The following is a 114,571-nucleotide window of genomic DNA, read 5'->3' as shown; positions in this document are numbered from 1 at the left end:
GATCCTGCTACGCCTGGACACCCCCCGGGGGCTGGTCAAGACCCTGATTTCCAACGACCAGCTGGAGGTGCGCGAAGCCCCTGACGGCAGCCTGCTGGCAGCCGAGGACCACCTCGATGACGCAACGCCCGAGGCCATCGCCCAGCAAGCACTGGCCAGCATCCGCCAGGCCCTGCGTGGTGCCGAGGCGGTGACCTTGCGCAGCGCCGAAGTAGGCCAGCGGCCGATGCCCGATGACCAGGTGCCGATCATCGGCCCGCTCGCCCAGTACCCCGGGTTGTACCTGGCGGTGATGCACGCCGGGGTGACCCTGGCACCGATCGTCGGGCGCCTGGTCAGCCAGGAGCTTTCGGGTCACCGCTGCGCGGAACTCGAGCCCTGCCGCCCCAGCCGTTTCGGCCTCTGAGCCAGGCCACCAACGGCGCCGGAGCGCAGGTCAGAAGCTGGCCTTGGCACTCAGGCGCAGGCTGCGCGGCTCGCCCCACAAGCCCTGGCTGTAGAAGCCCAGTTGCTCGTAGTAACGCTTGTCGAACAGGTTATCCAGGTTGGCGCTGACCGACAGGTTGTCGTTGACCTGGTAGCGCGCCATCAGGCTGGTCAAGGCGTAGGCGCCCTGGCCCACATCGGTCAGGCCCCGCGGGCTGGGCACCCGGTTGCGCGAGGTGCGGCTGTTCCAGGTGGTGCCGCCGCCCAGGGTCAGACGCTCCAGGGGGCCCCAGAGGCGATAGGTGGTGAACAGCTTGAACTGGGTCCTGGGGAACTCGGTGTTGATCGCCCGGCCATCGCCATTGCGGGCGATGAAGTGGGTATAGCTGGCAGACAGGTTCCAGGCATCGCTGAGCTGGCCACTCAGGTCCAGGTCGAAACCATCGACCCGCGCCCCGGTACCGGCCTTGTAGGCCTGCTCGTTGGGCCGCCCTTGCACGTTCACCCCGGGGATGGCCTCGGCCAGCCCTTCCTGCTGGGTGCGGTAGACCGCCAGCGCGGCATTGAGCCGCCCCTCCAGGTAGGCCGCCTTGAGCCCCACCTCGTAGCTGTCGCCAGTCACCGGATCGAGGATGCTGCCGTTGGCGCCACGGGCGTTCTGCTGGTTGAAGATGCTGGTATAGCTGGCGTAGGCGCTGTAGGTGGAATCGATGTCGTAGATCAGCCCGGCATAGGGCGTGACTTCATTCTTGTAGCGGTACTGGCGCTGGGCGCCGTAGTAGTTCTGGTCGATCCGCCAGTCGCTGATCCGCGCCCCGAGGATCAAGTGCAACGGGTCGGCCAGGGACAGCCGGGTCACCAGGTAGCCACCGGTCTGCCGGATATGGGTGGCATCGCCCGAGGATCGGGTGCGTGACCACGCCGGCTCGGGGATCCGGCCGTTGCGCCAGTCGGTGAAGCTGCCCAGGGCCGGGGTTCTGCCGGCGGGCTGGTACTGGTCGATGTTCAGGTCATCGTCGATGCTCATCCAGCCCAGGCCCAGCTCGTGCCCGCGCCCCAGCAACTGGAACGGCCCGCTGGCCGTCACATGCCAGGTATCGCGGCTGCGTTCGCCGTCGTAGTTGAGGAAATTGACCCGCATCCCCAGGCCGCTGGTGCGGTCCGGAAAACCACCGCGAAACAGCGAGTGCATGTCATAGCCACCCTCGTAACGGCTGTAGGCCGTACGCAGTTTCCAGTCGTTGTCCAGGGTGTGCTCCAGGTCGACGAAGGCCGTGGTGGACTCACTGCCGGTCCGGCTCCAGCGGGTGTTGTTGGCGGTCGAACGGCCGAAGTCGGTGCGCGAGCCATCGCTGTAGAACAACGGAAAACCACTGCCCATGCCCCGCACCCGGTTGCGCTGGTATTCCAGGCTGGTGGTCAGCCGAGTGCTGGGGCTCAGCTCGGCGCTGATCACTCCATAGAGCGTGCGTGAGTCGTTTTCCAGATAGTTCACATAGCTGTCTTTTTCCGAGTAGGCCGCCACCAGCCGCGCCGCCACCCTCCCATCCGCCGCCAGGGGCAGCGACAGATCGAAATCACCGCGCCGCTCCCCCCAGCGTCCGGCGCCGGCCGAGCCGCTGATGGCGAAATCCGCCAGCGGCTTTTTACGCACGAAATTCACCGCTGCCGAAGGGTTGCCGGCGCCGGTCAGCAGCCCCGTGGAACCGCGCACGATTTCCACCCGGTCGTAGATGGCCGAGTCCATGTCGGTGGCACCGAAGTTCCACAGGTTGTTGATGGGCGATGCCAGGCCGTCGAACTGGAAGTTGTCGATGGCGAAACCCCGGGCGGAAAACGCCAGGCGATTGCTGTCGCTGCGGGTATATGAAATCCCCGGGGCGCTGGCCAGTATCTCGGCGGTGGTGGCCAGGCCCTGGTCCTCGATGCGCTGGCGGGTGACGACGCTGACCGATTGCGGGGTATCGCGGATCGACAGCGGCAAGCCGATGGCCGTGGACATGGCGCCGGTGGTGTAGCTGCCGGAGTCCTCGGTGGTCTCGCCCAGTTCCTGCTCGCCCTGCACGTTCAGCGTGGGTAGCACCAATGAAGCGTTCGACCTGGAGCGGCGGTCAGGTTCTTCGGCCGAAGCCGAGAGGGACACCAGCAAGCCACCGAACACGGCGGCGGGCAGGCAATGGGCACGACGCGGGAAAGCGCGGGAGTCTGGGCAATACATAGGAATGGTTGTCCGATGAACACTATTGTCGGATGCGCATTATTCACATCCATATCCCGTCCAGGTTTTGCCAGATGCCGAGGATGTTATGGGCGCTGCCGGGTTCGACACGGATAAGCGCCGCCAAGCCGTCGCGGGCCTTCAACCACAGCTGCCGGGGGCCACGCCGAAGCGCTGGCGAAACGCCGTGGCGAAATTGCTGGCATGGCGATAACCCACGAAATGCGCCGCCTGCTGCACCGACCAGCCTTGTTGCAACTGCGCATGGGCGACCTCCAGGCGCCGCTCGCGCAGGTAGCCGAAGACCGTCTGCCCATAGGCCTGGCGGAACTTGCTGCGCAGCGAACTGCTGCTCATGCAGGCCAACTGCGCCAGCTCACCGAGCGAGTGCTCCTCGCCCGGAGCCTGGTGCAGGCGCTCGCGAACCCGCTCCAGCAATTGCCGATCCCGCGGGCTCAAGCTGCCGGCTTGCTCAGCATCGGCTTCCAGCCCGGCCAGGGCATGGGCCAGCAGTTGCAAGGCCACGCCTTCGCACAACAGGGCCTGCAGGCTGCCATGCCAACGTCCGCCGAGCAGGTCGGCGATGGCCTGGCGCAGGTGCACCGGCAACGGCCCGCAGTGCATTCGTGAACCGTTCCCGCGCAAGGCGTTGTGCAGCAACTGCGCCCATTGCGCGTCAGGCAGATTCTCCGGGGCGTTGAGGGCCAGGTTCAGGCCGCGCAACCGCGTCCCGGCGAAGTGCACGGCCGACATGGGCCGGCCGTCGGCGCACAGGGTCGTGACGCAGTGACCGGCGAGCAACGCCTGGTCCCGGGTGAAACTCAGCGCCGCATGTCCTTCGAGCACCAGCGCCAGGCTCAGGCATGGCATGCGCAGCGAGTCGGCCCGGTAGCTGTGGAACGCCAGCACGTCGGAGCTCACCAGGACCAGGCCGCCAGGCAGGCGATGCTCGGTGATGCGCCCATGCATCAGGCAGGTAGCGTCATCCTCGTTCCCTGCTCCGGGCAGGCTGTAGCGCACGGCATGGCGTTCGCCAAGCTGACGCAAGTCCCGCAGGTAGTAGCGTTGGTCCAGTTGGGGGGGCGGATGCAAGGCCGGCGCTCGCAGAGAGGAAATCGGGCGACGATATTAGCATTAATTCTCATTCGCACATCTTCATGGAATCATCCGCCCTCGCCCGCTGTCCCCTGTTGATCGCGACGATTTCCCATCCCACGGCAGGAGAACTCCATGGCGAACATCAGCATTGCCCGACAACTGGCCCAGACCCTCGAACAAGCCGGGGTCAAGCGTATTTGGGGCCTGACCGGCGACAGCCTCAACGGCCTCACCGACGCCCTGCAGAGCATGCAAAGCATCCAATGGATGCATGTACGCCACGAGGAAGTGGCGGCCTTCGCCGCTGGCGCCGAAGCGGCGATCACCGGCCAGCTGGCGGTGTGCGCCGGCAGTTGTGGCCCGGGCAACCTGCACTTGATCAACGGCCTGTTCGACTGCCACCGCAGCCGGGTGCCGGTGCTGGCCATCGCCGCACAGATCCCGTCCTCGGAGATCGGCCTGGATTATTTCCAGGAAACCCACCCCCAGGAGCTGTTCAAGGAGTGCAGCCACTTCGTCGAGCTGGTGAGCCACCCGGCGCAGATGCCCGAGGTACTGCACCGGGCCATGCGCAGTGCGATCCTCGAGCGCGGCGTGGCCGTGGTGGTGATCCCCGGGGACGTGGCCTTGCAACAGGTGCCGACGTCCAGCAAGCCATGGCCACCGTTACACGCCCCACGCACCCTGCCAGCGCCCCATGACCTGGACCGCCTGGTGGAATTGCTCAGCCACAGCAAGGCCGTGACCCTGCTTTGCGGCAGCGGTTGTGCCGGCGCCCATGACCAAGTGGTGGCCCTGGCCGATGCCTTGGGCGCGCCGGTGGTTCACGCCCTGCGCGGCAAGGAGCATGTGGAATGGGACAACCCCTTCGATGTCGGCATGACCGGGCTGATCGGCTTCAGCTCCGGTTATCACGCCATGCTCAACTGCGACACCCTGGTGATACTGGGCAGCGACTTCCCCTATCGCCAGTTCTATCCGACGGACGCCTGCGTGATCCAGATCGACCACGACCCACAAGCCCTGGGCCGGAGGGTGCCGCTGGACCTGGGCGTGGTCGGCGACGTCAGCGAGACCCTCGCCGCCTTGCTGCCACGCCTGCCCTACCAGGGCGACCGGAGCTTCCTGGAAACCTCCCTGGAGCACTACGCCAAGGCCCGCCAAGGCCTGGACGACCTGGCCCGGCCCGCGGCAGCTGGACGGCCGGTGCACCCGCAGTACCTCACCCAACTGGTCAGCGAACTGGCGGACGCCGATGCGATCTTCACCGCCGATGTCGGCACGCCCACGGTATGGGCCGCGCGCTACCTGAAGATGAACGGCCAGCGGCGCCTGCTGGGCTCGTTCAACCACGGCTCCATGGCCAACGCCATGCCCCAGGCCATCGGCGCCCAGGCCGCCTGCCCCACACGCCAAGTCATTGCCCTGGCCGGCGACGGCGGCTTCAGCATGCTCATGGGGGACTTCATTTCCCTGGTCCAGCTCAAGCTGCCGGTGAAGATCATCGTCTACGACAACGCGGCCCTGGGCTTCGTCGCCATGGAGATGAAGTCCGCCGGCTACCTGGACACCGGCACCGACCTGCACAACCCGGACTTCGCCGCCATGGCCAACGCCATGGGTATCCTCGGCCTGCGAGTGGAAGATTCCGCAGGCCTGGAAGGTGCCCTGCGCACCGCCCTGGAACATGACGGCCCGGTGCTGGTGGACGTGGTCACCGCGACCCAGGAACTGGTCATCCCACCGGCGATCAAGCTGGAACAGGCCAAGGGCATGAGCCTGTACATGCTCAAGGCGGTGATGAGCGGGCGCGGCGACGAAGTGGTGGAGCTGGCCCGGACCAACTGGCCCAAGGGCGGCTGGTTCCGGCTCCCCTAGCCTGGGCCTGGACCCGGGGAGTACCGCCCGGTGTCATCGCAACCTCTGGTGGCCCCACCTTGGAGGTGGGCATCGGTGAAGATTGCGCCAATGGCATCCACCAGGATGGCGTTGGAGAAATCACCACGACCCCAGGCATCGGCGCGTTGGCGCCGAAGCCGGCCTGGGGGCTCTTCTCATCGAGCAGAATCCGCTCCAGCCATCTCCCTTGCAGCCGCCCCGCATGGATCAAGCCCGGTGCGGGATCCACGACCTGCCGGCCTCATGCATCACCGATCCCCAGCGCAGCATTTCTGCGACGCCCATTGGCGGTCTTTCCCTGATTCCATCCAACGACTTCAATAACCAGCTGGCCGCAACGACCCGCAAGGGCGCGTTGCGCTGACGGCCTGTTCGACCAACTGTCCACGAGCTTGGCTCCTGTGCATCACATGGATGATCACGCCACGCACTTCGCGCAAGGGCACTGCGGCGGACTGATTGGGCGCATGCAAAGCACGCAAGACCTTTCTTTAGATCAAATGCTTTTGCTTTGGGGAAGGCTAATTCGGAAACGGAAGATGCATCGCTTTTCCTGCGGTCTAGAGTCTAATCCGACAAGCACATTGATGTGCCTCTTGCACGGATGCACGGAGACTGGCGGCCTTCCCCTCCCTACAGACCGTCTGCCTGCAAACAAGGAGTGTTATGAACAAGCCGATCAAGAATATCGTCATCGTGGGCGGCGGCACTGCGGGCTGGATGGCCGCCTCGTACCTCGTCCGGGCGCTCCAGCAGCAGGTAGACATTACGCTCATCGAGTCTGCGGCGATCCCCCGGATCGGCGTGGGCGAGGCGACTATCCCGAGTTTGCAGAAGGTGTTCTTCGACTTCCTCGGGATACCGGAGCGGGAGTGGATGCCCCAGGTGAACGGCGCGTTCAAGGCCGCGATCAAGTTCGTGAACTGGAGAAAGTCTCCCGACCCATCGCGTGACGATCACTTCTACCATTTGTTCGGCAATGTGCCGAACTGCGACGGCGTGCCGCTTACCCACTACTGGTTGCGCAAGCGCGAACAGGGCTTCCAGCAACCGATGGAGTACGCGTGCTACCCGCAGCCCGGGGCGCTCGATGGCAAGCTGGCACCGTGCCTGCCCGACGGCACCCGCCAGATGTCCCATGCGTGGCACTTCGACGCGCACCTGGTGGCCGACTTCTTGAAGCGCTGGGCCGTCGAGCGTGGGGTCAACCGCGTGGTCGACGAGGTCGTGGAGATTCAGCTGAACGACCGCGGCTACATCTCCACCCTGTTGACCAAGGGGGGGCGGAAGCTGCAGGCGGACCTGTTCATCGACTGCTCCGGCATGCGGGGGCTCCTGATCAATCAGACCCTGAAAGAGCCCTTCATCGACATGTCCGACTACCTGCTGTGCGACAGCGCGGTCGCCAGCGCCGTGCCCAACGACGACGCGCGTGACGGGGTCGAGCCGTACACCTCGGCGATCGCCATGAACTCGGGGTGGACCTGGAAGATTCCGATGCTGGGCCGGTTCGGCAGCGGCTACGTCTTCTCGAGCAAGTTCACCTCACGCGACCAGGCTACCGCCGACTTCCTCAAACTCTGGGACCTCTCGGACAATCAGTCGCTCAACCAGATCAAGTTCCGGGTCGGACGCAACAAGCGGGCGTGGGTCAACAATTGTGTGTCTATCGGGCTGTCGTCGTGCTTTCTGGAGCCCCTGGAATCGACGGGCATCTACTTCATCTACGCCGCGCTTTACCAGCTTGTGAAGCACTTCCCCGACACCTCGTTCGACTCGCGGTTGCGCGATGCATTCAACGCCGAGATCGTCTACATGTTTGACGACTGCCGAGACTTCGTCCAGGCGCACTATTTCACCACGTCGCGCGAAGACACGCCGTTCTGGCTCGCGAACCGGCACGAACTGCGGCTCTCGGACGCCATCCAGGAGAAGGTGCAGCGCTACAAGGCAGGGCTGCCACTGACCACCACGTCGTTCGACGATTCCACGTACTACGAGACCTTCGACTACGAATTCAAGAACTTCTGGTTGAACGGCAACTACTACTGCATCTTTGCCGGCTTGGGCATGCTGCCCGACCGGTCGCTCCCGCTCTTGCAGCACCGACCCGAGTCGATCGAAAAGGCCGAGGCGATGTTCGCCAGCATCCGCCGCGAGGCCGAGCGCCTGCGGAGCAGCCTGCCGACGAACTACGACTACCTGCGGTCGCTGCGTGACGGCGACGCGCAGGTGTCTGGCAACCAGCGCGGGCCGACGCTCGCGACGCGGGAAGGCCGGTAGTGGAACGCACCTTGAACCGGGTATCCGCATTCGCCACCACCCACGCTGCCGTGGCCGCCTGTGATCCGCTACAGGCGCGCTCGCTGGTGCTGCAACTGCCGGGCCTGAACCGTAACAAGGACGTGCCCGGCATCATCGGCCTGCTGCGCGAGTTCCTCCCGACGCGCGGCGTGCCCACCGGCTGGGGCTTTGTCGAAGCCGCCGCCGCGATGCGGGACATCGGCTTCTTCCTGGGGTCACTCAAGCGGCACGGACACGAGCCTGCGAACGTGGTGCCCGGGCTTGAACCGGTGCTGCTGGACTTGGCACGCGCGACCGATATGCCGCCGCGCGAGACGCTCCTGCACGTGACGGTCTGGAACCCTGCGGCGGCCGACGCGCAGCGCAGTTACACCGGGCTGCCCGACGAAGCGCATCTGCTCGAGAGCGTGCGCATCTCGATGGCGGCCCTGGAGGCGGCCATCGCGCTGACCGTCGAGCTGTTCGATGTGCCCCTGCGCTCGCCCGCGTTCGTGCAAGGGTGCGCCGAGCTGGAAGCCTATCTGCAGAAAATGGTCGAATCGATCGTCTACGCGTACCGCTTCATCTCACCGCAGGTCTTCTACGATGAACTGCGCCCCTTCTACGATCCGATCCAGGTCGGGGGCCAGAGCTACCTCGGCCCCGGTGCCGTGGAAATGCCCCTGTTCGTGCTGGAGCACGTCCTGTGGGGCTCGCAAACCGACGACCAGGCCTATCGAGAGTTCAAGGAGACGTACCTGCCCTACGTGCTTCCCGCGTACCGGGCGGTCTACGCTCGGTTCGCCGAGGGGCCGGCGCTCATGGACCGTGCGCTCGACGAAGCGCGAACCGCCGGTGCGCCAGACGAGCCCGCCCGGGCTGGGCTGGTAGCCCTGGAGCGGGTGCTCAAGGTCCTGCTGCGCTTCCGGGCGCCTCACCTCAAGTTGGCAGAACGGGCGTACGAGGCCGGGCGAAGCGGCCCAGCAACCGGCAGCGGGGGGTACGCGCCCAGCATGCTCGTTGATCTACTCACGCTCACGTGTGCCGCGCGCTCGCGCATCCGCGCCGCGCTCGACGAATCCTGACGCGCAAAGCCAGGTCTCATCTCGCAAGGAGAGTTTGCCCCCATGACTCAGAAGAGCCCCGAGAACGGGCGCGACAACAACCATTTCGACGTGATCATCCTCGGCTCGGGCATGTCCGGCACCCAGATGGGAGCCATCCTGGCCAAGAAACAGTTTCGCGTGCTGATCATCGAGGAGTCGTCGCACCCGCGGTTCACGATCGGCGAGTCGTCGATCCCCGAGACGTCTCTCATGAACCGCATCATCGCTGACCGCTACGGCATTCCGGAGCTCGACCACATCACGTCGTTCTACTCGACGCAGCGTTACGTCTCGTCGAGCACGGGCATCAAGCGCAACTTCGGATTCGTGTTCCACAAACCCGGCCAGGAGCACGACCCGAAGGAGTTCACGCAGTGCGTCATTCCCGAACTGCCATGGGGACCGGAGAGCCATTACTACCGGCAGGACGTCGATGCCTACTTGTTGCAGGCCGCCATCAAATACGGCTGCAAGGTCCGCCAGAGGACTAGCGTGACCGACTACCACGCCGATAAAGACGGCGTCGCGGTGACCACCGCCGAGGGCGAACGGTTCACCGGCCGGTACATGATCGACTGCGGAGGCCCTCGCGCACCGCTGGCGACCAAGTTCAAGCTTCGCGAAGAACCGTGTCGCTTCAAGACGCACTCGCGCAGCCTCTACACGCACATGCTCGGGGTCAAGCCGTTCGACGACATCTTCAAGGTCAAGGGGCAGCGCTGGCGCTGGCACGAGGGGACCTTGCACCACATGTTCACGGGCGGCTGGCTCTGGGTGATTCCGTTCAACAACCACGCCCGATCGACTAATAACCTGGTGAGTGTCGGCCTGCAGCTCGACCCGCGTATCTACCCGAAAACGGACATCAGCGCGCAGCAAGAATTCGCCGAGTTCCTCGCACGGTTCCCGAGCATCGGGGCTCAGTTCCAAGACGCCGTGCCGGTGCGCGACTGGGTCAGGACCGACCGCCTGCAGTTCTCGTCGACCGCCTGCATCGGCGACCGCTACTGCCTGATGCTGCATGCGAACGGGTTCATCGACCCGCTGTTCTCCCGGGGCCTGGAGAATACCGCGGTGACCATCCACGCGCTCGCGGCGCGCCTCATCCAGGCGCTACGCGACGATGACTTCGCCCCCGAGCGCTTCGAGTACATCGAGCGCCTGCAGCAAAAGCTGCTGGACCACAACGACGACTTCGTCAGTTGCTGCTACACAGCGTTCTCGGACTTCCGTCTGTGGGATGCATTCCACAGGCTGTGGGCGGTCGGCACGATCCTCGGGCAGTTCCGGCTCGTGCAAGCCCACGCGCGGTTTCGCACCTCGCGCGACGAGGGCGACCTGGATCACCTCGACAACGACCCCCCGTACCTTGGGTACCTGTGCGCGGACATGGAGGAGTACTACCAGTTGTTCAACGACGCCAAGGCCGAGGTCGAGGCAGTGAGCGCCGGGAACCAGTCGGCTGCACAGGCCGCGGTGCGGATCCACGCCCTCATCGACGAACGAGACTTCGCCAAGCCGATGTTCGGTTTCGGGTACTGCATCACTGGGGACAAGCCGCAGCTCAACAACTCGAAGTACAGCCTGATACCGGCGATGAAGCTGATGTACTGGACGCAGACCAGAGCGCCGGCAGAGGTGAAAAAGTACTTCGACTACAACCCGATGTTCGCGCTGCTCAAGGCGTACGTCACGACCCGCATCGGCCTGGTTCTGAAGAAGTAGCCGGCCGAGGACGACATAACGCGATGAACAACACTCAACTGGATCAGCCGAGCATCAAGAAGCATCCCCCAGGGGCGCACGACGCGACCACGCGCGTGGCCGCGAGCTGGTACGTCGCGATGCGCTCCAGCGACCTCAGGGACAAGCCCAAGGAATTGACGCTCTTTGGCCGTCCGTGCGTGGCATGGCGCGCAGCGACGGGCCGGGCCGTGGTGATGGATCGCCACTGCCCGCACCTGGGCGCCAACCTGGCTGACGGACAAGTCAAGGACGGGTGCATCCAATGCCCGTTTCACCACTGGCGATACGACGAGCAAGGCCAGTGCGTTCACATCCCCGGCCACAGCCAGGCGGTGCGCCAGCTGGAGCCCGTGCCGCGCGGGGCGCGCCAGCCGACGTTGGTGACCACCGAGCGCTACGGCTACGTGTGGGTCTGGTACGGCTCCGCGCAGCCGCTGCACCCGCTGCCCGAAATCGCCGCGGCCGACGTCGACAACGGCGACTTCATGCACCTGCACTTCGCGTTCGAGACGACGACGGCGGTCTTGCGCATCGTCGAGAACTTCTACGACGCGCAGCACGCAACCCCCGTGCACGCGCTCCCGATCTCGGCCTTCGAGCTCAAGCTCTTCGACGACTGGCGCCGGTGGCCAGAGGTCGAGTCGCTGGCCCGGGCAGGCGCGTGGTTCGGTGCCGGGATCGATTTCACCGTGAACCGCTACTTCGGTCCGCTGGGCATGTTGTCGCGCGCGCTCGGCCTGAACATGTCGCAGATGAACCTGCACTTCGATGGCTACCCCGGCGGGTGCGTCATGACCGTAGCCTTGGACGCAAACGTCAAATACAAGCTGCTCCAGTGTGTGACGCCAGTGAGCGACGGCAAGAACGTCATGCACATGCTCATCTCGATCAAGAAGGTGGGCGGTGCCCTGCGTCGCGCCACTGACTTCGTGCTGTTCGGGCTGCAGACCAGGCAGGCAGCCGGGTACGACGTCAAGATCTGGAACGGGATGAAGCCCGACGGCGGCGGCGCGTACAGCAAGTACGACAAGCTCGTGCTCAGGTACCGGGCGTTCTACCGGGGCTGGGTCGACCGCGTCGAGAGCGAGCGGTAATGCGTGAGGCCGAGCCGGTATCGGCCGTGTCGCTGTACCCGGCGCTCGCGAACCTGGCCAGTGGCGTCACGGCCATCACGGGGCTCGCCGCCGCCCGCTTCGTGCCGGTGTCGCTCCTTGCGAGGTATCCATGACCATCTGGCTGCTGCAACTCATGCTGGTGATCGCGCTCTGCAATGTCTGCGGGCGCATTGCCGAACGGCTCGGCCAGTGCGCGGTCGTCGGCGAGATTGCGGCCGGCCTGCTGTTGGGACCTTCGCTGTTCGGCCTGGTCGCACCGAGTTTCTACGACCTGTTGTTCGCCCCACACACGCTGTCGGCAATGGCGCAAGTTGGCGAAGTCGGCCTGATACTGCTGATGTTCCAGATCGGTCTGCGTATGGACTTGGGCCAGACGCTGCACGGCAAGCGCTGGCGCATACCTGCGGCGATCGCAGCCGGCGGGCTCATCGCACCGGCGGCGGCCGGCATGCTCGTCGCCGTTGCCTCCAAAGACACGCTCGCCAGCGACGCACCGACGCTGCCCTATGTGCTCTTCTGCGGTGTCGCACTGGCGGTATCGGCGGTGCCGGTGATGGCGCGCATCATCGACGACCTGGCGCTGAGCGCCATGGTCGGCGCACGGCACGCAATGTCCGCCGCGATGCTGACAGATGCACTCGGATGGATGCTGCTGGCCACCATTGCCTCGCTATCGAGCGGGCCTGGCTGGGCATTTGTGCGCATGCTCGTCAGCCTGCTCGTGTACCTGCTGCTGAGCGGGCTGCTGGTGCGCTTCGTGGTTCGACCGGCGCTTGCACGGCTCGCATCGACTGCCCATGCAGCGCGCGACCGCTTGGCCGTGTTGCTCTGCTTCGTCATCGCGTCGGCACTGGCGACGTCGCTGATCGGATTCCATAGCGCATTTGGCGCACTGGCGGCGGCGCTGTTCGTGCGGCGCGTGCCCGGCGTCGCGAAGGAGTGGAGCGAGAACGTCGAAGGTTTCGTCAAGCTTGTGCTGATGCCGGTGTTCTTCGCATGTGCGGGACTGCGTGCATCGATCGGCACGATCGAAGACCAGGCATCATGGATGTGGTGCGGTGTATTCCTGCTGGGCGGATTCATCGGCAAGTTCGGCGGCAGCTATCTGGGCGCACGCACCACCGGGCTTGCGCCACACGATGCGATGCTGGTGAGCTCGTTGATGAACACACGCGGCTTGATGGAGCTAATCGTCCTGTCGATCGGCCTGCAGATGCAGATCCTTCCGCCAGAGGTCTACACGATCCTCGTGGTGTTCGCGCTGGTGACGACGGCGCTGAGCGCACCGCTGGTTCGATTCACGCTGCGCCTGCAATCGCGCGCAATGAACCAGCAGGCCGCCTGAGCCAGTCCGAGGGGGAGAGATCAGCATGAACGCTGCCACCGAAACCAAAGCTCTCGATTTGCTCGATGCCCAGGGTTGCGATGTCCACGATGCCCGCGAACTGCGCAACTTGCTGGGGCAGTTCGCGACCGGTGTCACCGTGATCACCACCCGCACCGCTGACGGCCGAAACATCGGCGTGACCGCCAACTCGTTCTCCTCATTGTCGCTGTCACCGGCACTGGTGCTCTGGAGCCTGGCTCGCAAGGCACCGAGCCTGAAGGTTTTTTGCGCGGCGAGCCATTTCGCCATCAACATACTGGGCGCGCACCAGCATCACCTGTCGGAGCAGTTCGCCCGGGCAGCACCTGACAAGTTCGCCGGTGTAGCTCATTCCTATGGCAAGGCGGGAGCCCCGGTGCTGGACGATGTGGTGGCAGTACTGGTGTGCCGCAACGTCACCCAGTACGAGGGCGGTGATCACCTGATCTTCATTGGCGAGATCGAACAGTACCGATACAGCGGCGCAGAACCGCTGGTCTTCCATGCAGGCCAGTACCGGGGCTTAGGGAGCAATGGAACAGACCCGTAAGCGTCAGCAACCCGGCTCATGTGATCGTTGAATGGGAGGGTCGCTGGGTTTCGTCTGGATGACGGCCGCCGTTCACCGCGGGCGATTTCCTGCGGTACAGCAAAGAAATAGCGCCACGCATATTGAGTTGCTCGAGGATCAGCGGCGACAACCTGGGCAGCTCCTGGAGTTTGCCGGGAGTGCTCGCCATCTGCTCACTGTCAGATCAATACAGCCATTTGCAGTTCCCCCCTCCTCCTCTCGGGTCGATCCGACATCCACTCAAGGGCTGTACAAACGCTGTTGATAAGCATTTGCAATTAAAGATAAGATTTCGCCCCCCTAGCCTGATCCCACCTTGAATGATCGCCGCCGTGTCTTATCCCAGCGATAAACTCGAGCTCTACCTTTCCCACCGTGCCGCGCTGGTCGACTACTCGGCGCCGATTGTCGGCTGTCGGGCCCAAGCCGAAGAGGTGGTCCAGGAAGCCTGGCTGCGCTTCTGCGGCCAGGCCGATAGCGTTGCCCAGCCGAGCAACCCGGTGGGCTACCTGTACCGCATCGTGCGCAACCTGTCCTTTGACCTGCTGCGGCGCTCGACCCTGGAAAACCGCCACCCCGATGGCGACGATCTGCTCAGCGAACTGCCCTCGAGCACGCCTTCGCCGGAGCACCAGGCGCTGCACAGCGACCAGTTGCGCCTCCTGCAGGACGCCCTGACCCGACTGCCGGAACGAACGCGCCGGGCCTTCTACATGCATCGCCTGCAACACCAGACCTTCCAGGAAATTGCCGCTGAGTTGAAGATCTCCACCAGCTTGGCGCACCAACTGGTGCGTGACGCACTGACCCACTGTGCGGAGCATCTGGCCGATGACTGATATCCCCTCCTCCCAACCTGTATCCGGCTCACTGAAGGACGACCTGGTGTGGCAGGCGGCCATGGACTGGCTGCTGCAATGCCGCGCCGCGCCGGATGACCTGGCACTGCAACAGGCCCATGGACGCTGGCTGGCCGCTGATGAGCGTCACGCTGCCGCCTGGCGCAAGGCCGAGAAAGTCTGGTTGCTCAGTGGTTACCTGGAGCCGCCGGAGATACCCGTGCCTCGGCCGCTGCCAGCCTCGGCCCCGCCCCAGGGCCGACATCGCTGGGCGGGCCGAGCGCTGGCAACGCTGGCACTGGCAGCCTGTGTGCTGTTGCTGGTAGGACCCACGCCGCCGACCGACCATGCCAGCCCACTCGGCGAGCATCTGAAGATCAGCCTGGGCGACGGCAGCCATGTCGAACTGGGCAGCGACAGTGCCATCCGGGTGGCCTTCGAGCCAGGTACGCGGGGCGTGACGCTGCTCAGGGGGCAGGCGTTCTTCGAAGTCAGCCACGATGCTTCACGCCCGTTCACGGTCCAGGCAGCGGACGTGAAGGTCAGGGTCATAGGTACGGCGTTCGATGTGGACCTGGGTCGCAACGCCGTCGTGGTGGCAGTGCAAAGCGGAACGGTCCAGGTTCGCGATGGCCGGGGCGAACTCGCGGTGCCTGCCCTGGGCCCCGGCGATAGCCTGCGCCTGGGCCTGGACCACAGTCCACCGCAGCGCAACCGGCTAGCGCCGGACCAGGTTGCGCTATGGCGCCAGTGGCAGTTGGTGGTCAACGACCGGCCCCTGCGCGAGGTGATCGAACAACTGCGGGACTACTATCCCGGCGCCTTGCTGTTGGCCGACCGGGCCCTGGGCGAGCGGCGCGTCACCGCCTCGCTGAACCTGCGTTCGCCGGTCAGCGCGCTGCAACTGGCCATCGCTCCGCTTCGTGGGCATCTCACGCATTGGGGGCCCTACCTCACCCTTATCCGAGAAACCCCTGGAGCGCCGGTAGAAAAATAAATTTCAAAAAATTCTGGAAGTTCTCGATCGCCGTTCGTTTATTGCCCCGTCCAGTTAATAGTAAATATTCTCATTAACAGGTGCGGATCATTCGCACCAAGCGGGGAGTTCACCAGAGCATGTCCATTCGCCACCTAGAAGGTCTTCACGGTTGCCGACGCAGCGCGCGCCTATTATTGCTGTCGGTAGGACTGGCGATGTCCTTGCCGGTCCTGGCCGGTGACCAGCGGACCCGGCATAGCATCGACATCGCCCGCCAGCCGCTAGGTACGGCACTGATGGCGCTGGCACAGCAGACCGGCCTGCAGATCAGCGTCGAGAGCCAATTGCTGCTCAACCTGACTGCTCCCGCGGTGCAGGGCGAGCTGAGCGCCGATCAGGCGCTGGCGAAACTGCTCAAGGGCAGTCATCTGGAGTGGATTTACCTCAGTGACGACGCGCTGATGGTGCAACGTGCGACCCACCGGCGCGCAGACCCGGTGCGCCTGGGCAACACCAAGGTCCCCGGCGAGTGGACGCCGCCCCAGGGGGAAACCCGTATAGACCGCGCGACGATCGAAGCGATGCCGGCCGGCAATGGCGACATCACCAGCCTGTTGCGCAGCCATCCCAACGTGCAGTTCGACGACGCCCAGCTCAGCAGCAAGACCCCTGGCGAAATCAGCCCGGCCAACATCAGCATCAACGGCGCGCAGTTCTACCAGAATGCCTTCCTGATCGATGGCATCAACATGAACAACGACATCGATCCGGCAGAAGACCGGGTGCAATTGCTGGACGCGGTGCCGGGGCGCAGCCAGGGCCTGGCCCTGGACACCGACCTGCTGGAGAACATCACGGTCCTGGACAGCAACGTCCCGGCAGCCTATGGCGGCTTCAACGGCGGCGTCATCGATGCACAAACCCGTGCGCCGTCCCAGGCGCTGCACGGCAAGTTCTCGGTGCAGACCACCCGCTCCGCCTGGACCAAATATCACATCGACGAAAGCGAAGAACAGCGCATGGAGAACTCCGGCTCCCCCGACGAGCAGCCCAAGTTCGACAAGGTCACCATTCGCGGCACGCTGCAGGGCCACCTGACCGACAATTTCGGCCTGCTCGGCAGCTTCAGCCAGAAGCGCTCGACGATCCCGCTGGGTTTCTACTCCTATAACAACGTCGAGGAAATGGGCTTTCACGAGGAGAAGCAGCAACGGCGCATCGACAACTACTTCCTCAAGTCGGTCTGGCGGGCCAGCGACCAACTCACCGTCGAGACCAGCGTGACCCATGCGCCTGAGGAGAGTCACTACTTTCGCGCCAACGTGGCCAACTCGGGTTACGGCAACAAGGCCGGCGGCACCCAACTGAACCTGCGCACCCTCTGGGATGGCGACCTGGCGCGGGTCGAACAGAACCTGGCGTGGAGCGGCCAGGAACAGAGCCGCCAGTCGGATTCGGCCGACTACTGGACCTGGCGCAAATCGAGCACCAAGGACTGGGGCATCGGCAACAAGGCCACCGCCAATACCCTTGAAGGCGGTTGGGGAGATATCGAGCAGCAACAACGTACCTGGCAATACAAGCTCAATGCCGACTGGCGCAGCGTCAACTGGCTGGGCATGACTCATCGCCCGCAAACCGGCTTCGAATTCTCCCGCCAGTACGTGCGCTATGAGCGCCTGACCGATAGCAGCACCTATGTTGCTCCCGCGGCCACCAAAACCTGCACCAACAGCGCCGGGGTTACCGACAACGTCGCCTGCAACATGGGCCAGACCCTGAACGGCTGGGCGGGGCAATACATGAAAAGCCGTACCCGTTACGCCACCGGCGAATTCGACTTCACCACGACCTCCTGGGGCAGCTGGTTGCAGGACGAGATCACCATCGGCCCACTGACCTTGCGCCCGGGCGTGCGCATGGACACCGACGACTACATGGACAAGACCACCTGGGCGCCGCGCTTCTCCCTCGAATATGACCTGTTCGGTGACCGCACTACCCTGCTCAATGCCGGCGTCAACCGTTACTACGGGCGCAGCGTCAGCAGTTGGCAACTGCAGGACGGGCGCAACCGCCTGCGCTTCAACGAAACCCGCGACAGCCTGGACAAGCCCTGGGTGGTCAAGTCCAACGCCGCCAACCAGGTGCGTTTCAATCAGCTGGACATCCCCTACGACGATGAACTGATGCTGGGCGTGGTGCAGCAATGGGCCGGGATCGAATACGCGCTCAAGTATGTCAATCGCAAGGGCCGCGACCAGGTGGTGCAGGTATCCGGCAGGACCTTGGGCGAGCCGTCCACAGACCCGGCGCTGGCGAGCAACTACACCACCTACACCAACGACGGCAAGAGCGAGACCGACACCTACACCCTGACGGTCACGCCGTTGCAGCGCTGGACACTGCTGGGCACCCAGACCGGGGGGCAGCTGGCGCTCAACTGGACCGACAGCAAGGCCTCGGCGCCGACCTACGTCGCCGCTGAAAACCTGTACTACCAGAACAACGTCATCCAGTACCAAGGCAGCTTCATCAACTATGACGACCGGCCTGCCAGCAACTTCAACCGGCCCTGGACGGCCCGCCTGACAACCATCACCGAGATCCCCCAAGCCAACCTGCAGTGGAGCAACTTCTGGCGCTATCGCGCCGGCTACAAGCGCATTGGCGACACGGGGCGCAATGTGGACTACATGGGGACCTCGGTGGATGTCTGGGAAGAACAGAAGTTCCAGGCCGCGCTGACCTGGGACACCCGCCTGGGCTGGCGTATTCCCACCGCCAGGGACCAGACGGTGTTCATCAATGTCGACGTGTTCAACGTGCTCGACAAGAAGTCGGTCAATGCCAACCAGACGATCAACAGCAACTCGGTCTCGACCTATGAGGTGGGCCGCCAGTACTGGCTCGAAGTCGGGTACGCGTTCTGAAATGCGCCGCCACCTGAAGAGTCTTGTGGCCTTGATCGGCATCCTGCTGGTGATTGAATCGGAGCCAGGGCTGGCCTGCGCACTGAGCGAAGTGGCGTGCCTGCGCGAGGCGTACAGCCGCCCCTTCGCGCAGTGGCCGGCGCCCCAGGTGGATGCCGGCGTGGCCTGGCAAGAGCTGGGACCCTTGCCCGAGCGTGCGCCGTCGCCGGAGCACAACCCCTACACGCAGCAGAAGGCCGATCTGGGCCGCCAGCTGTTCTTCGACCCGCGCCTGTCGCGCTCGGGGCAGATTGCCTGCGCCTCTTGCCATGAGCCGGACCTGGCATTCGCCGATGGGCGTCGCGTTTCCTTCGGGCATGACCGTGCAGCGGGCCGGCGCAATGCGCCGAGCCTGGTGGCCAGCGGCCTGGCCGAGCATCTGTTCTGGGATGGGCGCGCCGCCAGCCTGGAGATGCAGGCCCTGATGCCGGTCGTCGACCCGAAGGAGATGGCTTTCAGCGTCACGCAGCTGGTGGCCCGGCTGCGAGACAGCACGGACTATCCGGCGCAATTCGCCAAGGCCTTTCCCGGACAGGCGTTGGGTGCCGAGCAGGTGGCGGCGGCACTGGCGACTTACCAGCGCGATCTGCTGCGGGTTGCCCAACGTACCCCCTTCGAGCGTTTTCTGCGGGGGCAGGCGAAGGCGCTCAGTGACCAGCAGTTACAAGGCCTACACCTGTTTCGCACCAAGGCCCGCTGCATGAATTGCCACTTCGGTCCGGCACTGCAGGACAACCGCTTCCACAATGCCGGCCTGACCTTCTATGGACGTCGCCGCGAAGACCTCGGCCGCTATGAGGTCACCGGGCTGGCGCAAGATGTCGGGCGCTTTCGCACGCCATCCCTGCGACTCGTGAGCCATACCGGCCCCTGGTTTCATAATGGGCTGGCCAGCAGCCTCGATCAGGTGCTGTTGTTCTACAACGCAGGCATGCCCAGGCCCGTGCCCAAGGGTGCGCAATTGCAGGACCCTCTGTTTCCCGTGACGTCGACGCAATTCGAGGTATTGGGACTGGACCGGGTCGAACTGAAGGCGCTGAAGGCGTTCCTGGAGGCCCTGTGAAAACCACCCCAACACCGCACCGCCAACTCGTGACACCCCGGCCCATGTTCAACATTGGCAATGGATTGCTAGCCGCCAGCGACAGTACCGAAGGCCAGGTCGCCCAGCTCGGCGTCGCTCACAGGTAGCGCGGGGGGCACCAGCGGTTGCTGGATGAACAACTGCAATGCAGTCCAGCCGCTGGCGTCCGACTTGCGGACCTGGCGCCAGATCGCCGCCTCCAGCAACAACACCGCCTGGCAGGTTCGCGCCATGCCCCAGGCCAGGCGGCGGCCATCCCTTTCTTCGGCTGCGCCGGCCAATTGCCGCAATGCTTGGCAGGCCTGGCGAATCGGCCCTACGACAGGCGCCGCAGCAGCACCGGCCGACACTAGGCGCCGCTCGATATCGGCCAGAAAGACCGCGCCAAGATCAGTGCCGTGCAAGGCCCGCAGCACATCGTGGGCCAACACCGACGTGGTGCCTTCCCAGATGCAGTGAACGTGCACATTGCGCAGCACTCGGGCAATCCCCGTGTCTTCCAGGTAACCGGCCCCTCCGAAGCTCTCGACCAGCTCGCTGGCGGCCCAGATACTCTGCCTTGCACAGGCAAGCTTACTCAATGGCGCCAGCAGGCGAGCCAGGCCGGACGCATCCTGGCCCTGCTCATGCCGGCCGAGGGCCAGCGCAGTTTCAAAATTCAGCGCGAGCATCGCTTCGTACTCGGCGCCGATCCGTGCGAGCCACTGGCGATGCAACGGCTGGTCCCGCAACCACTGGCCAAATACCCGACGCTTGCCCGCATAGTCACGAGCCATCATCAATAGATGCCCAACCCCCGCCGGGCCGCCCCAGGAAGCCCACAACCGCGCAACGTTGAGCAGGTCGGCGATCTTGCCCACACCCCGGTCGAGCCCGCCCACCGGCCGGGCGATCGTGCCTTGCAGATCCACCTCGGCGGTAGCCAGGGCACGAGTGCCGAGCTTGTCCTTCAGGCGCCGCACATGAATGTGGTTCCACTGGCCATCAGGCTGGCGCAACTCCAGCAGAAATAGCGCCAGGGTCTTGCTGCCGGGCGCTTCGCCTTCGGGCCGGGCCAAAGCCAGCGCCACCTGCGAGGTCGCGGCCGAAGTGAACCATTTGGTGCCACTCAATGCCCAGGTGCCGTCGCCGAGGGGGCGCGCGATGGTTGAAGCCTGGCCGATGTCGGAACCGCCCTCCTTCTCGGTCATCCACTGGCCGCAGGTCCACCCCTGGTCACGGGCCAACAGGTGCGGCAGATAGCGTGCGGCGAGATCGGCATCGTGCAGCGACAACAAACGTACCGCGCCATCGGTCATCACCAGCGGGCACGCCGCTACGGCCCCGGCCCCTTCGTAGAGGTTGACCAGGCCGGCCTGGACCACTCGCGTGAACTGCGCGTAGGGCACCTCGTAGGGCAACGCGACCAACCCCTCTTCTTGTCCGATCGCCACCAGGCGATCCCAGGCGCCATCGACCTCGATGCGATCTACTCGATGTCCCCACGCGTCATAGGGCACATGGCGCGGTTCATTGCGCTCCGCCGCCTCGGCCAAGCGTGGAATCTCATCCACCGCTCGCTCGCCCATCCGCGTCAGGTCTGGACTCGCCATGGCGAAGATATCCGGCGGTAGCAGGCGCTCCAGGGTATAGCGCAACGTACGATCGCTATGGAAACGGTTGGAAAAGACAGGGGAAGGCTGGATGAACTCGCACATGATGCTCTCCTTCGCTGCACCAGCGCCGGACGCCAAGCGCCCGATGGTCTCAGCGGGTCAGGTCTTGCCGGGGTTCGTCTTGGAGGTCCGTGTCGCCCTTGTTTTGCCAGGTGTTGCCGGGGTGGATCCCGGCGCCTTCCGGGCACCGCTGGAACGGGTCGATGCGCCTTGCCTCGCGGCGCCGTGGCTCTGCACCGCCGCCAGGCAGAAGCCGACGATATCGTCGACCACTCGTTGAGCCGCGCGCCTGGAGAGAATGCCCAGGGCCAAGGGCCCGATCATCGCTTCGGCCAAGGCGCCGACGATGGCTGCCGCGCTGGTATGGGCGCTCTGCACCCGGAACTCGCCGGTCTCGATGCCGTCCTCGATGACCGTGGCGAAAATCGCGCGGTAGGGCTCGCGAAAGCGCAAGCGATCCTCATCGATCACCGGCGCCACCGGTTCGGCCAGCAGCGCCCATGCCAGGCGTGGCCGGCTCAACGCGCGATGGGAGAAGGTACGGATGACCGCGGCCAGGCGCTCGGCCGCCGCGCTTTCGGTAGCGGCAGCCGCTGCGCAAGCATCGATCTCACGCTGGGAGGCACGTCGGAAAACCTCGTCGAACAGGTCGGTCTTCGAGGGAAAGTACTGGTACAGCAGGCCGGTGGATACTTGGGCAAGCCCTGCCACCAACGGCATGGTGGTGCCGCCGTAACCATGTTCAGCGACCAGGTCAAGCGCCGCCAGCACGATACGTTCCCGCGTCTGGGCCAGGCGCTCCTCGACCTTCGTTGTGCGTCGATATGACATGCAAGAATTGAATCACAGTTCATTTTTTGTAGCAATCGACGTCCCACCCGCAGTACGCTGACCGTCCCCTTTATCCCGATGCAGTTGAACGCAGTTCCATTCCATGTGCCCGAAGCCCGGGCAAGGAGACGGTTTATGCGCAGACTCGGCGATGCAGCGCTCGGCTTTGGCTGGTTCCAGGCAGGCTTGATGGCACGCCTGCAAGGTATCGATGCACCTGACATGAGCCTGGCATTGGTGGATGAAGCCATCGACCAGGTCAGCCAGGATGTGCCGATCTGGGAACACAAGGTGCGCTGGAAGCGCCCCGGTCTTGCCGAAAGTGATGGCCCGATCATGGGGTTCCGTCGTTGGGCGGCGCAGTTCGACCTGCCAGGACACATTCCACAAACGTCCTGCGAGATAGCCCATGCATGACATTCATCCCGACGATTGCATCTTCATCCGGGAGACCGATTCGACCTGGCGTGCCACCGAACTCGCCCGTGGTCCATGGGATTCGCGGGCCCAGCATGGCGGCGCGCCCTGCGGGCTGCTGGCCCACCTGGTCGAGTCCGCACCGAGCGAAATCGATTGGCAACTGGCACGGCTGACAGTGGAACTGCTCCGACCGGTGCCCATCGACAGGTTGGAGACGGACGTGACACTCGAAACCGGCCGAGCCAGTGCGCGGGTCGAAATCACCCTCCGCGCCAATGGCAAGCGGGTGGCCAGGGCCCATGGGCTACTGGTACGCGCCGGTACCCTTGCGCTGCCGTCCGACCTGCCACGTGCGGCGATCAACAGGCTTCCGCCTCCCGAAGATTGCCCGCGCCCGTTGCGCATCCCCGGCTTGCCCGAAGTGCGCTCTTTCTACTACACGGCAATGGAGGGACGGGTCGCAGGGGGCGACCCTGCCCAACCTGGCCCGGCAGCGGCCTGGCTACGCCTGAAGGTGCCGCTGGTGGCCGGTGTCGCGACCTCGGCGGCGATGCGGATCGCGGCGGCCGCCGACTTCGGCAATGGCCTGAGCTGGGTGCTGCCGGCGGACCGTTTTGCGTTCGCCAATGCCGACCTGTCGCTACATCTCGCACGACTGCCAGCGGGCGAGTGGATCGGCTTGCAGGCCTCGACCTCGATCGTCTCCAGCGGTTGTGGCCAGACCATTACCCAGCTGTACGACACCCAGGGTCCCTGCGGTGTCGCGGTACAGAGCCTGCTGATCATGCCGCGCTGAAGGTTCATGGGCAGCCGTGTGGATTCGTGGCAACCTAAAAACTTCGTAAAGACTGCCGCACCCTGGCTGCCAGCCGGCCGTGAATACGCTTGAATGGAAGCTGAGCCGGGCCGCTGGCGCCCGCCTGTCCTGGAGAAGCCCATGGGTAACTTGGCCATGCACCTGCAGGAGGAGGACATCCTCCTTGCCGTCAATCCGTCGAACAAGCACCGGTTGTTCCAGCAGATCGGCCAGCATATGCAACATACCTGGCAGTTGCCGGGCGACTGGGTGGCCGCGAGCCTGGCCCGTCGCGAGGAGGCCGGCAGTACCGCCATCGGCGCGGGCGTGGCCCTGCCCCATGCGCGGCTGGAGGAACTGGACGCGATCCACGTCCTGTATCTGCGCCCCCAGGCGCCCATGGCCTTTGCCGCCCCCGACCAGCAGCCGGTGCGCGACATCCTGGTGCTGCTGGTACCGGCCCCTGCCGAGCAGTCGCACCTGGATCTCTTGGCCGAAACCGCCCGGCTGTTCGCCGACCAGCGCTTCCGCCAGGCCCTGCACGACTGCCGTGAGGCGCGCCAGGTCAAGCAGCTGTTCGACCGCTGGTAACCGTCCGGCCTCGGCCCTGTTCCTGCAGCGCTCCATGAAGATGCTGGCGCTATAGCGCTTGCCGAACAGCCCGGCGCGGCGATGAAACCACCTCCATGGCGCCGCAACAGGTGGTGGCGCAGTTTCAGGGCGGCCCCTTGCCCGGACACCAGGCCACCGAGGTGGCAAACCCGAGCCGTTTTCCAAGCGTCGCCTATTCAAGCAACTGACTGACGCCGGAACGGAATACGAAACCCAGGTGGGCGGCTTCTACCTGCTCTGGCTGCTGGTGCGCAGCCGGCGCATCCAGGGGATGCGCCGGCAGGCAATACCCAGGATCACTTGGCCTTGGCGCGCACGAACCGCAGGTTGCGCGCCAGGCTGCTGGTCAGCACCTGGCCATCCTGCTCGAAGCGGATCACCCCCAGGTCCTGGGCGCTGAATCGCTCTGCCGCCAGCGGCTGCATGGGATAGGTGTGCTTGCCGATGCGAATGTAGAGCTTGCCTTGCTTGGGGTAGACCTTGAGCTGCCCGGATGAGGTCTGCAACTTGTAGATCCCCACATACCGCTGGATATCCTGGGGCTTCCAGGGGGCGGCCAGGGTGTAGGTCGAGGCCGGATTGGTGGACACGATGCGCGCTCCCGAAGTCGCAGCCAGGTAGATCGGCGAGCCGTCGTTATCGGCCGCCATCAGGTGCTCGCTCAATCGGGACAACGCCAGCGTGTCGGGGAAGGTATTGAGGGTGAAACTGTTGTCGCTGCGTTGCAGCTGGAACTGATGCCCCGAGTCGTCGAGGTAGGTACCGGCCACCAGGACGTTCAACGGAGCCGGTGGAACGGCCCTGATGCTGGGTACTGGCGGCGGGATATCGTGGCCCGGGGACGGATTGGGCGAGCCCAGCACCGCGTCCATCAGCGCATAGCCACGCGCCGAAGCATCCGGGACCGGCGAATTGCACAGCACCACGGTGGCCAGCTCCATCTTCGGGTACCAGGCCACATGGGTGTTGTAGCCAGCCCAGCCACCGCTGTGGGACACCTCATCGAACCTGCGATAACGCGAGAGGCCGACGCCCATGGCGTAGTAGCCGGGGTCGCCGTCGGCCAGCGGTTCGGTCTGGCGCATCTTCTGCGACAGGGCCTGGCCCCCGACCTTGCCCGTGGACAAATTGCGCATCCAGCGCATCACATCCACCACGGTGCTGTGCACCTGGCCATCGCCGGTCTGCTCCCAGCGCACATCCGCGAACGTGTAGGCCTTGGTCTTGGGGTCCTGCTCGTAGCTCTCGGCCAGGTTCGGCAATTGCAGCGGGTACTGGTCGACGATGCTCGTGCGGGTCATGCCCAGGGGCTTGAAGATATGGGCCTGGGAGAAGTTCTTCAGCGACATGCCCGAAACCCGCTCGACGATGCTGGACAGCAGCATGTAGCCGCTGTTGCTGTAGCTGAACTCGACCCCGGACGGGAACATCGCGGTGTTCTGCTTGAACAGCATCTGCAGCGCCTGCTGCTGGGTGAAGCGCTGGGAGTAGCCGATGCCGGCCAGCTCGGCCAGGAACATGTAGTCCTGTAGCCCTGAGGTGTGGTGCAGCAGGTGGCGGATCTTGATGTCCTGGGCGTATACCGGCAACTCGGGGATAAAACGCCGGACCGAATCGTCCAGGCTCAGGCGCCCCTGGGCCTCGAGCTGGAGAATGGCGAAGGCGGTGAACTGCTTGGACACCGAGGCCAGGTTGAAGAGAGTATCGGTCTTGATCGGCGCACCGGTCTGCAGGTTGGCAATGCCGTAACCGGCACTCCAGATAACCTTGCCATCACGCATGACCCCCGCGGCGCAGCCGGGCTGGTCCGGCTTCAAATCGCGGAACACCTGGTCAAACGCCGGGGTCGCCGCGGCATTGGCCAGCGTCGTGCTCCCCAGGGAGAGCAACAAGGTTGCAAGCATTGAACGCATGGATGTCTTCCTCTTCTCACGTGACGGTCCTTCATGCTCCTTCGGAGCCTGGCCAGTATCCCCAGGGCATCCGTTGCAATCTGTCGCAACTCAGTGATTTTCTGTGAAGAAGAGTGCATCGATGCGCAGGCCAGGCATCGGCGCCAGGAACGGCCACTCCCGGTAGCGCCTGGGCCTCAGCGCAACAGGCGCCGCAGGCCGGCCTCGAAGGCCCCGGCAAGCGGTGGCGCGCCCTCCCCGGCCAAGGCCAGCGCCAGGGCGTGGCCGTGGGTGTAGTCCACCAGCAGATCGAACAGTAGCTCGGGCTCGGCGTCGAAGCGCTGCACTTCAACACGCAGTTGGTCGCTGAAGGCTGCCAGCGAGCCGCCGAACAGCTGCGGATCGCCGAGGACACACAACGTCAGCGCCGGGTGCAGGCGCACCCGGTCCATGTAGTGCCCGAGCATCCATCGGACCCGCTCCATCGGCGCGGCCTGCGCCGCCGGCTCGGGCAGCGGCACGCCATGCACCCGCTCCACCAGCAGGCGCAGCAATTGCTGCTGGTCGCCCACGTGGTAAGCCACCGACATCGGGGTGATGTCCAGTTGCCGGGCCAGGGCGCGGATCCCGAAGCCTTGGGGGCCCAGCTCCTCGAGCAGTACCAGAGCGCAGTCCAGCACCTGGTCCAGGGTCAGGGCCCGGCCGGCAGCCGGGCGCCCGCTGCGCTTGCGTACCTCAGTCATGACGATCGCCCCGCGATGGGGATTGCACGCGGTAGCGGCTGCTGACCAGGCCATTGGCGTATTGCCGGGTATCGAGGCAGTGCAGGCGCAGGTCCTGCTCCAGGGAACCGAACAGCGGCCGGCCACTGCCGATCAGCACCGGCACCCGGGTCAGGACCATCTCGCCGATCAGTCCCGCCCGGAGAAAAGCCCGGATCAGCGTACCGCCATCGATATAGGCCTGGCGCCAGCCCTCGGCCTGCAACTGCGCCACCAGTTGCACCGGTTCGGCGCCACTGATGCGCACCCGATCGGCCAGGTGCGCCGGCACATCGGCGGGCCCCAGGGTGCGGCTCATCACCACCACCGGCTTGGTGAACGGCCAGGGCTCGAACCCCAGCACCGTGTCGTAGGTGCTGCGCCCCATGACGATGCCATCCACCGAGTCGATGAAGGCCGCATAACCATGGTCTTCCCCGGGTTCACCAGGCGGCAGCCAGTCGATGCTGCCGTCGTCGCGGGCGATGAAGCCGTCCACCGAAGTGGCGATGAATACCTTGCCGAATGCCATGTCGCGGTGCCTCTGGAGAATAAACATACAGCGTATGATAATTCATTCCCGGGGCAGCCTGGCAAGCAGCGACTTCAATTCAAGCTGTAGGACTGCAACACGCCTTGCTTGAAGTACAACTGCAGCATGTGCGCCGGGCCAGTGGGCTTGCCCATGAGCTGGTTGGTCATGCCGGCCACCACTCCATTGCCCCCCGTGGCCAGGTTGTATTCGTTGGCCGCGGCGCCGGTCACCTCATTGGACGGCACATGGCTCCAGGCCTTGGCGAGCATCTGCTGCATGGTCGAGCGTCCGGGTGCATAGCCGCCGCTGTTCACATCGCTGCGGTAGGTCCAGTACTCGCTGCCATCGGAGGCATAGCGCTTTTCCGGGGTATCGCCGCACAGGCGTTGCACATCGTCCAGCGAAGTCTTGCCGACCACGAAGTTGCGCTTGGCGAACGATGCATCGTAGATCTGCGCCTGGGGTCCGGTGCCCTGGGCCATGCCAGGGATATTCAGGCCGCCATTGCCATTGCATGCAGAGACCAGGGCCAGGGTGGCGATGCACATCAGTCGAAGTTTCATAACATCCTCTTCACGTATCCAGGAGCCTTCATGTCCCATGAACGGCTCACCTAGGGGATTCCTTTCGCGGTCGGCCGCACGGCGCGGCCCGGCCTGGGGAATGGGCGAAAAAGATGCTATCAGCGGCCCTCGGCGCCGATTGTCCTGTGAGTCTCCAACACTGTGCTCAGCGTCTCAAACGCACCTGGGTGTCGAGTCGATCAAGTACCTCGAGCAGCGATCCCGGACCTTCGACGCTCACGGCTCCAGCCTTGGCAGGTAGCGTGGCCGGGCGCCGGTCGCGGGCATCCCGGGGTGAATAGCCGAAGGCCTGGCGAAACACCCGGCTGAAGTGCGACTCACTCTTGAAGCCATGGTCGAAGGCCAGGGCCGAGATACGCTGGTTGGCGCCAAGGGGGCTTTCCAGGATCCGCCGCACCCGGTCCAGGCGGCACTGCTGGATATAGGCGACCACGCCCGACTCCTCGGCGAACAGCCGGTACAACTGGGCCCGGGAAATACCCACCTCGCGACAGATCAACTGCGGGCTCAGCTCGGCCGAGCGCAGGTGCGCCTCGATGAACCGCCGCACCCGCTGCAACAACGTGCGATTGATCGGTCCCTCGGCCTCCGCCAGGCTCTGGGCACTGGGCGCCAACGCGGCACTGACCATGGCCAGGGTCGCCTGCTCGACGGCAGCCAGTTCTTCACCATGGAACGACGGCAGTTGCCGGCGCAAGCTACGCAGGTAGTCACCCAGCAGGCTGCCCAAGGGGCCCCGGACCAGGCTGCCATGCAGGTTGGCGGCGCGGATGCGTGGGCTCAGCAGGTCCCGGGCCAGGGTCAGGATCACCGTGTCGCCTGCAATGATCTGCGAGTCCAGCTCCCGGGCCAGGTCCAGCACATAGATGCTCGAAGGCCCGGCCTGCAATGGGGTCCGGCCAGCCATGCCGTGCAACGAATGGTTCAATCCCAGGCAAAGGTACAGGTGGTCCAGGCCATCGCGGCGAATCATCTGCTGCGGGCGGCGGACACCATAGGCTACCGGCTCGCCAGCCCCGACCCAGGAGCCGCAACCGATCAGGATCGAGCCCGCGTAGCCGGTGCTCAACTGGTAGTTGAAGCGCGGCGCCAGCGCCTGCTCGATACCGATCTGGAAGATCGCGTTGACCTCGTCGCGCCACACTTCGAAGCGTTGCGCCGGCGGATAGGCCTGGCTGGAGAAATGAAAAAGATGGGGGTTCAAGGCCGCTGTCCCTGGCTGGAGGCTCAGGCTGCCGGACCCGGGCGGGTCCAGCGCCGTCGCACACCATAAACCAGGACCGCGGCCCTTGCCGACTGGTCGCGACGTACGGCCTGTGGCGCCGGCCTAGGGCCTGGGCGCCGGCAACATCTGGCGCAGCAGGTCGAGCTTCTGTGCCTGGCTCAACTGCCGCCACTGGCGATGCTGCACCAGCGCAAAATCGCAATCGACGTACTCCGGCGGCTCGGTGCCCTCCCAGTAATCCATGTTCACGCTGGCACACTGGCCGCACCTGGGCTTGATCAGCAGGCTGAAGGGCTGGCCCTTGGAATCGGGATCGCAGGCCACGCCGAACACCCGGCGCAGCAGGTCAGCACGGCGCGTGGAACTGACGCCCTGCCCTTGCAGCAACTGCTCCAGCAACCCATCGACCTCGCTATAGGTTTCGTCGTTCGGCCCATCGAGCCATACCGTCTCACCGTTGATGCTGCGCATCAGGAATTCGCCATAACTGCCGGGCATGACCTCGGGAGCCTTGAAGCGGTGGCCGCAGTCGGCGCAAACGTAGGTATACAAATAAAACTTCATGGTTCTACCGGAGTGACTATCTGGGGAGAAAGGATTTCGTTGAAATTATCCAGCACCGCCTGGTTGACCCCGCCAGGGTCGCGCTCGGAACCGAAGCGGATCACATTGTAACCCTGGTCCTTGGCGTCCATGCCGATCTGTTGGGTCTTGGAGGTGATGGGGCCACCGTTGTAGCCCCACTCCTTGGCGATCGCCGGATCGGTGAGGTCCAGGACCTTGGCCTTGCTGGCATCGACGTTGAAACGAATCCCGTGGGTCGGCTTGACGCCGTGGTGAGCCATTTCTGCCAAGGGTGTGCTGGGGCTCTCACCTACGTAGAAGGCCGCACCGAAACGGCTGTTGGGGTTGAGGTACTTCGGATCGATGCCGCTGAGCACGCCGTCGATCTTCTTCGGACTGTCAGTGACGTGATACACCGAGGCTTCCGCAGGCGGTGGCGGCCGCTTGCCCCCGGCCATCTTCGGCCCCAGCCCCAGCAAAAGCATGCCCGCCGCGCCTTGCAACAGGTCGCGGTAACCTGGCCCGAGGCGGTCGCCCAGATCGCCCAGCAAGGCCATGCCGAGGAATCCCGCACCGGTCAGCGCGGCGAATCCGGCAAAGGCCGCAAGACCGGCGAAAGCCGCCAGGACCCCAGCTCCGATCAACGCCCCCAGCCCCAGCAGCTCCAAGCCGGTATGCATCCAGCTCTCGAGGTCGAAGACAAACTCCACCTGCACGCTCGGACCACCGATCAGGGTGTTCTGGCTGCCGCTCTTGATATGCGCGCCACAGACCATCTTGCTTTGCAGGCGCGCGGCGGGCTTGCCGTTGATGGTGACCTTGGCGCTGCCTTCGGCGATCAGGACCGGAAACGGCCAGGGCGGATGGTTGAACGGCAGGCCACTGCACGAGGATGAACTGTCCTGGCCGGCGCGCATTGCCTGGCGCTGGTTGATATAGACATTGAAGCTGCCCTCCACCAGCACCCCCGTGGTGGGCTCGGGCAGGTTGAAGATGGTGCTCAGGCCCTTGACGATCTGGAACATCGACAGGCCGCCCGCGGCGATCGCACCAGCGAGAATCACCGCGGCCACCCCACCGGTGGCCGCCGTGGCGGCGATGATCGCCGCGCCGATCACGGCCCCGGCCACGGCCCCGGCGACCATGGCCGCGACCCCGAAACCGTGGGCGATTTCATCGCCAAGGCGTGCTGCGGCCAATGCGTCCATTGCGTCTATCCCCCTCCCTTGCTGAATCGCCTTGAAGGCCCGGGATATGAGCCTCGCCAGAGCCTAGTAGTATTTGCGCCTCGGGCACGCCGGCACGGAGTGAATTCAAGCAGTTGTTGGCAAAACCGTGGGCAATATCCTCAATTGGCCAGCAATCGAGAAGCCGGCCGCGGCTGTTCGCGGGCATCGTGGGTACAGGCGACGAAGTCTTCCTGGCGCAGGATCACCAGGGCCAGCAGCGAAGCGACCCCGGTCGCCACGTAGAAGTACCAGGGCGCACTGATGTCGCCGGTGAGCTTGATCAGCCAGGTGGAAATCAGCGGTGCACTGCCGCCGAACGCCGCCACCGGGATGTTGTAGGCCACCGCGATGCCGGTGGAACGGACGCGCGTCGGCAGCAACTCGCTCATCAGCGCGTAGGTCGAGGAGGCATACAACCCGAACAGGATCGCCACCGCCATCAACGGCCAGAACAGCGTGGCCGGGGTCGCCGTGGGCGCGGCCTTGAAGAACCAGTACATGGCCAGGGTCGCCAGCACGCCGATCACCATCAGGAACGGCTTGCGACCGTAGCGGTCGGTGAAGGCGCCGCCGAAAGGCATCACCAGCGCCGCTGCAAGGCTGGCGACGAACACGTAGAGCAAGGTGGTGCCGCTGTCGAACTTCAAGGTGTTGGACATGTAGGTCGAGGCGAACGTCAGCACCAGGTAGAAGATCGAGCTGTGCAGGGTGATGATGAAGAACACCAGGGCGATGGCCCGCTTCCACTGCCAGACCTCGCGCAGCGGCGCCTTGGACGTCTGCCCCGCTTCGACCAAGGCCAGGAACTCCGGGCTGTCCTCCAGCTTCAGGCGGATGTACAGCGAGATCACGCCCAAGGGCCCGGCGATCAGGAACGGGATGCGCCAGCCCCAGTCCTGCATCACCTCGGCGCCCAGGGTCCAGGTCATGCCATTGGCCACGGCACCGCCCAGCAACAGCCCGAGCACGGCGGTGACCATCAGCCAGCAGGTGGCGAAACCCCGGCGGCCCGGGCCGGCGTACTCGGAAATGAAGCTGGTGATGGTGCCGATCTCGCCCCCGGCGGAGAAGCCCTGCACGCAGCGGATCAGGATCAGGAGGATCGGCGCGGCGATACCGATGCTGGCGTAGGTCGGCAGCAAGCCCAGCAGGCAGGTGGAAGCGGACATCAGCACCAGCACGGTGATCAGGGTCTTGCGCCGGCCGATCTTGTCGGCCAGTGGACCGAAGCACAGGCCGCCCAGGGGCCGGATGAAGAAACTCAGGGCAAAGGCAGCGAAGCTCGCCAGCAGGCTGCTGGTGGGGTCGTCGGAGACAAAGAAGGCCTTGCCGATGTACAGGGCGAGGAAACCGTAGACGCCGTAGTCGTACCACTCGATCAAGTGGCCGGAAGTGGCGCCGATGAAGGCCCGGCGCCGCTGGCGCCGGGAGTTGGAAGGTGGCACGCCCATGTCGGGGACTCCTGTCGTGGTGCTATCCATGGAAAAAAGTTGTGTCAGAGCTCGGCCAGTGCCTGTGCAGGGTCCTTGAGCCACTGGCGCAGGCGGGTCTTGAGGATCTTGCCGTAGCTGTTCTTCGGCAGCTCGGCGCAGAACAGGTACTTGCGCGGCTTCTTGAACGAGGCCATGCGCTCCACGAACCACTGGCCGAGGGCCTGCTCATCGAGGCTCGCCGATGAGCGTGCGACCACGAAGGCCACCACAGACTCGCCCCACTCGGCGTCGGCCTCGCCCACCACGCAGACCTCGAACACGCCGGGGTGCTGCATCAGCACTTCCTCGACTTCCCGCGGGTAGATGTTGCTGCCGCCGGAAATGATCACGTCCTTGCAGCGGTCGGTCAGGGTCAGGTAGCCCTGCCCATCGAGGAAACCCACATCGCCGGTACGCAGCCAACCGTCCACCAGGGCCGCCTGGGTGGCTTGCGGATTGTTCCAGTAGCCCTGCATCACCGGCGCCCCGCGCACGGCGATTTCTCCCGGTTCGCCGGGCGCCAGGGGCTGGCCCGAAGCATCCAGGACCTGCACTTCGACGCAGGCCTGGGCCCGCCCGACCGAAGCGGCGATGGCCGGCCAGGCGGCCTGGTCACGGTCGGCGATGGTCTCCCGGGACAAGGCAGTGATGGTCATCGGGCATTCGCCCTGGCCGTATATCTGCACCAGTCGTGGGCCGAAGGTATCCAGGGCCGCGGTCAGGTCCGCCAGGTACATCGGGCCGCCGCCGTAGACGATGGTCTTGATGCCCTGTCCGGCATAACCCTGCTGCCGCGCCTGCTCCACCATGCGCTTGACCATGGTAGGCGCGGCGAACAGGCTGACCTGTCCCAGCTCTTGCGCCAGCTCGAACAGCTCCTGTGCCTGGAAGCCCCGGGACGCCGGCACCACGTGCCGGGCGCCACAGCGTACGTGGATGAAGTTGTACAACCCGGCGCCATGGGACAGCGGCGCGGCATAGACCACCGCGTCGTCCGCCGAGACCGGATCGACATCCAGCGGGTAGCACAGGGACATGGCCAGCAGGTTGCCGTGGGACAGCATCACCCCCTTGGAGCGCCCGGTGGTGCCGGAGGTATAGAACAGCCAGGCCAGGTCGCTGTCCTGTCGCGGGCAGGGCTCCAGGAGCTCGGCACCTGCCGCCTCCCCAGGCATGGCCGCCGCTACCGCCAGTTCGCGACAGCCCTCTGGCAGCGCCGTACCGTCGAAGACCCGGCCGTCGTCGGTGTAGATCAACCGCGCCCCTGCATTACCGGCGATCCAGGCGGCCTCCAGGGCGTGCAGCTTGTGGTTGATCGGCACCGCCACCGCCCCGCTCCACCAGATGGCGTACAGCAGTTCGAGATAGGCGCAGCTGTTCTTCAACAGCAGCGCCACCCGTTCGCCGGGGACGATGCCATGCTGTTGGCGCAGCTCCAGGGCCCGGTCGCGGGCCCTGGCGGCAAACGCCTGGTAGTCGGCAACCTGCCGGCTACCCTCGAACAGCGCCGCGCGCTGCGGCCAGCGCTGGGCCGCATCGAGCAGCCATTGGGCGATATTCATCCTCAGGTCCTGACCGCTTGCAGCACGCTGGCATAGTTGGCCACGGCCATGCCGCCCATGTTGAACAGCAGGCCGAATTCGGCGCCGGGCACGCCCAGGCCAATGGGCTCGCCGACCAGCTGGGCAAAGCCCAGGGCATGCATCGATACCCCGGTGGCCCCCACCGGGTGTCCCTTGGCCTTGAGCCCGCCGGACAGGTTCACCGGCAGGCGTCCGCCCTGGCGCACGATGCCGTCGTCGATGGCGCGGTGCCCCTCGCCCTTGGGCGCCAGGCCCATGGCCTCGTAGATCAGCAGTTCAGCGATGGTGAAGCAGTCGTGGACCTCGGCGAAGCTCAGGTCGCCCAGGGTCACCCCGGACTCACGCAGCGCACCATGGATCGCCCGCTGCGGGCCTTCGAAGGCCAGCACGTCGCGGCTGGCCATGGGCAGCAGGTCGTTGACCTGGACCATGGCGCGGATCGCTACCTGGCGCCGCATCGAGCGGGCGCGATGGGACGAGGCCAGGACGATCGCCGCCGCGCCGTCGCTGATCAGCGAGCAGTCGGTCAGGCGCAGCGGCGGCGCGATCAGCGGGTTGCTCTGGGAGACGCTGTTGCAGTGCTCGAAATCCATCAACCGGTGCATCTGCGCCAGGGGGTTGGCCATGGCGTTGGCGTGGTTCTTCACCGCGATCGCCGCCATCGAGGCCAGCGGGCTGTGGTAGCGCTCGGTGTACTGCTGCGCCACCTGGCCGAACAACTGGGCGAAGCTCAGGCCGGCCTCCCGCGTATCGTTCTGGTAGCCGGCGCCAGCCAGGGCCCGGGTGACCTCGGCGGTGCTGTTGCTGGTCATTTTCTCCGCGCCCACCACCAGCACCAGTTCGGCGGCGCCACTGCGGATCGCGTTGATCCCGGCCTGGATCGCCGCCGAACCGGAAGCACAGGCGTTCTCGCAACGGGTGGCAGGCTTGAAGCGCAGTTGGGGATCGGCCTGGAGCATCAGCGAGGCGGGAAAACCATCGGACACCAGGCCGGAGTTGAAGTGGCCGAGAAACAGTGCGTCGATCTCGGCTGCATCGATCGCAGCGTCCGCCAGGGCTTCGCGCGTGACCTTGACGATCAGGTCTTCGAGGTTCAGGCCGTCCAGGCGACCGAAAGGGCTATGGGCGGCAGCGACGATGGATACGGAATCGTGGGTCATGGTGATTTTCTTCTGTCCTTGAAGCGGGGATTCCATAGAATGATCCAGCGCCCGAATCCCAAGCTAGTTGGGGCAACTACCTACTCCTGTACGTAGCGCCCGCCTCCTGGCAAGTGCGCCGACCATCTCGAGGCAGGATGCCCAATGACCCTACATACCCAGCGATTCCAGGACCTCGAGCGCCTGGCGTTCCAGGTTTCCCCCGCACCGCAGTTGATCACCGGGCACCGACGGATACTCGACTGCAACCAGGCCTTCGTCCGCCTGTTCGGTTATGAACGCGAGCACCTGCGCGACCACCTGACCCTGCTGCTGTACCCCTCGCACGCCGACTACCAGAGCATTGGTGAACGCAGCGAACACTGGCTGCGCAGCGGCCCCAGCGATTCCTACAGCGACGAACGCTTCATGCAGCATCGCAATGGCGAGGTGTTCTGGGCCCGGGCCCAGGGGTTCTCCCTGACCCCGCTGGACCCGTTCGAGCTGATGGTCTGGCACTTCGAGCGCCTGGACCGCCAGCCGGCGCCGTCGATCCGCCTGACCCCGCGCGAACGAGAGATATCCCTGCATATCGTCAACGGCCTGACCTGCAAGGAGGTGGCGCGCAGGCTGGGCATCTCCCATCGCACCGTGGAAGTGCACCGCGCCCGGCTGATGAAGAAACTTCAGGCCAAGAACAGTGCGGAGCTGGTGTCGAAGATCATCTTCATCGGTTGAGGAGCTAGGCCAGCATCTGGCTGGCACTGATGCGCAGCAATTGCAACGGGCCGACCGTGGCCCCCTGCACACTGCCACCCTCGTGCAGGATCTGGTTCACGGCATCCATCTCGGCGCTGCGGCCGGCGACCAGCTGGTAAGTGCTGCTGGGCAACTCGGCGGTGAAGCCCTGCTCGACGGTCCAGTAGGCCAGGGTCAGCGCGGCGGTGAAGTAATGCTGGCTGGCAACCGGTACCTGTACCTCTTCGTCGTTGTCGTCATAGACGATGAAATGCCCGACGAAGGATGCCACCCCCAGGCGCTTGAGCATGGGCCAGCTCAGGGCCGCGGGCACGAAGGCATTGAGCTTTTCGGCAATGATCGGCGAATAGCCCCGTTCTTGCAGCAGCTCGACGATCCGGTCCTCGTCGGCCTCGGGGTGGGCTCCCATGACTTGCAAGGCATCGAGCACGGCGCGGTGGGCGGTTTCATGATCGACGTCGGGAGAACAATGGGCACAGTCTGGCGGGCAGGTATCGCTCATGGCAGGTCGAAGGTCCATATCGGTGGTGGAAAACGCGCGGCAGGGTAAACCCTTGGCCGCCCGGACTCCAGCACCCTGGCTGGCGCTACTTGATCACCACCGGGTTCACCGGGGCGCCGCTGCCGCCGACGATCTTCAACGGCGCGGCGGTGTAGAGGAAAATCCACTGGCCATCGGCCGCGCAGTCCTCGGCCAGGTCCTCGAGCAGCACGATCTCGGTGAAGGCGATGCCCAGGTTGCGCATCAGTGCGCAATGCAGCGGGATCTGCACCCCCGACGCCGGATCGGTGATCACCTCGTTGGCGATGGTATCGGTCACCAGGTTGGGGATCTCCATCTGGTCGAACCACTCCACCAGCTCCCGGCTATAGGTCAGCCCCGGCTCCACCAGGTCCTTGAAGAACTCGGTCTTGCCGTACTCATAGAAAGCACCCATGGAGCCGGTGCGGATGATCAGGATGTCACGCTTCTCGATGACAACGCCCTGGGCCTTGGCCGCGGCCAGCAGGTCCCGGTGATCGAAGGTCTCGCCACGGCCCAGGTACTTCTTGCCCCGGTGGCGGGCCATGTCGATCAGTACCGCACGCCCCACGATCCCGCGTTCGGCGATCGGCAGCACGCTGGCCTTGGCCATGCCACCCACCGTGGTGCTGGCGTCGTAGCCGTTCCACAACTGGTTGTCGTACCAGGCATGGCCCAGGGCGTCGTACTGGGTCGAGCCCTGCAACTGCATGAAGATCACGTCGTCGCAATACTCGGCACCGCCGCCCATCGAGGGCTGCTTGCCGGCCTGGTAGTGACTGCGGTCCAGGGTGTTGAAGCGCATGGATGGGCTGCGCGCCGGCCACATCGGATCGCCGCCCGGATGGCCGATCTGCACCTGCAGGGTGAAGGTCTTGCCCTGGCGCACCGCGGCAACGCCACGCAGCACCTCGGCCTGCTGCAGGTAGTTGAGGGCGCCGACCTCGTCGTCTGGCCCCCATTTGCCCCAGTTCCTGGGCAGTCCCTCGAGGAGCCTGGCGATATCGGGCTGGTTGTTGTGGTCGATCCCGCACATATCGATTGCACTCCTTAGCTTGGGTTGGAACAGCCGGACGCCTTCTATACACAACGAGCGCAGTCCAGAGCAAGGTAAGTGTTGCCAGCGCAAGAGTCTCCGAGCCGTGCCTGCCCGGGGTCCTTTGCCCAACCTCAACGCCCGGAAAAACGCAGGCGCGAGAGCTGGCGCAAGTCGCCTTCCTGGTAATAGTCGTCGCTCCAGCTATCGTTGGTGGCCAGGGGCTGGACCTGCTTGAGCGCCAGTTGCCGGGCGAAGTAACGGAACCGGTAGTGCTCGTAGAACCGCAGCAGTTCCAGGCCATAGCGGTCCGCCAGGTCGGTATCGCCGCGGATGATCAGGAAGTTCTCGTCGTTGCCCTGGCTGGCGCCGACGCTGAGGTTGTGGCTGCCGCTGATGATCACCGGCGCATCGCTGGTGAAATCGGTGACCACCGCCTTGGTGTGCACCAGCAAGTTGCCCTTCTGCCCCTTGAGGCCTTCCTTGAGCCAGCCTTCCAGGCCGTTGTTGAGCAAGGCCGTAGCGGCGAACTCCGCCGTGCGGTCGGCATGGAAACCGGTGATGCGGCTGGCGGTGTTCTGCAGGCCATAGCGCAGCACGTCGTCGTGGGGCTGGCCGAGCAAGGCATCGAGGATCCGGTCGGGCAAGGCAAAGGCGGTGACGAACAGCAAGTCACGGCGGGCGCCGTTGATGATCCGCACGAACTCGTCGAGGTCGCCCTGCCCGGTTCGCGGCGAGAAACCGGCGAACAGCGCTGCCGCAGGCTGCATGGGGTTGTGCTGGGTCAACCATTTGCGGGTGGCACCGACATCCGCCGGCGCTGCCCAGATCTGCTCGAACACTTGCAGGTAGCGGCTGGCGATGTCCGTGTTGTCCAGGCAGTGCACCACGTTGGCCTGGCGGTACACGCCATTGGCGGTGAAGTTGGTGCTGCCGCACAGGACCGCGATGTCCTGGCGCTGCCCGCCGGCATCCAGGCGGCCGAGGACGATGAACTTGTCGTGGAAGATGGCGTGGGTCACTCGCCCGCGCTTACAAGCCTCGGGCAAGTGCTGCAGGCTGGCCTGGTTCTGCGCCGTGTCATCGTCCCCGGGACCTGCGTGATACAGCACCCGCACCTGCACGCCCCGGTCGAAAGCGGCATTGACCGCAGTGACAATGGCCGGCAACTGGTACTCGTAGATGGCGATATCCAGGCACCAGCTGGCATCGGCGGCCCGCTGGATGAACCCCAGCAGCTGCCCCAGCAGGCCGTTTTCCAGCCATTGCCGGGGCGCGTCCGGCCAGGCTTCGATGGGCAGGTTCTTGTTGGCGCTGAGCAAAGCGTCCAGTTCGGGAAACTTGCGCGAGAACGCCTGGCTGGCGGCCACTGCACGATTGAAGATCACCCGTTGCCCGGCAGGCAGGCCATTATCGGCGGTGATGCCAAGTTGCAGCATTTCTCCCAATTGCGGCGCAGCGGCGCTGCCATAGACCAGGTACACCCGGTAATTGAGGGTGGCGCCGGGGTGGACGGCGTAGTCGGCCCAACGGAATTTCTGCAACGGCGCCTGGTTGCTGGGCGTGGCGTTGTACTGGGGGAAGGTGTGGGTCTTGCCGGGGAAAGTCAGGCTGTTGAACAGGAACAGCCAGGGCTTGTCGCCGGTCTGTTTCTCGATGGCGAAACCCAGCAAGCCCTGGCGCCGGCTTGCATCCAGGTCCATGGCCAGGAGCACGCCATTGGTGCCAGCGTAGGCCTTGACCCGAAAATCGTCCTTGTCGTTGTGCACCAGTACCCGCATGGCATCGCTCCACTGATTGGCGCAGGCAGTGTAGCTGCCGCTACCGGCTGTGCATGGCTCGGCACGAGCCACGGGGATTGGGGCGCTACAGGTCGATGTGGTGGTAGTCGGCACCCAGGCGCTGGGCCAGCTCCCGGGCGCGACCGAGGCGGATCGGGCTGCGCTCGATGTCCAGCAACAGGGTCGGACAGTTCAGAGCGTCGACCGGCGGCAGGGTCTTCAGGCGCCCATCGGTGATCAGCAGCACCCGCTGCTGTTCCGCCGGCCAGCGCCGTTGCCGCTGCTCCAGCCACTGCCGGGCCTCGGCCAGGGCCTGGGGCAATGGCGTACCGCCGCCGGCGCCCAGGCCATCGAGCCAGTGCCGCAAGTCCTTGGAAGCCTTGAGCCCCTGGACCTGCCAGCGGGGCGCCCGACCGCTGGCGGTGAGCAAGGCCAGGCGCGCCCGCTGCCGGTAGGCATCGTCGAACAGCTGCGCCAGCAGGCCCTTGGCATCGCTCAGGGCGTGATGCCGGCGCGTCGAGGCCGAGGCGTCGACGATCACCAGCCACAACTCATGGGGCGTGCGACTGCGCAGTTGCCACAGCAGGTCCTCGACCAGGCGTGGGCGGCCCTTGAGCAAGGTGCCTGGCCAGTTGATGCGACCGCAACTCGCCGCCCGGCTGCGGCCTTGTCGTCCCTGGTCCAGGCGCCCCGGCCGGGGCTTGGCATCCGCCCCCAGGCCAGAGCGGGAACGGATGCCTAGGGCTTTTTTGGCCAGCTGGGTACCTCGCGCCGGGCGCCGGTGGGCAGTGCCTGGGCCGGCATGTCACCCCATTGGCCCGCGCCTTCGCTGGCCTCGCGCTGCGCCCCGGACTGCTGCGGTGCCGGCGACTGGGGCTGCTGCGCCGATGCGGCGGGCGCCTGCCCGCGCCGATGGCGCAAGGCGAATTCCGCCACCGCGTCGATATCCTCCTCGGCGATGGCCGAAGCGCCACGCCAGGCGGCATGGGCCCGGGCGGCCCGCAGCCAGACCAGGTCGGCACGCAAGCCGTCGACCCCGGCGGCGAAACAGCGCTCGGTGATCTGCGCCAGGGCCTGGTCATCCAGGGCGATACGCTCCAGCAGCGTCCGCGCCTGCTGGCAGCGCTGGCGCAGTTCGGCCTGGGCCTGGGCCCATTGGTTGCAGAAGCCCTGCGGATCACTGTCGAAATCCAGGCGCCGACGGATGATCTGCCCCCGTTCCAGGGGCAGGACCTGGCCGCTCAAGGCCACGTTGAGGCCGAAGCGGTCCAGCAGTTGCGGGCGCAACTCGCCCTCCTCCGGGTTCATGGTGCCGATCAGCACGAACTTGGCCGAATGCCGCTGGGAAATGCCATCGCGCTCGATGAGGTTGGTGCCACTGGCCGCCACGTCCAGCAGCAAGTCCACCAAGTGGTCGGGCAGCAGGTTGACCTCATCGACATACAACACCCCGCCGTCGGCCTTGGCCAGAACGCCCGGGGAGAACTGCGCCCGCCCCTCGCCCAGGGCTGCATCCAGGTCCAGGGTACCCACCAGCCGCTCTTCGCTGGCCCCCAGGGGCAAGGTGACGAACTGCCCGCTGGCCAGCAAATCCGCCAGCCCCCGGGCCAGGGTCGACTTGGCCATGCCCCGTGGCCCCTCGATCAACACGCCACCGATCTTCGGGTCGATGGCGGTCAGGCACAGGGCCAGCTTCAGGGCATCGGCGCCGACCACGGCCGACAAGGGGAAATGCGGGGTGTCGCTCATCTGGGGTTCTCGCTTGGGTCTGGGTGTCCCGAAGGACGATTTCGCGAGCCGGCTCGCGATCGAGTGCGCAGCATTCACCGCCTCAGGGCACCTCTTAAAAACGTAGGCGAGGCAGTCAGTGCAAGGCAAAAACAGGTGAAAAAGCGCAGTTTACAAGGGGTAAATGAGCATTTTGACCGGGCTGGCGCACCAGCCTGTTTTTAACGCGGCGATGACAACGCAGGTAGTTTTTTAAGGTGCCCTCAGGAGTCTTCTTCTATATCCAGCAGCAGATGCTCCAGGGCCTCGCGATAAGCTCCGGGCTCCTGCCACAGGCCGCGCTGCTGGGCCTCCAGCAAACGCTCGGTCATATCGCGCAAGGCGTGGGGATTATGCTGGCGAACGAACTCGCGGGTCGAGTCGTCCAGCAGGTAGGCATCGGCCAGCAAGGCGTATTGATGGTCGTCGATCAGTTCGGTGGTGGCATCGAAGGCGAACAGGTTGTCCAGGGTCGCGGCCATTTCGAAGGCCCCCTTGTAACCGTGGCGCTTGACCCCCTCGATCCATTTCGGGTTCACCGCCCGGGAACGGATCACCCGGTTGAGCTCTTCCTTGAGGCTGCGGATCTTCGGCAGGTCGGGCTGGCTGTGATCGCCGTGGTAGCTGGCGACCTTGGCCCCGCCCAGGCTTTCCACCGCCGCCAGCATGCCGCCCTGGAACTGGTAGTAGTCGTTGGAATCCAGCAGGTCGTGCTCGCGGTTGTCCTGGTTCTGCACCACCGCCTGGACCCGGCCCAGGCGAGCGGCGAACTGCTCGCGGGCGGCGGTGCCTTCATCGCTGCCGCCGTAGGCGTAGCCGCCCCAGTTGAGGTAGACCTCGGCCAGGTCCTCGCGGCTCTGCCACAGCCGACCGTCGATGGCGCCCTGGACCCCGGCGCCATAGGCCCCGGGCTTGGCCCCGAAGATCCGCCAGCCAGCCTGGCGCGCCGCTGCTTCCGGGTCCAGGCCGCCAGCCTGCAAGGCTTCGCGTTCGGCACGGACCCTGGCCGCCAGGGGGTTCATGTCGGCCGGCTCGTCCAGGGCAGCCACCGCCTGCACCGCCGCGTCGAACAGGCGGATGAGGTTGGCGAAGGCATCGCGGAAGAACCCGGAAATCCGCAGGGTCACGTCGACCCGGGGCCGGTCCAGCAGGCTCAGGGGCAGGATCTCGAAGTCGTCGACCCGCTGGCTGCCGGTGGCCCAGACGGGCCGCACGCCCATCAGCGCCATGGCCTGGGCGATATCGTCGCCACCGGTGCGCATGGTGGCCGTGCCCCAGACCGACAGGCCCAGCTGCAGCAGGTGGTCGCCGTGATCCTGCAGGTGGCGCTCGAGGATCAGGTTGGCCGACTGGAAGCCGATGCGCCAGGCAGTGGTGGTGGGCAGGTTGCGCACATCCACGGAATAGAAATTGCGCCCGGTGGGCAGCACGTCCAGGCGCCCGCGACTGGGCGCGCCGCTGGGGCCCGCCGGCACGAAGCGGCCTTGCAGGGCATCGAGCAGGCCGCGCATCTCCGCCGGGCCGCAGGCATCCAGGCGCGGTGCCACTACCTCGCGCAAGCCCTCGATGATGCTGCGCACCGGCTCCCAGCCGGCTTCGTCCAGTTGCGCCACCGGGCCTTGCAAGGCTGCCTCGATCAAGCGCCCGGCGTAGATTTCCAGACGTTCACGCACATCGCCAGCGGTGCGCCACAAAGCATCGCTGAGCTGTTGCAGGGGCTGTGGGCGCCGCCCGGTCCAGGGTTCGGCCAGGGCGCAATCCAGCGGATCGAACCCCAACTCGAAGGCCTTGGCCAGGGCCCGCAACAGGCTGGCGTGGGCGCCCTTGCCATCCCCCCGAGGGATGCGCAGCAGGGCCAGCAACGTATCGATGCGCAAGCGCCCTTCTGGCGACTCGCCGAACACATGCAGGCCGTCGCGGATCTGCGATTCCTTGAGATCGCACAGGTAGGTGTCCAGCCGTGGCAGCCAGAGCGCCGCATCGGCTTCGCCTTCCAGTGGTCCGTCCAGTTGCAGCTCGCGGTCGATCTGGGTCTCGCGCACCAGGCGCAAGATGTCCCGTTGCAGCTCCCGGGCGCGGCGCGGGTCGAGCAACTGGGCCTCGTAATACTCGTCGGCCAACAACTCCAGGTTACGCAGCGGGCCATAGGTTTCGGCGCGGGTCAGGGGCGGCATCAGGTGATCGATGATCACCGCCTGGGTCCGGCGCTTGGCCTGGGCACCCTCCCCTGGGTCGTTGACGATGAACGGGTAGATGTTCGGCAGCGGCCCCAGCAAGGCGTCCGGCCAGCACTGGGCCGACAGGCCGACGCCCTTGCCCGGCAGCCACTCGAGGTTGCCGTGCTTGCCGACGTGGATCACTGCGTGGGCGCCGTAGACCTGGCGCAGCCAGAAATAGAACGCCAGGTAGGCATGGGGCGGCACCAGGTCCGGGTCGTGGTACACCGCGCTGGGGTCGACCTGGTAACCCCGGGCCGGCTGGATGCCGATGAAAGTCAGGCCCAGGCGCAGGCCAGCGACCATCAGCCGCCCGTTGCGGAACATCGGGTCCTGCTCCGGGGCGCCCCAGCGCTCCAGCACCGCTTGGCGATTGACCTCGGGCAGTGCCTGGAACAGGCGCTGGTAATCGTCCAGGGCCAGGCTCTGCTGGCAAGGGCGCAGGTCGAGGCTGTCCAGATCGTTGCTGACGCCACCGAGCAATTGCTGGATCAGCTCGGTGCCGCTGGCCGGCAGCTCGCCAGGCAGCGGATAACCCTCGGCCTGCAAGGCCTTGAGAATGTTCAGCGCCGCCGCCGGAGTATCCAGGCCCACGCCGTTGCCGATGCGCCCGTCGCGGGTCGGGTAGTTGGCCAGGACCAGGGCGATGCGCTTCTGGTGGTTGTCCAGGCGGCCCAGCTCGACCCAGTTGCTTGCCAGCCGGGCGACGAAGTCCATGCGCTCGGGCTGGCCGCGGTAGCAGACCACGTCCGACTGGCTGCGCTCACTGCGCCAGGCCAGGTCCTTGAAGCTGATAGGCCGGCTGATGATGCGTCCATCCAGTTCGGGCAAGGCGATGTGCATGGCCAGGTCCCGTGGGCCCAGGCCCTGTTCGCTGGCCTGCCAGCCCGGCTCGTTGTCCTGGGCGCAGATGGCCTGGATCACCGGGATGTCGCGGCGAAACGGTCGCAGGTGCGGCGCCTCGGGGCTGGACTGGGCGAAACCGGTGGTGTTGAGGATCACTCCCGCACCGGTCTCATCCAGCCAGTCTTGCACCTGCGCCAGGCAGCCAGGCTCCTTGAGGCTGGCCACGGCGATCGGCAAGGGGTTGAGACCGGCAGCCGCAAGGCGCTGGCAGAACAGGTCGATGAATGCGGTGTTGGCCGCCTGCAAGTGCGAGCGATAGAACAGCAGCGCCGCCACCGCCTGGCCGGGCTGCCAGTGGGCCTGCCAATCCGCCAGGCTGGCCTGGCTCCTGGCCGGGTGATAGAGCGCGGTGCGCGGCAGCACCTGCGGTTCGCTCCAGGAGTAATCGCGCCCCAGCAAGCCGCTCAGGCAGCGGTAGAAATTCAACGCATTTTCTCGCCCGCCCTGTCGCAGGAACTGCCACAGGCGGTCGCGCTCCACGGCCGACACCGTGCTCAGGTCGCTGAGCTCCGGGTCGGGCCGGTCGTCCCCCGGCACCAGGATCAGTTGCACCCCGCGCCGGGACAGCTCCACCAGTTGCTCGACGCCATAACGCCAGTAGGCGATGCCACCGTGCAGGGAAATCAGGATGACCTTGGCATGGCGCAGCACCTGGTCGACGTACAGGTCCACCGAGGCGTGGTTCTGCACCTGCATCGGGTTGGCCAGGCGAAAGCTGGGGTAGTCCGCTGGCAGTTGCTCGGCGGCCTCGGCCAGCAGCGCCAGGCTGGAGTCGCCGCTGCACAGGATCACCAGCTCGGCGGGGGTTTGTCCAAGGTCGGCGATGTTGTCATCCGACACGAATCCGCCGGGCTGGGTCCTGAGCAGGTGCATGGGTCAGGCGCCCAGGGCGGCGCGCAGTTGCGCTTCCAGCTGGGTTGCATCCAGTTCCTGGCCGATCAGCACCAGGCGGGTGATGCGTTTCTCATCAGCGCCCCACTTGCGGTCGAAGTGCTTGTCGAAACGGGTGCCCACGCCCTGGAGCAGCAGGCGCATCGGCTTGCCGGGGATCGCCGCAAAACCCTTGACCCGCAGGATGCCGTGCTTGACCACCAGTTGGGTCAGGGCATCGAGCAGCAGGCTTTCGTCGGCCTCGGGCAGCTCGATGGAGATCGAGTCGAAGGCGTCGTGGTCATGGTCATCATGATCGTCGCCGTCATGGTGGTGGTCATGGTGGCTGTGACGGCTGTCGATGTGCTCCTCGGAACCGGCACCCACGCCCAGCAGTACGTCCAGGGGCAGGCGCCCGCTGCTGGCCTCGATCACCTTGACCGCCGGCGGCAGCTCCTCGGCCACTTCCTGGCGGACCTTGGCCAGGTCGGCCGGGTCGATCAGGTCGGTCTTGTTGAGGATCACCAGGTCGGCGCTGGACAACTGGTCGGCGAACAGCTCGTGCAGTGGCGACTCGTGGTCCAGGTTGGGGTCGAGCTTGCGCTGGGCGTCCACCTGGTCCGGGAAGGCGGCGAAGGTGCCGGCGGCCACGGCCGGGCTGTCGACCACGGTGATCACCGCATCGACGGTGCAGGCGCTGCGGATTTCCGGCCACTGGAAGGCTTGCACCAGGGGCTTGGGCAGGGCCAGGCCGCTGGTTTCGATGAGGATATGGTCCAGGTCGCCACGGCGGGCCACCAGTTCACGCATCACCGGGAAGAATTCTTCCTGCACGGTGCAGCACAGGCAGCCGTTGGCCAATTCGAAGACCCGGCCGCTGGCCTCTTCCTCGGTGCAGCCGATGGAGCACTGCTTGAGGATCTCGCCGTCGATGCCCAGTTCGCCGAACTCGTTGACGATCACCGCGATACGACGGCCCTGGGCGTTGTCCAGCATGTGCCGCAGCAAGGTGGTCTTGCCCGAGCCCAGGAAGCCGGTGACGATGGTGACGGGAAGTTTGGCCAGTGTTTTCATCGGATGCCCTTTTGGCGAAGGAGGCGGGCATACGGGACGACAGGCACGGCGCGGGCCAGGTGCTGATTTCGCCACCGGATCACCCCGCCCGGTTGTAGTGAGAATCTGGGTCGAGGCAGGTCTCCTGGCTGGGGGCTTGCCAGTCCAGGACTGACGCTTCCTGTGCCTTCCCGCCAGCGTCATGGACGCCAGGCAGTGGCCGTGCAGGAATGGAACCCTTCACAGTTGCGGGGGCAGCCGCGGCTTCTACCGCGTTCCCGTCTTAGCTTCGACCGCTGGCCGAAGAACCTCGAAGGCGCAAGGCTACGCAGAGCGCGGAGGACGGTCAATGCACATATGCGGCGGCTTCCCGTGCCAACCGGCGATTGACGGCGCTCCCTTGCCCATGATTTGCTACACAACTTGTTACGGGTGCCCTTCACAGGGTGAAACGGGAAACCGGTGAATCACGCGCTTGCCGCGATGACCAGTCCGGTGCTGCCCCCGCAACGGTAAGCGAGCGAAGTGTCAGATCCACTGTGCCCTGGGCATGGGAAGGCGACACTTGCCGGCATGGCATGACCCGCCCTGCCCCTCGCGAGCCCGGAGACCGGCCCGCAATACACGAATAACAAACCCGCGGTGGGCGGGCGCTGTTGCAAACCCTGCGTGAACGCCACGCGGGGTTTTCCTGCGCCGCTTCCCGCTGACAAACCCAAGGGAACGCGCCATGTCGATCATCAGCAGCACCAGCCATTCCGCCAGCAGCACCGCCACCCTGAGCCAGCGCCTGGTAGCCGCCATCGGTGCCTCGATCCTTGGCGCCTGCCTGGTGTACTTCGCCGGCTTCTCGCATATCGAGGCAGTGCACAACGCCGCCCACGACACCCGCCACAGCGCCGCCTTCCCTTGCCACTGAGACCCGTCCGATGATCAAGCGTATCGCGCAAACCGCAGGCTTCACCGGGCTGCTGGCCGCCCTGCTGCTGACCTTGCTGCAAAGCTTCTGGGTCGCGCCATTGATTCTCCAGGCGGAAACCTACGAAAAGGCCCCGGCCACCGAGGCAGTCCATGAACACGCCCCGGGCGCCATGGCCGGGCACGTCCACGATGAAGAAGCCTGGGAACCGGAGGACGGCTGGCAGCGAGTCCTGTCCACCACCGGCGGCAACCTGGTGGTCGCCGTGGGCTTCGCCCTGATGCTGGCAGGCCTCTACACCCTGCGCGCACCGAGCCGCACTTCCCAGGGCCTGCTCTGGGGCCTGGCCGGCTACGCCACCTTCTGCCTGGCGCCCACCCTGGGCCTGCCGCCGGAGCTGCCGGGCACCGCCGCGGCCGACCTGGTGCAGCGCCAGACCTGGTGGGTCGGTGCCGCCGCGTCCACTGCCGTGGGCCTGGCACTGATCGTGTTCGCCGGCAACTGGCTGCTGAAGTTGCTGGGCGCGGCCATCATCGCCGTGCCCCATGTGATCGGCGCTCCCCAACCGGAAGTGCATTCGATGCTGGCTCCCGAAGCACTGGAGGCCCAGTTCAAGATCGCCTCGCAATTGACCAATGCCGCCTTCTGGCTGGCCCTGGGCTTGATCAGCGCCTGGCTGTTCCGGCGCAAGGGCGAGGATGGCCAGCGGGCATGATCACCGAGCCGGCCCTGGTGGTCGGCCTGGGTTGTCGCAAGGGTTGCCCGGCCAGCGCCCTGCGCGCCCTGCTGGACCAGGTGCTGCGGGCCCATGGCCTGGACCTGGGCCAGGTACAGGCCATGGCCAGCATCGACCTGAAGCAGGATGAACCGGGCCTGCTGGAGCTGGCGCAGCAGTTGTCGCTGCCATTGACCTTCTTCAGCAGTGCCCAACTGGCGCCCTACGACTCCCGCCTGAGCCACAGGTCGCAGGCCGCATTCGAACGCACCGGCTGTCATGGCGTCGCCGAAAGCGCCGCCCTGGCCATGGCCGAATGCCTGCAAGCAGGCTCGGCGCAACTGCTGGTGCCCCGGCAGAAATCCGCCGAAGCCACCTTGGCATTGGCAGGCCCTTGAAAAACGTAGGCGAGGCAGCCAGCACAAGGCGAAAACAAGCGAAAAAGCGCAGTTTACGCGCGGTAAATGAGCATTTTGACCGGGCTGGCGCACCAGCCTGTTTTCAACGCAGCGATGGCAACGCAGATAGTTTTTCAACGGCCTGTTAGCTGTTTGCCCGTAGAATCGCCGCTAACCCCCGCCCTCGATCATGAGCGATCTTCATCATGAAGCCTGCTCGCCCCCTTTTTCACAGGACACTGCCATGACTGTCTACTTCATCGGCGCCGGCCCCGGCGACCCGGAACTGATCACCGTCAAGGGCCAGCGCCTGATCCATCGCTGCCCGGTGATCATCTACGCCGGCTCCCTGGTGCCCCAGGCGGTGCTCGAAGGGCATAGCGCGGTACGGGTGATCAACAGCGCCGAATTGCACCTGGAACAGATCATCGAGGCCATCCGCGAAGCCCATGCCCAGGGCCAGGATGTAGCCCGGGTGCACTCCGGCGATCCGAGCCTGTACGGCGCCATCGGCGAGCAGATCCGTTGCCTGCGGGAGCTGGGGATTGCTTTCGAGATCGTCCCCGGAGTCACCGCCACCGCCGCCTGCGCCGCATTGCTGGGAGCGGAGCTGACCTTGCCCGATGTCTCCCAGAGCGTGATCCTCACCCGCTACGCGGACAAAACCAGCATGCCGGCCGGGGAAGAGTTCGCCAGCCTGGCGGCCCATGGCGCCACCATGGCCATCCACCTGGGGGTCAACCATCTGGAGCGCATCGTCGCCGAACTGCTGCCCCACTACGGTGCCGACTGCCCGATCGCGGTGGTGCACCGGGCCACCTGGCCGGACCAGGACTGGGTACAGGGGACCCTGGCGGATATCGCAGCCAAGGCAGCCGCCAAGGGCTTCCGGCGCACCGCGCTGATCCTGGTGGGCCGGGTATTGGCCGCCGATGCCTTCAGTGAGTCGTCGCTGTACCGCGCCGGCCACGCACACCTCTATCGGCCCTGACCCACTTGTTCACGCCCAGGGGCCTGGTTCCGGGCATAAAAAAACGGCGCTCACGGGGCGCCGTTTTTTTGTGTCGCAGCGAACGCCTTAGTAGTAGGCGTTTTCTTTCTGCGTATGGTCAGTGACGTCGCGCACGCCCTTGAGCTCAGGAATACGCTCGAGCAGGGTGCGCTCGATGCCGTCCTTCAAGGTCACGTCGGCCTGGCCACAGCCCTGGCAACCGCCACCGAACTGCAGCACGGCGATGCCGTCTTCGACCACGTCGATCAGGCTGACCTGGCCGCCGTGGCTGGCCAGCCCGGGGTTGATCTCGGTTTGCAGGTAGTAGTTGATGCGCTCGTTGATCGGGCTGTCGGCGTTGACCATGGGCACCTTGGCGTTGGGAGCCTTGATGGTCAGCTGGCCGCCCATGCGGTCGGTGGCGTAGTCGACGACTGCATCATCGAGGAAACCTTCACTGAAGGCATCGATGTAGGCAGTGAAGCTCTTGAGGCCCAGGGCCTTGTCCTCGGGCTTTTCTTCGCCCGGCTTGCAATAGGCGATGCAAGTCTCGGCGTACTGGGTACCTGGTTGGGTGATGAAGATGCGGATGCCGATCCCCGGGGTGTTCTGCTTGGACAGCAGATCAGCCAGATAATCGTGGGCGGCGTCGGTAATGGTTATGGCGCTCATGATGGTTCCTCGCAGACGTGGGCGCAGTTTACGCCAATCGATGTCGCTGAAAAAGTCCTAGTGTTTTTGTCAGGATAGACCTTGGTCTGAGACGCCCCCGTAGCCTTCTGCGCATCCGGGGGCGGCGACCGCTCTATCTCAGAGGTTTTCGTAGCGGTTCATATCCATGACCCCGGCCTCGACCGGATCGGTTTCCTGCAAGAAGCGGGTCTGGTCATGGAAGTACTGCCAGAACTGCGGATGGCTGCGGCGGATGCCCCAGCGCTCGACGATCTTCTCGAAGCTTTCGGCATCGCGGGCTTCCTGCATGGCCGTGACGAACTCCGGCACCTCGGCGGACGGGATGTCGAACATGAAGTTCGGGTAGCTGCTGAGGATACCCGGGAAGATGGTCAGGGTATCCAGCCCCGGCTGGTAGCGCAGCGATTCGCCGAGCATGAAGGCCACGTTGCTGTGGGCCCGGTTGCGCAGCATGCTGTAGAACTGGCGCTTGCCGCCGGGCGTCTGGACCCGCAGCAAGGTGGCCTCAGGCAACTGCTCGATGACCTTGAGCCCCGCCGCCGGCCGCGACGCCAGACCGCTCAGGGCCTGTTCGGCATCCTGCAGGGCCGGATCGATGTTGGGTCGCGAGCAATAGGCGCTGTCGCAGCGGTTGATCGGGTCCGGCTTGGCATTGAGCTCGCCGTAGCGCGCCAGCAACTGGTTGGCGAAATCCTTCTTCGGATCCTTGGCGTCCAGCTTCAGGGCGCTGCGCTTGCTGTCGTCGATGGACTCGTAGTCCAGCCACATCTTGAACTTGCCGCTGTTCTGGTACCAGTCGTCGAGGAAGTCCTCGCGGGTGCCGGCCGGCATCAGGCGCAGGAAGTTCTGCTCGGCGCCATTGCGGATCAGGTCGAAGTACAGCCGGGTCTGGGCCTGGTGCGAGACGTTGCCGAACACGTCGAAGTTCACTGCCAGCTGGTAATAGGTGCGCTCCAGCAATGGATAGTCGAACAGCCACATCGTCTGCGGGATCTCGCCGATCAGGCCCTTGGTCACCGAGGCGCTGTCGAAGTGCCGGAAGATGCTCAACAGCGCGTTGTCGTTGCCGGCCCACAGAGTCGACCAACTGGGCGCCGGGGCCTCGGCGTAGGAATCACGGCGCAGGACCTCGTACTCGTTGCGCTTGTCGCGGTAGGCCAGCCACAGGCTGAGCACGCTGCCAACATCGTCGTTCTGACCCGGCATCGCCAGCAGGGGCGTGGCCTGGCCGCGATAGGCCGGGTCAGTGATGTACAGGTCATGTTCCGGGGCCTGGAACAGCGCCCAGAAGTTGTCGCGGATCACATCGGTGGCGATCTGTCCGCGGCATACCGGGCCCCGGATGAAGGTACGCACGAAGTACTCGGCGTTATCCAGCATGAACTGGTAGCGGGCCTTGGCCGGAATCGCCTCGAAGGTCTCGAACGGGTTGGCCCGGCGCGCCGGCCCATAACCGGGCAAGGCGTTGACCTGCCAGTCGCCGCTGTAGAACAGGGTCTTGACCCGGGCCAGCTTCGCCGCGCCCAACGGGTAAGTGATGTGGGTCTTGTGCACGATCACCCCTTGCACCGGCCACAGGCGGTAGTACACCTGGGTGCCCGGGTCGTCGTTGGGGCGTCGGGTATTGATCAGGTCGATGGGCTGGCCAGTGGGGGTACGCGAACGCACCCACTGGAAGAAATGCCCCGGCTCACCGCCTTCGAAATAGATGTGGGCGAGGAACCAATGCTCGTAGAGCCAGCGCGCCACCAGGCTTTCCCGGGCGCCAGGGGCGTTGAGCAGGTTTTCCCATTGGACCACCTGCAGGCTTTCCCGGGCGCTGGGGGCCAGGCCCTGCTCATCGATCGGCGCGCCGGAAGCCAGCCAGCGCTGTAGCGTCTGGTACTGCTGGCTGGTCAGGCCGGTGACCGCCAGGGGCATGCCTTCCTTGGGATGGGCGCCGGCATACCCGTCGAACTCGGCCGGCTGCGGGCACATGTTTTCCCGGTTCAGGCCCAGGACGATCTCACTGGGCAGCTTGGCATTGGGTTGCAGCGGCGTCCGGTGCCCCAATTCCAGCATGCGCGCCATCAGTGCCGCCTGGCTGCCCTGGGCGTCGAGCACCGAATAGAACCCGCGGCTCTGCCAGGCCGCCTTGCCGCTGGCGTCGTAGAACAACCGGGTCGGATCCTGGGCCTTGCTCCGTTCACCGTCGTATACCGGCGCCTTCGACGCGCCACGGGCGGCACCTTCGCCACTGCCCAGGTTGAGCTGGCAAGCCGAGTCGTAGCAGGCATGGCAAGCCACGCATTTCTCGGTGAAGATCGGCTGGATATCGCGGGTATAGGAAATCGCCGGCGCCGGACCTTGCGCCATGCACAGTGAACTCAATAGCAGCAGCACGCTGCTGACGGCAAAACGATACGGCATGTCCCTGGTCCCGAAAGTAAAAACGTCGCGATTCTACCGGTCCGCCCGGCGAACCAACATGAACGATATTCATGCAAAACCGGCACATGCCGCAAAACCATGCAGGTTTGCTATTCTCCACGCCCTCCGTAATGGCCTTTCCAGGTAGTTCCCATGTCTGACCGCAGTGCTCGCCTCCACGCTCTCCAGCAAGCCCTCAAGGAGCGCATCCTGATCCTCGATGGCGGCATGGGGACCATGATCCAGAGCTACAAGCTCGAGGAGCGGGACTACCGTGGCGAACGCTTTGCCGACTGGCCCAGCGACGTCAAGGGCAACAACGACCTGCTGGTACTGACCCGTCCGGACGTGATCGGCGCGATCGAGAAAGCCTACCTGGACGCCGGGGCCGACATCCTCGAGACCAACACCTTCAACGCCACCCAGGTGTCCCAGGCCGACTACGGCATGGAAGCGCTGGTCTACGAACTGAACGTAGAAGGTGCCCGCGTGGCCCGCAAGGTGGCCGACGCGAAAACCCTGGAAACCCCGGATAAGCCGCGCTTCGTCGCCGGCGTCCTGGGCCCGACCAGCCGCACCTGCTCGATCTCCCCGGACGTCAACGATCCGGGCTATCGCAACGTCACTTTCGACGAACTGGTGAGCAACTACACCGAGGCCACTCGTGGCCTGATCGAGGGCGGCGCCGACCTGATCCTGATCGAGACCATCTTCGATACCCTCAACGCCAAGGCGGCGATCTTCGCCGTGCAGCAGGTGTTCGAGGAGGACAACGTCGAACTGCCGATCATGATCTCCGGCACCATCACCGACGCCTCCGGCCGCACGTTGTCGGGCCAGACCACCGAAGCGTTCTGGAACTCGGTGCGCCATGCCAACCCGATCTCGGTGGGCCTGAACTGCGCCCTGGGCGCCAAGGACCTGCGTCCCTACCTGGAAGAGCTGTCGACCAAGGCCGACACCCATGTCTCGGCCCACCCCAACGCCGGCCTGCCCAACGCCTTCGGCGAATACGACGAAACCCCGGCGGAAATGGCTGCGGTGGTCGAGGAGTTCGCCGCCAGCGGCTTCCTCAACATCATCGGCGGCTGCTGCGGCACCACTCCGCCGCATATCCGGGCCATCGCCGAGGCCGTGGCCAAACACAAGCCACGGGTCATCCCGGAGATCCCCAAGGCTTGCCGACTGTCGGGCCTGGAGCCGTTCACCATCGATCGCCAGTCGTTGTTCGTCAACGTCGGCGAACGCACCAACATCACCGGCTCCGCCAAGTTCGCCCGGCTGATCCGCGAAGAAAACTACACCGAGGCCCTGGAAGTCGCCCTGCAGCAGGTCGAGGCTGGCGCCCAGGTGATCGACATCAACATGGACGAAGGGATGCTCGATTCCCAGGCCGCCATGGTCCGCTTCCTCAACCTGATCGCCGGTGAGCCGGACATCTCCCGCGTACCGATCATGATCGACTCCTCCAAGTGGGAAGTGATCGAGGCGGGCCTCAAGTGCATCCAGGGCAAGGGCATCGTCAACTCGATCTCGATGAAGGAAGGCGTCGAGCAGTTCAAGCATCACGCGCGCCTGTGCAAGCGCTACGGCGCGGCGGTCGTGGTGATGGCCTTCGACGAGGTCGGCCAGGCCGACACCGCCGCGCGCAAGCGCGAGATCTGCCAGCGCAGCTACGACATCCTGGTCAATGAAGTGGGCTTTCCGCCGGAAGACATCATCTTCGACCCGAACATCTTCGCCGTGGCCACCGGCATCGAAGAGCACAACAACTACGCCGTGGACTTCATCGAAGCCTGCGCCTACATCCGCGACCACCTGCCCTATGCCCTGTCGAGCGGCGGGGTGTCCAACGTGTCGTTCTCGTTCCGTGGCAACAACCCGGTGCGCGAGGCGATCCACTCGGTGTTCCTCTACCATGCGATCCAGAACGGCCTGACCATGGGTATCGTCAACGCCGGCCAGCTGGAGATCTACGACGAGATCCCACCGGCCCTGCGCGACAAGGTCGAGGACGTGGTGCTCAACCGCACTCCGGAAGGCACCGACGCCTTGCTGGCCATCGCCGACGACTACAAGGGTGGCGGTGCCAGCAAGGAAGTCGAGGACGAGGCCTGGCGTTCACTGCCAGTGGGCAAGCGCCTGGAACACGCGCTGGTCAAGGGCATCACCGCCCATATCGTCGAGGACACCGAGGAGTGCCGCCAGCAGTGCGCGCGGCCGATCGAGGTCATCGAAGGCCCGCTGATGAGCGGCATGAACGTGGTTGGCGACCTGTTCGGCGCCGGCAAGATGTTCCTGCCCCAGGTGGTCAAGTCGGCCCGGGTGATGAAGCAGGCCGTGGCCCACCTGATCCCGTTCATCGAAGCCGAGAAAGGCGACAAGCCCGAGGCCAAGGGCAAGATCCTCATGGCCACGGTCAAGGGCGATGTGCATGACATCGGCAAGAACATAGTCGGCGTGGTGCTGGGCTGCAACGGCTACGACATCGTCGACCTGGGCGTGATGGTGCCGGCGGAGAAGATCCTGCAGACCGCCCGCGACGAGAAGTGCGACATCATCGGCCTGTCCGGCCTGATCACCCCGTCGCTGGACGAGATGGTCCATGTCGCCCGCGAGATGCAGCGCCAGGATTTCCACCTGCCGCTGATGATCGGTGGCGCCACCACCTCCAAGGCCCACACCGCGGTGAAGATCGAACCCAAGTACAACAACGACGCGGTGATCTACGTCACTGACGCCTCCCGCGCCGTGGGCGTGGCCACCCAACTGCTGTCCAAGGAACTCAAGCCCGGCTTCGTCGACAAGACCCGCCAGGAGTACGTGGAAGTGCGCGAGCGCACCGCCAACCGCAGCGCCCGTACCGAGCGCTTGAGCTACCAACAGGCGATCGCGGCCAAGCCGCAATATGACTGGGCGGCCTACCAGGCCACGCCCCCGTCCTTCACGGGCGTGAAGATGCTCGACAACATCGACCTGCGCGAGCTGGCCGAGTACATCGACTGGACGCCGTTCTTCATCTCCTGGGACCTGGCCGGGAAATTCCCGCGCATCCTCACCGACGAAGTGGTCGGCGAGGCAGCGACGGGGCTGTACAAGGATGCCCGCGAGATGCTCGACAAGCTGATCGACGAGAAGCTCATCAGCGCCCGGGCGGTATTCGGCTTCTGGCCGGCCAACCAGGTCAACCATGACGACATCGAAGTCTACGGCGACCACGGCCAGACCCTGGCCACCCTGCACCACCTGCGCCAGCAGACCATCAAGCCCGACGGCAAGCCCAACCTGTCCCTGGCCGACTTCGTGGCGCCCAAGGACAGCGGTGTGACCGACTACGTCGGCGGCTTCATCACCACCGCCGGCATCGGCGCCGAGGAAGTGGCCAAGGCCTACCAGGACAAGGGCGACGACTACAGCTCGATCATGGTCAAGGCCCTGGCCGACCGCCTGGCCGAAGCCTGCGCCGAATGGCTGCACCAACAGGTGCGCAAGGAGCACTGGGGTTACGCCAGGGACGAACACCTGGACAACGAGGCGCTGATCAAGGAGCAGTACAGCGGTATCCGCCCTGCCCCGGGCTATCCGGCGTGCCCGGACCACACCGAGAAGAGCACCCTGTTCGCCCTGCTCGACCCCGAGGCCAGCGAAGGCAAGGCCGGGCGCAGCGGCGTGTTCCTCACCGAACACTTCGCCATGTTCCCGGCGGCGGCGGTCAGCGGCTGGTACTTCGCCCACCCGCAGGCGCAGTACTTCGCCGTGGGCAAGGTCGACAAGGACCAGGTGCAGAGCTACACCCAGCGCAAGGGCCAGGACCTGGCCGTGAGCGAACGCTGGCTGGCGCCGAACCTGGGCTACGACGACTGATCGCAGCCGCTTGTGCAGGGGGTGCCAGGCACCCCCTGATGCCCGCCGGTATTGTCTATGCTCTGTTGACACCCAACCGTGTCGAGGGATTTATGGACGATCCAAGCAACAACCAGCCACCGACCTTCCTGCAAATGCTGCAAAGCGTCCTGGCGGCAGCCTTCGGCGTACAAAGCGGGAAGAATCGCGCCCGCGACTTCACCCACGGCAAGCCCAGCCACTTCATCGCGCTGGGCATCCTGTTCACCACCTTGTTCGTCCTGGTGCTGCTGGGCATCGCCAAGCTGGCGATGCACCTGGCGGGAGTCTGAAGCGCTAGCGCAGCAGCAACTGCAACCCGAAGGGGTAGCGATAGCCGTCCGGCTTGCCCTGGGCGGACAAGGCGCGGAAATTCACCCCGCTCCCGGCACGGTCTCCCAGGCGCAGCAATTGCTGCGCCTGGCCCGGGGTCAACGGCTGCAATAGCGGCAAGCGCCAATCCGGCCCGCCCTGGCGCCGGGTGTCGAGGCCCAGCGCGTCGTCGTGGAGCGTCACCAGGGCCCAGCCGCCCAGGGTGAAGTGCCCGGCGACCAGGACCGACAATTGCCCATCGATCAAGGCCTGCAGCGCTTGCGGCGAGCTGTTGAGACCGCTGAACAGCACGTCCTTGCCGGGCTTCAGGCCCAGCTCGCGGGCCGCACTCATGGCCCCCAGGGCCATCTCATCATTGGCCGACCAGACCAGCCGGGCCTGCGGGTAACGCCGCAGCAACTGCTGGGCCTGGCGGTAGGCACGCTCACGGTTCCATTCGCCATAGACCAGCTGGCGCAGGTGCACCTGCGGGAATTCGGCCAGGGCCCGGCGCAGGCCCTGCTCGCGCAATTGCGCCGAGGGCGTGACCTTCAACCCGGAGAAAGCCAGGAGCTCGATGCTCTGCCCGTCCGCCACCGGCCCGTGCTGGCGCACGAGTTCCTTGAGCATCAGGTAGCCGGCCTCTTCGTCGTTGCCCAGCATGCTGCCGATCCAGTCGGAATACTTGTGCCGGTTCTGGCCGATCAGCTCACGCTGGTCCTGGGTCAGCGCGCTGTTGACGAGGAACAGCTTGATCCCGGTGCCCTGGGACAAACGCAGGATCTGCGGGGCGATGTACTGCTCGTTCACCAGCACCAGGTAGTCCGGTCGATGTTCGCCCTGGATCACCTGCCGCGCCTGCTCCAGGGTCCGGCCGGCGTCGCGCTCGGCATAGAGGATGCGCAAGTCCATGCCCAGGTCGCGAGCGGCGGCCTGCATGAAATGCGAATAGCTGACCCAGAAGGTTTCGGTCGAGTTGCCGGGATTGAGGAAGACCACCGAGGTCGCCTGAGCCATGCTCCAGAACGGCAGGCTCAACCACACCACGCACTTGCACAACAGCTTGAACATCACGAAAAGAGCCCCAGAATGATCCCAGCAGTATAACTGGCAAGATGCTGGCCAATAGCGGTAAATTGTCGTGATTGTCCGACAATCCAGGCTCTGTAAGGCCTCTCTACTACTGGTGGCTGACCCAGAACACGGCCGTACCCACGACCAGTATGATCAGAAAGAGAATGGCCCAAGCATCGACACTGCTGTCACTTTTCCTGGCTTTGGTTGGATGGCTCATAGCATCGCCTCTAGTGGATTTTATCGGTGACTGCTCAAAGACACGCCCACAGTTAAGACCAGGATTTCCCACACCACAAATGTGGATACTGAGAAAGCCCTACCGTTAGTCGTTTTGGTTCTTTGCATATACTCAAACATCACTTTTGCGCATAACCGCAAACTGGTATCGTTCGGCGGCTCCGATCGGAGTGCGCGGCCGTGCGCGCAGATTTGCTTACGTAGGTGGTGTTGAGCGTCAACGAAGGCAAGACGAGGTGGATGCGGTGACAGACCGCGATCGACTCCAGTCAAAGCGTCCTGAGCACCTGTTCACCGCAGTATTTGCCGAGTGCGCCTGCAAGCCACCTGTAGCCTGAGAACTGGACCTATATGTACGTATACGACGAGTACGATCAGCGGATCATCGAGGACCGCGTCAAGCAGTTCCGTGATCAGACCCGACGCTATCTGGCAGGCGAGCTGAGCGAAGAAGAGTTCCGCCCCCTGCGCCTGCAGAACGGGCTTTATATCCAACGCTTCGCCCCGATGCTGCGGGTCGCCGTGCCTTATGGCCAGCTGAACTCGCGCCAGGCGCGAATGATGGCCAAGATCGCCCGCGACTACGACAAGGGCTACGCGCACATCAGTACCCGGCAGAACGTGCAGTTCAACTGGCCGGCCCTGGAAGACGTGCCGGAGATCCTGGCCGAGCTGGCCACCGTGCAGATGCATGCCATCCAGACCAGCGGCAACTGCCTGCGCAACGTCACCACCGACCAGTTCGCCGGCGTCGCTGCAGATGAACTGGTAGACCCGCGCCCATGGTGCGAGATCGTCCGCCAGTGGACCACCTTCCACCCCGAATTCGCCTACCTGCCGCGCAAGTTCAAGATCGCCATCAATGGCTCGACCGCGGACCGCGCGGCCATCGAGGTGCACGACATCGGCCTGGAGCCGCACTACAACGCCGCCGGCGAGCTGGGCTTCCGGGTCCTGGTGGGCGGCGGCCTGGGCCGGACCCCGGTGGTCGGCGCCTTCATCAACGAGTTCCTGCCCTGGCAGGACCTTCTGAGCTACCTCGACGCCATCCTGCGGGTCTACAACCGCTACGGCCGGCGCGACAACAAGTACAAGGCGCGGATCAAGATCCTGGTCAAGGCCCTGACTCCCGAAGTGTTCGCCGAGAAGGTCGAGGCCGAGATGGTCCACCTGCGCGGCGGCCAGACCACCCTGACCGAGGCCGAAGTGCATCGCGTGGCCCGGCACTTCGTCGATCCGGACTACAAGGCCCTGGACAACCAGGATGCCGCCCTGGCCGCCCTGGACCAGGAGCACCCCGGTTTCGCCCGCTGGCGCACCCGCAACACCCTGGCCCACAAGAAGCCGGGTTATGTCGCCGTGAGCCTGTCGCTCAAGCCCACCGGCGTGGCCCCTGGAGATGTCACCGACAAGCAGTTCGATGCCATCGCCGACCTGGCCGACCGCTACAGCTTCGGCTTGCTGCGCACTTCCCACGAGCAGAACGTGATCCTCGCCGACGTCGAGCAGAGCCAGCTGTTCACCCTCTGGGGCGAACTGCGGGAAAACGGCTTCGCCACCCCGAACATCGGCCTGCTGACCGACATCATCTGCTGCCCTGGCGGTGATTTCTGCTCCCTGGCCAACGCCAAATCGATCCCGATCGCCGAATCCATCCAGCGCCGTTTCGACGACCTGGACTACCTGTTCGATATCGGCGAGCTGGACCTCAACATCTCCGGCTGCATGAACGCCTGTGGCCACCACCACGTGGGCCACATCGGCATCCTCGGCGTCGACAAGAAAGGCGAGGAGTTCTACCAGGTCTCCCTGGGTGGCAGCGCCAGCCGCGACGCCAGCCTGGGCAAGATCCTCGGCCCGTCCTTCGCCCAGGACGACATGCCGGACGTGATCTCCAAGCTAATCGACGTGTACGTGGAACAGCGTACCGAGGACGAGCGCTTCATCGACACCTATCAACGTATTGGCATCGACCTCTTCAAGGAGCGCGTCTATGCAGCGAATCATTAAGAACAACGAGGTCGTCGACGAAACCTGGCATCTGCTGCCCAAGGACGCGACCCTCGACGGCATCTCCAACTGCGACGACCTGATCGTGCCGCTGGCACTGTGGCGCGACCACGGCCACGCCCTCAAGGCCCGCGACGGCGGCCTGGGCATTTGGCTGGACGCGGACGAAGAAGCCGAAGAAATCGGCAACGATGTCCATAACTTCCAGGTAATCGCCCTGAACTTCCCGGCGTTCACCGACGGCCGCAACTACTCCAACGCCCGCCTGCTGCGCGACCGCTATGGCTACAAGGGCGAACTGCGAGCCATCGGCGACGTGCTGCGCGACCAGCTGTTCTACCTGCGGCGCTGTGGTTTCGACGCTTACGCACTGCGGGCCGACAAGGACCCCTACGAAGCCCTGGAAAGCCTCAAGGACTTCTCGGTGACCTACCAGGCCTCCACGGACCAGCCACTGCCGCTGTTCCGCCGCCGCTAGGCCTGCGCCAACAAAAAGCCCTGGAGCGGTTTCCCGCTCCAGGGCTTTTTTGTATCTGTCGTCTTCTAGACCGTCATCGCGAGCAAGCTCCTACAGGAGGGTTCAAGCCTTGTTGCAGGAGCAAGGCTTGCCCGCGATCGCTCATCAGAAGAGCACCAACGGCAAGCTCGCGCGCAGCATTACCAGAAACGCTGCTGGGTCAGGCGGCTCCACCAGGTCAGCAACACGCGGTCGACCGAACCGCTGGCCGCCAGCCCTACCCGCTCCTGCAGGCTCTTGCGCTCGGCGTAGTGCAGGTGGAAGACCTCGGCCGCCTTGGCTTTCTCGGCCAGGTACTCGTCGCTGGTCTGCAACTCGTCCACCAGTTGTTTTTCCTGGGCGGCCACACCCAGCCAGACCTCGCCGGTGGCCACTTCGTCGATGGCCAGTTGCGGGCGATAGCGGGCCACGAAGTTCTTGAACAATTGATGGGTGACGTCCAGGTCCTCCTGGAACTTCTCCCGGCCCTTCTCGGTGTTCTCGCCGAACACCGTCAGGGTGCGCTTGTACTCGCCGGCGGTGAGTACCTCGAAGTCGATGTCGTGCTTCTTCAGCAGGCGATTGACGTTGGGCAACTGCGCCACCACGCCGATGGAGCCGAGGATGGCGAAGGGGGCGCTGATGATCTTCTCACCGATGCAGGCCATCATGTAGCCGCCGCTGGCCGCGACCTTGTCGATGCACACCGTCAGCGGTACCCCGGCCTGGCGAATACGCGCCAGCTGCGAGGACGCCAGGCCATAGCTGTGGACCATGCCGCCGCCGCTTTCCAGGCGCAGCACCACTTCATCCTTGGGCGTGGCCAGGCTCAGTACCGCGGTGATCTCGTGGCGCAGGCCCTCGGTGGCCGACGCCTTGATATCGCCGTTGAAATCCAGCACGAACACCCGCGGCTTATCCTCGGCGGGCTGTTTCTTCTGCTTCTTCTCGGCCTTGCCCTTGGCCTTGCGCAAGGCCTTGAGCTGCTCCTTGTCCAGCAGGCTCTGCTCCAGGCGCTCGCGCAGGTCCTTGTAGAAATCGTTCAGCTTGCTGACCTGCAACTGCCCGGCCCCCTTGCGCCGACCCTTGCTGCGCAGCGCGGCAGCGGTGATCAGCACCACCAGGATGGCGACCACCAGGGTCACGGTCTTGGCCAGGAAACTGGCGTACTCGATGAAAAACTCCACGGAAACTCCTTACGCATGATCGCCACCCACCGGCGGCGCAATGGGCCCAAGCATACCGACGCGACCGGTCGGCCACCAGTCGCGAAACCTTGTGGAGCCGCGCTCCAACAATCATTTCAAACAAGCGTATGTTTTTTCATTGACAGCTCACCGGCATCCTCATAACCTCGCAAAACTTTCAACGTACCGGGATGACGCGGACGTGGGCAGCATCTATCTGATTCGACATGGCCAGGCCTCTTTTGGTGCAGACGACTACGACGTGCTGTCGCCCATCGGCGTGCGCCAGGCCACCGTCCTCGGCGATCACTTGGCGGCCCTCGGGGTGAACTTCGATCGCTGCCTGTCCGGCGACCTGCAACGCCAGCAGCATACCGCCCAGGCCACCCTGGAACAGCTGGCTGTCGCTGGGCTGGCCACGCCGGCCCTGGAGATCGACCCGGCGTTCAACGAGTTCAATGCCGACGCCATCATCCGCGCCCTGTTGCCCGACCTGCTGCCCCAGGAACCCGAAGCGCTGCACACCCTGCGCAACGCCGCGCAAAATCGCGGCGAATTCCAACGCATCTTCGCCCTGATCATCCAGCGCTGGCTGGCCGGCACCTACGACCCGCCCGGCCTGGAAAGCTGGCTGGGCTTCGTCGAACGGGTCCAGGGTGGCTTGCAGCGCATCCTCGAAGCGGCGGACAACCGGCAGAAGATCGCCGTGTTCACCTCCGGCGGCACCATCACCGCCCTGCTCCACCTGATTACCCGGATGCCTGCCCAGCAGGCCTTCGAACTGAACTGGCAAATCGTCAACACTTCGCTCAACCAGCTGAAGTTCCGCGGTCGCGAAGTGTCCTTGGCCTCCTTCAACGGTCATACGCACCTGCAACTGTTGAAGGCACCGGAGCTCATCACTTTCCGCTGAGCCCGGCTTACCGTGAACCCTTGCTGTAACCACCCATAAAAGGATCGAACCATGACCTCCGTAGCTGACGCCGTACAAGCCATGCAAGCCAAGTTCAACCCAGCTGCCGCTGCCGGCCTGGACCTGGTCTTCGGTTTCCGCATCGATGACACCAAGCACTTCTCGCTGGTGGTGAAAGACAGCACCTGCGAACTCAAGGAAGGCGAGAACCCAGACGCCCAAGTCACCCTGGTGATGGACGGCGAAACCCTGGACGGTATCGTCAGCGGCGAAACCGACGGCATGCAGGCCTTCATGGGCGGCAAGCTGCGCGCCGAAGGCGACATGATGCTGGCCATGAAACTGAGCGAGCTGTTCCCAGCCTAAGACCCCGCAAGGTCCGGCCATCCACGAATCCCGCCCCCTGGCGGGATTCGTCGTTTTCAGCCCGCGCCAGCTGGCAACGGCGCCACCCCGGACGCTGCCAACAGCTCACGGGTATAGGGATGTCGCGCCGCCGCGAACAGCTGCTGGGTCTGGCCGCGCTCCACCACCTGGCCGTCCTTCATCACGATCAGGTCATGGGCCAGGGCCTGGACCACCGCCAGGTCGTGGCTGATGAACAGGTAGGTCAGGCCATGCTCCTGTTGCAAGCGCCGCAGCAGCGCCACCACCTGCTTCTGCACCGTGCGATCCAGGGCCGAGGTCGGCTCATCCAGCAGGATCAGCTCAGGCTTGAGCACCAGGGCCCGGGCGATGGCGATGCGCTGGCGCTGGCCACCGGAGAACTCGTGGGGATAACGGTGCCGAGCGGCCGGGTCCAGGCCCACTTGCTCCAGCACCTCGATCACCGCCCGCTCCTGTTGCCCAGAATCCAGGTCGGTGTGTACCCGCAAGCCCTCGGCGATGATCTGCTGCACGCTCAGGCGCGGGCTGAGGCTGCCGAAGGGGTCCTGGAACACCACCTGCAACTGCCGGCGCAGCGGCCGCAACCGCGCCCCGTGGAGCGTCTCCAGGGCCTGGCCATTGAAACGGATGCGCCCTTGTGCAGCGATCAGCCGCAGGATCGCCTGACCCAGGGTCGACTTGCCCGAGCCGGACTCACCGACGATGCCCAGGGTCTTGCCCCGTTGCAGTTGCAGGTCGATGCCATCCACCGCCTTCAGGTAACGCCGTGGCCGCCACCAGCCGCCGCCCTGGCCGAACCAGACCTTCAACTGCTCCACCGCCAGCAGGGTTTCACTGCTGCCCCGGGGCAGCGCCTGGCCGCCGGGCTCGGCATTGAGCAATTCCAGGCTGTAGGGATGTCGCGGTGCCTGGAACAGCTGCTGGCAATCAGCCTGCTCGACAATGCAGCCGCCACGCATCACCGCCACTCGCTGGGCGATATGGCGCACCAGGTTCAGGTCATGACTGATGATCAGCAGCGCCATGCCCAGACGCTGTTGCAACGCCTGGAGCAACAGCACGATCTTGCGCTGCACGGTCACGTCCAGAGCGGTGGTGGGCTCGTCGGCGATCAGCAACTCCGGTTCGCAGGCCAGGGCCATGGCGATCATCACCCGCTGGCGCTGGCCGCCAGACAACTGGTGCGGATAGGCCCTGAGCCGTTCCCGGGGGTTCTGGATACCCACCAGCTCCAGCAGTTCGAGAATCCGCTCCCGGGCCTGGGCGCCGGCCAGGCCCTTGTGCAGGCGCAGGGTCTCGCCCAACTGCCGCTCGACGCTGTGCAGCGGATTGAGCGAGCTCATGGGCTCCTGGAAGATCATCGCGATGCGGTTGCCGCGCAGTTGGCGCAAGCGGGCCGGCGCTACCCCCAGCAGTTCCTCCCCGCGATAGCGGATGCTGCCCGCGATCCGCGCCGCACGCGGGTCGAGCAATTGCAGGATGCTGTGGGCGGTCACCGACTTGCCGGAGCCGGACTCGCCCACCAGCGCCAGGCACTCACCAGGGCGGATCTGAAGGTACAGGCCATGCACCACCTCGGTGGCACCGAAGGCCACCTTCAGGCCACGCAGTTCAATCAGGGCTTGGGTCATCTTGGGTACTCGCAGTTTCAACTCTTGGGATCGAAGGCATCGCGGCAGCCTTCGCCGATGAACACCAGCAACGACAGGATCAGTGCCAGGACAAAGAACGCCGTCAGCCCCAGCCAGGGCGCTTGCAGGTTGCTCTTGCCCTGGGCCACCAACTCGCCCAGCGACGCGCTGCCAGCCGGCATGCCGAAGCCGAGGAAGTCCAGGGCCGACAAGGTGGCGATGGCCCCGGTGAGAATGAACGGCAGGTAGCTCAGGGTGGCGTTCATGGCATTGGGCAGGATGTGCCGGCCCATCACCTGCAGGTCATCCACCCCCAGCGCCCTGGCCGCCTTGACGTACTCCAGGCTGCGGCTGCGCAGGAACTCGGTGCGCACCACATCCACCAGGGCCAGCCAGGAGAACAACGCCATGATCCCCAGCAGCCACCAGAAGTTCGGCTCGACGAAACCGGACAGGATGATCAGCAGGTACAGCACCGGCAGCCCCGACCAGACCTCCAGCAAGCGTTGCCCCCAGAGATCGACCCAGCCGCCGTAGTAGCCCTGCAGGGCGCCGGCAACGATGCCGACCAGCGCACTGATGGCCGTCAGCGACAAGGCGAACAACAACGACACCCGCACCCCGAAGATCACCCGCGCCAGCACGTCCCGGGCCTGGTCGTCGGTACCCAGCCAGTTATCGCCACTGGGCGGGCTGGGGGCCGGCTGCGTCAGCTCGTAGTTGATGGTGTCGTAGCCGAAGGGAATCGGCGCGAACAACAACCAGCCGCCCTGCCCCTCGATCAACTGGCGAACCGCGGCGCTGCGGTAGTCCGGCTGGAACGGCAACTGGCCGCCCAAGTCCTGTTCGGTGTAGCGCTTGAAGGCCGGGAAATACCACTGCCCCTGGCACGCCACCAGCAACGGCTTGTCATTGGCGATCAGCTCGCCGCCCAGGCTCAGGGTGAACAGGCCGAGGAACAGCCACAACGACCACCAGCCACGCCGGTGCGACTTGAAACGTTGCCAGCGCCGCCGGCCAAGGGGAGACAGGGGCATCAGAGCTTCCTCGCCGCGAAATCGATGCGTGGGTCGATCAGGGTGTAGGCCAGGTCGCCCAGCAGTTTTATCAACAAGCCGAACAGGGTGAAGATGAACAACGAGCCGAACACCACCGGGTAATCCCGGGATACCGCCGCCTCGTAGCTCATGCGTCCCAGGCCATCGAGGGAGAAGATCACCTCGATCAGCAGCGAACCGCCGAAGAACACCGTGACCAGCGCCTGGGGCAGCCCCGCCACCACCAGCAGCATGGCGTTGCGAAACACATGGCCGTACAACACCTGGCGCTCGGTCAGGCCCTTGGCCCGCGCGGTGACCACGTACAGCCGCGAGATCTCGTTGAGGAAGCTGTTCTTGGTCAGCAGGGTCAGGGTGGCGAAACCGCCGACCACCAGCGCGCTGACCGGCAGCACCAGGTGCCAGAAATAGTCGGCGACCTTGCCCAGGGTGCTCAGTTGGTCGAAGTCGTCCGAGACCAGGCCGCGTACCGGGAACCAGTCCAGCAGGGTGCCGCCGGCGAACACCACGATCAGCAACAGGGCGAACAGGAATCCCGGCATGGCGTAGCCGACGATGATCGCCGCGCTGCTCCAGACATCGAAACCCGAGCCGTTGTGCACCGCCTTGCGAATCCCCAAGGGAATCGACACCAGGTAGGTGATCAGGGTCGCCCACAAGCCCAGGGACAAGGTCACCGGCAACTTGTCCAGGATCAGGTCGGTGACCGTGGCGCCACGGAAGAAACTCTTGCCGAAGTCCAGCCGGGCGTACTGCCCGAGCATCAGCCACAAGCGCTCGCTGGCGGGCTTGTCGAAGCCGTACTGGCGCTCGATGTCCGCCAGCAGCTTGGGGTCCAGGCCCCGGCTGGCCCGGGACTCGCCGGCCACGCTCTCCACATGCCCGCCGCCCACCGCGGCATTGGCGCCGATACCCTGCAAACGGGCGATGGCCTGCTCCACCGGTCCTCCGGGAGCGGCCTGGACGATGACGAAATTGACCAGCAGGATGCACAACAAGGTCGGCACGATCAGCAGCAGGCGCCGCAGGCTATAACCCAGCATGGACCACCTCCGCGCTGCGCTTGTGCATCTGGCCCTGGGTCAGCGCCGTCGGGCTGATCTCCCACCAGCTGTCCAGTCCGGCGTCATACAGCGGGGCGACCGCCGGGCGACCGAAGCGGTTCCACCACACCGTGGAGATGCCCGGAGGGTAATAGTTGGGAATCCAGTAGTAGCCCCACTGCAACACCCGGTCCAGGGCCCGGGCATGGGCCAGCATGCTGCTGCGGCTGTCGGCCCGGACCAGGCCTTCGAGCAAGGCATCCACCACCGGGCTCTTGAGCACCATGTAGTTGTTCGAACCCGGATCGTCGGCCCCCTCGGCGCCGTAGTAGTTGAACAGCTCGCGCCCCGGAGCCTGGGACACCGGGTAGCCGACGACGATCATGTCGTAGTCGCGGCTGCGCACCCGGTTGGTGTACTGCGCGCTGTCCACCTGGCGAATGTCGAAGCCGATGCCGATCTGCGCCAGGTTGCGCTTGAACGGCAACAGCAGGCGCTCGAAGCCCTTCTGGCCATTGAGGAAGGTGAACTGCAGCGGCTCGCCGGCGGCATTCACCAGACGATCGCCGCTGGGGGTCCAGCCGGCCTCGCGCAACAGTTGCAGCGCCTGCAACTGCTGGCCACGGACGATCCCGCTGCCATCGGTCCTGGGCGCCTCGAACACCTGGCTGAAGACCTCATCCGGGACCTGAGCGCGCCAGGGTTCGAGGATCTTGAGCTCCTCTGCCGAGGGCAGGCCCACCGCCGCCAGTTCGCTGTGGGAGAAGAAGCTGCGCTGGCGCAGGTACATGCCGCGCATCATCTGCCGGTTGCTCCACTCGAAGTCCCACAGCAAGGCGATGGCCTGGCGTACCCGGCGATCCTGGAACAGCGGCCGCTGCAGGTTGAAGACGAACCCCTGGGTGCCCTGGGCCGCGCCAGGGGCCAGGTGCTCGCGCTGCAGGCGGCCATCGTCCAGGGCGGCACCGGCATAACCGATGGTGTAGGCAGTGGCGGAGAACTCGCGGTTGTAGTCATAGCCGCCGGCCTTGAGGATCTGCCGCGCCACATCGGTATCGGAAAAGAACTCCAGGCGCAGGCGATCGAAGTTGTAGCGCCCGCGCGCCACCGGCAGGCGCTCGCCCCACCAGTCCTTGACCCGCTCGAAGGTCACGCTGCGCCCGGCATCCACCTTGGCCACTCGGTACGGGCCACTGCCCAGGGGCGGCTCGAAGCCACCGCCATCGGCAAAATTGCGTCCGCGCCACCAGTGTTCCGGCAGCACCGGCAACGACGCCAGGTCCAGGGGCAAGGTGCGGCTCTCGGCATTCTTGAACACAAAGCGCACCTGGCTCGGCGACTCCACCAGGACCTCGGCCACATCGGCGAACTGCTGGCGGTACTTGAGGCTGCCCTGGGTCATCAACAGTTCGAAGGTGAAGCGCACATCGCTGGCGCTGATCGGCCGGCCATCGGCGAAGCGCGCCGCCGGGTTCAGGTACAACCGCAGCCAGCGCCGGTCCGGGGCCAGCTCCAGGCCCTGGGCCACCAGGCCGTACACCGTGTAGGGCTCGTCCTGGGAGCGGTAGGCCAGGGGCGCGTAGACCCAGCCGTCGACCTCGGCCACCCCGGTGCCCTTGTCGATATAGGGCACCAGGTGGTCGAACGGCCCGCTCTCCAGGGAAGAACGGCGCAAGCTGCCGCCCTTGGGCGCGTGCGGATTGACGTAGTCGAAGTGACTGAAGCCGGCCGGATACTTCGGTGCCTCGCCGTACACCGTCAACGACGGTTGCACGGCGGCCGACACTGCCGGGCTCAGCAGCACCCACAGCCAGAGCAAGAAGATGGTTCGCAACGGCATTGCAACAAGCCCCTCTGGACAGTGCCCGGGGGCTCGCCGGCCTTGATGGCCCGCGTGCCAGGTTCCCGGTCACGGTTCTCGATGATCGCAACGCCCCGCTCCTGCCTGTGTTGTGCAACCAGGCCGGCATTTTTATAGAGCGGGGTCTAGATCCATTGGTTACTAAAAAGCCTTCGGACTGCCGTTATCGGCTCGTTTCAGAAGCTGTAGCTGAGCCGGATGTACAAGGTCCGCCCGAAGGGGTCCGAGTAACGCGGGTCGTAGCCGCTCTGGAAGGTGTAGGTCTGGTTGCTGAACGGCGGCTCGCGGTCCAGCAGGTTCTTCACCCCCAGGGTGACGGCCAGGGACTTGCGCCAGGTGTAGGTGCCCGCCAGGTCCCAGACGCTGTAGGCGCCAACGCTGTGGTGGGTGCTGGGGTCCGAGTCGTGATAGCCGCTGGTGTAGCGGTTGGTCAGGCTGGCGCCCAGCGGCCCCTGGTTCCAGGTCGCGGTCAGGCTGTGGCGCCAGCGCGCCACCGCACCGGCGGAGGAGAAATCACCGCCGCGAAAATCCCCCAGCTTGTCGATGAAGGCGCCCTTGAGCTCTTGCTGGTACTCGTAGCGGTTGACGTAGGTGCCTTGCAACGCCACGCCGAACTGGCCCCAGGCCAGGGCCGGCAGGCGGTAGTCGAAGTTGACGTCCACCCCTTCGGTCTTCAGCTTGCCCAGGTTGGACAGGCCGGTGACCACATGGTCGATGGAGCCATCGGCCTTGCGCACCAGGCGATCGGGATACAGGCCGGGGTTCTCGAACGGCGAGGACTCGGGGAACTCGGCGATCTGGTTGGCAATATCGATCCACCAGAAATCCAGCCCGGTGGTCAGGCGCTCGAACGGCTGGTAGACGAAACCCAGGGTCACGTTGCGCGCGGTCTCGGGCTTGAGGTTGCGGTTACCGCCAGAGCTGCGGTTGAACTGCTGGGCGCAGTCGCGGTTGGCGATCCCGCCATTGCTCGGATTGCCGCCGGCACACAGCACCGGATCGTTGTAGTTGGCGTTGGTGAAGGTGGTATAGCTCGGGTTGTACAACTCGTACAACGAAGGGGCGCGGAAACCTTCGCTATAGGCACCGCGAACCACCAGCTCGCGAAACGGCTGGAAGCGGAACGAATACTTGGGGTTGGTGGTGCTGCCGAAATCGCTGTACTTGTCATGGCGCACCGCCGCCGACAGCTCCAGGCTGTCGAGCACCGGTACGTTGAGCTCGGCGTACTGGGCCTGCACGCTGCGATCACCCGTCACGGCGCCATTGGGATCGACTCCCAGGTTCTGCAAGTCGCCGGCAAAGGCCGCGAAATCCTGATGGAAATCCTCCTTGCGGTACTCGCCCCCCAGGGCCAGGCCGGCCGGCCCCGCGCCGAACCAGTCGCCGATCTCGCGGCTGGCACGTCCGTCGATGGACTTGACCCGGCCCACAGCGGTGCCGTAGTCGCCGCTCACCCTGTTGGCCGCCAGCAAGGCCTCACCTGCGCTGGTCTGGGGCCCGAAGGGGTTGATCACTCCGTTGGCGATCCCCTGGCGCACCGCCTGATCGAGCACATAACCGCTGCGGATGGTGTTGGTCACCTTGTTCTGGTTGTAGGCCGCGCCCAGGTTGTAGTCCCAGCCGGCCACATTGCCGTCGAAGCTCAGCAGCAAGCGCTGGTTGCTGTTGTCGTCTTCATGCCGGCGGGCGCCGACCGGGGCTTCGCGCCAGTTCACCGATACCGGTTGCGAGGAGTCGAGGACAAAGTCGCTGGGCCCCGGGGTGATGCCATTGCCCGGGTAGAACGCGGTACCCGGGTTGACCTGGTTGCCCATCAGGGTGCCGGGGCCGATCTGGGTGCGGTTCTGGTTGCGCGCCCAGAAATACTCCAGGCTGACGTTATGTTCATCGCCAAGTTTGCCGGTGGCCTTGGCGAAGGCCGAGGTCTTCTCGGTTTCCGGCACCAGGTCCAGGTAACTCCACAGGCTCTGCCGGCAGATGCCATTGCGCGACAGCAACCCCGGGGCGTTGCAGCCGGAACCGGCCAGGGGGTTGGTGGCGTTGCTGCCCTGGCTCCAGTTGGCCGGGAAGGCCGTGCCCGAGGTGTAGTCCAGGCCGCGACCGGGCTGGTAGTTGTAGGTGTAGCCACGGTCCTTGGCCGCCAGGCGTTCCTGCTTGTCGTGGCTGACCACGCCAAAGACATTGAAGCGATCTTCCTCCAGGTCGCCGAACCCCCAGCTGCCGCTGAAGTTCTTGCTCTGGCCACCGCCCGAATGGGTCGGGGTGTCGTAGCTGGTGCTGACCTGGCCGGTGGTGAGGCTGGTCTTGGTGATGAAGTTGATCACTCCGCCGATGGCATCGGTGCCGTACAGCGCCGAGGCACCGTCACGCAGGACCTCGACCCGGTCGATGGCGGCGAAGGGAATGGTGTTCAGGTCCACCCCGGAACCGTTGCTGGAGCTGGTGGCGTTGTTGCTCAGGCGCCGGCCGTTGAGCAGCACCAGGGTCTTGTTCGGACCGATGCCACGCAGGTCGGCGAAGGCCGCTCCGCCGCTGCTGGAGCCCACCGAACGCCCGGAGCCCACCGAGGACTGGTTGGCGGAAATGCGGTTGATCAACTCCTCGGTGCTGGTCACGCCCTGCTCGCGCAGCTTCTCGACCCGCAGGATGGTGACCGGCACCGCGGTCTCGGCATCGACCCGGCGGATCGCCGAACCGGTGACTTCGACCCGCTGCAACTGGGTGGTGGGCTCGGCGAAGGTCGCCGGGGTCGGCGCCACGCTGGCGGCCGGGGTCGCTGCGGCGCTGATCACCACGCCCTGGGCGCCCTCCTCGTCCTTCAGGCCAGTGCCTTGCAACGCCAGGGCCAGGGCCTGGTTGTGGCTCAGCTGGCCCTTGATCGCCGGGGCCGAATGCCCGGCCACCAGCGCCTGGGAAAAAGAGATCGGCAGGCCGCTCTGGCGCGAGATGCTCAGCAGCGTCTGGTCCAGCGGACCAGCGGGCAGGTCGAACGACTCGCTGGCGGCCCAGGCCGGCACGACCTGCAGAGACAGCAGCAAGGCCAGGCTCAAGGGGGATTTACGGGGTACAGACAGACTCATGGATAACCATCCCTGCGTTAGGTTTATGCAGGGATGTGCAATGGCCAGCGGTTTTTTATAGGCCCGGTTTAGACCGTTGGGAGCTGACCTTATACCCGCCGGGATGTACCGCTCTTCCTATCGCTGAAGGTCCTGCGGACCTTGGCGCAGCCTCGCCAGCTCGGCAGCGACCGCCACTTGTGTAGTCGCCGCAGGCTGCGCAGGCCCACGGGATTCAACTGCCGAAGTGGTAGCTCAGGTCCAGCCACCATTGGCGCCCGTAGGCGTCGTAGTTGCCGGTGGGGTAATAGGGCCAGCCAGCGGAATCATCGTGCTTGTACTGGTTGAGCAGGTTATTGACGGTCAGGCCGAGGCTGGCGCGGTCGTTGATCTTGTAGCGGGCGCTGGCGTTGAACACCGTCCAGGGCGACAGCCGGCCATCGCCGTTGCCATTGGTGACGCTGCCGTAGCGGATCCCCATGAGGGTCGCGCTGTAGTGCGCATAGTCCCAGGTCAGGCTGGCGTTGGCCTTGCTGCGCCAGTCATGGTTGCTGCGGTCGGAGCGCAAATCCAGGCTCGCGGCCTGGTCGGACTCCTTGTAGTAATGCGAAAGCACCAGGGTGTAGCCCAGGGTCGAGCTGAATGCCCCGTAGTCGCCAGCGCCCCAGCGAATGTTGCTCTTGAGATCCAGGCCGCTGACCCGCTCGCTGGCGGCGTTGATGGCATTGACCCGCACCTGCTGCAGCTTGTTGGGGTCCACCGCGGCATTGCCGGGATTGCGCTGGACCCGCGCCAGCACCGCCTGGCAACTGGCCGAGTTGATGTCCTGGGCACCGCTGCGGCAGGCGTTCTCTTCCTGCAACAGGCGGTTCTGATCCACGCTCGTCAGCAAGTCGTCGATCTGCACCCGCCAGTAGTCGGCGGAAATATCGAAGTTGCGCGACGGCGACCAGACCAGGCCATAGGTCCAGGACTTGCCGCGCTCGGACTTGAGGTCGCTGGTGCCACTCTGCACGTAGTCCACCCGCCCGCGATCGCAGGCGCCCTCCACGCCCTTGCTGCAGCCGTAGTAGTCGATCTGGTCGGGGTAGTAGCCGTTGTTGTCGGCCTGGTAGATGTAGTTCAGGTCCGGCGCACGAAAGCTGGTGCCATAGCTGCCGCGTACCAGCAGGCTGGTCAGCGGGCGCCATTCCAGGCCCAGGTTGTAGGTCTTCTGCTGCTCGCTGCGATCGGCGAACTTGTACTGGTCCCAGCGTCCGGCCAGGGACGCCAGCACGCTATCGGTGACCGGCACGCTGAACTCGCCGCCCAAGGCGTAGCGCTTGCGCGAGCCACCGGACTCCTGCGCCGGTGCAGCACCGTAGAACAACCCCTCGTTGAGCCCCGAGTCGGGCTCGATGCGATACGACTGCTTGCCCATTTCCAACACCCCGGCGAAGCCCACCGGCCCGGCCGGCAAGTCGAACAGATCACCGTTGATCGAGGCGTTGTAGGTCTGCGAAACCGAGCGGCTGGTCTCGGTCTGGTTGCGACGGAACTGGCGCCACTCGTCGGGAGTCAGCGGCCGGTCCAGGCGCGCCGGGTCCGGAGCGAACACCGGGTGGCCATCCTGGGTACCCAACTGCGGCCCCAGGTAGAAATCGCGGATGGTCGACAACGGCCGGTAGCGGGTGCTGCGCACGCTGCGATATTCCGAGCGGTTGGCCGCCAGCTCATAGCTCCAGCCACTGTCGCCGAGTTGGTCGGACAGCCCCAGGGTGCCGGTCCAGGAGGTCTCGCGCCATTTGCTGTTGTTGCTGGTGCGCCCGCCGATCTCCTCTTCGGAGAAGCGCCGGAACCAGCGCTCCAGGTTGCCGGTGTTGGCGTTGATGAAATCCGGCGAGGTGAAGGTCGGGCCGCGGGTGTTGTTCTGGATATGGTCCAGGCCGTACATCAGGTCGGCGTACAACTGGCCGCTGTCGCTGAAGTGCCAGGTACCGCGGGTGTAGCCGTCGTAGTTTTCCTTCTGGGTCTGCAAGGTCCAGTAGTCGTTGTACATCTGGTCAGTGGTACAGCGCCCGCCGCTACCGCCCAGGTGATTGCCGAAGGTGCCCTGGTAGGCGCCACACCCGGGGCCCAGGTAGCGGCCGGTATCGAGATTGCGCCGGTAGCCGACGTCCACCGCCGGGCTGCTGTCCATGAACCCGCGATCGTCGGCCCAGATTGGTTCGCGCCGGGTCAGCTCCAGGCCGAACAGGCCATCGAAGTCGCCCCAGCTGCCGCCACCGCTCAATTGCAAGCGCTGGTTGTCGCCACCGCCACGCTCGCTGGTGCCACCGCGCAGGTTGAGGTCGATGCCGTCGATCTTCTTCTTGAGGATGATGTTGACCACCCCGGCGATGGCATCCGAGCCGTAGACCGCCGAGGCCCCGCTGCTGAGGATCTCGATGCGCTCGATGACCGCCGAAGGAATGTTGGCCAGGTTGGTGAAGTTGACCTGGCCGCCATAGGCGGTCGGATAGTCCGCCACTCGCCGGCCGTTGATCAGCACCAGCGTATGGTTGGGACCCAGGCCGCGCAGGTTGAGGGCACTGGCGGCTGGCTGCCAGGTGTTGCCGTAGTCCTCGCCCTGGGTCATGCCAGTGTTCTGGGTCTGGGTCGCCAGGGCGTCGTAGACATTGCGATAACCCCGGGCCTCCATCTCCTGCTGGGTGATCACGGTGACCGGAGTCGCACCGTCGGTCTGCGCCCGGGCGATGCGCGAGCCGGTGACCGTGACCTTCGATAGCCGTGGCTCGCTGGCACTGGCGGAGCTATCGGCGCGGACCGCGACCGGGGCAGGCTTGGCCGCTGCCGGGCGCAAGACCAGGCCCTGGTCGCTGGCCTCCACTTCCAGGCCGCTGCCTTGCAACGCCCGCTCCAGCGCCTGGCGAGTTTCCAGCGCGCCACGAATGGCCGGCCCCTGCTTGCCTTGCACCAGGTCCTGGCGAAAGGAGATCGGTACCCCGCTCTGGCGCGAGATATCCAGCAGCACCTGGTCCAGCGGCCCCTTGGTGATATCGAAGGAGAAGACTGCGGCCGCCGGTTCCTGGGCCAGAAGCGGTGCCGGGCAGCTGGCGATGCCCAGGACTACGGCCAACGACAATCGGCATAGATGCCGGAGCGGACGGTTGAAACAGTTCTGTGAAGACATCCCGAAGCCCTTCCCTGTTGAATGCAGTTGCAGGGAATGAGCAGCGGCAGGCGGTTTTTTATAGGCCGTGGGTTAGGCCAAGGGGCTATGAGCTTATAACCCGCCTTGGCGCGGCTCGATGCTGACCCAGTAGGGGCTGTGGTAACGCACCCGGATCGGCAGCGAGCGCTCCAGCAGTTGCAGGGTGCGATCACTTTCGTCCAGCGGATAGAGGCCGCTCAAGCGCAAGCCTGCGACCTCGGGATCGACCCGCAGGATGCCGCGTCGGTAACGGCGCAATTGCTCGACGATTTCCCCCAGCGGCCGATCGCGCGCCTCCAGCAAGCCCCGGGTCCAGGCGCTTTCATAGCCCTTGGCCGCCTCCAGGACCAACAAGCCCTGGCCGTCGAAACGCAGGCTCTGCCCCGCCGTCGCCACTTGCCGGGTGCCATTGGCCGTCAGCACCTCCACCTGGGAATGCAGCATTACCAATTGGGTCGAGGCTTCATCGCGACGCACCAGGAAACGGGTGCCCAGGGCACGCATGCGGCCATGCTCGGTCTGCACCACGAACGGTCGCGACGGATCCCTGGCCACGTCCACCTGCAATTCCCCACTGCACAGCTCCAGGTGGCGCTGGACCTGGTCGAAATGCGCCAGCACCCGGGTCTGGGCATCGAGCAGCAGCGCACTGCCGTCGTCGAGGGTCAGGATGCGACGCTCGCCCACGCCGGTGTACAGCGCGCCGGCGGGCGGCCACCAATCCAGCTGGCGCCCCAGCAGCCCCGTTGCCAACGCCGCGCCCAGCAGCCCCAGGCTGCTGCCGATGAAGCGCCGCCGACTCGAGGGGGCATTGAGGCTGTGCAGCAGGCTGTCGCGGCTCAGCTGGCGCAGGGCATTGTGTTGCAGGGCCGCGAACCCGCCGCCCATCAGGCCGATGACCTGCTCATGCTCAGGGTCGGCGCTGCGCCAGGCGGCGAACGCCTCGGCTTGCACCGCGCTCATCTGGCCCGACTGCAACAGGGCCATCCACTGGGCGGCCTCGTCCACCACCGCCGGGTCGATCCGCGAGCGGCTCATGTTTCCACCAATGCCAGGTAGCAACGCTTGAACGCCTCGGCCATGTACTGCTGCACCCGGCTGGTGGACACCTCCAGCAAGGCGCCGATCTGGGCATAGGTCAGGCCGTCCAGTTGGTGATAGAGGAAGGCCGCCTTGGCCTTGGCCGACAGGCCATCGAGCAGACGGTCAACCGCCAGCAGCGCCTCGATCAGCAAAGCCCGTTCTTCGGGCGACGGGTGCACCGGCGCAGGCGCCAGCGCCAGGCTTTCCAGGTAGGCACGCTCCAGGTCCTGACGGCGCCAGCCTTCGTAGACCAGGCGCCGGGCGATGGTGGTCAACAACGCCCGTGGTTCACGAATGGCGCTCGGATCGGGCAACGCCAGGACCCGCACGAAGGTTTCCGAGGCGATGTCCTGGGCGCTGTGGTGACAGCCCAGGGCCCGGGCGACGGAAGCGCACAACCATTGGTAGTCCTTTTTGAACATCTGCCCGATCAGCGGGTAATGAGGGTTCGGATTCGTACCCATGCCTTGCTCCCTCGGCAGGCGCTCGAGCGCCTGGCACACCGATGATTGCGCCGGGCCAGTCCCGGTCCCGGATTGAGGCAGCGACTGTGCAACAGCGTCGATCCTGTTTTGAAGTAATTAAAAATTCTCTTTCACTAACTAAAAAACATAAGCCATCCAGCGGCCTCTGCACCCTGGGTGCCGCTTGATTGATCTCGGTCAGCAGGTGATTGCCTGTGCCCCCCTACTCTTGCGCCTCCATCACGGCCACGGACGGCTCATCGGGAGCCGCCAGCCCCATCACTCAAGGAAGAGTCTTGTCATGCGATCACTGAAGATCATCCTGCTGTCCACCGCTTTCAATGGCCTCACTCAACGCGCCTGGCTCGACTTGCGCCAGGCCGGGCATCGTCCCAGCGTCGTGTTGTTCACCAGCGAAGAGGAAGTCTGCCGGCAGGTCGAGGACGCCGGCGCCGACCTGGTGATCTGCCCCTTCCTCAAGGACCGGGTGCCACAACAGCTGTGGAGCAACCCCAAGCGGCCGGTGGTGATCATCCACCCGGGCATCGTCGGCGATCGGGGTGCCAGCGCCCTGGACTGGGCCATCAGCAAGGAACTCAAGCGCTGGGGCGTCACTGCCCTGCAGGCGGTGGAAGAAATGGACGCCGGGCCGATCTGGGCCACCCACGAATTCAACCTGCCGGCCGGGATGCGCAAGTCCGAGCTGTACAACGGTCCGGTCAGCGATGCGGCGATCCACTGCATCCGCGATGTGGTGGAAAAGTTCCGCAACGGCTACACCCCCGAACCACTGGACTACGACAAGCCCTCGGTGCTCGGCCGCCTGCAACCGAACATGAAGCAGGCGGACCGCACCTTCAGCTGGCATGACTGCGCCCGGTTCATCAAGCGCAGCATCGATGCCGCCGATGGCCAGCCCGGAGTCCTGGCCAGCCTCGCCGGCGGCCAGTACTACGTGTACGACGCGCACCTGGACCCGCGCACCGGTACCCCGGGAGAACTGCTGGCGGTACACGACGACGCGATACTGGTGGCCTGCGGCGACAGCAGCCTGTGGATCGGCTCCCTGCGGCTCAAGCCCCAGCCCGGCGAAGAGACCTTCAAGCGTCCGGCGCGCCATGTGCTCGGCGAACGCCTGGCCGCAGTGCCGGTACTGGACTGGTCGGTGGCCAGCACGCCGTTCAGCGCCGAGGCCTACCAGCCGATCCGTTATCGCGAATCCGGCAAGGTCGGCGAGCTGACCTTCGAGTTCTACAACGGCGCCATGAGCACCGAGCAATGCCAGCGCCTGGTCAGCGCCCTGCAATGGGCCAAGGCCCGCGACACCCAGGTGTTGCTGGTGCGCGGCGGCCGTGGCGCATTCTGCAATGGCGTGCACCTGAACGTGATCCAGGCGGCAGATGAACCGGGCCTGGAGGCCTGGGCCAATATCCAGGCCATCGACGATGTCTGCCGCGAGCTGCTCACCGCCCGCCAGCTGGTGGTCAGCGGCCTGACCGGCAATGCCGGCGCCGGCGGGCTGATGCTGGCCCTGGCCGCCGATGTGGTCCTGGCCCGGGCCGATACCGTGTACAACCCGCATTACAAGAGCATGGGCCTGTTCGGTTCCGAATACTGGACCTACAGCCTGCCCCGCGCCGTGGGCCAGCCCCTGGCCCGCCAGTTGACCGAGGCCTGCCTGCCCATCAGCGCCCTCCAGGCCCTGCAGATGGGCATGGTCCAGGAAGTGGGTCCACGGGATCCCGAAGAGTTCGGCCTGTGGCTGCTGCAACGGGCCAACGCCGTGCCCAGCGACCCGCGCTACCAGCACCTGCGCCAGCGCAAGCTCGACGCCGACCCGCAGTTGATGCAGCACTGCCGCAATGCCGAGCTGGAAGAAATGCACATGGACATGGTGCTGAACCGCAAGGGCTTCGCCGAGAAATGCCGCAACTTCGTGTACAAGCGCAAGACCTGCTGCACCCCCGAGCGCCTGATCGAAAGCTGGGCCAAGCCCCAGGACATCGCCCTGGTGGGTTGAACCGCGTTCCCCTCCTGAACCGTCGCCCGGCTTGCCGGGCGGCGACTTCAGGCCCCCGGCTGCAACAGCAGCGCCACCAATGCGGTCCAGCCGGTCTGGTGGCTGGCCCCCAGCCCGCGTCCGTTGTCGCCATGAAAGTACTCATGGAACAGCACCAGGTCACGATCCCGGGCATCGGCCTGCAACTGCGGGTAGCCGCTCATGGACGGCCGCCGCCCGTCTTCATCCAGGAGAAACAACCGGGTCAGGCGCTGGCCCAGGCTGTCGGCCACCTCTTGCAGTGACGCCAGGTAACCCGAGCCCCGGGGATATTCCACCGAGAAGTTGACGTCGTAGTAGCGATGGAATTCGCGCAGGGATTCGATCAGCAAGTAATTGATCGGCATCCACAGCGGCCCGCGCCAATTGGAGTTGCCGCCATACAGGCGCGAACCGGACTCGGCCGGCTCGTAACGGGCGCACAGCTGCTTGCCGTCGACCTGCAGGGCGAATGGCTGCTCGAAGACCCTGGACAGCGAACGAATCCCGAACTCCGAGAGGAACTCGTTCTCGTCGAGCATGCGCTTGAGCAAATCCTTGGTTCGTTCCCCACGCAGCAAGGCCAGCAGCAGGCGGTTGCCCTTGCCCGGCTCGTACCAGCGCGACACCAGGTTGGCCAGGTCCGGCCGATGGTGCAAAAAGCCCAGCAGGCGCTGGGCCAGCCCCGGCAGGCATTCATGTTCGTGCTGTTCCAGCACCTGCACCGCGAACAACGGCAGCAGGCCGACGATGGAGCGCAGGCGCAGCGGCTCGCTGCGGCCGTCGGGACGTTGCAGCACGTCGTAGAAGAACTGGTCCTGTTCGTCCCACAGGCCCTCGGCGCTGTCGTCCACCCGGTTGATGGCCCCGGCGATGTACAGGAAATGCTCGAAGAACTTCACCGCGATATCCACGTATACCGGGTTGCGCCGGGCCAGTTCCAGGGCGATGCGCATCAGGTCCAGGGCATAGGCCGCGACCCAGGCGGTGCCGTCGGCCTGGTCCAGGCTGTACCCCGGCGGCAAGGGCGCGGAACGATCGAACAGGGCGATGTTGTCCAGGCCGAGAAAACCACCCTGGAACAGATTGCGGCCCTCCGAATCCTTGCGATTGACCCACCAGGAGAAGTTCAGCAGCAGCTTGTGCAGGACCCGTTCGAGAAAGTCCATGTCGCCCTCGCCCGTGAGGGCCTTCTCCTGCTGGTAGACCCGCCAGCAGGCCCAGGCATGCACCGGCGGGTTGGCGTCGTCGAAACGCCATTCGTAAGCCGGCAACTGCCCATTGGGGTGCATGAAGCGGTCCTTGACCAGCAACAGCAGTTGCTGCTTGGCGAACCCCGGGTCGATCAGGGCGAACGCCACCGCCTGCAAGCCCAGGTCCCAGGACGCGTACCAGGGGTATTCCCAGGTGTCGGGCATGCTGACGATGTCGCAGTTGGACAGGTGTCGCCAATGGCTATTGCGCAAGTGCTGGCGCGATTCGGGCGGCGCCGGTTGCCCGGGGTCGCCGTCGAGCCACTGGTTGACGTCGAAGTAGTACAGCTGCTTGGACCACAGCAGCCCGGCCAGGGCCTGGCGCTGCACATTGCGCGCATCGGCGTCGGTGATGCGCTGCTGCAAGGCCCCGTAGAACTGGTCGGCCTCGGCGCGGCGCTGCTCGAACAGGCGACGGGCATTGACCGGCCCGCTGCCCGCCGGGGCGAAGCGCAGGTACAGGCTACGGCTCTGGCCGCCGGCCAGTTCCAGGGCGAAATGCGCGGCGGCCTTGGAGCCGGAGTCGAAGGTCACCGCCGTGGCCTGGCCGTGCACCAGGTAATCGTTGATCCCATCCTTGAACGGCCCCGGGCAGGCCAGGCCCTCGAGCCGCTGGAAATTGCTCTGGTTGTGGCAGAACAACCACTGGCAGGGCTCGGCTCCCCAGGCGCTGACCTCACGCTCGGGCAGCTTGGGATGCCGGGCCAGCAGTCGCTCACCCTCCAGGCGCAGGCTCGGCCGGGGCTGGCCACCACCCCAGCTCCAGGTGTTGCGCGCCCAGACCTGGGGCAAGACCCGCAGGCGCGCCGGCTGGTGGTAGCGGTTAAGCACCGTGACCCGCATCAACAGGTCGTCGGCACTGTGCTTGGCGTACTCCACCGTCACGTCGAAGTAGCGGTCGTCCTCGAAGATCCCGGTGTCGAGGATTTCGTACTCGGCATCCTCCAGGCCACGGCGGGCGTTCTCCGCCACCAGGTCGGCATAGGGAAAGGCTCCCTGGGGATACTTGTAGAGCATGCGCATGTAGGCGTGGCTAGGCACGCCGTCGAGGTAGAAGTACAGCTCCTTGACGTCCTCGCCATGGTTGCCCTCGGCATTGTCCAGGCCGAACAGGCGTTCCTTGAGAATCGCATCGTGCTCGTTCCACAACGCCAGCCCCAGGCACCAATACTGGTCCTTGTCGGAGAACCCGGCCAGGCCATCCTCGCCCCAGCGATAGGCGCGGCTGCGGGCGTGGTCATGGGGGAAATACCTCCAGGCTTCGCCGTCGGCGCTGTAGTCCTCGCGGACCGTGCCCCATTGCCGCTCGCTCAGGTAGGGCCCCCACTGGCGCCAGTGTTCGGCGTCCGGTCCGTGCAGGCGCTGGCCTTCGGGGGTGTCGAGGATGCTGCTCGGGGATCTTGCCGGCATGGGGAATGTCCTTGGCCACGGGAACCCATGGCAGTGTAGAAGCAGACGCGCCCAGGGCCGGTGACAAAGCCTTCATGTTCGAATCCGGAGCGAAGCGGTTAATTGCCCGGCGTCTGCTTCGTTATAATCGGCAACCCCTTTTATGGCAGTGCGAAATCGATGATGTTCAGTCGCAAAGCGTTTTTCCCGGGACTGTTGTTGGCGGCGCTGGCTGTCCCGGCCCAGTCCCAAGGGCTCGACCTCAAGTATCCCGAACCGCCACTGGCGGCTCCCAACGCCCGGCCCCAGGCACCGGAACCGACCGTTCCAGGCCTCAAGCTGTCGGTCAAACCTTCGGTGAGCTACGAATACAAGTGCAGCGGGCAATGCACCTACGAAACCGATATCGACCAGTTGCACGACCGCGAGACCCGCCACAGCACCAGCATCGGCTTCGACTGAGCACCAGTGACGGGCCCGATGCACTGCGCCACGCAACCTTGCGGCCGCAACGCGCCCCGGCGCAGGCTCGACAGCGGCTACGGGCAGGAAGTTCGGCATTGATCTGTGGGGCTCGCATGCCTACGCTGCTACACAAACCCGCTTGCCCGCCCAAGGATCACCCATGCTCCCCCTACCCCGCACCGCCCTGTTCATCACGCTCGCCGCCAGCCTGCTCGGCGCTTGTACCAGCGTGACCCGCGAAATCGAAAGCGAACCCACGGTCACCTCCGCCGGGATCCTGGCCTTTCGCGATATCTGCCTGAAATCCGCACCGTCCTTCAACGGCGCCGCCACTGCAGCTCGCGAGCATGGTATCGGGGAGTTGAACGACGCGGGGTTCGCCAGGATGGGCATGAACCAGGATCAGAGCCTTGGGGTCCAGGTGCGGGCCAACCAGGAATGCGCCGTCACCACCCCGAGCCAGAACGACAGCTCCCTGACCCGGCAATTCCTCAGCGTTGCCGGCAAGTTCTCCAGCACGCCGGTGGCACAGACCCTGCCCGCCAAGCTCACCATCGACGGCAAGGTATTCCTGTTGATGCACGATCGGCGTGGCGGCGAAGCCTATGTGATGCTCAAGGCGCCTTGAGCAAGCCGCCTGGCCCTGGCGGCTCCTGGTGCAATGCCCGAGGGGCCGTATCCTCCATGGCCAGCAAGCGCAGCAGGCTGGCGCCATCCATGGGTTTGTGGAACAGGTAGCCCTGGGCCGCACCAACCCCCAGACGCCGCAAGTGTGTCCGCTGCTGTGGAGTCTCGACACCTTCGGCCACCAGTTCCAGCTCGAGGGACCGGGCCAGCCTGACCACGGCCTCGATGATCAGGCTTTGCTTGGGCTCCAGGGCATTGCCGATGAGCCCTGCATCAAGCTTGACCTGGCTGAAGGGAATGTCCGCCAGGCGGGTCAGCGAGGAATACCCGCAGCCAAAGTCATCGAGGGACAGGCGTACCCCGTTTCTCACCAGGAGGCTGATGTTCTCGATGCTCGGCATATCCAGGACCAGGGCCTCGCGCTCGGTAATCTCCAGGGTCACCTGGCTGGCCGGCACCGCGGTGGCCTCGATCCGCTGCAGAATCTGCGGGGCAAGTCCTGGCTCGCGTAACTGGCTGGCCTCCAGGTTGTAGGAAAACACCAGCCCAGCCCCATGGCCAGCCGGCAACCGGCGTTGCAAGTCCAGGCCCTGTTGCAACAGGCCATGGAACAGCCGGCGCTGTTGCTCAGGTCGCTCGAACAGAGCGAGAAAAGCACCAGGCCCCAACACGCCCCGGCTCGGATGCAGCCAGCGCACCAGGGTCTCGGCCCCGATGATGCGTTGGGTCTTGAGGCACACCTGGGGCTGGAAAAAAGCCACGATCTGTCGTTGTTCCAGGGCCAGCAGCGCCTGCTCTTGCGTGAGCGGCTCGCCCGGCGCCAACTGCCAGTGGTCCTGGCCGGTCCTCCTGGACTTGAGAGCCAGGGCCTTGAGCAACAACTCGCCAAGCTGGGAGGCCTCCGGCTCATCGAAACTGCCCAGGTCGTGCTTGCCCGAATACTCAAGCAAATTCGCCAGGCCCCAGCGGATCGAGGTCTCCAGGTTAGTGCTCGCGACCATCAAGAAGAATGGGTAGTACTCGCAGAGCCGACGTAGGTAATGGATAGCGCTAGTGGCTGGCAGGGAGTCGCAGATCACCAGGTCCGGGGCCTGCGTACAAGGGGGAAAGCAGGTCCAATCGTCGTCGCTACAGACCACCTGGATCTGCACGAAGGCGGGGCTGTCGAGTATCCGGGCAAAGCGCCGGGCCCTGAAGGTGTTCGAACACAACAGCAATACGTTCAGGGTCTTCATGGACTGCGGCTCCGGGTAAAAACCCATGCTAGCCAAAGCGCCCTCGAGCTGAATTCAAGATACATCCTGAATAGAAGTAGGAAAAATCTCTGGCCTGGACTACACAGACAAGCCCCGTAGAGGGCGACGCTAGCTGCCAGGCCCCTGGCTCGCCAGAGCCCCGATCTCGCCACGCAACCATTGCAGCCCCGGCGCATGTTGCTGCTGGCGGTGCCAGATCAGGCTGACCTGCACCGGTGCTGCCAGCAACGGCAAGCTGGCGATGCGGATCGGCAGCAACGCGGCGAAATGTTCCGCCAGGTGCCGTGGCACCGTGCCCAGAAGATCGGATTGCGCCACGATCAGCGGGATGCTCAGGTAGTTGGGTACGAACAGCTGCACCTGGCGCCTGACCCGCGCCGAGCCCAGCACGATCTCCAGCGGCGAACCACGCCCGCCACGATCGGGAATCGCCACATGCTGGCCACCCTGGTAGGCCGCCAGGTCCAGCTCGGGAACGAAGGCCGGATGGCCGACGCGACCGATCACCACCAACTGCTCCTCCAGCAATGGCTGGTAGCACAGGTCCGGGTTGTCGAAATACAGGTAGTCCACCGCCAGGTCGAGCATGCCCGCACTGAGCCAGGCCGCCAGCGAGTCGGCGCTGTCGCTGCGCACCGCCAGCCGTACCCGCGGCGCCATCTCCTGCAAGTGCCGCGATAGCGCCGGCAACAAGCGAGCCTGGGCGTAGTCGTTCATCGACAGGGTGAACAACTGGTCGGCCGCCGCAGGATCGAACTCGGCAGCCGGGTCCAGGCCCTGTTGCAGCAGATGCAGGGCCTGGCGCACCAGCACATGCAGGCCCTGGGCCCGAGAAGTCGGTTGCATGCCCCGGGCCGTGCGGACGAACAACGGCTCGTCCAGGTGCCGGCGCAGGCGCGCCAGGGCATTGCTCACCGCCGGCTGGCTGAGATTGAGCCGCAAGGCGGCCCGGGACAGGTTCTGCTCCTGCATCAAGGCATCGAACACCCGCAGCAGATTGAGGTCCAGGCGCTGGATATTCAGTTTCATGAATAATGCTCATTCCTACTATCCATTGGCTGGATAATTCTCCCGGAGCTAGGCTGCAGTCAATAAAAACAACAACGGGAGCAGCGCCATGCGCGACACCACCCAGCACTTTCGCCAGCAATACCGGGCCGCGGTCAGCCCGCGCTACAACCCATGGCTGCACGGCGGCTTCGTCCTGGCCTACGGCCTGCTGTGCATCGGCCTGCTGTGGAGCACCCTTAACCGGGTACAGCCGCTGGAATGGCTGGCGATACCGCTGGCGCTGCTGTTCTTCAACCTGTGCATCTATGTGGTGCACCGTTGGCTGGGGCACCACAAGCGGCGCCTGGGACGCCTGTTCTACGCCCGGCATACCGGCGATCACCACAGTTTCTTCACCCCGGGGCTGATGGCCTACGAAGGCTTGCGGGATTGGCGGGTAATCCTGTTCCCGGCCTGGCTGATCGTGCTCCACAGCCTGCTGTTCGCCCTGCCCCTGTGGGGGCTGCTGCGCCTGTGGAACGCCAATGTCGCGGCCTTGTTCGCCAGCTGCACGCTGATCGGCTACCTGGCCTACGAGATCTTCCATGCCTGCGAACACTTGCCGGCCGGCCATCCCCTGGCGCGCCTGCCCTGGATCCGCCAGATGCGGCGCCTGCACGAACTGCATCACCGCCGCGAGCTGATGCAGGAACGCAACTTCAATATCGTCCTGCCCTTGATGGACTGGCTGTTCGGCACCCTGTACTGGCAGCCGGAGCAAACCCCGGCACAGTCCCACTGCGTGACCAGGTCCACGCCCCTGACCCGCATGCAGCATCAGGTCGACATCCCCCGCAGCAGCGCCAGCACCCTGGCCTATGCCGCCAGCCCAAGGTGCTGGCCGCAATGGCATCCCTCCTCGCTGCGGGTCGAGGGCGACGCCGGCCCCCTGGCCGGCGGCCAGGGCTTCGAGGAAGACATCCACGCCGGCGGGCGCAGCGGCCACCTGAGCTGGCGGGTCGAGGAGTACCTGCCGGGGCAGCGCTGGCGCGCCACGGCCCGGGGCGATCATGGTCTATGGTTGCAGGTCACCTACCAATGCCAGCCCCTGGCAGGCGGACACACCCGTTTCGTGCGCACCCTGGAATATGGTTTCGACAACCTGCTGATGCGCCTGGGTAATCGCTTGCTATTCAAACGACGGATAGAACGGGAGTCCGCGGCCTCGATGCAGGCATTGTGCAAGATGGCCCAGCAAACCATCGCAGCGCAGCCCGCCGCGCCGGCTGCCAGCCCGTCCTGAACCGCACACCGACAGGAGTCACTGCATGAACCAGATCGCCCCTCGCCGCTTCGGCCTCGGCCGGATCATCCTGCTGCTGGTAATCGCCATCCTGGCCTTCCTGCTGCTGGCGCCGACCAAGGTCCAGCCAGTGGCCTGGCAGCCCTCGCCTGCGCCATCGATGAGCCAGGGCCCTTACGCCGAGAACCAGAAGCTCAAGGCCGTGCAGGCGGTCGGTGCCCGGGATATTGCCGGTCCCGAGGCGCTACTGCTGGAAAACGACCATTTGCTCACCGGCCTGCATGATGGCCGGGTGATCCAGACCAGCCTCGACGGCACGGCCCTCAAGGTACTGGCCAATACCGGTGGCCGGCCCCTGGGCCTGGCCCGGCATCCGGACGGCCGCCTGATCATCGCTGACGCCATCAAGGGCCTGCTGGCCCTGGACGGACAGGGCCAGATCCAGGTCTTGAGCGACACGGCCAATGGCCTGAAATTCGGCTTCACCGACGATGTCGCGGTGGATGCCGCCGGTCGCTACGCCTATTTCAGCGACGCCAGCAGCCGTTGGGGTTATGGCCACGACGGCGAGGCGGTGATCGAACACGGTGGCGATGGCCGCCTGTTGCGCTACGACTTCCAGAGTGGCCGGACCGAGGTCCTGCTCGACGGCCTGGAGTTCGCCAATGGCATCGCCCTGGGCCCGGACGAGGCCTTCGTCCTGGTCAACGAGACCGGCGCCTACCGCATCAGCCGCTACTGGCTCAAGGGCGACAAGACCGGCCAGCACGACCTGTTCATCGATAACCTGCCGGGGCTGCCGGACAACCTCAGTTTCAATGGCCGTGATCGTTTCTGGGTGGCCCTGTATGCGCCGCGCAATGCCCTGCTGGACGGCACCGCCGCCTACCCTTTCGTGCGCAAGATGCTGGTGCGGGCCATGCAGGTATTGCCCAAGCCGGTGGAAAAGCGCGGCTTCGTGCTGGGCCTGGACACCCAGGGCCGGGTGATCGCCAACCTGCAGGATGGCAGCAGCGGCAACTATTCGCCGATTACCACGGTGCGCGAGTACGGCGATGCGTTGTACCTGGGCTCCTTGAGTGCCCGGCACATGGCGCGCTTGCCATTGCAGCAAGCGTTGGAGTACTGAGGCCTGGGGCCGCCACTTGGGGTCGCTGCCGCAGGTTGTGCACGGCCAGCCGGACGCGCTGAACTGCGGGTCGCTGAAGGTCCTGCAGGCCTTGGCCCGGCCCCGCAGGCTCGGCGGCTGCAGGCAGGGGCCCTCTCGCCGTTGCCGCAGGGATACAAGGAAATGCAGGTCGGTTATCGGCGGCCTGTGGTCGAACCACAGGCGCCAGGGGCGGGAGGTCAGGAACGGGCGGTGAGTTTCTGGGAGATCTCATCCTTGATCAGCAGGCGTTTTTCCTTGAGCTTCCTTACTTCATCGTCTGCGGCGGCCGCTGCTTCGGCCTTGAGCACCTGGTCGTCGATACTGTTGTACTTGTCGAACAGTGCATTGAGGTGGGGATCCTTGGCCCGACGCTGTTGAATGTCTTCTTTGCTGCAGCTCAGGTCCTGGTAAAGATCGTGGGTCACCGGCATGGAACACCTCCGTGGTTGATCGGCAGCAGGGGCGTCCTCACGCCCCTGCCAGCCATCAGCATGGCCTTGGCTCCCCGGGTCTGTCGACCGCCAATCAGACCAGCGGTAACCGTTCGTCGCCGTCGGCTGCCCTGGATCAATTCCCGCCCAGGGCCGCCGCCAGGAACGGCGCGGTACGGCTTTCACCCTGCCTGGCCACCTGCTGCGCAGTGCCGCAGGCTACCAGGCGACCACCCTGGTCGCCCGCGCCCGGGCCGATATCGATGACCCAGTCGGCCCTCGCCACCACGCGCATTTCATGCTCGACCACCACCACGCTGTGTCCTGCGGCCACCAGCTTGTCCAACTGCTCCAGCAGCCGGTCCACGTCCCTGGGATGCAGGCCCGTGGTGGGCTCGTCCAGCACATAGAGGGTGGCGCCACGGGCATTGCGTTGCAGTTCGGTGGCCAGCTTGATGCGCTGCGCCTCGCCACCGGATAGCTCGGTGGCCGGCTGGCCCAGGCGCAAGTAGTCCAGGCCGATGTCGCTCAGCACCTGCAGGGCCCGCAGGATCGCCGGCTGCTCGGCGAAGACCGGCAAGGCCTGCTCGACGTTCAATTGCAGGACCTGCGCGATGTTCAGGCCCTGCCAGGTCACTTCCAGGGTCTGCGGGTGATAACGCGCGCCATGGCAGGTCGGGCATGGCGCGAAGACGCTGGGCATGAACAGCAGCTCGACGCTGACGAAACCCTCGCCCTCGCAGGCCGGGCAACGGCCCTTGGCGACGTTGAAGGAAAACTGCCCGGCGTCATAACCCCGGGCCCGGGCCTCGGGGGTAGCGGCGAACAGCTTGCGCACCTGGTCGAACAAGCCGGTGTAGGTCGCCAGGTTGGAACGCGGAGTACGCCCGATGGGCTTCTGGTCCACCTGCACCAGGCGCTTGACCCGCTCCATGCCCGCCACCACCCGCCCGCCGCTGGCAACGGGAACCTCGTCCTCCAGGTCCAGCTGCGCGGCCTCCTCAGCGGCAGGCATCTTGCCCAGGTGGGCGCCGACCAGTTCCAGCAGCGCCTGGCTGACCAGGCTCGACTTGCCGGAACCGGAAACCCCGGTCACGGCGGTGAAGCAGCCCAGGGGAAACTCGACGTCCAGGTCCCTGAGGTTATTGCGGGTGATGCCGGCCAGGCGCAACCAGTCCCGGGGCTGGCGCGGGGTATGCGCCACCGGGGCCTGCCCGGCGAACAGGTAGGGCCGGGTTTGCGAAGCCTCGATGGTCGCCAGCCCCGCCGGTGGCCCGCTGTACAGCACCTGGCCACCGCGCTCGCCGGCCGCCGGCCCGACATCCACCAGCCAGTCGGCCCGGCGCATGGTCTGCAGGTCGTGCTCCACCACGAACAATGAGTTGCCCGCGGCCTTGAGGCGCTGCAAGGCCGCGAACAGGGCCTCGGCATCCGCTGGATGCAGGCCCGCGGAGGGCTCGTCCAGCACATAGATCACCCCGAACAGCTGCGAGCCCAGCTGGGTCGCCAGGCGCAAGCGCTGCAACTCGCCCGGGGACAGGGTCGGCGTGCTGCGCTCCAACGCCAGGTAGCCCAGCCCCAGGTCCACCAGGGTAGCGACCCGTTCCAGCAGATCCTGGGCGATGCGCTGCGCCGCCAGGCGCTTCTCCGGCGACAGCTGCGCCGTGTCCTGCGCTACCTGCGTGCCGGCGGCCACCGGCGCAAGCACCTCGGCCAGTTGCAGCAGCGGCATGCGCGCCAGCTCGCCGATATCCAGCCCGGCGAAAGTTACCGCGAGCGCCTCGCGCTTGAGCCGCTTGCCGTCGCACAAGGGGCACTGGCTGCCGCGCATGAACTGCGCCACGCGCTTTTTCATCAAGGCGCTCTGGGTATGGGTGAAGGTGTGCAGCACATAGCGCCGGGCGCCGCTGAAAGTGCCCATGTAGCTGGGCTCCTGCTGGCGCGCCAGGGCCTGGCGGGTCTGTTCCGGGGTGAGCCCGGCATACACCGGCACCGTCGGCGTGTCTTCGGTGAACAGGATCCAGTCGCGCTGCTCCCTGGGCAGGTCGCGCCAGGGAATGTCCACGTCGTAGCCCAGGGTCACCAGGATGTCCCGCAGGTTCTGCCTCTGCCAAGCCAGGGGCCAGGAAGCCACCGCGCGCTGGCGGATGGTCAGCGATGGGTCGGGGACCATGCTCGCCTCGTCCACCTCGTACACCCGGCCCAGGCCGTGGCATTGCGGGCAGGCGCCCTGGGGGGTGTTGGGCGAGAAGTCCTCGGCATACAGCATCGCTTGCCCGGGCGGGTAGCTGCCGGCCCGGGAGTACAACATGCGTACCAGGCTGGACAAGGTGGTCACGCTGCCCACCGAGGACCGCGTACTGGGGCTGCCGCGCTGTTGTTGCAGGGCTACCGCCGGGGGCAGGCCGTCGATGCGGTCCACGTCCGGCACCCCGACCTGGTCGATCAAACGCCGCGCATAGGGCGCCACCGATTCGAAATAGCGTCGCTGGGCCTCGGCATACAGGGTCGAGAACGCCAGGGACGACTTGCCCGAACCGGACACGCCGCTGAACACCACCAGCGCATCCCGGGGAATGTCGACGTCGACGTTGCGCAGGTTGTGCTCGCGGGCACCACGCACCCGCACGAATCCGGAACTGTGGGTTGCTGTGGTGCTGTCCGGAGAATCAGCGGAACGATCGGACGAAGAAGTCATGGACCTGCCTTGTCTGGGGAATCATGAAATGCGAGGAGCGCGACCACCGATCATCACATACCCCCCAGGGCCCAGGGCAAGCCCGGTGGCCAGCGGCTACTCAGCGCCGTTGCGGTTGCCGGGCTCCCTGCTCCGCCGACAGCCCGGTGTGCCGCAGGTCGTAGCGCAGTTCGGCGATCAGCTCGCAGATGGCCCGGGAGCTGGTCAGGGAACGAGTGGAGATGCCGGTCACGAACAGGTCGACGCGGCCAGAATCCGGATCGCAGATACGCACGGTCATGGCGCCGTCGTGGCCGATGGTGCACTGGCAGTGCAGGGGCAGGAAGCTGGTTTCGATGATTCTGCGCAGTTCGAGGGTAGAGATCACGGGCAGAGGATCCAAAGAGGTTGAAAGGAAAAAACCGCGCAAGACAAGCATTGTTATTGTGGGATCAGGCGGTCGGTGCCCCCTGTCCTTGGTCATCGGCCAAACAGTACAAGTTCATTCAATTCGGCACAGAATAGAGGCTTGACGCCAACTTGTCGTCGCCATGCCGGATTTCCGTGCGGGACGTCACACTGGCGCCGTCAAGTCTCAAGCAGCGAGCGCACCATGGCGGTCAACTCCTCGGGTCCGTAGGGCTTGCTCAACAGGTAGGTACTCGGGCTGAGCAAATGGTCCGGCGAGATCACGTCGCGGGTGTGCCCGGAAGTGAACAGCACGGCGATCGGCGGGACCTGGGTCTTGGCCCAGGTGGCAAGGTCGATGCTCTTGATCAGGCCGGGCATCACCACGTCGGTGAAGATCAGGTCCACCTTGAGCCCCTCCAGCAACATCTGCATGGCGGCATCGCCGCTGGCCGCGGTACTGACCCGATACCCCTCGAGCCTGAGCATCTCCACCGCGGCGCTGCGCACATCGGCGTTGTCCTCCACCACCAGGATGCTCTCCTGGCCGCCCGCGCCATGGCTATGGGGCTTGCGCACAGCGGGCGCCTCCTGCCCCGCACAACGGGCGAAATACATCCGCACCCGGGTCCCCTGCTCGGGGCTGCTGAAGATCTCCACATGGCCGCCGCTCTGCTTGACGAAACCGAACACCATGCTCAACCCCAGGCCGGTGCCGTGGCTATCGCTCTTGGTAGTGAAGAACGGCTCGAAGGCCTGCTCCAGCACCTTGGCCGACATCCCCCTGCCACTGTCGGCCACGGTCAGGCACAGGTACTGGCCGGGCTCGATGTCCTTGTCCCGGCACTGCTCGCGCTCCAGCACCAGGTTCTCGGCGCGGATCTGGATCGTACCCTCACCGCCCATGGCGTCCCGGGCATTGAGCAACAGGTTGAGCACAGCATTCTCCAACTGGTTGCGGTCGACATGGATGCACCAGGGGTCCTCGGGCAGTTGTACGTCGAGGCTGATGGTTTCCCCCAGGGCCCGCTGCAACAGTTCGCCCAGGTCTTCATACAGGTGGCGCGGATCGTAGACCGCGGGCGACAACGGCTGGCGCCGGGCGAAGGCCAGGAGCTGCGCCGACAACTTGGCTCCACGCTCCACCGCTGCCAGCGCGGCCCCGGTCCGTCGTTGCACATTGGCGTTGTCCGGCTCGTGGCGGGCCAGCAGGTGCAGGTTGCCGGAGATCACCTGCAACAGGTTGTTGAAGTCATGGGCCACGCCACCGGTGAGACCGCCGATGGCTTCGAGCTTCTGTGCCTGGCGCAGGCGCTCCTCGGCGCTCAGCCGCGCGTCGACCTCCCTGAGCACCCGCCGCTCCAGGTCGCGGGTCAACTGGCGCAACGCGTCTTCGGCGAGCTTGCGCTCCTGGATATCGATCAGCACCCCGGGAAAGCGCAGGGCCCGGCCCTGGTCGTCGAGCTCGCAACGACCGCAGGCCAACACCCAGCTGTAGCTATCGTCGACGCGACGTATCCGATATTCCGCGTTGTACGCGCCGCCATGGGTCAGGCTGTAGTCCACCAGTTCGCGAATGCGTGGCAGGTCATCGGGATGGATGCGGCTCTCGGCGATGGCGATCGGCAGATCGTCCAGGGCTTGCCCGACCGGGTAGGAAAAAGTCCGGGCAAAACGCTCGTCGCTGGAAAACCGGTCGTGCTGGATGTCCCACACGAAGGAACCGAGCAACGCCCCGGCATTCAAGGCCAGCTGGACTCGCTCGTTCTCGGCGCGGTAGGCCGCCTCGGCAGCCTGTCGGCGCTGCTCGGAAATCACATGGGCGGTGGTTTCCACGACGATGGCAATGACCCCCGCCGGGGCCTGGTCATCATCGGCCACCGGGCTGTAGTAGAGGTCCAGCCAGACACTCTCCGGCGCCCCGTTGCGCAGCAGCACCAGTTCCTTGTTGTGGTAGGTCAGGTTGCCGCCGCTCAGGCAGGTGTTCATCACCCCGCGATTGAACTCGGCCACCTCCGGCCAGCCGCGCTCCACCGCGCACCCGAGCAGGTAGGGGTGGCGTCCGCCGGCGAAAACCGCATAGGCGTCGTTGTAGATCATGTAGCCCAGGGGGCCCCAGAGCATCACCATCGGCACAGGCGAACCGAGCATCAGTTGCACCGTGCTGCGCAGGCTGTGGCTCCAGTGCTGCAACGGGCCGAGGCTGGTCAGGGACCAGTCGAAGGCGCGGATGCGACTGGCCATCTCGCCTCTCCAGCCCTGGCACCCGTGATGATCGGATAAGAACGGCATGAACGGACTCTTTGAAGAACGTGGCACGGCATGGATTGGCAAAGGGCTGCACACCGCCCTCGAGTCTTGGAGGCCCGGCCAGGGCAATGGTTTCCAGATTTCACCTGGACCTGCACACCCGGCAAGACTGAACAGACAGGATAGGCGATGCCGACCAGTCCAGGCGGACGCTCGCGGCGCCGCCCGGCAGGGGCGGATTGCCCGCCCCGGGTGGATCAGTCGGTGCCGTATTTCGGCGAATGCGGACCGTACAGCAGGCCGTTGTGTTGCCCGGCCGACAGCAGGCGCTGGCTGGTGACACCGGCGATCGGATGTCCGGCGTCGGTGGAGGTGTTGACGATCTGCTTCACCGCGGCGGTGATCAACATGCCCACCAGGCCCCCGCTGTTGTTGTTGCCTTCCTCGCTCGAGGCCCGGGCGCTGCCGGTCCAGAGGGTGGTGCCGGTCTTGAGGTCGACCAGGGTGGCGCTGGCGGTCACCGCGGTCTCGCTGCTGATCAGCATGTAGCTGGTGCCGTACTCCTTGACGGTGATGTACAGGCCGGCATCGGCGCCGAAGATTTCGTTGAGCTTGGTGGGCGGCAGGCCATGGATATCCGCCGGGTTGGTCAGGCCGTTATGACGGAAGGTTTCGTCCACCACCGCGATCGGCATCACGTAGTAACCGGCTTCGGCCAACGGCAACGTCACCTGGGACAGCATGCTGTAGGTGGCCTTGACGTCCGGCGACTCGTTGAGTGGCGGCAGCACCAGGATCGACTTCGGCCTGGCTTGTTTGTAGGCCGCGTAGTCCACGGTCTTGGGGGCGGCGCAGCCCACCAGCAGGCTGACCGCCAGCAGGCCCAGGAGGTTGCGCAGGGTCGACAGGTTCATTGCGCGGCCCCCTGCTTGGCGTTCTTGAGCAGGAAGTCCATGTACTTCGCCGACTCCGGAAACAGCGCCTTCTCGGTGTTGAACTGCTGCACCATCTGGTCATCCTTGCCCAGGCCGGCGTAGAGCATGCCCAGGTGTGCGTGGTAACCCGGCGGCACCGCCTTGCCGGTGGACTTGATTTTCTGCAGGTCGCGCTCCAGCGCCTCGACCTGGGCCTCGCGGGCGCCCTCGCCCTTGAAATACTCGTAGGTCTGGGACTGGTAGCTTTCCCACTGGTACAGCGTCTTCGGCCCGCTGCAGCCGGCCAGCAATACGCTGCCCAGCACGACAGCGGCCAGCGCTGGCCGGGCCATCATGATCTTGAACATATGTGCACTTTCCCTGTTGGCAGTGGTGATCAGCGACCTGGTTTCCAGGCACCGGCGTCGATGGCCTCGACCATGCGGTTGACCGCCTCGCGCATGGCCAGGTCCAGGACCTTGCCGTTGAGGGTCGAGTCGTAGGAGGCCGTGCCGCCGAAGCCGATCACTTCACGGTTGGACAAGGCGTATTCGCCGGCGCCCTGGGTGGAATAGACCACTTCGGAGGTGCTGATATTGACGATGTTCAAGGCCACCTTGGCGTAGGCCACCTGGGTCTTGCCACGGCCGAGAATGCCGAACAGCTGGTGATCGCCGGTTTCCTTGCGGCCGAACTCGGTGACGTCGCCGGTCACCACGAAATCCGCGCCCTTGAGCTTCTGTGCCTGGCCCTTGATCGCCGCTTCCTGCTGGATCTCGCCCATGTTGTCGCGATCCAGCACGTTGAAGCGGTTGGTCTGCTGCAAGTGAGTGATGAGGATGGTCTTGGCCTGGCCGCCGAGACGGTCGACACCATCGGAGAAAATCCCGCGCATGTAGCTGGAGCGGTTATCGAACTTGCCCACCGCCATCGGCACCCGGGTGCCACTCCAGGCCTGGCTGGCGCTCTGGACCTTTTCCACCGGCAAGGCCCGGGAGCTTTCCGTGGCACAACCGCTCATACCTGCCAGCACCGCCACTGCAGCGCCCGACAACATCAACTTCGAGATCACTCTCACTCTATGTTCCTTTTTGAGTATCCAACTGCTCTTGCACCCACCAACCACCGCGAATCCGTAGAGGCACGGGTTCGAAAAAGACGGTTCGGATGTTCTGGATCTTGACGCGGGGGGCGTCACCGGCGGCGATTATGCCAAAGCGCTATCATCGCGAAAAGGAATAAAAAAGCCTTGGCGCCAATGAATTGGCAGAGCATTTCCAGGCATCCAGGCAAGCCATTGATCGTTCACCGAAAATCCCGGCTGGGCACCTTGATCCCGGCCAGCAGCGGGGTCAGGTCGCTCAAGCGTCCGGCCACCAGGTGACGTACCTCGCCCTCGGTCTCCAGGGTGCCGTCGACCCGCAGCAACTGCGCGCCCACCAGCACCCGGCGCTGGCGTTCAGCCAGATCGCGCCAGACCACTACGTTGAGATTGCCGAACTCGTCCTCCAGGGTGACGAAGGTCACCCCGCTGGCGGTGCCCGGGCGTTGGCGCCCAGTGACCAGCCCGGCCACGCTCACCGCCCGCCCATGCTCCAGCCCCTGCAAGTCCCGGGAGCTGCGGCAGCGCCGAGCCGCGAGCTGCGGCCGGAGCAAGGCCAGGGGATGCGGCCCCAGGGTGGTGCCCAGGCTGAGGTAATCGGCATACAAGTCTTCGCCGACACTGGGCCGGGGCAGGTTCACCGGCGCCTCCTCCTGGCCTGGCAAGCCGGCGAACAGCCCCAACTGCTGCTGCACCCCGGCCACCTGCCAGCGGGCCTGGAACCTATTACCGGCCAGGCCCTGCAGGGCCCCGGCATCGGCCAGCAATTCCTGGGCCCGCAGATCGAGCCGGGCCCGCTCCCCCAGGTCGGCGACGTCGACAAAGGCCCGCTGGCCCCGAGCCTGCTCGATACGCAAGGCGTCGTCCTGGCGAAAACCCTTGATCATCCGCAGCCCCAGGCGCAGGGCCGGCTGGCCAGGTACACAGTCCTGCGCAGCGCCTGCCGCCCCAGCACTGGCGCCCTGCTCATCACGCCCGGAGCGGTGGACCGGCTCCAGGCTGCAATCCCAGCTGCTGGTGCGAATATCCACCGGGCGGATCTCCAGGCCATGGCGGCGGGCATCCTGGAGGATCTGGTCCGGACTGTAGAAGCCCATGGGCCAGCTGTTGATCAGGGCGCAGGCGAAGGCCGCCGGCTCATGGCACTTGAGCCAGCAGCTGGCATAGGTCAGCAGGGCGAAACTGGCGGCATGGGACTCGGGAAAACCATAGCTGCCAAAGCCCTTGATCTGCTCGAAGATCTGCGCCGCGAATTCCTCGCTGTAGCCCCTGCCCTTCATGCCATCGAGCAAGCGCTGGCGATGGGGCTCCAGCCCGCCATGGCGCTTCCACGCCGCCATGGAACGACGCAGCTGGTCGGCCTCGCCCGGGGTGTAGTCGGCCGCCACCACCGCGATCTGCATCACCTGTTCCTGGAACAGCGGCACCCCCAGGGTACGCACCAGCACCTCTTGCAGTGCTGGCGAGGGATAGGTCACCGGTTCCTTCTTATCGCGCCGGCGCAGGTAAGGATGGACCATGCCGCCCTGGATCGGCCCGGGGCGGACGATGGCCACCTCGATCACCAGGTCGTAGAACTTCTTCGGCTTGAGCCGGGGCAGCATCGACATCTGCGCCCGCGACTCGATCTGGAACACGCCGATGGTATCGGCCCGGCCGATCATCGCGTAGGTCGCCGGGTCTTCGCTGGGAATGCTGGTGAGGCTATAGCGCTGGCCACGGTAGCCATGGATCAGGTCGAAACAGCGGCGGATGGCGCTGAGCATGCCCAGGGCGAGGATGTCCACCTTGAGCAGGCCGACCATGTCCAGGTCGTCCTTGTCCCACTGGATCACCGTGCGCTCGGCCATGCTGGCGTTCTCCACCGGCACCAGGCTGTCCAGGGGCTGCTCGGAAATCACGAAGCCACCGGGGTGCTGGGACAGGTGCCGGGGAAAGCCGATCAACTGCCCGGTCAGGCTCAGGACCCGGCGCAGCAGCGGGTTCTCGGGGTCGAAACCGGCTTCGCGCAGGCGTTCGAGATCAGGCGCGCTATCGCTCCAGCGGCCACAGCAGGCGGCCAGGGCATTGACCTGGTCCGGCGGCAGGCCCAGGGCCTTGGCCACGTCGCGCACCGCCCCGGCGCCGTGATAGGTGCTGACCACCGCCGTCAACGCCGCACGATGCCGGCCATAGCGCCGGAACACGTACTGCAGCACCTCTTCGCGGCGCTCATGCTCGAAATCGACGTCGATGTCCGGCGGCTCGTTGCGCTCCTTGGACAGGAACCGCTCGAACAGCATCACCGAGCGATCCGGGTCGATCGCGGTGATGCCCAGGACGAAACACACCACCGAGTTGGCCGCCGAGCCGCGGCCCTGGCAGAGAATGTGCCGCTCGCGGGCGAACGCGACGATGTCATGCACCGTGAGGAAGTAGCTCTCGTAGCCCAGCTCGCCGATCACCTGCAACTCGTTCTCGATCTGCGCCAGCACCCCGGACCGGGCTCCGGTGGGCCAGCGCCGGGCAATTCCCTCGCGGACCAGGACCCGCAGCCAGGAACCGGCATCGTGGCCCTCGGGCACCAGCTCCCGAGGGTACTGGTAGCGCAACTGGCCGAGGTCGAAGTGGCAGCGCTCGGCAATCACCAGCGACTCATCGAGCAACGCCTGGGGGTACAGGCCTTGCAGTACCGGCAGCGGCCGCAGGTGGCGCTCGCCATTGGCGAACAGGCGCTGCCCGGCCTCGGCCACCGGCAGGTGGTGGCGGATCGCGGTCATGGTGTCCTGCAGGGCCCGGCGTCCACGCACATGCATGTGCACATCACCGCAGGCCACCGCTGGCAGGCGCAGTTGCCGGGCCAGGGCCAAGCGTTGCTGCAACTGACGGGCATCGTCCTGGCCGCAATGCAGTTCCACCGCCAGCCACAGCCGCTCGGGGAACACCTGGCGCAACCAGGACGCCGCATCGGGGTCGTCCTTCTCATCGCCTTTCTCATCGACCAGCCACAACGCCAGCAACCCGGGCAAGGGCTCGGCGAAATCCTCCCGCAACAGGCGATAACACCCCTTCTCGGCCCGGCGCCGGGCCTGGGTGATCAGCCGGCACAGGGCCTGGTAACCGGCCAGCTCTTGCACCAGCAGCACCAGGCGCGGGCCCTCCTCGACCTGCATTTCACTGCCGACGATCAGCTTCAAGCCAGTCTCGCGGGCGGCCTGCCAGGCCCGCACGATACCGGCCAGGGTGCATTCGTCGGTGATCGCCAGGGCCTGGTAGCCCAGGGCCTGGCCGCGCTCGAACAACTCCCGGGCACTGGAGGCGCCACGCTGGAAGCTGAAATTGGACAGGCAATGCAGCTCGGCGTAGCCGCTCATGCGAACCAGCCTTGCAGCAACAGCGGCCCGGGGTCGCCTACCTGGCGATAAGCCCAGCCCTGCTGGCCGGCGCGAGTCTGGACCAGGTAATAGTCGCGGCGCACATCGGCACCGTCCCACCAACCGGATTCAATGCGCTCCGGGCCCATGACGATCTGCACCGAACCTTCGCCCAGTGGCTGGGGTTCGCTCAGCAGCCAGCCTGGGCGGCGCAAGCCCGGGTTGGCCGGACACGGCCGTGGGTCGGCCTGGGGCTGCCAACTGAGCTCCGGGCGGTGGTCGGCGCGATAGCTCAGGCCCTGTACCGCATCGTCCCCCAGGCGCGCCCGCAGCCGTTCGCGCAATTGCTCCCAGGGCAGGTTCTGCTGTGGCCGCTCCTCGAACAGCTCCGTATGCCGGGGCACGAACAGTGGCAAGTCCTCGGCCACCAGGCGCAGGTTGCGCACCGCAGCGGGCACCTGGATCTGCTCCAGGCGTCCGCGGGCCAGTTCGAAGAGCATCGCCGGGTCGCGCTCGGCACCCAGCAGCCCTACCGGGACCAGGGTGTTAGCACCTTCGGCGTGCTCCAGGTGCAAGACGAAGCGCTGCACGCCACTGTCGCGACCACAGAGAAAGGCCGCCAGGTCGGCGGTCAGGCGACGCAGGGGAAACAGCAGCGCCTGGTGGGACTGCACATCGAAGTTCAGCTCGATGCGCAGGTCGAAACGATCCGGCGGCTGGTAGAAGGCCAGCCCCAGCGCACGTTCGCCAAGCAGGGTATCGATTTGCTTGAGCAAGCTGGCGTCGAAGCGCCGGGCCAGGCTCTGGCGCGGCAACTGCCGGAGCTGGGCGAAGCTGCGCACGCCCATGCGCGACAAGGCCGTGGCCTGCTCTGCTGCCAACCCCAGGCGCTCGATGGGCATCGGCCCCAGGGCCTGGTGCAGGTCCTGCTCGCCGGCCACCGCCAGGCCATCGTAGGCATTGGCCAGGATCCGGGCCGCCGCCGGGTTCGGCGCGGCGACGATGCGATGGCGAAAGCCCAATGCCTGCAGTTCCTGGCGCAGGCGAGCCTGCAACTGTGGCCAGGGCCCGAACAGGCCCAGGCTCGATTCGATTTCCAGCACCAGGGTGCGCGGATAGGCCACGCTGACCTGGGAGCTGAAGCCATAGGCCCAGGCGGCAAGGAACTGTTGCCAGTGATCGATCTGCTGGGGGTCGTACTCGGCACAGGCGAAATCCTGGGCCAGGGCCTGGGCGGCCGTCAGCGATTGCCCGGGACGCAACCCCAGCTCGCGGGCGGCGTCGTTCACCGCCTGGATCACTCGGCGTTGCGGGCTGCCGCTGAGCAGTGCCAGCGGCGCCTGGGGCTCGGCGCGCTGGCGCAGTACCGCGTCCAGCGCCAATTGCGGGAACAGGATGCACACCCAGCGCATATCGACCTCAGTGCCCGGCCTGCAGGGCAATCGGTTGTGGATGGGCCAGGCCCCCCCGGCACTTGAGAATCCGCAACTGCGCAGGATGGCCCTGCAAGGTCAGGCGCAGGGCCGCTGGCGACGGATTGTGCGCGGCCTCCAGGGGACGGTAGGCGAAGGCCAGGGTCTGGCCGCTTTCGGCCGCCACCTGCAAACGCCGCAGGGCGCGGTCGTCGGCCTGTTGCGGCCAGCACAACACCGCGCCGCAACTGCCCGAGCGCAGGCACTGTTCGGCGGCCCACAAGGCATCGCGCTCTGCGGCCTGGATGATCGACAACTGCCGCAGATCCACCCCGGCGTTCTGCCAGGCCAGGGGAAAAGGCACGAACGGCGGCGCCACCAGGACGATGCGCTCCCCCGCCGCCGCCAGCCGTGCCAGGCTGGGCCAGAGCAATTGCAATTCGCCCAGGCCCTGGGCGGCGACGAGGATTTCCGTCAGCGCCGCTTCCGGCCAGCCGCCACTGGGCAACACCGCATCCAGGGCAGCGTGGCCGGTGGCATGCACACTGGCGGGCACGGCCGCCGGGCGGCCCTTCCAGACCCGCCCGGCATTGAACAGCGAGTCCAGTGCGACCACGGCGCCCATCAGCCCTGCCTCACCAGGCCACAGAACACGCCTTCGATGAACAGCTCGTGGTCGGCCGTGACCTCGATCGGCTGGTAGGCCGGGTTGCGTGGCAGCAGGCGAATGCCCTGGCCCTTGCGCTCGAAGCGCTTGATGGTCACCTCGCCATCGAGCCGGGCGACCACCGTCTGGCCATTGCGTGCCTCGGCGCTGCGACGTACCGCCACCAGGTCGCCGTCGAAAATGCCGTCGTCGATCATCGAGTCGCCCTGGACCCGCAACAGGTAGTCGGGCGTGCGTGAAAACAGCCCCGGGTCCAGCAGCAACTGGCCGTGGATCTCGGCATCGACGCCGATCGGCGCACCGGCGGCGACCCGGCCCAGCACCGGGATCTCCAGCAGCTCGGGGCGTGGTGCCTGGTTGAGTAGGCGGATACCCCGCGCCTGATGCGGGTTGACCTCGATGAAACCGGCCTCGGTCAAGGCCAGTACATGCTTGCGCGCCACGCTGCGCGAGGCGAAACCGAAGGCCTCGGCGATCTCGGCAAGGCTCGGCGGCTGGCCGCGATCGGCGATGCGTTCGCGGATAAAGGTCAGGATGGCACTGCGCCGGGGAGATAAAGTCGTCATGGAGTACATTTGTACTCCTATCGGAATTTTCTGACAAGAATCGTACGAAATCTCTGTACGCCACTCGTCCGATCGAGCGCCGGGCAAGCAGCGGCAGGCCTTGGCAAACAGGGCACTGCGCGAATCCTGGCCAAGCACAAGATGGCACTGCATTTGCTGCCAATACCGACAGCGACCCAGAACACGCGAACGGGGGGATACCCATGCAACTGACCAAGGCGCTGGCGAAGTGGGAAATGGCCGACTGGCACCAGATGCTCGCCAGGTTGCTGGAGAACAGCGCCCACCCGGGGTTCCCGGACTTGCTGTCGTACTCCCTGCAGTCCTTGCTGGCCCACGACAACGTGGTCATCAAGTCCTATCGCGCAGGCTGCCGTCCGCAGATCCTCTACGAGGACTATCCCGCCCAGCACCACGAACGCTACATCGCGCGTTACCTGGACGACATCTACCGCCTGGACCCGGTGTCCTGCTCCATCATCGATGGCCGCACCAGCGGCATCCTGCGCATCAACCAGCGCACCTGCCAGCTGCGCGACACCGATTACTACCGGCACTACTACCAGGAGCTGGACCTGGCCGATGAAATCGGCGTGCTGGTGCCCGTCGATGCCCAGACCACCCTGGTCATGTCCATCGGCAGGCGTTCGCGCTGCCTGGCCAGCACCCAGGAGTTGCAAGCACTGCACAACATCTACCCGATCCTCCAGCACCTGCTGCGCAGCTACAGCGACCAGCATCGCGCACCGCCAAGCGCCACCAGCCCCCTGGAGCAGGCACTGGCGACTTTTGCCGGGGAGCTCTTGACCCCACGGGAGCGGCAAGTGGTGCGCCTGATGTTGCAAGGCAACCCCGGCAAGCTCATCGCCCGGCACCTGGGCATCAGCCCCGGTACGGTCAAGGTGCATCGGCGCAATATCTACGCGCGCCTTGCGGTGTCCTCGCAGATGCAGCTGTGCGACCTGTTCCTCAAGCAAGCCTCACGCCCACCTGCCCTGGCGTGACGCTCGCCCCGGCCAAGGCTGTTTCCGAAGGGAACACTTGCCCCGGGGCTCGGCCAAGGATCGCCTGCCGCCCCTACCTCCTCGGGTGTATTTATCGATTGCCCCAGCCTTTCTAACCTCGGCTCGCACCCTCCCCGACAACATCCCGAGAACCGGCGTACTCCCGTGCGCCAGAGAGGCAATGACTCCATGCAAACGGCACTTGTCTGGCACGAGCTCTACATGTGGCATTCCACCGGCAACCATGCCGGCCTGTTCGCCCCCGGCCTGCAGATCCAGCCCGGCCTGCACTTCGAGAACCCGCAAAGCAAGCGACGGCTGAAGAACCTGCTGGATATCAGCGGCATCACCGAACAACTGCTGCCGATCAAGCCCAGGCCCGCTACCGACGAACAACTGCTGCGCGTGCATGGCGCCGACTACCTGCAATACCTGCAAGGCCTCAGCGACCGGCAAGGTGGCGACGCTGGCGACAATACTCCGTTCGGCAGCGGCAGCTTCGAGATCGCCAGGCTCGCCGCCGGCGGGGTGATCGACGCCGTCAAGCAGGTGCTGCGCGGCGATGCGCGCAATGCCTACGCATTGGTTCGCCCACCTGGACACCATGCCGAAGCCGACCGTGGACGCGGCTTCTGCCTGCTGGCCAATGCCGCGCTCGCCGCCCATGAAGCCCTGGCGGTGCATGGCCTGGAACGGATCGCGGTGGTGGATTGGGACGTGCACCACGGCAATGGCACCCAAAGTATTTTCTGGGACGATCCGCGGGTGCTGACCCTCTCCCTGCACCAGGACGGCAACTATCCGCAGGATTCGGGCAAGGTCGAGGAACAAGGGGCAGGGGCGGGCCTTGGTTTCAATATCAATATCCCGCTCCCCCCGGGCTCAGGGGAAGGCGCCTACCTGCATGCCTTCGACGAAATAGTGCTGCCGGCCCTGGCCGCCCACCGTCCGCAACTGATCCTGGTGCCCTGCGGGTTCGATGCCGGGGCCCACGACCCGTTGGGCCGCATGCTGCTGCACAGCGAGGCCTACCGCAAACTGACGGCCCGGCTGATGCTCGCCGCCCAGCGCCTGTGCGATGGGCGCCTGGTGCTGTGCCACGAAGGCGGCTACGAGGCCAACTCGGTGCCGTACTTCGGCCTGGCGGTGATCGAGACCCTCAGCGGCCTGCAAAGCGGCATCGCCGATCCCCACCTGAGCGCCATGCGCGCCCTGCCGGGCCAGGAACTGGCCGAACACCAGCGGCAGTGGATCGCCCAGCTCAAGGCCAGCCTGCATTCACCGCTGCTGGAGCAGCCGGAGCGCTACTCATGAGCGTGCCATCCGCTCCAGCCCTCGACATGGCGCAAAGCCGCTACAGCCTGCGCCTGCTGGCGGTGATCCTGTTCTCCGCCATCGGGCCGCTGGTGCTGCTGACGGCACCGGCCCTGGTCAGCCGCTACATCGTCGAACTGGGCATGGATAACCGCCAGGTCGGCTGGCTGTTCAGCCTGGAGTTGGGCGCCATGGCCATCTCCACCCTGCCGACCTACCTGTGGATGCGCCGCTACGACTGGCGCTGGATCGCCGGCCTGGCCGGCAGCCTGTTCCTGTTGGGCAACCTGTTCAGCGCCTGGCTGATGAGCGAGCCGAGCCCCGGCTTCGGTCTCCTGGCCGCCCTGCGTTTTCTCACGGCCTTCAGCGAAGCCGCGCTGGTGCTGGTGTGCCTGGGCACCGCCGGAACCTTGCCCAACGCCACCCGCGCGTTCGGCCTGTGGGTCACCGGCCAGCTGGTACTGGCGGCGCTGTGCCTGCAGTTCATGCCATGGCTATTCGAGCACTGGGGCGTTTCCAGCTTCTTCCTGCTGATCGCGCTGTTCACCGCCTTGATCCTGCCGCTGGTGCTTTCCCTGCCCACCGGGAGTCACGACGATAGCCGCCCGCTGCCGCCACGCCAGGCCCAGGCGATGCGGCTCAAGGTCTGCCTGGGCATGCTGGCGATCTTTCTTTTCTACTTGAGCCTCAGCGGCATCTGGACCTTCGCCGGCGAACTGGCACGCCTGCGCGGCATCAGCACCGGCGACAGTGCCAGCGCCCTGGCGACGGCTTCATTGATGGGCGTGGCGGGCGCGGCCATGGCCAGCTGGATCGGAGCCCGGGGCCGGCGTGCCTGGCTGCTGGCCCTCGGTTACCTGGCCATGACCGCGGGCTTGTGCGGCCTGCTCGGCGAGATCTCCACCTGGCGCTACCTGCTGGCGGCCTGCGCCTTCAAGTTCGCCTGGACCTTCGCCCTGCCCTTCCTGCTCTCGGCGATCAGCGACTACGACCGCCAGGGCGGCAAGCTGGTGGTGCTGGCCAACCTGGCCATTTGTGGCGGCCTGGCCGTGGGCCCGTCCCTCGCCGCCTGGCTGCTGGGCGACACCCTGGACTTTGGCCTGCTACTGCTGGCCTCCATGGCGATCTGCGCACTGTCGTTCCTGGCCATCCTGCCGCTGGCCGGCAATCGGCGCTAGCCTAGACCGCCACGCCATGGTGGCCACCTGTCACCGAGACGCTCCAGAGGATGAAGCCGGCAATCGATTGGCATAATATGCCAATCACTTCGATCACCACTCTGAGCGGGAACAGGCCATGCCGACTCGTAACGTTGTCCTTACTGCGCAGCAGGAACAACTCATCAACAACCTGGTCAAGACCGGCCACTACCAGAACGCCAGCGAAGTGCTGCGTGAAGGCTTGCGCCTGCTGCAACAACGCCTGGCCGAGGATGCGGCAAAAATCGAAGCGCTGCGGCACGCAACCACGGCCGGCATGACCGACCTGGAACATGGACGATTCACGGAAATTCACGAAGGCCAGTTGCAGCATTACCTTGCTGAAGTGGGGCTGGAGGCCGCCGCCACGGAACAAGAGAAACATTGAGGTGGCCAGGTATCGGATCGCCGACACAGCCCGAAGCGATATCGTCGATGCCCTGAGGTTTTCCCAGAAACACTTTGGCGAACAGGCCCGAATCCGCTACCAGGACTTGCTCCTCGGAGCGCTACAAGACCTCGCCGCCGCCCCCCCTGCGCTTGGGCAGTCATGAACGCAACGAACTGGCGCGCGGATTACGCAGCTACCACCTGCTCCATTCCCGACGACGCAGCCAGGGACAATCCAGCCTGGTCAAACGACCACGCCACATCCTGTTCTACCGGGTAATCGATAACGACCTGATCGAGGTGATCAGGTTGCTGCATGATGCCATGGACGCTCAATCGCACCTGCAGAGCGAATGAAGCTTGCGCTGGCCAGGCTCCCCGCAACCCAATCGCCACCCGAGCGGGTGGCGATGATCCAGCCAGTCAGGCCGCTTGCAGGGCGCGCAGGTCGAGCTTGCCGTCCAGCAACGGCGGGCACCAGTAGTAGCCACCGGTGATCGGCCGGCTCATGCGGTACAGGCCATCGGTGATGCCGTCTTCCAGGCCGCTCATGCGCCGCAGCTGGGCTTCGAAGGCACTGAAGGAGTGGCCGAAGGCGAGGAACATCAGGCCACCCTTGTCACCTTCCAGCCACGGCATCGAACGCCGGACGAGGAAGGCTTCAGGGGCGAAGCTTTCCTGGGCCGTGCGCTTGACGTGGGCCGAGACCGGAGCGTCGTCCAGTTCCTCGTTGTCGTTCAGGCGCCGGCCCATGATGTTGTCACGCTCTTCAGGCTGCATCGCGGCAAACCCCTTGAAATCATGCTGCCACTGCTGGATCGCGGCGAAGCTGCCTCCACGCAGCCCGGCCTCGCCAACGGCCAGGGCCGCCGTGGCTGCTGCCTCGTCCTGGGGGTTCTCGGTGCCGTCTTCGTAGCCGGTCAGGTCATGGCCGGTCTTGTGGCGGAAGGCCTCGTTCATCTGCACCAGGCGAAAGGCCGGGGCCAGCGCGGCCTCCAGTTCATTGCTGCGGTGCATCAGCTCGCCCCGCTCGTCGCCATGCAACCAGACCCACAGGGCGTGCTGGGTCGAAGGGTTATCGACGCCGACCCCGGTCAGTCCGGGGAAGGCCTTCAGTCCTTGCACACGAGCCCCCAGGGCCTTGACCAGCGAGGCACCGAACCCGGCCACGGCGCTGGCGCCATCGATCCGCGCCAGCAATTGGTCGAGCGCCTGGGGCAACGCCGCGATGGACTCGAGGGCGAAAAACAGGTGGCGGGCCTGGGACGGAACGGGGGCAGCGAGGATGCCGGACTGGTAGTAACTCATGGGAACTCCTGAATGAAAGCGCGGAGTTTACCGCCGCCGCAGGCCGTGCGCGACCCGCAGGATCACCTGCATCTTACGATTGCTGGAGGGCCTGCGGCCCTTGACGCAGCCTCGCCCTGGCTCGACAGCGGCTACACCGGATTCGCGTAGCCGCTGCCGCAGGCTGCGTACGGGCGCGCAGTGGTCGTAGAAACGCCAGACCCGCTCAATGCAGCGCCGCTTCTTCGCGAAAGGCGCTGGGGCTCAGGCCGGTCCAGCGCTTGAAGGCCCGGCGGAAGCTGCGCACGTCGCTGTAGCCCACCTCTTCGGTGATGCGCTCGATGGTCAACTCGGGGTTGCCCAGCAGGTTCAGGGTCCGCGCCTGGCGCACCCGCTCCAGCAGGGTCTCGAAGGTCAGGCCGTGTTCGGTCAGGCGCCGACGCAAGGTGCGCCCGCTCATGTTCAGGTCCCCCGCCACCTGCTCGATATGGCTGCCGGAACGCAAATCCCGGGACAAGGCCCGCTCCACCGCCTGGATCAGGTCCATCTTCTGGTGCACCTGGGCGCTTTCCAGCTCCAGCAGCTTGAGGGCCTGGCGCAGCGCCACCGGATGGTGATTGGGCAGCGGCGCCTGCAACCAGCGGGCCTCGATCACCATGCGCGCGTGCAGGCAACCGAAGTGCACGTTCGGTCCCAGCAACTGGGTGTAGAGCCTGGCATAGGCCGGCGCGGCATGCATGAACTCCACCCGCAGCGCCTGGAAGTCGGCGCTCAACAGCGCCCGGCCATAGATCAGCAAGCTGGCGAAGAACTCCTCGGCGGCGAAGATCTGCACCTCGCCGTAGGGCAACCGGCATTGCAGCTCGACGAAGAACTCCTCGCCCTGGCGCCCGATATCGGCACTGACGATGGTGCCCGAGGTGTGCTGGTGGCGGATGCCCAGTTCGAAGGCATCGCCCAGGGTCCGGCACAGGGACAGGGCATGGCCCAGCAGGCCCAGGGTGCCCAGCACGTTGCGGCTGCCGACCCACAACCCCAGCCCTTGCTGGGGCAACGCGTCCAGGGCCCGCTCGATCATCGCCACCGCCTGGCGGTAGGAGATGCGCAGGGTCGGGTCCTGCAGGTCGTCCAGGGTGAAGCCCAACCCACGGCACAGGCGCTCGGCGCTGATGCCCTTGTCGTTGGCGACATCGGCCAGGGTCTGCAACAGAAAGGGTGAAACCAGTGCCAGCTGGTCATGGGGATCGACGGCTTTGTTCATGAAGGCGATTCCGGGCCGCTTGGACGGCTGTTCTTATTTTGTCGGGACAACACCGCTGCCAAGGCTGCACCGGCCTGGCCAAGCATATCCCTTCCCACAGGCTTTGGCGGAGGAATGTAACAAGGCATTGCAAAGTGTCCGACAAAGTCCCCCTGAGTGGCCGCCAATACCCTGCCCCACGGACCGGCCAGGGCTTATTTCTATCGGGCGGCCGGTGCCCCCCGCCGCAGCCCTCCTACTAACAATAAGAATGAGCCCAACCATGCACCCGACCCGTCCCAGTTTTCCCCTGCGCCCAGGCCTGGCCCTGGTCCTGGCCACTTGCTGCGTGAGCGCCCAGGCCACCGAGTCCGGCGTCGACAACATAGGTCCCGGCACCGACGGTTTCTACGTCCTGCCGCTAGGGTCCGACCAGCTTCCGGACCACATGTTCTCCTTCAACCTCTACTACAACCACTACCAGGCGAAGAAGCTCGACATCAGTTCCATGGGCGGCAAGGTCCCGGGGGTCAAGATCACCTCCGACGCGATCATCCCGCGCCTGGACTACCTCAGCCCGATACGCATCTTCGGCGGGCGCCTGGGCGGCTACGCGGCCCAGCCCTACCTGCGCCAGCAAGTGGCGATGTTCGGCCAGAGCGACCGCCGCGAGAGCATGGGCGACACCACCCTGGCGCCGATCATCCTCTGGGACATGGGCCCCGACCTGACCCTGGCCGCGGCCGTGGAGGTGACCCTGCCCACGGGGGAATACGACAAGGAGCGGATGGCCAACACCAGCAACAACTTCACCACCTACAAACCGCTGTTCTCCATGACCTGGTTGCCCTCCGAGCGCACCGAGCTGTCGCTCAAGAGCACCTACAGCTTCAACAAGGAGAACCACGCCACCCACTACCGCTCCGGGCAGATCTTCCACTTCGACTACTCGGCCAGCTACCGGGTGACCGACGACCTGAGCCTGGGGCTCAACGGCTACTACTTGAAGCAGACCACCGACGACAAGCAGTTCGGCAAGACCGTGACCTTCATGGGCGAGGACGTCAGCGACGGCGTGCGCGGCCAGGTATTCGCCATCGGCCCGGCGCTGCACCTGCGGTTTCTCAAGTACGCCAGCGCCGAGATCCGCTGGGCCAAGGAGTTCGACGTGCAGAACCGCCCCGAGGGCGACATGCTGTGGGCCAAGCTGACCATTCCTTTCGCCCTGTGAGCCCGCGCGGCGGCTGCCGGTTTCGTGCAGCCGCCGCAGGCTGCGCATGGCCTGCAAGGCCGCTGCGGTCTTGGCATCGCTGAAGGTCCTGCGGACCTTGGCGCAGCCTCGCCAGGGCCCGACAGCGGCTACAGGATTTCGTGTAGCCGCGCCATGGGGGTCAGGCGTAGACCGGCCAGCGCTCGACGATGCGCCCGCCGCGCAGGGCCAGCAGGTCGCCGAACTGCAGCAGCACCGCTTCGCTCTGTTGCGGGCGCAGGAAGATATGGTCGTCCACCGCCAGGCCCACGGAGCTTGAACCATTGACCATTTCCTGGTTGGAGCTGCGACCGAACAGGCCGTTGCTCTGCAACCCCGCCGGCGATTCGAAATCCGCCAGCCAGTGCCCGCCGTAGATGAAGAAGGTCTCGCGCTGGTTACTGTCCCACCAGGACAACAGCCGTGACTTGTCATCCAGGGCCGGGATCCGCACCGGCCCGGTGCTCTTGAGCACCGGGGTGGCGATGAACGCCGCCGGCTGGTGCTGTTCCAGGGATGGCAGGTCGTAGTGGCTGGGCTTGAGCATCGCCGTGCCCACCGAGACCTCGGTGCTCAGGGATTCCTGCTCGTGCCGCCGATAGCTGGGGCTACCGGCAGTGTTCAGGGTCAGGCTCGCGTGCCATAGCGCCGGGTACTGCTGGCGGGTGAAATCGACGAAGCCTGCGTAGATCGCCATGACCTTGGCGAACAGGCTTTGCGGCGAGCCGAGAATCCCCGGCACGCCCATGTCGACGAACGGGTCGTACCCCATGAACCCGGCGAACTCCAGGTGCTGCGGGTGAGCGGCGATCAGCGCCAGCATCCGCCCCAGGGCCGCGTTGTCCGCCACCCCGCCACGGTGCAGCCCCACATCCAGTTCGATATTGATGCGCATCCTGGTGCCCAGGCCTTGGGCCAGCGCCAGGTATTGCTGCAGGCGCTCGGGAGTGTCCAGCAGCCATTGCAGTTGCCGGGCCGGATCGAACGGGCCCCGATGCTGCTGGTAGAACAATTCGACGGCGCGCACCGGCAACGGCTTGCCCAGGAGGATGTCGGCGTCGGCGAAGACCTGGGCATCGTGGTTGAGGAACGGCTGGTGGAACGACATCAAGCGCCGGGTCCCGGCACGCTGGGCGATATAGGCCAGCAGCCCGGGCGACGGCAGTGATTTCTCCACCAGGCGCAGTTGCTTGCCGCCGCGCTGCACCGATTGCATGACCACGTCGATGTTGTGGTCCAGGCGATCGAGGTCGATCAGCATCACCGGCTGCATCGGCCCGTTGGCCTTGAGCTCGCGATTGAGCCCGGCGAAGTAGGCATCGTAGGGCGCGCCCCGCTCGCCCGGCCGCAGCCAGGCGCCGACACCCGCCAACAAGACGCCGGCACCCAGGGTGCCGGCCATGAAACGACGACGGTTCATGGTGCTGATCTCCGCTTCATGCCACCCCCAGCACCGAGGCCAGGTGGGCGTTGATGAATGTGCCGCGTGGGTCCAGCTCCTGGCGTACCTTGGCGAAAGCCTGCCATTGCGGGTACAGCGCCTGGAGGTTGCGGGCGTTGAGGCTGTGGTGCTTGCCCCAGTGTGGGCGCCCCTGGTATTTCCAGAAGATCGGCTCCACCGCGGCGAAGAAGTTGTGGTGGTCCATGCTGTAGTGCTGGTGCACCGAGATCGAGCAACTGTCGCGCCCCTCGAACATGCTCAGGGGAATGTCGTCGGCCTTGACGTAGCGGTACTCGATGGGAAACCAGGTGCGCAGGTCCTTGTCATGGATCAGCGCGAGGATCTCGCGCAGGCAGGCCGGCCCCAGGTGCGCCGGCACCGAGTACTCCATCTCGTTGAAGCGCACGCTGCGCACGTTGGCGTAGACCTGGTAGGAATCGCCCACCCGTTCGTCGAAGCTCGCCAGCCAGCGCAGGCTGTTGAGCAGGTGGCGCCGGGTGTCGGGAAAATCGCTGACGTACTTGTCCAGGTTCTCGATCAGGCTGACGAACTCGTTGCCGCCCTCCTCGGTCGGATCGCGAGGCGGGGTGGCCGGATCCGTGGTTTCGTTCAGCGCCACCGCCAGGGCGTAGTCGGAATGGGTGACCACGAGCATTTCCCAGTGCTGGTTGCTGCGGGTCAGGTGGTCCATGTCCTCCAGCAGTTCGTCGGTCTTGGCGATCCACTGCTTCTCCCGCAGGCGATAGGCCTCGCGGTTCTGCAAGCGCACCCGGGTCGTCACCCCCAGCGCCCCCAGGGACGCCCGCGCGGCATGGAACACCTCGGCGTTACGCTGGCGGTCGCAGTCCAGCACCTGGCCGGCGGCGGTCACCAGTTGCAACCCGCAGACCTGGCTCGAATAGGAACCGAAGCCGACCCCGGTGCCATGGGTCGATGTGGCAATCGCCCCGGCCAGGGTCTGGTAGTCGATATCGGCCATGTTCCACAGGGCCTGCCCCACCTCCTTGAGCGCCGGTCCCATGAGCGACATCGGCGTACCGCCGGCGAACTCCGCCTGCAGGGTCTTGGGGTCGTGCTCCAGCAGGCCGTTGAAATAGGCCAGGGACAACAAGGTGCCGTCGGTAGGCACCAGGGCGCTGAAGGAGTGTCCGGAACCCACCGGGCGGATCTTGCCCGGAGCCTTGCGGATCAACTGGACCAGCTCGTCCAGGTCCTTGGGCGCCAGGCGTGCCTCGGGCAGGCAGCTTTGCGCGCCGGACCAGTTGCGCCAGGGAATCAGCCGCGGGGCGCGGACCAGTTCGGCCATCAGCGGGTTGCTGCACAGCGCGGTGAATGCGCCGAGGGCGCCGGCCCCTTGCAACAGGCGACGGCGAGAGAGGTGCATGACCATGGAAGGTGACCTTGTATTTTTATTGGAATGAATGGCCGGACATAAAGCTGATCAGCGCCAGGAACTGCTCTTCGGAACACTGCATGCACTGGCCCATGGGCGGCATGCCCTGGTAACCGTTGATGCTGTGGTCCAGCAGGGTATCGGCGCCCTGGGCCAGCCGCGGGGCCCAGGCCTTGGCATCGCCGGCCAGCGGCGCGCCGGAAGCCGGGTTGGCATGGCACAGCTTGCAACTGCTGTCGTAGATCCGCGCCAGGTCCGGGTCGGCCGGGCTCTGGCGGGCCGCGTCAAGGCGCCCGGAAGCCGGCGGCTCGGCATCGCCGCAAGCGCCCAGGGACAAGCCCAGGGCCAGTACCAGGGCGCCGCGGCAGGCCGGGGCGAGCAAGCGCCGCAACGGGGGAAAAAACGCAAGGGTGACGCTAGGCATAGGCAGTCCTCGGGGCAGCCGGGCAAAGGGTCGATCCCGGCCACGGGACCCACCTCACAGGGCAACACTAAGGCACCGGCGCCGCCGGGTTGAGGGCATTGGCGGCCAGCCAAGGGGACTTGGCCGGACAGCCGGCCAGAGCGCCCGGCCTGTGCTCGGACAGCCTGAGGCCAAGGCTTGGCGCAGGCCGCCGAGAACAGTTGCCGGGCATTCGCTGAAACGTTTAATCTCGAACCATGACCGCCTGCCGGCCGAGCGCAGAAACTGCTGAAGAACCCGGCCGTTCAGGCGTATAACAGACCGTTGAAAAACCTAGGCGAGGCAGCCAGCGCAAGGCGAAAACAAGCGAAAAAGCGCAGTTTACCCGTGGTGAATGAGCATTTTGACCGGGCTGGCGCACCAGACTGTTTTCAACGCAGCGATGGCAACGCAGGCAATTTTTCAACGACCTGATAAACCCAGGAACGACGAATCGCCCGTCATCCGCGCCAGAGCCATTTCCAACACGGGGTAGAGTCATGACCACAGCCAAAGTCCTCAGCAACCTGTTTCCAGCCGCCAGCGACATCCCCGAAGCCTATCGCCTGCCCGACCCGGTGGAGCAGCGCGACTACCTGGTGGATGGCCAGCTGCGTATCTGGAACGGCCCCCTGGCCCAGGTCCGCAGCCCGATCTACCTCACAGGCGCCGACGGCGACCAGCAGGTGATCCTCGGCAGTACCCCGTTGCTGGATGCCGACACCGCACTGCAGGCCCTGGACGCCGCCGTGCGCGCCTACGACCGGGGCCAGGGCGCCTGGCCAACGATGCGCGTGGCCGAGCGCATCCAGCATGTGGAAGCCTTCCTGGCGCGCATGCGCGAGCAGCGCACGGCGGTGGTCAAGCTGTTGATGTGGGAGATCGGCAAGAACCTCAAGGATTCGGAGAAAGAGTTCGACCGCACCTGCGACTACATCGTCGACACCATCGGCGCGCTCAAGGAGCTGGACCGGCGTTCCAGCCGCTTCGAACTGGAGCAGGACACCCTCGGCCAGATCCGCCGCGTGCCCCTGGGCGTGGCCTTGTGCATGGGGCCCTACAACTACCCGCTCAACGAGACCTTCACCACCCTGATCCCGGCGCTGATCATGGGCAACACCGTGGTGTTCAAGCCGGCCAAGCTCGGCGTGCTGCTGATCCGCCCATTGCTGGAGGCTTTCCGCGACAGCTTCCCGGCCGGGGTGATCAACGTCATCTACGGCAGCGGCCGCGAGACCGTCAGCGCCCTGATGGCCAGCGGCAAGGTGGACATCTTCGCCTTCATCGGCACCAACAAGGCCGCCAGCGACCTGAAGAAACTCCATCCACGTCCCCACCGCCTGCGCGCGGCCCTGGGCCTGGACGCGAAGAACCCGGGGATCGTGCTGCCCGATGCCGACCTGGACAACGCCGTCAGCGAAGCCCTGACCGGCGCCTTGTCGTTCAACGGCCAGCGCTGCACCGCGTTGAAGATCCTGTTCGTCCACGAAGCGGTGGTGCAACGCTTCATCGAGCAATTCAATGCCAAGCTGCAAAGCCTCAAGCCGGGCATGCCCTGGGAGCCCGGCGTGGCCCTGACCCCACTGCCGGAGAACACCAAGGTCGACTACCTGCAGGGCCTGGTGGCCGATGCCCAGGCCCATGGCGCGCAGGTGGTGAACCCCGATGGCGGCGTGTCCCGCGCCTCGTTCTTCTACCCGGCGGTGCTGTACCCGGTGAGCCCGCAGATGCGCGTGTACCACGAGGAGCAGTTCGGCCCGGTGGTACCCATCGTGCCCTATCGCGACCTGGAGACGGTGATCGACTACGTGCTGGAGTCGGACTTCGGCCAGCAACTGAGCCTGTTCGGCAGCGACCCGGCGCAGATCGGCAAGCTGGTGGACGCCTTCGCCAACCAGGTGGGGCGGATCAATATCAACGCCCAATGCCAGCGCGGCCCGGACACCTTCCCCTTCAACGGCCGCAAGAACTCCGCCGAGGGCACGCTGTCGGTCCATGACGCGCTGCGCACCTTCTCGATCCGCACCCTGGTGGCCACCAAGTTCCAGGCACGCAACAAGGAGCTGATCAGCGACATCATCCGCAACCGTGACTCCAGCTTCCTGACCACCGACTACATTTTCTAGCAAGGCCCGGGGCCTGCCTGGCAGGCTCCCCCCACTCGCTGCCTTTCACCCACCACAGGAGAAACCGGTCTGGGCCCGTTCAAACACCTGCAGGGCACACGCCTGCCCTCCTGGCTGCGCCATCTGCTGCGGCCAGTGCTCGACCCGTACCGGCGCTATCGCCATGCCCGGTTGATCCACGCGGTGCGGGTGGTCCTCGGGCTGATCGCCACGATCCTCCTGACCACCGGCCTGAACCTGCCCCACGGCGAATGGGCCTCGGTGACCATGCTGGTGGTGATCGGCGGCCTGCAGCACCACGGCAATATCGGCAAGAAAGCCACCGAACGGGCCATCGGCACCCTGGTAGGCGCCGGGGTCGGCCTGTTGCTGATCGTGCAGCAGGCGTACTTCGGCCAGCCCTGGCTGACTTACCTGGGCATGTCGGCGGTCTGCGGTTATTTTTCCTACCACGCCATCGGCAAGGGCGGCTACACCGCGCTGCTGGCGGCGATCACCGTGTTCATCGTCGCCGGCCATGGCGACAACCAGGTCAGCGACGGCCTGTGGCGGGCGGTGGATATCCTGATCGGCATCGCCCTGGCCCTGGCGTTTTCCTTCGCCATCCCGCTGTACGCGGTGTACTCCTGGCGCTACAACCTGGCCGGCGCCCTGCGCGACTGCGCGCAGTTGTACGGACGGATCATCAAGGGCCAGTCGGTAACCGACGACGAGCACCTGAGGCTGCTCGGGCGGGTCAACAGCGCCATGCTGCAACTGCGCTCGCTGATGCCTTCGGTGTCCAAGGAAGTGCGAATCTCCATGACCGAGCTGGACGCCATCCAGCGCAACCTGCGGATGTGCATCAGCACCCTGGAGATCCTCGGCAATACCCGCCCCGATGCTGGCGACCGCCAGGCCATGGCGCAGATGCAACTGGGCCTCAAGGCCGAGCACCGGCAGATCCGCATGCACCTGGTGGGCATGGCCCGAGCCCTGCAATCAGGCATTACCCAGCGTTTGGAAAAACCCCTGGAGGCCAGCCCGGGCAATGCCCTGGAAGCACCGGCGCACTCGGCGCCGGACGGCTACCGGCTGCTGACTCGGCAGTTGGTGGCGACCCTCGCCGAGATGCGCCAGCGCCTGGCCAAGAGCGCCCGGCACTGGAAGATCTAGAACAGCTCGCTGAACGGAATGAAGCGCGCCAGATCCCCGGCCTGCAGGGTCCGCCCTTCGGGGATCTCCACCAGGCCATCGGCCCAGCAGGCACCCAGCAGCACCCCGGAGCTCTGGTTCGGATAGAGCACCGCGCGCCCCCGCACCC

Annotated in this window: 92 protein-coding genes, 2 pseudogenes and 2 riboswitches (1 of these 96 running past the window's edge); of the genes and pseudogenes, 41 read left to right on the top strand and 53 right to left on the bottom strand. The window is 65.5% G+C overall.

The window, feature by feature from the left end; genetic code table 11:
• On the top strand, positions 1-406 hold the 3' portion of the coding sequence (locus AC3WK8_RS04315) for an NAD(P)/FAD-dependent oxidoreductase (RefSeq protein WP_103324502.1). It extends 647 nt beyond the left edge of the window; only the last 406 of its 1,053 coding nucleotides appear in the window; its start codon lies beyond the left edge, outside the window; the stop codon is at positions 404-406.
• A gap of 30 nt (positions 407-436) precedes the next feature.
• On the opposite strand, the gene fauA is transcribed toward AC3WK8_RS04315, so the two are convergent.
• Positions 437-2,644 carry a TonB-dependent alcaligin siderophore receptor FauA gene (gene fauA, locus AC3WK8_RS04310; RefSeq protein WP_103324501.1) on the bottom strand — a complete coding sequence of 736 codons (2,208 nt, stop codon included), beginning with the start codon at positions 2,642-2,644 and terminating at the stop codon, positions 437-439.
• Between the two features lie 141 nt (positions 2,645-2,785).
• Positions 2,786-3,736: a helix-turn-helix transcriptional regulator gene (locus tag AC3WK8_RS04305; protein ID WP_103324500.1), complete on the bottom strand. Its 951-nt coding sequence runs from the start codon at positions 3,734-3,736 to the stop codon at positions 2,786-2,788.
• A 138-nt stretch (positions 3,737-3,874) separates the two neighbouring features.
• On the opposite strand from AC3WK8_RS04305, the gene poxB reads away from it, so the two are divergent.
• The 13 genes from poxB (at position 3,875) to AC3WK8_RS04240 (ending at position 19,681) form a co-directional block, all read left to right on the top strand.
• The gene (poxB, locus tag AC3WK8_RS04300) at positions 3,875-5,620 is read left to right on the top strand and encodes a ubiquinone-dependent pyruvate dehydrogenase (RefSeq protein ID WP_103324499.1); all 1,746 of its coding nucleotides are present in this window, start codon (positions 3,875-3,877) and stop codon (positions 5,618-5,620) included.
• A gap of 223 nt (positions 5,621-5,843) precedes the next feature.
• A complete protein-coding gene (locus AC3WK8_RS04295) occupies positions 5,844-6,005 on the top strand; it encodes a hypothetical protein (protein ID WP_158091437.1) in 162 nt (53 codons plus the stop codon).
• A 302-nt stretch (positions 6,006-6,307) separates the two neighbouring features.
• A complete protein-coding gene (gene prnA / locus AC3WK8_RS04290) occupies positions 6,308-7,924 on the top strand; it encodes a tryptophan 7-halogenase PrnA (RefSeq protein ID WP_103324498.1) in 1,617 nt (538 codons plus the stop codon).
• Positions 7,924-9,009, top strand: a complete 1,086-nt coding sequence (gene prnB / locus AC3WK8_RS04285) for a monodechloroaminopyrrolnitrin synthase PrnB (protein ID WP_103324497.1) — start codon at positions 7,924-7,926, stop codon at positions 9,007-9,009. The genes prnA and prnB overlap by 1 nt, the downstream gene beginning before the upstream one ends.
• Before the next feature lie 42 nt (positions 9,010-9,051).
• Positions 9,052-10,755: a monodechloroaminopyrrolnitrin halogenase PrnC gene (gene prnC, locus AC3WK8_RS04280; RefSeq protein WP_103324496.1), complete on the top strand. Its 1,704-nt coding sequence runs from the start codon at positions 9,052-9,054 to the stop codon at positions 10,753-10,755.
• Between the two features lie 23 nt (positions 10,756-10,778).
• The gene (prnD, locus tag AC3WK8_RS04275; protein WP_103324495.1) at positions 10,779-11,870 is read left to right on the top strand and encodes an aminopyrrolnitrin oxygenase PrnD; all 1,092 of its coding nucleotides are present in this window, start codon (positions 10,779-10,781) and stop codon (positions 11,868-11,870) included.
• Positions 11,870-12,004, top strand: a complete 135-nt coding sequence (locus AC3WK8_RS04270; RefSeq protein WP_103324494.1) for a flavin reductase — start codon at positions 11,870-11,872, stop codon at positions 12,002-12,004. Before prnD ends, AC3WK8_RS04270 begins: the two co-directional genes overlap by 1 nt.
• On the top strand, positions 12,001-13,236 hold the full coding sequence (locus AC3WK8_RS04265; RefSeq protein WP_103324493.1) for a cation:proton antiporter: 1,236 nt from the start codon (positions 12,001-12,003) through the stop codon (positions 13,234-13,236). The genes AC3WK8_RS04270 and AC3WK8_RS04265 overlap by 4 nt, the downstream gene beginning before the upstream one ends.
• 25 nt (positions 13,237-13,261) lie before the next feature.
• On the top strand, positions 13,262-13,807 hold the full coding sequence (locus AC3WK8_RS04260) for a flavin reductase family protein (RefSeq protein WP_085597940.1): 546 nt from the start codon (positions 13,262-13,264) through the stop codon (positions 13,805-13,807).
• Between the two features lie 341 nt (positions 13,808-14,148).
• The gene (locus AC3WK8_RS04255; RefSeq protein WP_022639376.1) at positions 14,149-14,667 is read left to right on the top strand and encodes a sigma-70 family RNA polymerase sigma factor; all 519 of its coding nucleotides are present in this window, start codon (positions 14,149-14,151) and stop codon (positions 14,665-14,667) included.
• Positions 14,660-15,664 carry a FecR family protein gene (locus tag AC3WK8_RS04250; RefSeq protein WP_219738247.1) on the top strand — a complete coding sequence of 335 codons (1,005 nt, stop codon included), beginning with the start codon at positions 14,660-14,662 and terminating at the stop codon, positions 15,662-15,664. Before AC3WK8_RS04255 ends, AC3WK8_RS04250 begins: the two co-directional genes overlap by 8 nt.
• A gap of 197 nt (positions 15,665-15,861) precedes the next feature.
• A complete protein-coding gene (locus AC3WK8_RS04245) occupies positions 15,862-18,579 on the top strand; it encodes a TonB-dependent receptor (RefSeq protein WP_178088002.1) in 2,718 nt (905 codons plus the stop codon).
• A 1-nt stretch (position 18,580) separates the two neighbouring features.
• Positions 18,581-19,681 (top strand): cytochrome-c peroxidase, encoded by a 1,101-nt coding sequence (locus AC3WK8_RS04240; protein WP_103324491.1) that lies wholly within the window; start codon positions 18,581-18,583, stop codon positions 19,679-19,681.
• Positions 19,682-19,749: 68 nt separating this feature from the next.
• On the opposite strand, the gene AC3WK8_RS04235 is transcribed toward AC3WK8_RS04240, so the two are convergent.
• The gene (locus AC3WK8_RS04235; protein WP_103324490.1) at positions 19,750-21,399 is read right to left on the bottom strand and encodes an acyl-CoA dehydrogenase family protein; all 1,650 of its coding nucleotides are present in this window, start codon (positions 21,397-21,399) and stop codon (positions 19,750-19,752) included.
• Positions 21,400-21,456: 57 nt separating this feature from the next.
• The gene (locus tag AC3WK8_RS04230) at positions 21,457-22,188 is read right to left on the bottom strand and encodes a TetR/AcrR family transcriptional regulator (RefSeq protein WP_103324489.1); all 732 of its coding nucleotides are present in this window, start codon (positions 22,186-22,188) and stop codon (positions 21,457-21,459) included.
• Between the two features lie 135 nt (positions 22,189-22,323).
• Between AC3WK8_RS04230 and AC3WK8_RS04225 the strand changes: the two genes are divergently transcribed.
• The 3 genes from AC3WK8_RS04225 to AC3WK8_RS04215 all read left to right on the top strand — a co-directional run bounded on the left by AC3WK8_RS04225 (position 22,324) and on the right by AC3WK8_RS04215 (position 23,995).
• Positions 22,324-22,605 carry a hypothetical protein gene (locus AC3WK8_RS04225; protein WP_103324488.1) on the top strand — a complete coding sequence of 94 codons (282 nt, stop codon included), beginning with the start codon at positions 22,324-22,326 and terminating at the stop codon, positions 22,603-22,605.
• Complete coding sequence (locus AC3WK8_RS04220) at positions 22,598-23,404, top strand: thioesterase family protein (RefSeq protein ID WP_103324487.1); 807 nt, start codon at positions 22,598-22,600, stop codon at positions 23,402-23,404. Before AC3WK8_RS04225 ends, AC3WK8_RS04220 begins: the two co-directional genes overlap by 8 nt.
• A gap of 141 nt (positions 23,405-23,545) precedes the next feature.
• Complete coding sequence (locus tag AC3WK8_RS04215; protein ID WP_022639380.1) at positions 23,546-23,995, top strand: PTS sugar transporter subunit IIA; 450 nt, start codon at positions 23,546-23,548, stop codon at positions 23,993-23,995.
• Between the two features lie 317 nt (positions 23,996-24,312).
• Here the strand turns inward: AC3WK8_RS04215 and AC3WK8_RS04210 are convergent, their stop codons facing one another.
• The 10 genes from AC3WK8_RS04210 to AC3WK8_RS04165 form a co-directional block, all read right to left on the bottom strand.
• Entirely contained in the window at positions 24,313-25,929 is a 1,617-nt protein-coding gene (locus tag AC3WK8_RS04210; RefSeq protein WP_103324486.1) for a serine hydrolase domain-containing protein, read from the bottom strand.
• Between the two features lie 176 nt (positions 25,930-26,105).
• On the bottom strand, positions 26,106-26,651 hold the full coding sequence (locus AC3WK8_RS04205; RefSeq protein ID WP_085597935.1) for a TetR family transcriptional regulator: 546 nt from the start codon (positions 26,649-26,651) through the stop codon (positions 26,106-26,108).
• The gene (locus tag AC3WK8_RS04200) at positions 26,644-27,201 is read right to left on the bottom strand and encodes a dihydrofolate reductase family protein (protein ID WP_103324485.1); all 558 of its coding nucleotides are present in this window, start codon (positions 27,199-27,201) and stop codon (positions 26,644-26,646) included. The genes AC3WK8_RS04205 and AC3WK8_RS04200 overlap by 8 nt, the downstream gene beginning before the upstream one ends.
• A 74-nt stretch (positions 27,202-27,275) precedes the next feature.
• Positions 27,276-27,767 carry a hypothetical protein gene (locus AC3WK8_RS04195; RefSeq protein WP_124421342.1) on the bottom strand — a complete coding sequence of 164 codons (492 nt, stop codon included), beginning with the start codon at positions 27,765-27,767 and terminating at the stop codon, positions 27,276-27,278.
• A 166-nt stretch (positions 27,768-27,933) separates the two neighbouring features.
• Complete coding sequence (locus AC3WK8_RS04190; protein WP_103324484.1) at positions 27,934-28,992, bottom strand: helix-turn-helix domain-containing protein; 1,059 nt, start codon at positions 28,990-28,992, stop codon at positions 27,934-27,936.
• 123 nt (positions 28,993-29,115) lie between these two features.
• Positions 29,116-29,577: a hypothetical protein gene (locus AC3WK8_RS04185; protein WP_146043248.1), complete on the bottom strand. Its 462-nt coding sequence runs from the start codon at positions 29,575-29,577 to the stop codon at positions 29,116-29,118.
• Entirely contained in the window at positions 29,574-30,785 is a 1,212-nt protein-coding gene (locus tag AC3WK8_RS04180) for a PAAR domain-containing protein (protein WP_085597931.1), read from the bottom strand. The genes AC3WK8_RS04185 and AC3WK8_RS04180 overlap by 4 nt, the downstream gene beginning before the upstream one ends.
• Positions 30,786-30,925: 140 nt before the next feature.
• Complete coding sequence (locus AC3WK8_RS04175) at positions 30,926-32,257, bottom strand: MFS transporter (protein WP_103324482.1); 1,332 nt, start codon at positions 32,255-32,257, stop codon at positions 30,926-30,928.
• Positions 32,258-32,301: 44 nt separating this feature from the next.
• Entirely contained in the window at positions 32,302-33,840 is a 1,539-nt protein-coding gene (locus AC3WK8_RS04170; RefSeq protein WP_085597929.1) for a class I adenylate-forming enzyme family protein, read from the bottom strand.
• Between the two features lie 2 nt (positions 33,841-33,842).
• A complete protein-coding gene (locus AC3WK8_RS04165; protein WP_085597928.1) occupies positions 33,843-35,021 on the bottom strand; it encodes an acetyl-CoA acetyltransferase in 1,179 nt (392 codons plus the stop codon).
• A gap of 144 nt (positions 35,022-35,165) precedes the next feature.
• Here AC3WK8_RS04165 and AC3WK8_RS04160 point away from each other — a divergent pair, with 144 nt between their 5' ends.
• Entirely contained in the window at positions 35,166-35,738 is a 573-nt protein-coding gene (locus AC3WK8_RS04160) for a response regulator transcription factor (protein WP_085597927.1), read from the top strand.
• A gap of 4 nt (positions 35,739-35,742) precedes the next feature.
• Here AC3WK8_RS04160 and AC3WK8_RS04155 read toward each other — a convergent pair whose 3' ends face one another.
• The 7 genes from AC3WK8_RS04155 to cobW all read right to left on the bottom strand — a co-directional run bounded on the left by AC3WK8_RS04155 (position 35,743) and on the right by cobW (position 45,932).
• The gene (locus AC3WK8_RS04155) at positions 35,743-36,261 is read right to left on the bottom strand and encodes a hypothetical protein (protein WP_085597926.1); all 519 of its coding nucleotides are present in this window, start codon (positions 36,259-36,261) and stop codon (positions 35,743-35,745) included.
• An 85-nt stretch (positions 36,262-36,346) separates the two neighbouring features.
• Positions 36,347-37,318, bottom strand: a complete 972-nt coding sequence (locus AC3WK8_RS04150; RefSeq protein ID WP_103324481.1) for a cyclase family protein — start codon at positions 37,316-37,318, stop codon at positions 36,347-36,349.
• Between the two features lie 134 nt (positions 37,319-37,452).
• The gene (locus AC3WK8_RS04145; protein ID WP_103324480.1) at positions 37,453-39,099 is read right to left on the bottom strand and encodes a phospholipase D-like domain-containing protein; all 1,647 of its coding nucleotides are present in this window, start codon (positions 39,097-39,099) and stop codon (positions 37,453-37,455) included.
• An 85-nt stretch (positions 39,100-39,184) separates the two neighbouring features.
• Positions 39,185-39,784, bottom strand: coding sequence for a vWA domain-containing protein (locus tag AC3WK8_RS04140; RefSeq protein ID WP_103324479.1), 600 nt, complete (start codon positions 39,782-39,784; stop codon positions 39,185-39,187).
• 53 nt (positions 39,785-39,837) lie between these two features.
• On the bottom strand, positions 39,838-40,848 hold the full coding sequence (locus AC3WK8_RS04135) for a magnesium chelatase ATPase subunit I (protein WP_103324478.1): 1,011 nt from the start codon (positions 40,846-40,848) through the stop codon (positions 39,838-39,840).
• 242 nt (positions 40,849-41,090) lie between these two features.
• On the bottom strand, positions 41,091-44,861 hold the full coding sequence (gene cobN / locus AC3WK8_RS04130; RefSeq protein WP_103324477.1) for a cobaltochelatase subunit CobN: 3,771 nt from the start codon (positions 44,859-44,861) through the stop codon (positions 41,091-41,093).
• Positions 44,862-44,864: 3 nt separating this feature from the next.
• The gene (gene cobW / locus AC3WK8_RS04125) at positions 44,865-45,932 is read right to left on the bottom strand and encodes a cobalamin biosynthesis protein CobW (protein ID WP_022639455.1); all 1,068 of its coding nucleotides are present in this window, start codon (positions 45,930-45,932) and stop codon (positions 44,865-44,867) included.
• Positions 45,933-46,029: 97 nt separating this feature from the next.
• Positions 46,030-46,239: riboswitch (cobalamin riboswitch) on the bottom strand.
• A gap of 85 nt (positions 46,240-46,324) precedes the next feature.
• A riboswitch (cobalamin riboswitch) is annotated at positions 46,325-46,544 on the top strand.
• 97 nt (positions 46,545-46,641) lie between these two features.
• Here cobW and AC3WK8_RS04120 point away from each other — a divergent pair.
• From AC3WK8_RS04120 to cobM, 4 genes are all read left to right on the top strand, one after another.
• Positions 46,642-46,830, top strand: coding sequence for a CbtB domain-containing protein (locus AC3WK8_RS04120; protein ID WP_085597919.1), 189 nt, complete (start codon positions 46,642-46,644; stop codon positions 46,828-46,830).
• Between the two features lie 10 nt (positions 46,831-46,840).
• Positions 46,841-47,545 carry a CbtA family protein gene (locus tag AC3WK8_RS04115; protein WP_022639453.1) on the top strand — a complete coding sequence of 235 codons (705 nt, stop codon included), beginning with the start codon at positions 46,841-46,843 and terminating at the stop codon, positions 47,543-47,545.
• A complete protein-coding gene (locus tag AC3WK8_RS04110; protein ID WP_103324476.1) occupies positions 47,542-47,943 on the top strand; it encodes a cobalamin biosynthesis protein in 402 nt (133 codons plus the stop codon). The genes AC3WK8_RS04115 and AC3WK8_RS04110 overlap by 4 nt, the downstream gene beginning before the upstream one ends.
• A gap of 244 nt (positions 47,944-48,187) precedes the next feature.
• Positions 48,188-48,934: a precorrin-4 C(11)-methyltransferase gene (cobM, locus tag AC3WK8_RS04105; RefSeq protein WP_085597917.1), complete on the top strand. Its 747-nt coding sequence runs from the start codon at positions 48,188-48,190 to the stop codon at positions 48,932-48,934.
• A gap of 87 nt (positions 48,935-49,021) precedes the next feature.
• Here the strand turns inward: cobM and nfuA are convergent, their stop codons facing one another.
• Together nfuA and AC3WK8_RS04095 are read right to left on the bottom strand one after the other, a co-directional pair.
• Entirely contained in the window at positions 49,022-49,606 is a 585-nt protein-coding gene (gene nfuA / locus AC3WK8_RS04100) for a Fe-S biogenesis protein NfuA (protein ID WP_022639450.1), read from the bottom strand.
• A 138-nt stretch (positions 49,607-49,744) separates the two neighbouring features.
• Positions 49,745-52,036, bottom strand: a complete 2,292-nt coding sequence (locus AC3WK8_RS04095) for a fatty acid cis/trans isomerase (protein ID WP_022639449.1) — start codon at positions 52,034-52,036, stop codon at positions 49,745-49,747.
• Positions 52,037-52,189: 153 nt separating this feature from the next.
• Here AC3WK8_RS04095 and metH point away from each other — a divergent pair, with 153 nt between their 5' ends.
• Complete coding sequence (metH, locus tag AC3WK8_RS04090; protein WP_103324474.1) at positions 52,190-55,900, top strand: methionine synthase; 3,711 nt, start codon at positions 52,190-52,192, stop codon at positions 55,898-55,900.
• A gap of 92 nt (positions 55,901-55,992) precedes the next feature.
• A complete protein-coding gene (locus AC3WK8_RS04085; RefSeq protein ID WP_022639447.1) occupies positions 55,993-56,211 on the top strand; it encodes a DUF2970 domain-containing protein in 219 nt (72 codons plus the stop codon).
• 4 nt (positions 56,212-56,215) lie between these two features.
• On the opposite strand, the gene AC3WK8_RS04080 is transcribed toward AC3WK8_RS04085, so the two are convergent.
• On the bottom strand, positions 56,216-57,301 hold the full coding sequence (locus tag AC3WK8_RS04080) for an ABC transporter substrate-binding protein (RefSeq protein WP_085597914.1): 1,086 nt from the start codon (positions 57,299-57,301) through the stop codon (positions 56,216-56,218).
• Between the two features lie 594 nt (positions 57,302-57,895).
• Here AC3WK8_RS04080 and AC3WK8_RS04075 point away from each other — a divergent pair.
• Complete coding sequence (locus AC3WK8_RS04075; protein ID WP_053131174.1) at positions 57,896-59,554, top strand: nitrite/sulfite reductase; 1,659 nt, start codon at positions 57,896-57,898, stop codon at positions 59,552-59,554.
• Positions 59,538-60,032: a DUF934 domain-containing protein gene (locus AC3WK8_RS04070; RefSeq protein WP_103324473.1), complete on the top strand. Its 495-nt coding sequence runs from the start codon at positions 59,538-59,540 to the stop codon at positions 60,030-60,032. The genes AC3WK8_RS04075 and AC3WK8_RS04070 overlap by 17 nt, the downstream gene beginning before the upstream one ends.
• Positions 60,033-60,211: 179 nt before the next feature.
• Here the strand turns inward: AC3WK8_RS04070 and sohB are convergent, their stop codons facing one another.
• On the bottom strand, positions 60,212-61,237 hold the full coding sequence (gene sohB / locus AC3WK8_RS04065) for a protease SohB (RefSeq protein WP_022639407.1): 1,026 nt from the start codon (positions 61,235-61,237) through the stop codon (positions 60,212-60,214).
• Between the two features lie 202 nt (positions 61,238-61,439).
• Between sohB and AC3WK8_RS04060 the strand changes: the two genes are divergently transcribed.
• Both AC3WK8_RS04060 and AC3WK8_RS04055 read left to right on the top strand, forming a co-directional pair.
• Entirely contained in the window at positions 61,440-62,150 is a 711-nt protein-coding gene (locus AC3WK8_RS04060; RefSeq protein ID WP_022639408.1) for a histidine phosphatase family protein, read from the top strand.
• 51 nt (positions 62,151-62,201) lie between these two features.
• Positions 62,202-62,516, top strand: a complete 315-nt coding sequence (locus AC3WK8_RS04055; protein WP_022639409.1) for an SCP2 sterol-binding domain-containing protein — start codon at positions 62,202-62,204, stop codon at positions 62,514-62,516.
• A 56-nt stretch (positions 62,517-62,572) separates the two neighbouring features.
• Here the strand turns inward: AC3WK8_RS04055 and AC3WK8_RS04050 are convergent, their stop codons facing one another.
• The 8 genes from AC3WK8_RS04050 to AC3WK8_RS04015 all read right to left on the bottom strand — a co-directional run bounded on the left by AC3WK8_RS04050 (position 62,573) and on the right by AC3WK8_RS04015 (position 75,932).
• Entirely contained in the window at positions 62,573-64,168 is a 1,596-nt protein-coding gene (locus AC3WK8_RS04050; protein WP_103324472.1) for an ABC transporter ATP-binding protein, read from the bottom strand.
• Positions 64,169-64,185: 17 nt separating this feature from the next.
• A complete protein-coding gene (locus AC3WK8_RS04045) occupies positions 64,186-65,208 on the bottom strand; it encodes an ABC transporter permease (RefSeq protein ID WP_103324579.1) in 1,023 nt (340 codons plus the stop codon).
• Positions 65,205-66,269: a microcin C ABC transporter permease YejB gene (locus tag AC3WK8_RS04040; RefSeq protein ID WP_103324471.1), complete on the bottom strand. Its 1,065-nt coding sequence runs from the start codon at positions 66,267-66,269 to the stop codon at positions 65,205-65,207. Before AC3WK8_RS04040 ends, AC3WK8_RS04045 begins: the two co-directional genes overlap by 4 nt.
• Positions 66,256-68,109: an extracellular solute-binding protein gene (locus AC3WK8_RS04035; RefSeq protein ID WP_103324470.1), complete on the bottom strand. Its 1,854-nt coding sequence runs from the start codon at positions 68,107-68,109 to the stop codon at positions 66,256-66,258. Before AC3WK8_RS04035 ends, AC3WK8_RS04040 begins: the two co-directional genes overlap by 14 nt.
• 197 nt (positions 68,110-68,306) lie before the next feature.
• The gene (locus AC3WK8_RS04030) at positions 68,307-71,213 is read right to left on the bottom strand and encodes a TonB-dependent receptor (protein WP_256592256.1); all 2,907 of its coding nucleotides are present in this window, start codon (positions 71,211-71,213) and stop codon (positions 68,307-68,309) included.
• A 214-nt stretch (positions 71,214-71,427) separates the two neighbouring features.
• The gene (locus tag AC3WK8_RS04025; RefSeq protein ID WP_085597911.1) at positions 71,428-74,364 is read right to left on the bottom strand and encodes a TonB-dependent receptor; all 2,937 of its coding nucleotides are present in this window, start codon (positions 74,362-74,364) and stop codon (positions 71,428-71,430) included.
• Between the two features lie 93 nt (positions 74,365-74,457).
• Positions 74,458-75,423 (bottom strand): FecR domain-containing protein, encoded by a 966-nt coding sequence (locus AC3WK8_RS04020; RefSeq protein ID WP_103324469.1) that lies wholly within the window; start codon positions 75,421-75,423, stop codon positions 74,458-74,460.
• On the bottom strand, positions 75,420-75,932 hold the full coding sequence (locus AC3WK8_RS04015; protein WP_022639416.1) for a sigma-70 family RNA polymerase sigma factor: 513 nt from the start codon (positions 75,930-75,932) through the stop codon (positions 75,420-75,422). Before AC3WK8_RS04015 ends, AC3WK8_RS04020 begins: the two co-directional genes overlap by 4 nt.
• Before the next feature lie 301 nt (positions 75,933-76,233).
• On the opposite strand from AC3WK8_RS04015, the gene AC3WK8_RS04010 reads away from it, so the two are divergent.
• A complete protein-coding gene (locus AC3WK8_RS04010; protein ID WP_103324468.1) occupies positions 76,234-77,952 on the top strand; it encodes a hydrogenase maturation protein in 1,719 nt (572 codons plus the stop codon).
• A 47-nt stretch (positions 77,953-77,999) separates the two neighbouring features.
• Here the strand turns inward: AC3WK8_RS04010 and AC3WK8_RS04005 are convergent, their stop codons facing one another.
• Complete coding sequence (locus tag AC3WK8_RS04005; protein WP_103324467.1) at positions 78,000-80,633, bottom strand: MGH1-like glycoside hydrolase domain-containing protein; 2,634 nt, start codon at positions 80,631-80,633, stop codon at positions 78,000-78,002.
• 162 nt (positions 80,634-80,795) lie between these two features.
• On the opposite strand from AC3WK8_RS04005, the gene AC3WK8_RS04000 reads away from it, so the two are divergent.
• Complete coding sequence (locus tag AC3WK8_RS04000; RefSeq protein ID WP_178088001.1) at positions 80,796-81,074, top strand: hypothetical protein; 279 nt, start codon at positions 80,796-80,798, stop codon at positions 81,072-81,074.
• 163 nt (positions 81,075-81,237) lie between these two features.
• The gene (locus tag AC3WK8_RS03995) at positions 81,238-81,705 is read left to right on the top strand and encodes a hypothetical protein (RefSeq protein WP_085597907.1); all 468 of its coding nucleotides are present in this window, start codon (positions 81,238-81,240) and stop codon (positions 81,703-81,705) included.
• Here the strand turns inward: AC3WK8_RS03995 and AC3WK8_RS03990 are convergent.
• Both AC3WK8_RS03990 and bsrA read right to left on the bottom strand, forming a co-directional pair.
• The gene (locus AC3WK8_RS03990) at positions 81,692-82,939 is read right to left on the bottom strand and encodes an EAL domain-containing protein (RefSeq protein ID WP_103324577.1); all 1,248 of its coding nucleotides are present in this window, start codon (positions 82,937-82,939) and stop codon (positions 81,692-81,694) included. The two genes, AC3WK8_RS03995 and AC3WK8_RS03990, sit on opposite strands and share 14 nt — an antisense overlap.
• Before the next feature lie 129 nt (positions 82,940-83,068).
• On the bottom strand, positions 83,069-83,989 hold the full coding sequence (bsrA, locus tag AC3WK8_RS03985; protein ID WP_103324465.1) for a LysR family transcriptional regulator BsrA: 921 nt from the start codon (positions 83,987-83,989) through the stop codon (positions 83,069-83,071).
• 88 nt (positions 83,990-84,077) lie between these two features.
• Here bsrA and AC3WK8_RS03980 point away from each other — a divergent pair, with 88 nt between their 5' ends.
• Positions 84,078-85,253 (top strand): SRPBCC family protein, encoded by a 1,176-nt coding sequence (locus AC3WK8_RS03980; protein WP_103324464.1) that lies wholly within the window; start codon positions 84,078-84,080, stop codon positions 85,251-85,253.
• Between the two features lie 25 nt (positions 85,254-85,278).
• Entirely contained in the window at positions 85,279-86,382 is a 1,104-nt protein-coding gene (locus AC3WK8_RS03975; protein ID WP_103324463.1) for an SMP-30/gluconolactonase/LRE family protein, read from the top strand.
• Between the two features lie 218 nt (positions 86,383-86,600).
• Here the strand turns inward: AC3WK8_RS03975 and AC3WK8_RS03970 are convergent, their stop codons facing one another.
• The 11 genes from AC3WK8_RS03970 to lexA all read right to left on the bottom strand — a co-directional run bounded on the left by AC3WK8_RS03970 (position 86,601) and on the right by lexA (position 100,192).
• On the bottom strand, positions 86,601-86,834 hold the full coding sequence (locus AC3WK8_RS03970; RefSeq protein WP_022639428.1) for a DUF465 domain-containing protein: 234 nt from the start codon (positions 86,832-86,834) through the stop codon (positions 86,601-86,603).
• Positions 86,835-86,970: 136 nt separating this feature from the next.
• The gene (locus AC3WK8_RS03965) at positions 86,971-89,532 is read right to left on the bottom strand and encodes an excinuclease ABC subunit UvrA (RefSeq protein WP_103324462.1); all 2,562 of its coding nucleotides are present in this window, start codon (positions 89,530-89,532) and stop codon (positions 86,971-86,973) included.
• A 100-nt stretch (positions 89,533-89,632) separates the two neighbouring features.
• Positions 89,633-89,899, bottom strand: a complete 267-nt coding sequence (locus AC3WK8_RS03960; protein WP_085597902.1) for a DUF1652 domain-containing protein — start codon at positions 89,897-89,899, stop codon at positions 89,633-89,635.
• A 200-nt stretch (positions 89,900-90,099) separates the two neighbouring features.
• Positions 90,100-92,211 carry a hybrid sensor histidine kinase/response regulator gene (locus AC3WK8_RS03955; RefSeq protein ID WP_103324461.1) on the bottom strand — a complete coding sequence of 704 codons (2,112 nt, stop codon included), beginning with the start codon at positions 92,209-92,211 and terminating at the stop codon, positions 90,100-90,102.
• Between the two features lie 215 nt (positions 92,212-92,426).
• Positions 92,427-93,083, bottom strand: coding sequence for a DUF799 domain-containing protein (locus AC3WK8_RS03950; protein WP_085597900.1), 657 nt, complete (start codon positions 93,081-93,083; stop codon positions 92,427-92,429).
• Entirely contained in the window at positions 93,080-93,451 is a 372-nt protein-coding gene (locus AC3WK8_RS03945) for a DUF4810 domain-containing protein (RefSeq protein WP_022639433.1), read from the bottom strand. Before AC3WK8_RS03945 ends, AC3WK8_RS03950 begins: the two co-directional genes overlap by 4 nt.
• Before the next feature lie 29 nt (positions 93,452-93,480).
• A complete protein-coding gene (locus tag AC3WK8_RS03940) occupies positions 93,481-94,140 on the bottom strand; it encodes a CsgG/HfaB family protein (protein ID WP_152899490.1) in 660 nt (219 codons plus the stop codon).
• A gap of 248 nt (positions 94,141-94,388) precedes the next feature.
• Entirely contained in the window at positions 94,389-97,538 is a 3,150-nt protein-coding gene (locus AC3WK8_RS03935) for an error-prone DNA polymerase (protein WP_103324460.1), read from the bottom strand.
• Positions 97,535-98,950, bottom strand: coding sequence for a Y-family DNA polymerase (locus AC3WK8_RS03930; RefSeq protein WP_103324459.1), 1,416 nt, complete (start codon positions 98,948-98,950; stop codon positions 97,535-97,537). The genes AC3WK8_RS03935 and AC3WK8_RS03930 overlap by 4 nt, the downstream gene beginning before the upstream one ends.
• Positions 98,951-98,957: 7 nt before the next feature.
• The gene (gene imuA, locus AC3WK8_RS03925) at positions 98,958-99,575 is read right to left on the bottom strand and encodes a translesion DNA synthesis-associated protein ImuA (RefSeq protein WP_022639437.1); all 618 of its coding nucleotides are present in this window, start codon (positions 99,573-99,575) and stop codon (positions 98,958-98,960) included.
• Positions 99,575-100,192 carry a transcriptional repressor LexA gene (lexA, locus tag AC3WK8_RS03920; protein ID WP_085597897.1) on the bottom strand — a complete coding sequence of 206 codons (618 nt, stop codon included), beginning with the start codon at positions 100,190-100,192 and terminating at the stop codon, positions 99,575-99,577. Before lexA ends, imuA begins: the two co-directional genes overlap by 1 nt.
• 194 nt (positions 100,193-100,386) lie before the next feature.
• On the opposite strand from lexA, the gene AC3WK8_RS03915 reads away from it, so the two are divergent.
• From AC3WK8_RS03915 to AC3WK8_RS03895, 5 genes and pseudogenes are all read left to right on the top strand, one after another.
• A complete protein-coding gene (locus AC3WK8_RS03915) occupies positions 100,387-101,187 on the top strand; it encodes a LuxR family transcriptional regulator (protein WP_103324458.1) in 801 nt (266 codons plus the stop codon).
• A 189-nt stretch (positions 101,188-101,376) separates the two neighbouring features.
• Positions 101,377-102,501: a class II histone deacetylase gene (locus AC3WK8_RS03910; protein WP_207244995.1), complete on the top strand. Its 1,125-nt coding sequence runs from the start codon at positions 101,377-101,379 to the stop codon at positions 102,499-102,501.
• Positions 102,498-103,679 carry an MFS transporter gene (locus AC3WK8_RS03905; RefSeq protein ID WP_103324456.1) on the top strand — a complete coding sequence of 394 codons (1,182 nt, stop codon included), beginning with the start codon at positions 102,498-102,500 and terminating at the stop codon, positions 103,677-103,679. Before AC3WK8_RS03910 ends, AC3WK8_RS03905 begins: the two co-directional genes overlap by 4 nt.
• A 118-nt stretch (positions 103,680-103,797) precedes the next feature.
• Positions 103,798-104,088: a type II toxin-antitoxin system ParD family antitoxin gene (locus AC3WK8_RS03900; RefSeq protein ID WP_085597893.1), complete on the top strand. Its 291-nt coding sequence runs from the start codon at positions 103,798-103,800 to the stop codon at positions 104,086-104,088.
• A gap of 1 nt (position 104,089) precedes the next feature.
• Positions 104,090-104,447 (top strand): annotated as a pseudogene (locus AC3WK8_RS03895) (type II toxin-antitoxin system RelE/ParE family toxin).
• A gap of 66 nt (positions 104,448-104,513) precedes the next feature.
• Here the strand turns inward: AC3WK8_RS03895 and AC3WK8_RS03890 are convergent.
• Together AC3WK8_RS03890 and AC3WK8_RS03885 are read right to left on the bottom strand one after the other, a co-directional pair.
• Entirely contained in the window at positions 104,514-105,398 is an 885-nt protein-coding gene (locus tag AC3WK8_RS03890; protein ID WP_085597891.1) for a Dyp-type peroxidase, read from the bottom strand.
• Positions 105,399-105,603: 205 nt separating this feature from the next.
• Entirely contained in the window at positions 105,604-106,638 is a 1,035-nt protein-coding gene (locus tag AC3WK8_RS03885) for an AraC family transcriptional regulator (protein ID WP_103324455.1), read from the bottom strand.
• A gap of 262 nt (positions 106,639-106,900) precedes the next feature.
• On the opposite strand from AC3WK8_RS03885, the gene AC3WK8_RS03880 reads away from it, so the two are divergent.
• Positions 106,901-107,848 carry a SphA family protein gene (locus AC3WK8_RS03880; RefSeq protein ID WP_103324454.1) on the top strand — a complete coding sequence of 316 codons (948 nt, stop codon included), beginning with the start codon at positions 106,901-106,903 and terminating at the stop codon, positions 107,846-107,848.
• A gap of 160 nt (positions 107,849-108,008) precedes the next feature.
• Here the strand turns inward: AC3WK8_RS03880 and AC3WK8_RS03875 are convergent, their stop codons facing one another.
• The 3 genes from AC3WK8_RS03875 to AC3WK8_RS03865 form a co-directional block, all read right to left on the bottom strand.
• Positions 108,009-109,217: a DSD1 family PLP-dependent enzyme gene (locus AC3WK8_RS03875; RefSeq protein WP_178088006.1), complete on the bottom strand. Its 1,209-nt coding sequence runs from the start codon at positions 109,215-109,217 to the stop codon at positions 108,009-108,011.
• Between the two features lie 85 nt (positions 109,218-109,302).
• On the bottom strand, positions 109,303-110,613 hold the full coding sequence (locus AC3WK8_RS03870; protein ID WP_404942575.1) for a D-arabinono-1,4-lactone oxidase: 1,311 nt from the start codon (positions 110,611-110,613) through the stop codon (positions 109,303-109,305).
• 103 nt (positions 110,614-110,716) lie between these two features.
• The gene (locus AC3WK8_RS03865) at positions 110,717-111,124 is read right to left on the bottom strand and encodes a c-type cytochrome (protein ID WP_103324451.1); all 408 of its coding nucleotides are present in this window, start codon (positions 111,122-111,124) and stop codon (positions 110,717-110,719) included.
• Between the two features lie 518 nt (positions 111,125-111,642).
• Between AC3WK8_RS03865 and AC3WK8_RS03860 the strand changes: the two genes are divergently transcribed.
• Both AC3WK8_RS03860 and AC3WK8_RS03855 read left to right on the top strand, forming a co-directional pair.
• Positions 111,643-113,268 (top strand): NADP-dependent glyceraldehyde-3-phosphate dehydrogenase, encoded by a 1,626-nt coding sequence (locus AC3WK8_RS03860; protein ID WP_085597885.1) that lies wholly within the window; start codon positions 111,643-111,645, stop codon positions 113,266-113,268.
• Between the two features lie 114 nt (positions 113,269-113,382).
• A complete protein-coding gene (locus AC3WK8_RS03855; RefSeq protein WP_085597884.1) occupies positions 113,383-114,423 on the top strand; it encodes an FUSC family protein in 1,041 nt (346 codons plus the stop codon).
• Here the strand turns inward: AC3WK8_RS03855 and AC3WK8_RS03850 are convergent.
• Positions 114,420-114,571: pseudogene (locus AC3WK8_RS03850) on the bottom strand (molybdopterin molybdenumtransferase MoeA); the annotation flags it as partial. The gene AC3WK8_RS03855 and the pseudogene AC3WK8_RS03850 sit on opposite strands and share 4 nt — an antisense overlap.

It is taken from the genome of Pseudomonas sp. FW507-12TSA, assembly GCF_058781435.1.
The sequence above is the reverse complement of the archived record's forward strand: the minus strand, read 5'-3'. Positions and strand labels throughout refer to the sequence as shown.

Excerpts from the sequence above, each read along its gene's own strand:
- AC3WK8_RS04110 (WP_103324476.1), top strand. The coding sequence starts at position 47,542 with ATGATCACCGAGCCGGCCCTGGTGGTCGGCCTGGGTTGTCGCAAGGGT.
- AC3WK8_RS03915 (WP_103324458.1), top strand. The coding sequence starts at position 100,387 with ATGCAACTGACCAAGGCGCTGGCGAAGTGGGAAATGGCCGACTGGCAC.
- AC3WK8_RS03940 (WP_152899490.1), bottom strand. The coding sequence starts at position 94,140 with ATGTTGTCGGGCGCTGCAGTGGCGGTGCTGGCAGGTATGAGCGGTTGT.
- AC3WK8_RS03865 (WP_103324451.1), bottom strand. The coding sequence starts at position 111,124 with ATGCCTAGCGTCACCCTTGCGTTTTTTCCCCCGTTGCGGCGCTTGCTC.
- AC3WK8_RS03885 (WP_103324455.1), bottom strand. The coding sequence starts at position 106,638 with ATGAACAAAGCCGTCGATCCCCATGACCAGCTGGCACTGGTTTCACCC.
- AC3WK8_RS04175 (WP_103324482.1), bottom strand. The coding sequence starts at position 32,257 with ATGGGCGTGCCACCTTCCAACTCCCGGCGCCAGCGGCGCCGGGCCTTC.
- AC3WK8_RS03890 (WP_085597891.1), bottom strand. The coding sequence starts at position 105,398 with ATGAGTTACTACCAGTCCGGCATCCTCGCTGCCCCCGTTCCGTCCCAG.
- AC3WK8_RS04025 (WP_085597911.1), bottom strand. The coding sequence starts at position 74,364 with ATGTCTTCACAGAACTGTTTCAACCGTCCGCTCCGGCATCTATGCCGA.
- AC3WK8_RS04240 (WP_103324491.1), top strand. The coding sequence starts at position 18,581 with ATGCGCCGCCACCTGAAGAGTCTTGTGGCCTTGATCGGCATCCTGCTG.
- lexA (WP_085597897.1), bottom strand. The coding sequence starts at position 100,192 with ATGTACTCCATGACGACTTTATCTCCCCGGCGCAGTGCCATCCTGACC.
- AC3WK8_RS04235 (WP_103324490.1), bottom strand. The coding sequence starts at position 21,399 with ATGTGCGAGTTCATCCAGCCTTCCCCTGTCTTTTCCAACCGTTTCCAT.
- AC3WK8_RS04080 (WP_085597914.1), bottom strand. The coding sequence starts at position 57,301 with ATGTTCAAGCTGTTGTGCAAGTGCGTGGTGTGGTTGAGCCTGCCGTTC.
- AC3WK8_RS03970 (WP_022639428.1), bottom strand. The coding sequence starts at position 86,834 with ATGCCGGTGACCCACGATCTTTACCAGGACCTGAGCTGCAGCAAAGAA.
- AC3WK8_RS03965 (WP_103324462.1), bottom strand. The coding sequence starts at position 89,532 with ATGACTTCTTCGTCCGATCGTTCCGCTGATTCTCCGGACAGCACCACA.
- AC3WK8_RS04195 (WP_124421342.1), bottom strand. The coding sequence starts at position 27,767 with ATGAAACTTCGACTGATGTGCATCGCCACCCTGGCCCTGGTCTCTGCA.
- AC3WK8_RS04250 (WP_219738247.1), top strand. The coding sequence starts at position 14,660 with ATGACTGATATCCCCTCCTCCCAACCTGTATCCGGCTCACTGAAGGAC.
- AC3WK8_RS04165 (WP_085597928.1), bottom strand. The coding sequence starts at position 35,021 with ATGACCCACGATTCCGTATCCATCGTCGCTGCCGCCCATAGCCCTTTC.
- AC3WK8_RS04200 (WP_103324485.1), bottom strand. The coding sequence starts at position 27,201 with ATGGCATTCGGCAAGGTATTCATCGCCACTTCGGTGGACGGCTTCATC.
- cobW (WP_022639455.1), bottom strand. The coding sequence starts at position 45,932 with ATGAAAACACTGGCCAAACTTCCCGTCACCATCGTCACCGGCTTCCTG.
- prnC (WP_103324496.1), top strand. The coding sequence starts at position 9,052 with ATGACTCAGAAGAGCCCCGAGAACGGGCGCGACAACAACCATTTCGAC.
- AC3WK8_RS03980 (WP_103324464.1), top strand. The coding sequence starts at position 84,078 with ATGCGCGACACCACCCAGCACTTTCGCCAGCAATACCGGGCCGCGGTC.
- AC3WK8_RS03900 (WP_085597893.1), top strand. The coding sequence starts at position 103,798 with ATGCCGACTCGTAACGTTGTCCTTACTGCGCAGCAGGAACAACTCATC.
- AC3WK8_RS03880 (WP_103324454.1), top strand. The coding sequence starts at position 106,901 with ATGCACCCGACCCGTCCCAGTTTTCCCCTGCGCCCAGGCCTGGCCCTG.
- AC3WK8_RS04000 (WP_178088001.1), top strand. The coding sequence starts at position 80,796 with ATGTTCAGTCGCAAAGCGTTTTTCCCGGGACTGTTGTTGGCGGCGCTG.
- AC3WK8_RS04135 (WP_103324478.1), bottom strand. The coding sequence starts at position 40,848 with ATGAGCGACACCCCGCATTTCCCCTTGTCGGCCGTGGTCGGCGCCGAT.
- AC3WK8_RS04265 (WP_103324493.1), top strand. The coding sequence starts at position 12,001 with ATGACCATCTGGCTGCTGCAACTCATGCTGGTGATCGCGCTCTGCAAT.
- AC3WK8_RS04070 (WP_103324473.1), top strand. The coding sequence starts at position 59,538 with ATGCAGCGAATCATTAAGAACAACGAGGTCGTCGACGAAACCTGGCAT.
- AC3WK8_RS04180 (WP_085597931.1), bottom strand. The coding sequence starts at position 30,785 with ATGGACGCATTGGCCGCAGCACGCCTTGGCGATGAAATCGCCCACGGT.
- metH (WP_103324474.1), top strand. The coding sequence starts at position 52,190 with ATGTCTGACCGCAGTGCTCGCCTCCACGCTCTCCAGCAAGCCCTCAAG.
- AC3WK8_RS04170 (WP_085597929.1), bottom strand. The coding sequence starts at position 33,840 with ATGAATATCGCCCAATGGCTGCTCGATGCGGCCCAGCGCTGGCCGCAG.
- imuA (WP_022639437.1), bottom strand. The coding sequence starts at position 99,575 with ATGGGCGCCGTGGTCGCACTGGACTCGCTGTTCAATGCCGGGCGGGTC.
- AC3WK8_RS03910 (WP_207244995.1), top strand. The coding sequence starts at position 101,377 with ATGCAAACGGCACTTGTCTGGCACGAGCTCTACATGTGGCATTCCACC.
- AC3WK8_RS04230 (WP_103324489.1), bottom strand. The coding sequence starts at position 22,188 with ATGTCATATCGACGCACAACGAAGGTCGAGGAGCGCCTGGCCCAGACG.
- AC3WK8_RS03945 (WP_022639433.1), bottom strand. The coding sequence starts at position 93,451 with ATGTTCAAGATCATGATGGCCCGGCCAGCGCTGGCCGCTGTCGTGCTG.
- AC3WK8_RS04015 (WP_022639416.1), bottom strand. The coding sequence starts at position 75,932 with ATGGGTACGAATCCGAACCCTCATTACCCGCTGATCGGGCAGATGTTC.
- AC3WK8_RS04050 (WP_103324472.1), bottom strand. The coding sequence starts at position 64,168 with ATGACCCAAGCCCTGATTGAACTGCGTGGCCTGAAGGTGGCCTTCGGT.
- AC3WK8_RS04160 (WP_085597927.1), top strand. The coding sequence starts at position 35,166 with ATGACCCTACATACCCAGCGATTCCAGGACCTCGAGCGCCTGGCGTTC.
- poxB (WP_103324499.1), top strand. The coding sequence starts at position 3,875 with ATGGCGAACATCAGCATTGCCCGACAACTGGCCCAGACCCTCGAACAA.
- prnD (WP_103324495.1), top strand. The coding sequence starts at position 10,779 with ATGAACAACACTCAACTGGATCAGCCGAGCATCAAGAAGCATCCCCCA.
- AC3WK8_RS04075 (WP_053131174.1), top strand. The coding sequence starts at position 57,896 with ATGTACGTATACGACGAGTACGATCAGCGGATCATCGAGGACCGCGTC.
- bsrA (WP_103324465.1), bottom strand. The coding sequence starts at position 83,989 with ATGAAACTGAATATCCAGCGCCTGGACCTCAATCTGCTGCGGGTGTTC.
- AC3WK8_RS03935 (WP_103324460.1), bottom strand. The coding sequence starts at position 97,538 with ATGAGCGGCTACGCCGAGCTGCATTGCCTGTCCAATTTCAGCTTCCAG.
- AC3WK8_RS04055 (WP_022639409.1), top strand. The coding sequence starts at position 62,202 with ATGACCTCCGTAGCTGACGCCGTACAAGCCATGCAAGCCAAGTTCAAC.
- AC3WK8_RS04150 (WP_103324481.1), bottom strand. The coding sequence starts at position 37,318 with ATGTGCGGGATCGACCACAACAACCAGCCCGATATCGCCAGGCTCCTC.
- AC3WK8_RS04185 (WP_146043248.1), bottom strand. The coding sequence starts at position 29,577 with ATGAAGTTTTATTTGTATACCTACGTTTGCGCCGACTGCGGCCACCGC.
- AC3WK8_RS03955 (WP_103324461.1), bottom strand. The coding sequence starts at position 92,211 with ATGCCGTTCTTATCCGATCATCACGGGTGCCAGGGCTGGAGAGGCGAG.
- AC3WK8_RS03950 (WP_085597900.1), bottom strand. The coding sequence starts at position 93,083 with ATGAACCTGTCGACCCTGCGCAACCTCCTGGGCCTGCTGGCGGTCAGC.
- AC3WK8_RS04040 (WP_103324471.1), bottom strand. The coding sequence starts at position 66,269 with ATGCTGGGTTATAGCCTGCGGCGCCTGCTGCTGATCGTGCCGACCTTG.
- AC3WK8_RS04255 (WP_022639376.1), top strand. The coding sequence starts at position 14,149 with ATGATCGCCGCCGTGTCTTATCCCAGCGATAAACTCGAGCTCTACCTT.
- AC3WK8_RS03990 (WP_103324577.1), bottom strand. The coding sequence starts at position 82,939 with ATGAAGACCCTGAACGTATTGCTGTTGTGTTCGAACACCTTCAGGGCC.
- AC3WK8_RS03995 (WP_085597907.1), top strand. The coding sequence starts at position 81,238 with ATGCTCCCCCTACCCCGCACCGCCCTGTTCATCACGCTCGCCGCCAGC.
- prnA (WP_103324498.1), top strand. The coding sequence starts at position 6,308 with ATGAACAAGCCGATCAAGAATATCGTCATCGTGGGCGGCGGCACTGCG.
- AC3WK8_RS03870 (WP_404942575.1), bottom strand. The coding sequence starts at position 110,613 with ATGGCCGAACTGGTCCGCGCCCCGCGGCTGATTCCCTGGCGCAACTGG.
- cobN (WP_103324477.1), bottom strand. The coding sequence starts at position 44,861 with ATGCACCTGCTCAGGACCCAGCCCGGCGGATTCGTGTCGGATGACAAC.
- AC3WK8_RS04145 (WP_103324480.1), bottom strand. The coding sequence starts at position 39,099 with ATGCGGGTACTGGTGCACAACGACAAGGACGATTTTCGGGTCAAGGCC.
- AC3WK8_RS04220 (WP_103324487.1), top strand. The coding sequence starts at position 22,598 with ATGCATGACATTCATCCCGACGATTGCATCTTCATCCGGGAGACCGAT.
- AC3WK8_RS04225 (WP_103324488.1), top strand. The coding sequence starts at position 22,324 with ATGCGCAGACTCGGCGATGCAGCGCTCGGCTTTGGCTGGTTCCAGGCA.
- AC3WK8_RS04020 (WP_103324469.1), bottom strand. The coding sequence starts at position 75,423 with ATGAGCCGCTCGCGGATCGACCCGGCGGTGGTGGACGAGGCCGCCCAG.
- AC3WK8_RS04010 (WP_103324468.1), top strand. The coding sequence starts at position 76,234 with ATGCGATCACTGAAGATCATCCTGCTGTCCACCGCTTTCAATGGCCTC.
- AC3WK8_RS04030 (WP_256592256.1), bottom strand. The coding sequence starts at position 71,213 with ATGAGTCTGTCTGTACCCCGTAAATCCCCCTTGAGCCTGGCCTTGCTG.
- nfuA (WP_022639450.1), bottom strand. The coding sequence starts at position 49,606 with ATGAGCGCCATAACCATTACCGACGCCGCCCACGATTATCTGGCTGAT.
- AC3WK8_RS04085 (WP_022639447.1), top strand. The coding sequence starts at position 55,993 with ATGGACGATCCAAGCAACAACCAGCCACCGACCTTCCTGCAAATGCTG.
- AC3WK8_RS03860 (WP_085597885.1), top strand. The coding sequence starts at position 111,643 with ATGACCACAGCCAAAGTCCTCAGCAACCTGTTTCCAGCCGCCAGCGAC.
- AC3WK8_RS04120 (WP_085597919.1), top strand. The coding sequence starts at position 46,642 with ATGTCGATCATCAGCAGCACCAGCCATTCCGCCAGCAGCACCGCCACC.
- AC3WK8_RS04215 (WP_022639380.1), top strand. The coding sequence starts at position 23,546 with ATGGGTAACTTGGCCATGCACCTGCAGGAGGAGGACATCCTCCTTGCC.
- cobM (WP_085597917.1), top strand. The coding sequence starts at position 48,188 with ATGACTGTCTACTTCATCGGCGCCGGCCCCGGCGACCCGGAACTGATC.
- AC3WK8_RS03930 (WP_103324459.1), bottom strand. The coding sequence starts at position 98,950 with ATGCGCTGGGTGTGCATCCTGTTCCCGCAATTGGCGCTGGACGCGGTA.
- AC3WK8_RS03975 (WP_103324463.1), top strand. The coding sequence starts at position 85,279 with ATGAACCAGATCGCCCCTCGCCGCTTCGGCCTCGGCCGGATCATCCTG.
- AC3WK8_RS04205 (WP_085597935.1), bottom strand. The coding sequence starts at position 26,651 with ATGACTGAGGTACGCAAGCGCAGCGGGCGCCCGGCTGCCGGCCGGGCC.
- AC3WK8_RS04095 (WP_022639449.1), bottom strand. The coding sequence starts at position 52,036 with ATGCCGTATCGTTTTGCCGTCAGCAGCGTGCTGCTGCTATTGAGTTCA.
- AC3WK8_RS04260 (WP_085597940.1), top strand. The coding sequence starts at position 13,262 with ATGAACGCTGCCACCGAAACCAAAGCTCTCGATTTGCTCGATGCCCAG.
- AC3WK8_RS04115 (WP_022639453.1), top strand. The coding sequence starts at position 46,841 with ATGATCAAGCGTATCGCGCAAACCGCAGGCTTCACCGGGCTGCTGGCC.
- AC3WK8_RS03905 (WP_103324456.1), top strand. The coding sequence starts at position 102,498 with ATGAGCGTGCCATCCGCTCCAGCCCTCGACATGGCGCAAAGCCGCTAC.
- AC3WK8_RS04005 (WP_103324467.1), bottom strand. The coding sequence starts at position 80,633 with ATGCCGGCAAGATCCCCGAGCAGCATCCTCGACACCCCCGAAGGCCAG.
- AC3WK8_RS04270 (WP_103324494.1), top strand. The coding sequence starts at position 11,870 with ATGCGTGAGGCCGAGCCGGTATCGGCCGTGTCGCTGTACCCGGCGCTC.
- AC3WK8_RS04245 (WP_178088002.1), top strand. The coding sequence starts at position 15,862 with ATGTCCTTGCCGGTCCTGGCCGGTGACCAGCGGACCCGGCATAGCATC.
- AC3WK8_RS04035 (WP_103324470.1), bottom strand. The coding sequence starts at position 68,109 with ATGCCGTTGCGAACCATCTTCTTGCTCTGGCTGTGGGTGCTGCTGAGC.
- AC3WK8_RS04295 (WP_158091437.1), top strand. The coding sequence starts at position 5,844 with ATGGATCAAGCCCGGTGCGGGATCCACGACCTGCCGGCCTCATGCATC.
- AC3WK8_RS04210 (WP_103324486.1), bottom strand. The coding sequence starts at position 25,929 with ATGCGTTCAATGCTTGCAACCTTGTTGCTCTCCCTGGGGAGCACGACG.
- AC3WK8_RS04155 (WP_085597926.1), bottom strand. The coding sequence starts at position 36,261 with ATGAGCGATACCTGCCCGCCAGACTGTGCCCATTGTTCTCCCGACGTC.
- fauA (WP_103324501.1), bottom strand. The coding sequence starts at position 2,644 with ATGTATTGCCCAGACTCCCGCGCTTTCCCGCGTCGTGCCCATTGCCTG.